Source organism: Dactylosporangium sucinum, from assembly GCF_014647515.1.
Lineage (GTDB): Bacteria > Actinomycetota > Actinomycetes > Mycobacteriales > Micromonosporaceae > Dactylosporangium > Dactylosporangium sucinum.
In genome coordinates, this window is record NZ_BMPI01000012.1 from 1 (window position 1) to 112205 (window position 112205).

Genomic DNA, 112205 nt, shown 5'->3' on the forward strand with positions numbered 1-112205 from the left:
CCAGCTCATACCACGCACTGGTGTCCACCGTCGCCGCCGAAGCGGTCGTCACATTGATCGCGACCACCACCCCGGCGACGAGCGCGGTGGCGATCGAGGCGAGCAGGGCCGTCCGGGCGCCGCGACGGCGGGCCCGGGCGGGCGGGGATTTGGTACCGGCTTGCATGGGTTTCCCTTCCGGCCTGGAGGCTGCGCGCCGCTCGGGCCCGTCGACGGTCGAGCCCTGGCGTGTTAGCGCTAACAGATTCGTGCCGAATGGAGCGGGGAACGCTCACATCCAGGACCGCGAGATTGCCAGACCGTTTCGGAACGCGCAAGACCGAAGGGCGACCACCCCACGCGGCAAGCCGTTCCCACCCGGCCCGGTATTGGACTTTTCCCAGCTCAGCGCCATGTTGCCGAGCCCCACGATGCCGCAATGAATGCGATGTTATTTTCACGCCCACCGATCTGCGACCATTTTTTCGGCGACTCGTAACGCTTTTTTCCGCGCGAGTTCGACCCGGCAATTTCGGGTTATCCGCGGAGCCGTCGGGAGGTCGCCGATATCGCGGGCGCGCCGCGCTGGCGTGCCCCGGTCAGGCGAGCGGCGGCTGGAGGCGGAACGCGCTGTCGGCGCGGAACGCGGCCGTGCCGTCGGCCTGGTCCACCCACAGCTGGTCGTTCTGCCGGTGGATGAAGTGACCCCGGTAGTTCGCCGACTCCAGGAACACCTCGCCGCCGTCGGTGACCGTCGGGCAGAACGTGGCGTCGCCGCGGAACACGTGGCTGCCCTCGTCGGCGCTCAGCCTGAGCCGCCACGACTGGTGGCGCAGGTACTGCCCGTTGGCCGCCCGGAACGAGTAGCAGCTGCTGTCGGACAGGCCCGGCACCGCCTCGAACGTCGCCCGGCCGCGCTGGGTCGAACTCGTTGCGGCGACCAGGATGCCGAACTGCCCGTCGTTGCCCAGGTACCGTCCGGGGACGGCGACGGACTCGAAGGACACCGGCCCGAGGCGCAACGTCGGCGGCCGGCCCGACGGCGCGGCCGACGACGGCCGGCCGGCTGGCACCGTCGGCGACGGCAGGCTCGACGGTGCGGCCGCGGTGGGTGGCGAGCCGGCGCCGCTCGGCCAGGTCAGGGCGGCGACGGCGGTTCCGGCGACGATCGTCGCGGCGATGGTCGCCTTCGCGACGGGGAAGCCGGCCAGCCAGCCGGTCGTCGCGGCGGCGCCGCCCGCGGTGGTGGCAGCGGACGCGGCGAGCGGGCCGTGGCCGGAGGCCGTGGCGGTGGCAGCGGACGCCGCGAGCGGGGCGTGGCCGGTGGTCGCGGCGAGGCCGCCGGCGGTGGCGGAGGTCGCGGTGGACTGGCCGTGGCCGACCAGGGCGGCGGTGAGCGCCGCGGGCACCGGCAGCAGCGCGAACCCGGTCAGCAGCCGCTCGGTGTCGACCATCTCGTCGGCGCCCGCGCCACAGGTGGCGCAGGACCGGGTGTGCCGGGCGATCCGCTTGCGCCACAGCGGGCTCGGAATGCCGTCCCAGTCCGCGACGACGGTGTCCAGCCAGGGGCAGCGCGGCCGGACCTCGAGCGCCGCGACCAGAGCGCGGGCCTGCTCCAGCCGGTTGCGCATGCGCTGGAGCCGCACTCCGGCGTGCGGGACGCTCACCCGCAGCGCGGCGGCGAGCTCGGCGCGGCTGAGCTCTTCGCCGACCTCCAGCCACCACAGCGACCACAGCACCCGGTCGTCCGGGTCGAGCCAGGCGACCGCCTGCCCGACCTGCCGGCGCTGCCCGGCGAGTTCCAGGCGCAGCAGGGTGAGATCCTCGAAGTCGGCGGCGCGGGGTGCACCCGCAACGGTGTCCAGCGTGGCGTTGCGGCCCGCGGTGAGGCGCTCGTGCTGCAGGTAGGTCGCGGCCTGGCGGACGGCGATGGCGGCGATCCAGGCGCGGAAGCTGTCCGGCTCGCGCAGCGACGGCAGCTGACGCAGGGCGCGCAGCACGCTGTCCTGGACAACATCGTCGACGGCGGCCGGGTGCCCGGCGAGGGCACGGCGCACGATCGTGTACACCAGCGGCAGGTAGGCCGCCATGAGCTCTTCGATCGCCCGCCCGTCGCCGGCCTGCGCCGCGGCGACCAGTGTTGCCTTCCTCGCGCCCGTCCTGCCCATGTGCATCACCGATCCAAGGGACCTTGCCGTCCCACCAGGCGATCAGCATGCCAGGGCCAGTCCGGCAGCGCCACGCCGCGCGGGACCGGCGCTCAGCCGCGATGGCGTGTTAACGATCACATCGTCCCGCAATCCACATGAAACAGGCCTGCCGCATCGGATGTCAATACGTCGGTCGCCCGGGTCCGCCCGATACTCGGATGTGCGACTCGGCGACCCGGCTCCAGATAACACAATTTTCGGCAGGTTCACCGCCCGCGCATTTCCGCCGGCCTTCTCACGTCACCGCCGGACGGGCGCCGCGCTCGCGCGGACGACGAGGGTTATCTCGCACCGCCCGGCAAGCCGCGTCGAGAGGCGCGGCGACGAGGTGCGCGGATGTCCTCCTACTCCCCCAGCTACCCGGAAACCAACCGCCCGGCCGACCTGGACCGCGAACTGTTCGGCTGGGTGCAGGCCGGGTCCCCGCATGCTTGAATCGACCTTCATGAGCGGCTGGCTCAAGACGATCCCCGGGCGGGTGGTGAGCGCGGTCGGTCCGCTGCCGGCCGGTGCGGTGCTGGTCTGTGTGCCGGCGGTGCTGGTCAATTACGGGCCGATGCCGTTCGCCAGCGACTGGTTCGGAATCCTGTACTTCCCGCTGCGCTACGGCGCGGCGCTGTTCGCCGCGTTCCTGTCGTTCAAGTACCGGCCACCGTTCCTCAACCTCGTCATGTTCTGCGCCACGTTCCTCGGCCTGTTCGCGTTCCCGGCCGCCATCGAGGGCGCCGCCCTGCGGGAGCGCGGCCGGGTCACGGCCTGCGAGATCGTCGCCGTCCGCGAGCGCAACCAGGTCAATCCCGACGGGAACGGCAACATCGACGTCACCACCCACTACGACCACACGCTGCGCTGTGCGGACCCCCGCGTGACGGCGCTCACCACGACGATCAGTGCGTCCCGCGGGCACCGGGACGTGCTCTTCGACCCGACCGGCCGCACCGACCCGCGCTGGGCGAGCGACTCGATCGACCCGGCACTGCTGCTGTGGATCGGCGCCGGCGTCCTGGTGGCGTCCGCGGCGCACCGCCTCGCCGGCGAGTTCATCCCGGAGGCCGTCCAGTAGGTCACGTGCCGTCGCTCGACGCCGCTCGGGGCGGCCGTTGACGGCTGTCAGGCCGAGGTGTGCCCGCGGCGCCCCAGCAACGCCGGCGACGGGATCGGCCGGCCCTCAGGCCCGGTGCGGAAGCCGACCACCTGCCACGGGCATGGCCGGCCTCAACCCTTGGTGGACCGGGAAGATGGTCGCCGCCGCGCTGGTCATCCGCCGCATCGAGAACGATCGCACCACATGACAACGGTCAGCCGTCAGAACCCTTGCGCGGAATGGCTCATTGTTGCACGTACGCCATGGTTCCGTCCAGCATTGTCCGAACCTCGACAGATTGATGGACGCCAATTTCTACAAATCTTACGATCACCACGGCTCTACAAATGAGGAAGGAAAGTGCGCAGATGAACCTCGGACGAGTCATCCGTATCGTCACTGCCATGGGGACGGCGCTCATTGCCGCATCGGCCATGGCCGCAACGCCGGCTTCGGCATCGGCATCGAACAGTCCAGTGGCCGAGTCGTCCCTGCTGACCCGGCAGGCCCGCTCGGATGCAGAGTTGCGCGAGCAGATCGCGCTTCAGCTGAAGATTGCCCCGGGGGGCAAACAGACGAGCCGCAACGAGGTCTCGTATGACAACGGCAAGTTCGTAGTGACCTACGCTCTTCCTGGGACGCTCGCCATCACCGGCGCCGCCGACTGCCCGTCCGGCTGGTTCTGCTTCTACGAGGACATCAATTTCGGCTACCCGCGAGGCAAGCTCTCGGACTGCGGCACTCAATACCTCGGAGCCTACGGCTGGAACAACCGCACATCCTCGGTCCACAACAGCACTGACAGCACGATCTTCTACACCTCGCTGGGTGGGGAAACCCTCATCAGAAACTACGCTGGGGAGGCAATCGCCTGGGTCGGGGCCAACGCGAACGATAGGGCGCAGTACGTGAACCGCCAGTGCTGAACCCACTGAGCCATTCCGCGCACCGGCTCGATTGCCGGCCGCTGTGCTGCCTGCACGCGAACACCGCGTGGACGTGCTGACCGGTCTGCTGCCCGCTGAACGAGCCCACCGCGGAACCCGCGCCTTGCGGTGCCGTGACCAGGCGGTCCTGGTCACGGCACTGGTTTCTGGACGGGACCCGGAGGCGGCAACTCGCCCGGGACAACGATGTGATGGTCCGGCAACGCGACAAACCACAGCGGCAACATCCGGGGGCATGACATACGAGCTCCTCATCGGTGCCACGCCGTGGAGGTCATGTGCGCCCGCCTCGGTCCTGCTGGGGTTGGCGGGGCGAACCGGCCGCCGAGGTGGAGGCTGAGTGCGATGCCGATGGCAGAGCTGGCGCACGTCATCCACCAGGTGGACTGCCAGCCGCCGGCCTGGCTGGCCAGCCAGGCGGCGATGCCGGGACCGGCGAGGCTGCCGGCGTTGAAGAGTTGCTGGATCAGTCCGATGGCGGCCGGCGTGGAGCCGCCCTCCGGGGTCAGTTCCACGGCCGTGCGCAGCAGGGTGGCCGGTATCGCACCGCCGACGACGGAGAAGACGGCCACGCAGAGAAAACGCAGCGTCGTTCCCGCGGGCACCGCCGTCCAGTTGGCCGCGAAGGCCAGCACCGATGTGGCGGCCATGACCACAAAGGCGGGGATGAGCAGGGCACGGGCGGGGACGCCGCGCTGCAGTACCTTCGCGGTGACCACCGAGCCGATGGCGTTCACCCCGCCGACGGCCGCGGTGAGCACACCTGGGATGACGCCGGTCATCCCGCTGTCCTGGTAGATCGTCGGCAGGAACCCGACCACGGCCATCCACGACAGCGTGTAGCACGCGAACGCCAGACCGACGGTCCAGGGCCCGGGTGAGCGAACGGTTCGCGCGATCCGCGTCGTCGCCGTTGCCGGGCGAAGGGCGCGGCTGCGCTCGTCACGGGGGACGTAGGCGAGCACCAGGGGCAGCGGTGCCAGCGCGACCGCGGCCATGGCCCACCACCACACCCGCCACGGCAGCGCCTGCAGGATCACCGCGCTGGCCATGAGCCCCGCGAAGGCAGAGATGCCCTGATAGGCACCCCACAAGCCGATGGCCGCGTTGAGCCGCGGTCCGGGGGTGTGGCGGCGGATCAGCCCCGGGCCGGTCACCGCCACCATGATGAGACCGGCGCCCTCCACCGCCCGGAAGACGGTCAGCGAAGCCGCTGACCAGGCGAGGGCCCCGGTGGCCGATCCCAGGCACAACAGGATCAGTCCCGCGCTGAGGCAGCGTCGCTCACCGATCACCTCAGCCAGGAGGGACATGGCCAAGCCGCCGAGCATCCCCGCCAGCTGGACGACCCCGAGGAGCATTCCGGCCTGGAGCAGCGTGATGGACAGGTCGTCGCGCAGCAGGGGGATCGCGGACGGCAGTTTCCACACCTGCAGCCCGGCGCTGATCCCGGCGAGAACCACGATGATCCACGATCTGCTGATGCGCGACGCATGCGCCTTCACCACCGTGACGGCCTTCCTCGGAAAGTACGTGGTGACGCCAACCTCTCTCGACGGCAGGCATTCGCGCAACAGAGATCATTCGACATGCGATGGATGCTCAATCTGTCCAGAAACTTGTGTCAGAATGCTCAACATGACCAGCATCGACGCCCTCGACGCACGGGTCATCCTCGCCCTGGACGACGACCCGGACGCCACGATCCTCGCCCTCGCGCAGACCCTTGGTATCGCCCGCAACACCGTCCACGCCCGGCTACGACGATTGGCGGCCACCGGCGCGCTCAAACCGTTCAGCAGGCGCGTCGACCCCGCCGCCCTCGGCTACGGCCTCGTCGCCTTCATGTCACTGTCAGTACGGCAGGCCGAACCCGAGCAGACCCGCCGAGGGCTGCTCGCCCTCCCGGAAGTCATCGAAGCCCACCACACCACCGGCGACGCCGATCTCCTGGCCCACATCGTCGCGAAGGACACGACCGACCTGCACCGCATCACCAACGCCGTCCTCGCCATCGAAGGAGTCGACCGCACCAGCACGATCATCTCCCTGGGCGAGGTCATCCCCTACCGGCCTCGCGACCTTCTCCGCCGCCTGGCCGAAGGCTGACTCCACCCGGCCGGCGTCCCCATCGCTGTTCGAGAGCCCGCCGCCGCGCCTGCGCGCCCTCGACCTGCCGGCGAAGGCGGCGCTGCTCGGCAGCTTCCGCTACGCGCCCGAGAAGCTGGCCGAGCACCCCGCCCTCCGCCTCATGCGCTGACCGCTCAGGGCTCCAGCACCGCGAAGCCGTACTCGGCCCGTGGCGAGTGGTTCCCGGCCCGGTCGACGCTGTCGACGACGAGCACCACGTCACCCGCGACCGGCGGCGTGTAGGTGATCGTGGCGGTGCCGCCGGGCGCGTCGGCCGGCACGTACGCGTACGTGCCGGTCAGGATCGTGCCCCACATGAAGCCGGTGACCTCGGTGTCGCCGTTCGCGTCGAACGTGAAGGTGCCCGGGACGCCGGGCCCGCCGCTCGCCGTGCCCGCCGGATACGTCGCCGACGAGACCAGCGGCGCGTCGGCCGGGCCGACCCGGTCGAGCACGAGCAGGCAGGGCTCGCTCCAGGCCGAGGTGGCGCCGTGCCGGTCGGTGGCCTGGCCCGACAGCGCATAGGTCCCGTCGTCGGTGAGGATGCCGCCGGGCAGGATCGTGGTCGAGGTCCACGTGCCGTAGCCGAAGCCGCCGCCCCACTCGGTGCGCTGCGCCGGGTCGCCGACCGGCCAGGCCGCGAGCTGCAGCGTCGTCCCGTCGCCCACCATGGGCACCGGGTCGGGGTCGCTCACCTGGACCTGCACGAGCGGCTGGGTCCCGGTGACGAACAGCGGCCCGGCGCCGCAGGCCCGCCCGTCGATCCGGACGTTCGCCGGCACGTTCGGGGCGCGGTTGTACTGCACGCTGATGCCCGCGTTGGTGCCGAACGAGCGCCCGTACCGCTCGTCGCGCTCGTGGCCCTGAGGCACCCGCAGCTGGAGGCTGAGTGTCGTCCGCCCGGCCGCGAGCGCGGCCGTGACCTCGGCGGCGAGATCCCACGAGCCGCGGGTCCCGCAGCCCTGCCCGCCGTCGGTGGCGTCGACGAGCGCCTCGGCCGCCGGCGCGTGCGCCCACGTCGGCGCCGTGAAGGCCGCCGTGCGCCAGACCTCCACGGTGCGCGGCGTCGCGCAGTCGTTGGCGGCGAGCTCGGGCACGATCAGCGTCGCCTCGGAGATGGTCGCCCCGGCGAGCGCGGACAGGTCGAAGCTGTAGTAGGCCCGGGACCGGTGCACGACGTTCCCGGCGTCGCGCCACGCCCCGACCGGCACGGCGCCGGTCTGGCCGGCGTACGACTGCGCCGGGTGGCGGGCGTCGGTGTACGCCCAGGCAGCGACGGAGATGGCCAGCGGGTTGCCGGCCACGGCCGGACCGGCGGCGACCACCACCCCGCCCCCGGCGACGAGCGCGGTGACGACGGCGGACCCGGCCGCCTTGCGAACGGACCACATGCTGAGCGTTCCTCCCCCGTTGATCGATGATCTTCCCATCGAGGAAGATCACCGCGAGCCTAGCGGCGGGGTGGGTGGGCAAGATCCCCGCGCGGGAAAACTTCCACCAACTGCACATCTCGCGGAGCGGCCTTGCGCGGGGCGGCCTTGTGGGCAGGATCGGCGCATCGCGGTCCTGGCGGCCGCGACCCGGCCGACGCTGGTGGACACCGCGCCAGTTGCGCCGCGGGCTACGCCAGGCCGCTCTGGTGGGCGTAGATGACGGCGTGGATGCGGTCGCGCAGGCCGAGCTTGGCCAGGATCCGGCTCACGTGGGTCTTGACGGTGCCCTCTGAGGGGTGTGGTGTCGACGATGCGCGGGCCGGTGGCGACGAAGTGCTGGACCAGGCGGCGGGTGACGGTCGGGGCGGCGACGTTGTGCCCGCCGGCGACGGTGCGCACGGCCTGGAGCAGGTCGCCGTCGAGGGTGTCCTTGAGCAGGAAGCCGGCCGCGCCGGCGTGCAACCCGGCATACACGTACTCGTCGAGGTCGAACGTCGTCAGGATGATCACGTGGGGTGGCTCGCCGGACCGGTGGGTGGCCTCGATGCCGTCTATGCCGGGCATCCGCACGTCCATGAGGACCACGTCGGGCCGGGTGTCGGCGACGACGGTCAGGGCGTGCAGCCCGTCGGCCGCCTCGCCGACGACGGCGATGTCGTCGGTACCGTCGAGGATCATGTGGAAGCCGGCGCGGACGAGGACCTGGTCGTCGGCGATCACGACGCGGATCACGCGACCAGCCCCGGCGAAGCCGAGGCCGAAGCGGCGGCGGTCACCGGAAGGCGGGCCCACACCTCGAAGCCGCCGTCGGCCGGTCCGGCGCGCAGCTCGCCGCCCAGGACCTGGACCCGCTCCGTGAGCCCGCGCAGCCCGTTGCCCGGCGACGGTTGCGGCACTCGGCGGCCTGACCGGCACGCTGCTGGCCACCGCCGTGACGTACGCCGTGGCCGGCATGCGGGGCTGGCCGCCGCTGATACCGGCGGCCGGGGTGGGCGCGGGCCTGGCGGCGGCGCTCGTGATCGGCGTCGCGGCGGGGCTGTACCCGGCGGCGCGCGCCGCCCACCTCAACCCGACCGACGCCCTCCGAACCTCCTCACCGGCAGGCCTACCCGGGGGCGGCGAGGTCGTAGCGGCGGATGGTCTCCACGACCTCGTCGCCCACCCTGGTCAGCAGCGCGATGTCCGCGTCCGTGAAGGCGTGCGGCTCGTCGCTCATGACGCAGTGCGCGCCCAGGATGTGCCCCGACGGCAGGCGCAGCGGGACCCCGGCGTACGAGCGGACCAGGCCGGCCTGCACGAACGGGTTGTCCCCACGGACCGGGTCCTGGGTCAGGTCGTCGGCCACGAACGGTGCCTCGTCGACCACGACCTGAGGGCAGAACGCGAACTCGTTCGGGCCGCCGCCCAGGCCCTCCAGCTCCTGGCCGCCGTCGGAGGCGGCCAGGGTCGCGGTGGCGGTGTCGAGCACCGCCTGGACGGCCGCGATCGGCATGCCCACGCGGGCGGCGCTGTGTTGGCACAGGCCGTGCAGCTGCTCGCGCAGGTCCGGATTGAACAGGTCGAAGGCGGCCAGGCCGCGCATCCGATCCAGGTTGGCGATCTTCTCGCTGTGCTGGTGCATGGCTGCTCCCCCCGTGCAGTACGAAATCCTGCCGTTGGTGGTACCCCTTATCCGCCGCTCGGTACCGTGTCCGGCGCGTCCAGGCGGCGCTCGCGCTCGCGGATCAGGTCGTGCACGGAGGACAGGCGCACAAAGGTCGTCGCGCGGATGGCGAGGCTGCGCCCGCACAGCGCGGTCACCGGATCGGCGCCGAGCATCGCGGTGATGAGCCGCTCCAGCGCCGCCGGGTCGGTCTCGCGCCCGGTCAGCTGGGCCGCGCGCAGCAGGTCGGCCCACAGCCGGTCGGTGCCGGCACCGTAGAGCCGGCGCAGGGATTCCCGTGCCTCGGCGAGATCCGGGCGGGACATCTCGTAGGGCCCGCTGTTCACCACGGTCACTTGTGCCTCCGCAATCGCACGGTGATCAGTACGTGAACTTGGCGACCATGCCGTTGAGCCTGACCGCGAGTCCGGCCAGGTCATCGGCGGCGTGCTGGCTGGAACGAGCCGAGCTCGACGTGGCCGTGGTCACTTCGGCCACGGCGGAGAAGTTCGCCTGCACCTCGCCGGCGCCGCGGGCCGCGTCGCTGATCGAGCGGGTCATCTCGTTCGTGGTCGCCGACTGCTCCTCCACGGCGGCGGCGATGGTGTGGCTGAACTCGGTGAGCTGTCCGATCACCTCCTCGATGCGCTGCATCGCCGTGCTCGCGCCGTCGCTGCCGGCCTGGATGGCGCCGATCCGCTGGGTGATGTCCTCGGTGGCCCGGGCGGTCTCCTGGGCCAGGTCCTTGACCTCGCTCGCCACGACCGCGAAGCCCTTGCCCGCGTCGCCGGCCCGGGCCGCCTCGATGGTCGCGTTGAGCGCCAGCAGGTTGGTCTGCTCGGCGATCGAGGTGATGAGCCGCACCACCTCGCCGATCTGGGTGCTGGCCTGGCCGAGGGTGGTCAGCTGCTCGGTGGTGGTGCGGGCGATGTCCAGCGACCGGTTGGCCACGTCGGCGGCGCGGGAGGAGGTGGTGGCGATCTCCTGGATCGAGGCGGTCATCTGCTCCGCGCCGGCCGCCACCGACTGCACGTTGACGTGGACCTCGTCGGCGGCCCGCGCGGCCAGGGTGGCCTTGCCGGAGGCCTCGTCGGCGCCCTGGTTGAGGTCGCCGCTGACCTTCGACAGTTCGTCGGCGGCGGAGGACAGCGTTGCGGCGGTACCGGCGAGATCCCGCACGGTGGCGCGGACCGCCGCGATCGCGGTGTCCAGATCCTGCCCCATCCGGCCGAACTCGTCGCTCGAGGTGAGGTTCGTGGTGGTGGTCAGGTTGCCGGCGGCCAGCGCCGAGATGGCGTCGCGGACCCGGTTGACCCGCCGGCTCGTCTGCCGGGTGATCATGGTCCCGGCGGTCGTCATGCCGGCCAGCAGCACGAGCACGCCGACCACGATCGAGACCTTGGTTCGCTCCTCGGCCGACCTCGCGGCGGCGGCACGCACCGCGAGCAGGCTGGACTCCTCGTCGTACATCGCCGTGGTGAGCGTGCGGATCTGGTCCATCACGGTCTTGCCGGCGTTGGTGAGCACGACCTTCTGCGCCGCGTCGAAGCCCTGGGCCTGGCGCAGGTCGATGGTCTGCTTGAGCTCGTCGAGCTTCGAGGTCACCAGCGGGGCGAGCGAGTCGAGGCGCTGCTGCTGCTCGCTGTTGTCCGCGGTGAGCGATCGCAACGCCTGCTGCTGGGCGGCCAGATCCGTCAGGGCCTGGCTGTACGGCGCCAGGTAGGCGTCCTCGCCGGTGATGAGGTACCCGCGCTGCCCGGTCTCGGCGTCCTTGAGGCTGGCGTTGAGCGCCTCGATGCGGCCGAGCACCTGGTAGGTGTGCTGCACCATGCCGGTGTTCGCCACGAGGGAGTCCACGGACAGGTACGCCACCGAGCACACGGACCCGAAGACCAGCGCGATGCCGACGAAGATGACCGTCAGCTTGAGCCCGATGGTCGCTCTGGGCGCGGCGGTACTGGACATGCTCGTCATGGCGTCGGCGCTCCCTTGACACACGATCGCGGGCGTGGTGTTCAGCCGTCTCATCGGCCGTCATCCGATCAGCTGAGAAAACCGCCCAAATCTCTCTCGAGCCTTCTCGGGTTTCGGGTGTATCGCGCCCCGGGCGATCAAGTCGCCTCTTGCCTGCGCGTCGCTGACCTGGTACGAATGCTCAACTCAGAACTCAGGTTCATGTATATGAACCATCTGGCGGCCGGAGGGACCTCATGATCCATTCGTCGATCTCCCGTCGGAGCCTGCTGCGCGGCGCGCTCGCGGCGGGCCTGACCGTTCCCACGGCATCGCTGTTCGCTGCGTGCGGCGGTGCGGCAACCCCGAAGACCAACGAAGCCCGCGGCACGCTTGCGATGACCGCGTGGGAGGCATACCCCGACCAGATCCGCACCCTGCTGGCATCCTTCAAGGACCAGTCCGGCGTGGGCGTGGACCTGTCACTCATCCCCAACGTCGGCTACGGCCCGGCCCTGCAGACGCGGCTGCAGGGCGGCCAGGCGATCGACGCCTTCTACAACTTCGCCTACGCCTCGACCAAGTACGTCGACGCCGGCTGGGCCGGGACGCTCAACAAGTTCGCCGGCGTCGAGGACATGCTCAACGACATGTTCCCCGCGTCGGCGGCCCGGCACCGGCTCGCGGACGGCCGGATCATCAGTGTCCCGTACTTCTCCGCGGTGCACAGCCTCATGTACAACCAGAGCCACCTGCAGAAGAACGGCATCAGCGCACCTCCGACCACGAAGGAGGAGGTGTACGAGCAGTGCAAGAAGCTCAAGGCCGCCGGGGTGGCCAGCCCGTACGCGGGCTACTGGACCAAGCAGTTCCTGGAGGAGTACTTCCTGGTGTACCTGCTGGCCGACGGGATCACGCCGTTCGACGCCAAGGGCGCCCCGGTGTTCGCCGACGACGCCAAGACGCTCAGCGTCATGGAGTGGTGGAAGGCGATGTACCAGGAGGGGCTGACGTCCAAGGAGGTCCTCACCGCCGACCCCGGCGCGCACGTCACCGCGATGGCGCAGGGCAACTCCACGTTCTACACCCTGCACCACTACTTCCTGCAGATCATCCGCACGACGGAGGGTCCCGAGTCGAAGAACGTCACGATCTCGTACCGCCACCCCGGCATCACCGGCAAGACGCTGCAGATCGGTGAGGTCATCCAGATCGGGGCCACGGCCGGCGGCGCGCGGGCCGAGGACGCCTGGAAGCTGCTGAAGTTCTACGGCTGGAAGGACGAGGCCGGCAAGTACTCCACGTTCGCGTCCTGGGCCAAGGCGGCGGCGCTGCTCGGCCCGTACCCGGGGCTGTTCAAGGACAAGGACTTCCTGGCCGCGTTCCCCGACTACTACGACATGCCGAAGCTGGAGGACTCGTTCGCGAACCAGAGCGACGTCGTCCCCGCCCGGGTCGCGCCGTGGTACGCGTCGTTCCAGGTGAAGGTCGGCGACCGGCTCCAGGCGATGCTGCTGGGCCAGGCCGGCGTCAAGGACACCGTCGACGGGCTCGCCGCGGACGCCAAGAACCTCGCCGCCGCGGGCAGCTAGAGCATGGCCGCAAAATCGGTACGGGCCCGGGCCGACGCCCGGTTCGGGCTCGTCCTCGCCGCCCCGGCCCTCGTCTTCGTGCTCGGTCTGGTCGCCTGGCCGGCGATCCGCACGACGATCTACTCCCTGCAGAAGGTCACCTTCGCCGGGCAGGAGCGATGGGCCGGGCTGGCGAACTTCAAGACCCTGTTCGCCGACGAGCAGTTCCGGCACGCGCTCACCACGACGGTGCTCTACGCGGTCGGGTTCCTGCTCGTCTCCACGCTGCTCGGCCTCGCCTTCGCGCTGCTGCTCAACACCGGATTCCGCGGCCAGTGGCTGGCCCGCAGCCTGCTCATCGTCCCCTGGGCCTGCCCGTGGGTGATGGTCGGCATGATCTGGAAGTGGTTCGTCGACGGCGAGGTCGGCGCCCTCAACGGAGTCCTCGCCGTCTTCGGCCTGCATGCGGCACCGCTCTCGGACACCACCGGCGCGCTGATCGTCGCGATCCTCGCCGGCGCGTGGCGGCAGGCGTCGTTCACCGGGCTGCTGTTCCTGGCCGGGCTGCAGACGATCCCGCGCGAGCTGCCGGAGGCCGCGATGGTCGACGGCACCAACGCCTGGCAGCGGCTGCGGCACCTGACCCTGCCCTGGCTGCGGCCGGTCATCGTCGTCGTGGTCATCATCAACACGATCTTCGGGTTCATGCAGTTCGACACGATCTGGGCGCTGACCCAGGGCGGGCCGGGTGACGCCACCTCGGTGCTGTCGATCTACCTGTACCAGCAGCTGTTCGTCTACACGAACACCGGCCTCGGCTCGGCGACGGCCGTCGTCCTCGGCGGGATCGCCCTGGTGCTCGGGTTCGTGTTCGTGAAGCTGCTGTACCGCTCGAGCACGATCACCGAGGGGGTGGAGTGAGATGAGACGGTCACGGCTCGCCTCGACCGGGATCTACCTCGGGTTCGCGCTGTTCCTCGTCTGGATCCTGTTCCCGCTGTACTTCACCGTGCTGAGCAGCTTCATGGGTCCCGCGGAGATCGGCGCCAAGCCGTTCCACTGGTGGCCGCACGACCCCACCCTCGCGAACTACGTCGCCATCTTCACCGGCAACAGCGCGCCCTTCTCCACCGGGCAGGACGGCGGGATCGTCTCCAGCACCGACGCGGTCGCCCGGCTGATGCCGGCGATCGCCCGCAGCCTGTGGGTCGGCGTCGTCGTGGTCGCCAGCAACCTCGTCATCGCCGGCGCCGCCGGGTACGCGTTCTCGCGGTACCAGTTCCGCGGCTCGCGGATGGCGTACCTGCTGCTGCTCGCGTCCCGGGTGGTGCCGGCGATCGCGGTCGTGCTGCCGTTCTTCATCGCGTTCCGGCAGCTCGGGCTGCTCAACACGTCGCTGGCCCTGATCATCAGCTACAACGCGTTCACGCTGCCGCTGGCGATCTGGCTGCTCAAGACGTACTTCGACAGCGTGCCGAAGGAGCTCGAGGAGGCCGCCGAGGTCGACGGCGCGTCCCGGCTGCGCTGCCTGCTGGTGGTCGTCACCCCGATCGCCCGGCCCGGCCTGATCGCCGCCGGCCTGCTGGTCTTCCTGGAGGCCTGGAGCGAGTTCTTCTACTCGCTGGTGCTCACCAACGCCCTCACGGTGCCGCCGGTGGTGGCCGGCCTGCAGAACCTCCAGCAGTTCTCCTGGACGACGCTGGCCGCGGCCACCATGTTCACGGTCGTCCCGCCGGTGCTCATCGCCCTGGCGTTTCAGCGGTACATCGTCACAGGCCTCGCCGCAGGGAGTGTGAAATGAGCGAACGTCTGGCCGGGAAGGTCATGACCGTCCTCGGGCCGATCGAGCCCGAGGACATGGGCAACACCCTCACCCACGACCACGTCCTGGTCGACGGGTGGGGACTGCGCCAGCTGTACGAGGCGATCCTCGACGACGAGGAGATAGCCGTCGAGGAGGTCCGCCGGTTCGCGGCGGCCGGCGGCCGGACGATCTGCGACCCCACGAACATCGGCCTCAAGCGCGACCCGCAGGCGCTGCACCGGATCAGCGCGGCCACCGGCGTCAACATCGTCATGGGCGCCGGCTGGTACCGCGAGATCGTCTACCCCGGCTACATCACCACCGACAGCACCGACGCCCTCGCCGACCGCCTCGTCGCCGAGATCACCGACGGCGTCGACGGCAGCGGCATCCGCCCCGGCTTCATCGGCGAGATCGGCACCGAGCGCGGCCACATCACCCCGCACCAGGAGCGGGTGTTCCGCGCCGCCGGCCGGGCCCACCGCCGCACCGGCTGCCCGATCATGACCCACACCACCCACTGGGGCGAGCTGGCGCTCGAGCAGCTCGACCTGCTCGCCGAGGAGCGGGTCGACCCGTCCCACGTCGTCGTGTCGCACCTGGGCGACCGGCGCGGCGTCAAGTGGTGGCTGCCGATCGCCGAGCGCGGCGCCTGGCTCAACATCGACAACCTGGCCTTCGTGCAGGGCTACGCACCGCTGTCGTTCCGGGCCGACAACGTCGCCGAGCTGTGCGCCATGGGACTGGCCGGGCAGCTGATGCTGTCCAACGACATCTGCGAGCTGGGCCAGCTCGCCGCGTACGGCGGACCGGGCTACGCCAACGTGATCGAGAACTTCCTGCCCATGCTCCGCGACCGGGGAGTGTCCGAGGAGGACATCCACCGCATGACGGTCGACAACCCCGCCCGGGCGTTCGCGTACGCGGCAATGCCCACCACAGAACAGCCCGCCACAGAACCGGGAGAACAACCATGAGCAACACGGCAGTCGTCGTCGGCGCGGGCCGCGGCATCGGGCAGGCGATCGGCGAGGACCTCGCCCGGGCCTGCCCCGGCGACCGGCTGATCCTCGCCGACATCGACGCCGCCCTCGTCGAACGCGTTGCCGCGTCCCTGCAGGCCCAGGGCGTCGAGGCGATCGCCCGCCACGTCGACATCACCGACGAGAAGTCGGTGCAGGAGCTCGTCGACGAGACGTCGGACGCCGACCGGGTCGCGATCGCCGCCGGGGTGTTCGACAGCTCGCCGAGCCTGGAGGTCACCGTCGCCGACTTCGAACGCATCCTGCGGGTCAACACCATCGGCTGCTTCGACGTCGCCCGCCGCTACGCGGCCGGGATGGCCGCCCGGGGCGGCGGCTCGATCGTCGCCGTCGCCTCGGTCGCGGCCCGGATGCCCCGCATGCGCCAGGCCGTCTACTCCGCCTCCAAGGCGGCCCTGCGCCAGTCGCTGCGGGTCCTCGCCATGGAGGTCGCCGGCAGCGGTGTCCGGGTCAACACCGTCTCGCCCGGGCCGACGGACACGGAGATGATGCGGCAGCTCGCCAGCGACCACGCCACCGTCGACGACCTGGCCGACGGCAGCCTGCTGGCGTTCCGCCCGCGGATCCCGGCCGGCCGGGTCGCCCGCGGCAGCGACGTCGCCGCCGCGGTTCGGTTCCTGCTCTCCCCCGAGAGCTCCCACATCCTGCTGGGCGACATCGTCGTCGACGGCGGCGAACTGTTGGGCATGTGACGTGCTGAGGCTGGGCATCGTCGGCGCCGGCATCATGGGCGCCAAGGTCGCGGCGACCGCCGACCGGTTACCCGGGGTCGAGGTCGCCGCCGTCGCCGACCCGGTCCCCGAACGGGCGGCCGCGCTCGGCGGCACCCCGTTCGCGGGCTGGCGCGAGCTGCTCGACTCGGGATCGGTCGACGCGGTGTACCTCGGGCTGCCCCACGACAGTCACGCCGACGCGTGCGCGGAGGCGTCGGCCCGGGGCGTTCACGTCCTCATCGACAAGCCGCTGTGCACGACCGTCGAGGAGGCCGACCGGATCATCGCCGCCCGGGACGCCGCCGGTGTCGTGGTCATGGTCGGGTTCAGCTACCGGTTCCGGGCCGAGTGGCTCGCCGCCCGGCGGCTCGTCGCCGACGGGGCGATCGGGGAGCCGCTGTCGGTCACCGACGTCATCGTGGAGGCGGCCCCGGACACGCCGGCGTGGTACTGGGACGCCGACCGCGGCGGCGGCATCCTGCACCTGCAGTCGCACCACTGCTTCGACCGGCTGCCCTGGCTGGTCGGGGTGCCCCTGGCCGAGGTCACCTGCAGAACGGTCGCCGGGGAGGCCGCCGCGATCGCCGGCACGTTCGCGGGCGGCGCCGTCGCCGGGATCGCGCTGTCGTTCGGCCGCACCCACCGGGCCGAGCCGCGGTCGCTGACCGTGGTGCAGGGCACCGCCGGGCAGTTGCGGATCGAGCAGGGCGGCGCCCTCGCGGTGTCGACGCCGGCGGGCAACCGGGTCGAGTCGCACGCCGGTGACGACTGGCTGCACCGGGAACTGGCCGCCTTCGTCGCGGCCTGCTCCGGGGCCGGCCCGGACTTCCCGACGGCCGAGGACGGGCGGCGGGCCGTCGTCTGCGCCGTCGCCGCGACCGAGTCGGCCCGCACCGGCGAGGCGGTGAGGCTGTCATGACGGGGCTCGTCCTGCGCGGCGGCCTGGTCTGCGACCCGGAGGCCGGCACCCTCGCCGCCGGGGACGTCGTCGTGCGCGACGGGCGCATCGGCGGTACCGCCGAGGCCACCGACGAGATCGTGGACGTGTCGGGACTCGTCGTCACGCCCGGACTGGTCGACCTGCACACGCACGTCTTCGTCGGCCAGGACCTCGGCGTCGACCCGGACGAGGCCGGCCCGCCCAGCGGGGTCACGACCATGGTGGACACCGGCAGCGCCGGCGCGCACCTGTTCGGGGCGTTCGTCCGCGGTACCGTCGAACGGGTCCGCACCCGGATCGGCGCGTTCATCAACATCTCCACCGTCGGCACCACGAGCATCCTGCTCTCCGGCGAGCTGAAGACCCTCCCCTACGTCGACGTCGCCGCGTGCCGCGCGGCGATCGCCGAGCACCGGGACCGGATCATCGGCGTGAAGGTCCGGGCGTCCGCGGACGTCGCCGGCGACAACGGCGTCGTCGCCCTGGACCGGGCCCGCGAGGTCGCCGACGCCGAGGGGCTGCCGCTGATGGTGCACCTCGGTCCCCCGCCGGCGTCCCTGGCCGACATCCTGGCCCGGCTCGGCCCCGGCGACGTGCTCACCCACTGCTTCACCGGCCTGTCCGGCACCCCGTACACCGAGCACGGCCGGGTCATCGACCTGGTCGCCGAGGCCCGGCAGCGCGGCGTGCTCTTCGACATCGGGCACGGCATGTGCGGCTTCGACCTGGAGCAGGCCCGGGCCGCGGTCGCCGCCGGGTTCCTGCCCGACACGATCAGCTCCGACCTGCACACCTACTCCCGCCCGATCGTCGGCGACCTGCCGGCCGTGATGGCGAAGTTCCTCGGACTCGGCGTCGCCCTGCCCGAGGTGGTCCGCCGCACGACCCTCAACCCCGCCCGGATCGCCGGGTTCGACGGCGTCGGCACCCTGCGCCCCGGCGCGCCCGCCGACATTGCCGTCCTGCGGGTGACCGAGACCGTGGAAGCCGTCCTCACCGTCCGCGCCGGCGAGATCGTGTACCGCGCCCCGAACTGAAAGGCATCGAAGCCATGGACATCTACGCCGAACTGGGCGTCCGGACGATCATCAACGCGGTCGGGCCGGCGACCCGGCTGGGCGGCCTGTCGCTCTCCGACGAGGTGATCGAGGCGATGCGGGCCGCCGGCGCGCGCAACGTGCGCATGGACGAGCTCGAGGAGGCGGCCGGCGCCGAGATCGCCGCCCTCCTCGGCGCACCGGCCGCCTACGTCACCAGCGGCGCCGCCGCCGCGCTGAGCCTCGCCACCGCCGTGTGCCTCGCCGGGGACCGGCCCGCCGCGATCGACGTGCTGCCCGAGGTCGCCGGGCCCCGGCGGCGGGCCGTCATCCAGCGGGCCCACCGCGACCCCTACGACCACGCCCTGACCGCGGTCGGCGCGGAGCTGGTGGAGATCGGCTACCCCGGCTCGACCCGCCCCGACGAGCTGGTCCGCGAGCTCGACGGCCGGGCCGCGCTGGTGCTGTGGCGGCCGGGCCGGGGCGGCGACCACCTCGGCATCGCCGAGGTCTGCGAGCTGGCCCATGCCGCCGGGGTACCGGTGCTGGTCGACGCCGCCATGGATGTACCACCGCTGCAACGGCTGCGCGACATCCTCGACGCCGGCGCGGACCTGGTGGCGATCAGCGCCGGGAAGGGGTTCCGGGGCCCGCACACCGCCGGGATCCTGTGCGGCCAGGCCGACCTCGTCGGCGCCGTCGCCCTGCACCACCAGGACATGGACATCCGCCCGCGCACCTGGCAGCGCTCGGAGGTCACCGGCGCCGACCCGGTCCGCGGCCGGCACGGCATCGGCCGGGGCATGAAGGTGGGCCGGGAGCAGATCGTCGGGCTGCTCGTCGCGCTGCGGGCGTTCGTCCGCGACCCCGGCGCCCACCACCGGCACGGCGCCCAGGAGCTGGCCGACATCCGCGCCGGCCTGCACGACGACCCGCGCTGCACGGTGCGGGACGGCTACGAGCACCACCTCGACGTGCCCGTGCTGGAGATCGACGTCACCGCGTCGGGCCGCAGCGCCGACGAGGTGATCCGGGACCTGGACCGCGGCACGCCCCGCATCCATCTCGGCGAGGACCGGGCCTGGCAGGGCGTCCTCACCGTCAACCCGCAGGGCCTGCAGCCCGGCGACGGCGCGGCGTTCGCCAAACGGTTCGCTGAGGTGCTGGGCGGATGACGTTCTCGCTGTCGGCGGCGCCGGTGGGCCGGCTGCCCATCCCGGGCTGGGAGGCGTTCTTCGGCCGCAACGAGCAGGAGTTCCACGACCTGTGGTTCTACGTCTGGCTGGTCACCGACGGCGACCGGACCGGGCTGATCGACACCGGCCTGCCGGTCGACGCCGCGGAACGGGCCGCGCTGGACGCCGCCAACCAGGCCCTCGACCCGCGCTGCGTGTTCCAGGACGTGCGGCTGCTGCCGGAGGCCCTCGATGCGCTCGGGGTGCGCGGCGAGGACGTCGACTTCGTCCTGCTGACCCAGACGATCACGTACCACACCGGCGGCCTCCTGCCGGACCTGCTCCCCCGGGCGACGGTCTACGCCTCCTACGCCGGCGTCCGGGAGATGCTGTGCGCGCCGCCCGGGCACCCGCCGACCGAGTTCTACTTCACCGGCCCCACCTGGTCGTACCTGCGCGACCTGGCGGTCGGCGGGCGGCTCGTGCTGACCGACGGGCCGGTCGAGGTCGCGCCGGGCCTTTCGTTCGAGGCGACCGGCGGGCACCACCCCGGCTCGGCCGGCGTCCGGGTGCGGTGCGCCGACGGCCTGGTCGGGCTGCTGGAGACGGCGTTCTTCGCCCGCAACGTCGACGAGGAGCTCCCGATCGGCATCGCCGAGGACGCGGCCGCGTGCCGCCGGGCCATCAAACAGTATCGACGCGTGTGTGATGAAGTGGTGGCGTTGCACGACCCGGGCAACGCGGCACGCTTCCCGATCACACCTCGGCACGCAAGGAGGCCTGCGTCATGACCGCCACCCGCAGCACCCCGCCGAACGCCCAGTCCGCGGCCGGCGTCAAGTCGGCCGAGCGGGCGCTGGATCTCATGGAGTACCTCGCGGCCCACCGCTCCGGCGCGACGTTCCCGCAGATCAGCCAGGACCTCGGCTTTCCCAAGAGCAGCCTGCACGCGCTGCTCGGCACGCTGGTGAGCCGCGGCTGGATCTATCTGGACGACGAGCGGCGCCGCTACCGGATCGGCGTGCGGGTCTGGGAGACCGCGCAGAGCTTCGCCTACCTGGACAGCCTCGCCCACCGGGCCGAACCGCACCTGCGGGGGGCCCGGGACGAGCTCAACGAGACGGTGCAACTGGCCGTGCTGGACGGCATCGACAACGTCTACATCGCCAAGGTCGAGGCCGACCACCCGCTACGGCTGGTGTCGCGGGTCGGGATGCGGCTGCCCGCCTACGCGACCGGCCTGGGCAAGGTGCTGCTGGCCTTCCTCGATCCGGCCGACCTGAAGGCGCGCCTCGAGGGCGTGACCATGCGCCGGTTCACCCAGCACACCATCTCGACGCCGCAGCAGCTGTTCGAGCGGATCCAGGTGATCCGGGAGCGCGGCTTCGGCGAGGACGACGGCGAGTACACCCCCGGGGTCTTCTGCGTCGCCGTGCCGGTCAGGGACGCGACGGGCCGGGTGGTGGCCGCGATGAGCTGCTCCATCCCCCGCGTCCGGCTCGGTGAGGGACCGGGACACCGCGACCACCTGGTGAACACGCTGACCCGCCACTGCGCCGCGATGTCGCATGACCTCGGCTGGCGCGACGGCGGCGTTTAGGAAAGCGGAGCGATCAGGGGAGCGAGCCGACCGGCACAGGCTCGCAGCGCCGGCAGGTACCGCTGGGCGCGGTCACCGGTGGCGCCCGCGCGCGCCGAGGGGGTGGAACAGCTCACGGCGGCGACGACCGCCCCCGACTCGCTGCGCACCGGCACGGCGACGCAGTAGAGCCCCACGGTGTACTCGCCGTCGTCCTCGGCGAAACCGCTGGCCCGCACGGCGGCGAGGCGGCGCAGCAGCTCCGCCTTGTCGCCGATGGTGCTCTTGGTGAACCGCTGCAACGTGACCCCGGCCAGCCGGCGGCGCACCTCGCCCGCAGGCAGGCCGGCGAGCAGGACCTTGCCCAGCGCCGTGGTGTGGGCGGGCAGCCGCAGGCCGACACCGGAGACCAGCCGCAGCGGGTGGTCGGACTCCTCCTTGGCCAGGTACACGTTGTCCAGCCCGTCCAGGACGGCCAGCTGCACGGTCTCGTTGAGCTCGTCGCGCAGTGCGCGCATCTCCGGTCCAATGAGGACACTGATGTTCTGGTTGTGCGAATACGCCTGGCCGACCTCCCAGGCGTGCAGCCCGACCCGGTAGACCCGGGAGTCCGGGTCCACGAACAGGTAGCCCCGGTCCGACAGCACCCGCAGCAGCCCGTGCAGGCTGCTGCGGGGCAGCTTCAGGGAAGCGCGGATGCCGCTGGCGTCGATCCCGTCGGTGTGCCGCGCGACCAGGTCCAGGATCTGCAGCACCCGCTCGGCCGACTTGATCGAGCCGGCCGGCACGGCTGCGTCCGTGGTGTCTGCGGCGTCCTTGGGTCGGGTTGTCGGCGCCATGGTTCCGTCCGCCTCTGTCCGTGGGTGGGTCCCGAGAAGGGTGACACACCGGTCGGATCGTAAGCAACACACCATCCTGAACTGCAACGACGCCAATTTGGTTCAGATATGTGAACAGGGATTCCCATATCCGATCACCCGGTCTACAGTCGTGCACCAAGTCCCGAGTCCCACCGACACACTGACTGCCCCCCACACGAGGTGGACTGGAATGTTGAGACACTGGAGACACCGACGCGCACTTCTGGCGGCCGCTGTCGTGGCTTCGCTGAGCCTCACGGCCGCATGCGGCGACACCGAAGAGCCCGCCAAGTCCGCCCAGGACGGCGGAACCCTTGAGATCACCCACTGGGACCTGCTCGCACCGAGCTACGGCGCCAAGATGTGGGAGACCTTCCAGGGCTACCAGCAGCAGAACCCGAAGGCGACGCTGACCAAGCAGGAGATCACCCGAGCCGACTACGAGACCACCATCAAGACCCAGCTCGCCGCGGGCGGCGGGCCCGACGTGTTCGCCGTCGCCGACACGTTCCTGCCCGAGCTCGCCGAGGCCGGCGTGCTGGAGCCGCTCGACGGCGTCTTCGGCCCGGACGTGAAGCTCAACGTCACCAACGAGGGCGGCAAGTGGCGCGGCAAGCAGCTCGCCATCACCGCGCAGATCGCGCCGTACGCGTTGCTGTGGAACAAGGACATCCTGGCCCAGGCCGGGGTCCAGCCGCCGACCACGCCCGAGGAGCTCGTCGCGGCGGCGAAGACCATCAAGGAGAAGACCGGCATCACGGGCTTCGCGGTGCGCCACCGCATCGCCGAGGAGAACCCGTGGTGGATCGACTTCAACAACTGGCCGCAGGGCTTCGGCGGCGGCTGGTCCGACGGCAAGTCCCTCACCATCGACCGCCCGGAGAACATCGCCGCGCTCAAGGCCTACAAGGCCGTCTACGACTCCGGCGCCTTCGCCGTGGGCGACGACGCGTCGACCTTCCGGACGAAGTTCAAGGAGGGCAAGCTGGCCATGCTGATCGACGCGACCGGCGCGCCGACCGCGATGATCAGCGACAAGGTGCCGGGCACCTCCATCATGTCGTCGAAGCTGCCGTTCCCGGGCAAGAACACCAGCCAGGTCGGCATCTACTTCGTCGTCAACAAGCACTCCAAGAACAAGGATCTGGCCAAGGACTTCCTGCGCTGGCTGGTCAAGCCCGAGCCGCAGCAGAAGCTCTCCGAGGTCATCGGCAACGCCTCGACCGTGGCCGTCGACACGACCGTCCCCGAGGCGTACGTGAAGGCCAACCCGTGGGTCACCGCCTACCGGCAGAACGCGCCCTTCTCCCACGACGCCGTGGTGGACGGGTTCGAGGCCAAGACCCCGCAGATCCGGCACATCGTCCTGCAGTGGGTCGAGAAGGTACTGCTGCAGAACGTCCCGCCCGAGGAGGCGCTCGCCAAGGCGGCCCAGGAGGCCAAGGCAGCGGTCGGGGGCTGACCCCGCCCCCAGGCGCGGTAGGTGCCGAGCCAAGCGGCACCTACCGCGCACGGTCTGCGAAGGAGATCCATGACCACCCGATCGAGGCTCGCGCCGTACCTGTTCGTCGGCGGCGCGGCTGTCTACCTGCTGGTGTTCACCGCCACCCCGCTGCTGCGCGGGGTCATGCTCAGCTTCACCGACACCAAGCTGCTCAACCCGGACGGAGGCGAGTACGTCGGCCTCGACAACTACCGCGACCTCCTCGTCGACGAGCGGTTCATGTCGTCGGTGCTCACCACGATCCTCTACACCGCCTGCACGGTCGCCGGTTCGCTGCTGCTCGGCACGGCCGCGGCGTTCGCGATCAACGACCGGTTCCGCGGCCGGGCCGTGGTGCGGGCCGTCCTGACGATGCCGTGGGCGGTGCCGTCGATCGCCGTCGTGCTCGTCTTCACCTGGATCTTCAACGTCGGTGACGGCGTCGCCAACCGCGGACTCGCCGTCCTCGGCATCGGCGAGCAGGGCTGGCTCATCGACCCCGACCTCGGTCTGCTGTCCGTGACCGCGGTGAGCGTCTGGAAGGTGTTCCCGTTCATCATGCTCGTCGTCCTCGCCGCACTGCAGTCGGTGCCCGCCGAGGTGCGCGAGTCGGCCCGGGTCGACGGCGCCGACCGCCTCACCACGGTCAAGGAGATCGTCCTGCCGCACATCGCGCCGACCCTGCGCATCCTGGCGCTGCTCATGACGATCTGGTCGCTGCGCCGGTTCGAGATCATCTACCTGCTCACCGGCGGCGGGCCGATCGACGCCACCAACACGCTGGTCATCAACGTCTACCGGGAGGCGTTCGCCAACTCCGACCTGGGACGGGCGGCGGCCCTGGGGATGCTCGGGCTGTGCCTGTCCCTCGTGGTGACCGTCGTGTACTTCGTCGTCGAGCGGCGCTCGGCGCGGCGGGAGGCGCTGTGAAACGGCTGACCGGAGCCGGCCTGGGCCGGTGGCTCGCGATCCTGGTGCTGATCCTGGCCGCCGGCTTCCCGGTGTACTGGATGTTCAACACCGCCCTCGCCACCCGGGGGGAGCTGTTCAGCGGGCAGAGCCTGTGGCCGCGGCTCGACCGGCTGGCCCAGATCTTCGACGTCTTCGACAGCGGCGTGCCGCTGCTGCGCTGGCTCACCAACAGCGCGATCGTTGCGTCCGGCACGACGTTCTTCAGCCTGACGCTCGCCGTGCTCGCCGGATACGGGCTGTCGCGGTACCGCCGATTCCACGGCCGCGGGCTGCTCGGCTTCGGGCTGTTCGCGACCCAGATGCTGCCCGAGGCGCTGCTCATCGTGCCCCTCTACACGCTGTTCGTGGCGCTGGGGCTGATCAACGGGCTGTTCGGCCTGGTGCTGGCCAACACGGCCTTCGCCATGCCGGTCGCGGCGTGGATCATCAAGTCGGCCGTCGACGGCGTGCCCTACGAGATCGAGGAGGCGGCACGGGTCGACGGCGCCCCCCGGTTCGTCATCTTCTCCCAGGTCACGCTGCCGCTCGTGGCGCCGTCGGTGGCCGCGGCCGCCGTCATCACCTTCTTCGACGGCTGGAACGAGTACCTGTTCGCCTCGACGTTCATCCGCGACACGGCGAAGTGGCCGGCGAGCAAGGGCCTGTCGTCGTTCATCGGCGAGTTCATCACCCCGCTCTCGACGGTGTTCTCCGCCGCGCTGGTGTTCACCGTTCCCGCCATCGTCTTCTTCCTACTGGTACAGCGCCGGATCGTGAGCGGTCTCACCTCCGGATCGGTGAAGGGTTAGGCATGCCAGCCATCGCGTTCCGGGGCATCCGGAAGTCCTACGGCGACACGCCCGTCATCCACGAGTTCTCCACGGACATCCCGGACCGGGAGTTCCTGGTGCTGCTCGGCCCGTCGGGGTGCGGCAAGTCCACCATGCTGCGCATGATCGCCGGGCTCATCGACATCACCGGCGGCGACCTGCTCTTCGACGGTCAGCGGGTCAACGACCTGGAGCCCAGGCAGCGCAACATCGCGTTCGTCTTCCAGTCCTACGCGCTCTACCCGCACAAGACCGTGCGGGCCAACATCGCCTTCCCGCTGCTGATGAGCCGCTTCCGCTGGTGGCAGCACATCCCGGTGGTCGGCATGGTCGCGCGCTGGCGGGCGATGCGGGACCCCGCGATCGCCACGACCATCGAGCGCATCGCCGCGACCATGGAGCTCACCCCCTACCTCGACCGCCGGCCGCGCACGCTGTCCGGCGGGCAGCGGCAGCGGGTCGCGCTGGCCCGGGCGCTGGTGCGCGAGCCCTCGATCTACCTGCTGGACGAGCCGCTGTCCAACCTGGACGCCAAGCTGCGCGCGCAGATGCGCACCGAGATCACGGCGTTGCACCGGCGGGTGGGGGCGAGCTTCATCTACGTGACGCACGACCAGGTCGAGGCGATGACCATGGGCACCCGCATCATCCTGCTCAACGACGGCGTCGTGCAGCAGAACGGGACCCCGCAGGAGATCTACGACCGGCCCGCGAACACCTTCGTGGCCCGGTTCATCGGCTCGCCGGCCATGAACCTGCTGCCCGTCACGGTCGACGGCGGACAGGCCGCGATCGACGGCGGTCCTCCCCTGCCCGCCGCCGGGGTGCCCGACGGCCCGGTCCTGCTGGGTGTGCGGCCCGAGAAGGTGCGGATCGCCGCGACCGGCCCCGGGCTGCCGGCCCGGGTGGCGGTGGTCGAGCGGCTCGGCGCCGAGACCGTGATCGGCTTCCGGCTCGGGCTCGACGCCGGCACCGACGAGCTCGGCACGGCCGCCGTGCGGGACCTGCACCACGCGAAGGTGCCGGGCAACGCCGACCTCGCCGTCGACGACGAGTGCCGGGTGCAGCTCGACCTGAGCGGCGCCTGCTGGTTCGACACCACCAGTGGGGAGCGTGTCGCATGAGGGCACTGCTGTACGCCGCGCCGCTCCAGCTCGTCGTCACCGACCTCGACGTTCCCGTTCCCGCCGACGACGAGGTGCTGGTGCGGGTGGCCGCGGCCGGGGTCTGCGGATCCGAGGTGGAGGGATTCGCCACCCAGAGCCCGTTCCGCAAGCCGCCGCTGGTGATGGGCCACGAGTTCGCCGGGTACCGGGTCGACGACGACACCCTGGTCACGGTCAATCCGCTGGTGGCGTGCGGCGCCTGCGGCAACTGCCGGCGCGGCCGGACGAACATCTGCGACAACCGCAGCCTCCTGGGCATCCACCGGGCGGGCGGCTTCGCCGAGTACGTGGCCGTGCCGCGAGCCAACGTCCACGCCCTGCCGGCCGGCGTGTCCCCGCTGCGCGGAGCGTTCGTCGAACCCCTCGCCAACGCCGTGCACGCCGCGAACCTGGTCGCCGACCGGCTCGCCCCGGACGCCCGGGTCGGCGTGATCGGCGCCGGCATGCTCGGCACCGCGGTCCTGCTGGTGCTGCGCAGCCGCGGCCTGACCGGCATCCACGTCGCCGACCTGGCCGAGCAGCGGCTCACGACCGCGGTCCAGGCGGGCGCCGAGCGCACCGGGCCGCGGCTGACCGGTACCTTCGACGTCATTCTCGACACCGTGGGCACGGCCGGGACCCGGGCCGACTCCGTCGCCCTGCTGCACCCGGGCGGTGCCACGGTCTGGCTCGGCCTGCACGCCGCAGAGTCCGACGTGGACTGCCGGGCGATGATCCGGGAGGAGAAGACGATGCTGGGCAGCTTCTGCTACACCGATGCCGAGTTCGCGGCGGCGGTGCCCCTCGTCGCCGGCCTCGACGAGAGCTGGCTGGAGCTTCGGGACCTCGCCGACGGTGTCGAGGTGTTCTCGGCGCTGATGCGGGGCCCGGCGGCGCGCATCAAGACGATGCTGCTGCCCGGGGGGATTCGATGAGCCGCACGGTGGTGGTATCGGGCGGCGGCACCGGCATCGGCCGGGCGGTCGCCGCGACGTTCGCCGGGCGCGGTGACCGGGTGGTGCTGGTCGGCCGGCGGGAGCCGGCGCTGCGTGCCGCGGCGGAGGCCCTCGGCCCCGAGGCGACCTGGGTCGCCGCCGACCTGAGCACCGCCGGCGGTTGCGCACGCGTGGCCGACGCGGTGGACCGGGTGGACGTGATCGTGGCCGGCGCCGGGGGCACCAGCGCAGCGGTGCCGACCGAACTGGACGCGATCGCCCGGGAGTGGCGGGCCGACTTCGACCAGAACGTGCTGACCGCCGTGCTGCTGGTGGCCGCGCTGCGGCCGAAACTGGCCGAGCCGGGCCGGGTCGTCGGCATCGGCTCGATCGGCGCCCAGCTGGGCAGCGGCTACAGCGGCTCGTACGGCGCGGCGAAGGCGGCCCTGCACGCGTGGATCTTCTGGCTCGCCGCGGAGCTCGGCCCCGCCGGCGCCACCGCCAACCTGGTGCTGCCCGGGTACGTGCCGGACACCGAGTTCTTCGGCGACCGGATGAACCCCGAGTTCCACCGGACCCGGGTCGAGCGCACCCTGGTCGGGCGGGCCGGCACGCCCGAGGACGTCGCGGCCACGGTGGCCTTCCTGGCCTCCCCCGAGGCCTCGTTCGTCACCGGTCAGCTGGTGGGCGTCAACGGAGGCACGGTACTGGGGCGCTGAGCCGGCGGCGACGGCGTCCGGGCGGGCGGGCGGCGGGACAGCAGGCATCCGGTCAGCGCGGCGGCCAGGCCGGCCAGCCCGGCCGCCGCGAAGCCGCCCGCCGGTGCGGAGAGGTCGATCGCCAACCCGGCGATCGGGGATCCGAGCGCGAACCCCGCGCTCTGCGCCGAGGACTGCAGACCCGTCGCCTCACCCCGCACGCCGGCCGGCGCCAGCCGGCTCACCGCGTCGGCCACCATCGACAGGGTCGGCGCGGTGAGCAGCCCCACGCCGACAACGGCCACGCACAACCAGCGCCAGTCGTGGGCGAGCCCGGCGGGAATCGTCACGAGCCCGAGCAGGCCCAGCAGCAGCCACGTGGGCAGCGGCCGGGGCAGCGCGCCGTACATCAGTCCACCGGCGACGGACGCCACGCCGAACACGACGACGACCCCGGCGGCCCAGGACACCTGACCCGCCGCCTGGAGCGTGGCGACGATGGCGAGGTCGACGCCGCTGAGCAGCGTCGTGGCGCCGAGCGCCATCGTCAGCACGGCAATCATGCGGGCGCCCAGCCACTCCCGGCGCGGGGGCCGTCCGGCTGCGCCGGCATCCGCCTCGTCCCCGGCACGCACCGGCGGGTTGAGCAACGCGATCCCGGCCCCGCCGGCCGCGATCGCGGCACCGACCCCCCACGCCATGACGTCAGGGGAGATCTTCGCCGCGCCCACGATCACCACCGCCGGGCCCACGATGTACGACAGCTCGCCCTGCACCGATTCCAGCGCGAACGCGGCCCGGCGCTGTCCCGGCGTCGTCATCGCGGCGATCGCCTGCCTGGTCACCGACTGGGCCGGCACCATCAGCAGACCCGCCACGAACGCGGCGCCCAGCAGGATCCCGTACGGCAGGATCGGCACGCTCAGCCAGAACCCGACCTGCACGACGACCGTCACCAGCAGCACGGCACGCACGCCCCGCCAGTCGATCATGCGGCCGAGCAGCGGCCCGCCCAGGGCCACCCCGGCGGTCAGCGCCGCCGCGACACCACCCGCTGCCGCGTAGCTCATGTCCAGGCCCAGCACGACGTACATCGTCAGCGCCATCACGTCGGCCGTGATCGCGGTTCGGGCGAGCAGTGAGACCCCGAGCAGCGATGCCATCCCCGGTACCGCGAGCACCTGCCGGTATCTGGTCACCTACCTGACGCTAAATCATCCGTCGTGTCATAGGAATGCCGAATCTTGTTGGAGCTGACATAATGAATACTTATGGCAAGAGATCTTGAAATCGTGCTGCTGCGGTCGTTTCTCACCGCCGTGCGGGCCGGCAGCATCAGCCGGGCCGCGACCGCGCTCGGACACACCCAGCCCGCGCTCAGCCAGCAGCTGCGCAAGCTGGAGAGCGTTGTCGGCCGCCCCCTGCTGCACCGGTCGCCGTCCGGCGTCGCGCCGACCCGGGCGGGTGAGGAGCTGCTGCCGTACGCCGAACGCATCCTCTCGCTCTCCGCACAGGCCCTCACCGAGACCGGGCGCGCGCTGACCGGCCACTGCGGCGTCGGACTGCTCGAAGACCTCGCCGCGTCCCAGCTGCCGCAGGCCCTCGCCGACCTCGCCCGGCTGCACCCCGGCGCGACCCTGGAGGTGCTCAGCGTCTCCAGCGCCGCGATGCGGGAGGCCTACGACGCGGGCCGCGTGCACCTCGTGCTCGACGAGGTGCCGGACGTTCCCGGTCCGCCGCGCTGGACGGTGCGCCGCCCGCTGGTCTGGGCGATCGGCCAAGGTGTGGACGTGGCCGCCGACCCGCTGCCGGTGGTGCTGTTCTCGAACACGTGCGCCTGGCGTACGTCAGTGGTGGAAACGCTGGATCGTACCGACCGGCGCTGGCGGGTGGCGTTCGAGAGCAACAGCCTGGTCGGTGTCCTCGCCGCGCTGCGGGCCGGGCTCGGCGTCGCGGCGCTCATGCCCGGGAACCTCGAACCGGCCATGGCCTGCCACGACGCGGACGCCCTGCCCGCCCTGCCGGACGTCGAACTCGGCCTGGCGCGCCACCCGCGGACCGAGGGTGACCCGCTCATCGATGCCGTGGAGACCGCGCTGCGCCGCACGATCTGAGTTCCCCGGCTCCAGGCAAACACGATCTGCCGCACGGTTGCAGGCCGTTCTACGCTGGCTGGGAATGTCCGGCGCAGGACGCTGAACAGGCGGGGCGGATGAGGTGATCACATTGCTGAGCGCCCGGGCCGATGTCGGCGACGTACCTGCCGCCGATCAGCTGGCCCGCCTCCTGGCGAACCTCGGCCGAGTGGCCGAGCTACAGGCCCGCTCCGACGCAGGCGACCGGTCGGCCTCACACCGGCTCGTCGATCTGCTCGCGGAGCACGGCGACCTTGCGAACCTTGCAGCGGAAGTCCACGCCGGCACGCCCGAGGCAGCCCACCGACTACGCGCGCTACGGCAAGAGCGCCGGTCCTGAGCCGGCTGGCCGGCCGCGACGCCAACGACCGGCGAGCCTGGAACACCCTCCTCCAGGCGCACGCTGCCGTGACGGGGCGGCCCGCAACGTTGTAGGTGATGTCGTCGAGGGGTACCCGAGGTAGGCCGACGACCGCGTTTAGCGGCAGCTCGCTGGGTAGCCTGACCGCGTGGCGACCTTGGTGGCGGTCAATGTCGGTCTGCCCAAGGATGTTTCCTGGCACGGCAGGACCGTGCACACGGGCGTGTGGAAGCAAGCGGTCGCCGGGCCGCGGATGGTGCGCCGGCTCAACATCGACGGGGACGGCCAAGGAGATCTGGTGGGGCACGGCGGCGAGCACCGTGCTGTTCTCGTGTACCAGCTCGACTCGTACCGCTACTGGCAGGGGCAGCTCGGGCGGACCGACTTCGGGTACGGCCAGTTCGGCGAGAACTTCACCGTCGACGGGTTACCTGACGACGAGGTGTGCATCGGCGACCGGTACCGCATCGGCGGCGCGCTGTTCGAGGTCACCCAGCCCCGGGTGACCTGCTACCGGGTGGGCCTGCGGATGAACGTGCCGAGGATGGCCGCACTGCTCGTCGCGCACCGCCGGCCGGGGTTCTATCTGCGCGTCCTGACCGAGGGGCAGGTCACGGCGGGCGACGAGATCGTCAAGGTGGCGGACGGCCCCGAGGGCATGACCGTCACGGACATCGACGAGCTCCTGTACACGCCGGGTCACCCCCGCGACGAGCTGGTCCGGGCATTGCGCATCCCCGCGCTCAGTCCCGGCTGGCAGGGATCGCTGCGGGCGCTGCTGGACCAGGCCGACAGCGGCCGGCCCGCGGTCGGCAACCCGGGCCTGACGCCGGCGGCCGGTGGGACGCCACCAGCGTGGAGCGGGTTCCGCCCCCTGCGCGTCGTCGACGTCGAGCCGGAAAGCGCGAGCGTGTTCTCGCTGCGCCTGGCCGCTCCCGACGGGGCGCCGCTGCCCGGCGCGCTGCCCGGCCAGTTCGTTGCGCTCCGGTTGCCGGCCGGGCCGGCCGGCGCGCCGATCGTGCGCAGCTATTCGTTGTCGGGCCGGCCCGGTGCGGCCGAGTACCGGATCAGCGTCAAGCAGGAGCCCTTCGGCGCGGCCAGTGGCTACCTTCGTACCCACATCGCCGGCGGTGACCTGCTCGACGTTGCGGCACCACGGGGCACCTTCACGCTGCGCAGCGGCGAGCGCCCCGTGCTCCTGCTGTCGGCCGGTGTCGGCGCCACCCCCATGCTGGCCATGCTGCACGCCCTGGCCGCGCAGCGTTCCGAACGCGAGGTGTGGTGGCTGTACGGCGCCCGCAACCGCGGCGAGCACCCGTTCGCCCGGGAGGTCCGGTCACTGCTCGCCCAACTCCCCCGCGCGCATTCGCTCGTCTGCTACAGCAGACCGACACCGGGCGATCGACCGGGCATCGACTACACCGCCACCGGGCGGCTGGCCGCCGGGGTGCTCGGCCGGCTCGGGGTGCCGGACGCGGTCGACGCGTACCTGTGCGGACCACCCGCCTTCATGCGGGAGGCGCCCGGGTGGGTCGAAGGGCACGGCATCGATCCGGCCCGGGTCCACACCGAGATCTTCGGCGCCCGTGCAGCGGTCACCCCTGGCATCGCCCCGCGCGCGGCAGCGGCCCCACATCCGCCGGCCGGTCCGCCCGGCACCGGGCGCGCGGTCACCTTCGCCCGCAGCGGCCTGACGGTCAACTGGGATCCGCAGTACCCGAGCCTGCTCGAACTGGCTGAGGCGTGCTCGGTACCGGTGCGGTGGTCGTGCCGCACCGGCGTCTGCCACACCTGCGAAACCGGTCTCCTGACCGGCAGCGTCGCCTACGCGCCCGAACCGGTGGAGCCGCCGGCCGACGGCAACGCACTCACCTGCTGCTCCCAACCGGACACTGACGTCGTCCTCGACCTGTAGGTGTGTCGAACTCATCGACCAGGTTCGCCGCGGTGGCGGTGGCTCACCGCGAGCGCGCCCACCGCTCGAAGGTCGTCGTCTCGATGCCCAGCGCGTGGGCCATCTCCGGCCGGGCCGGTGCCGGGTAGCCCCGGCCGATGTCGCCGGGCGCCGGTCAGCGCGGTTCCGCGGCCGTGCTCCGTTGTGCGGGGTCGAGCTCGTATTCTTCGTCGATGGCGTTGTAGGAGTACAGCTCGGCGTAGCGGCCCCAGTCGGTGGCGACGTCGAGTTGTTGGGTGACCTGTTCGCTGGTGTAGTGGTGGGCGAGCAGGTCGCGGAAGAACCCGATCCGCAGGGTGCCGTCGTCGGTCCGCTGCAGGCTGCTGAGCATCGTGTGGACCAGGGGAATCTGGCTGGCGGTGGCGGCGAAGAGGGCTTTGCTGGTCTGCACGTCGGCGCCGGCGAACTCGGTGCCGACGTCGGTGAGCACCACGCCGTCGTGGTCGACGGTGGCGAAGCCGAGCAGCTCCAGGGCGTCGACCAGGGGAAACAGGTCGTCGACGTCGAGCCCGAGCTCGTCGGCGAGGCCGGCGAGGTCGGCCGGGTCGGGGTGCTTGGCGAGGATCTCGGCCAGGCCGGACAGCCCGTCGACGCTGGCGGGTGGCAGGGGTGTGTTGGCGGGGGTGCGCCGGGGTGCGGGTGCGGTCGGTGTGAGTTGGCGTTCGCGGCCGGTCATGGTGGCGTAGATGGCCGCGACGAGGTCGTCGAACTCCTTGCCCTCGCGCGGACGCGGGCGGGGCAGGTCGACGCGGAACTCGGCCTTGATGACGCCGGGGCGGGAGCCGAGGACGAGCACGCGGTCGGCGAGGATGACGGCTTCGTCGATGTTGTGGGTGACCACGACGATGGCCTTGGTGGGGAAATGGCCGGAGTCCCAGAGTTCGAGCAGCTCGCCGCGCAGGTTCTCGGCGGTGAGCACGTCCAGGGCGGAGAACGGCTCGTCCATGAGCAGGACGTCGGGTTCGACGACGAGGGCGCGGGCGAACCCGACGCGCTGGCGCATGCCGCCGGACAGTTCCTTGGGGTACGCGGATTCGAAGCCGTCCAGGCCGATGAGGTCGATGGCCTGCAGGGCGGCCTGGGCCCGTGCGGCCTGGGGTACGCCGCGGGCCTCGAGGCCGAGCTCGACGTTCTGCTGGACCGTCAGCCACGGCAGCAGGGCGAAGGTCTGGAAGACCATGGCGGTGCCGGGGTTGGAGCCGGTCAGCGGGGTGCCCTTGTAGCTGATCACGCCGGCGCTGGGCGGGATGAGGCCGGCCAGGCAGCGCAGCAGGGTGGACTTGCCGGAGCCGGACCGGCCGAGGAGCGCGACGATCTCACCGGCGTGGATCTGCAGGTCGATGCCGGCGAGCACGGGCAGGTCCCCGTCGGCGCCGGCGTAGGACTTGGTCAGCCGGTCGGTGGCCAGCAGCGCCTCGTTGGTCTGCAACATGGTCATGGCGGTATGTCCTCCGTGGACGGGTCGACGCGGTCTCAGGTCAGCGCGTAGCGGTTTTCGGCCAGCCGGTACAGGCGGCGCCAGAACCGCCGGTTCAGCCCGACCACGTACAGCGACATGACGGCGATGCCGGCGATGAGCTGCGGGTAGTTGCCGGCCTCGGTGGCGTCGGTGATGTAGGCGCCGAGCCCGTGTGCGGTGAGTGTGGTGCCGCCGAAGCCGACGACCTCGGCGACGATGCTGGCGTTCCAGGCGCCGCCGGAGGCGGTGATGCCGCCGGTGACGTAGTAGGGGAAGATCGCCGGGATGATCAGCCGGCGCCAGCGCTGCCAGCCGTGGACGCCGAGGTTGTCCATGGCCTCGCGCAGGTCGGTGGGGATGGCCATGGCCCCGGCGATGCTGTTGAACAGGATGTACCACTGCGCACCGAGGCCCATGAGCAGGATGCCGCCGATGTCGATGGACAGGCCGGTCCGCACGAACAGCCAGGTGGCGAGGGGGAACAGGAAGTTGGCCGGGAACGAGGCCAGGACCTGCACGACGGGCTGGGCGATGCGGGCCAGCCGGGGGCTCGACCCGATGCGCACGCCGATGGGCACCCACACCAGGGTGGCGAGCACGACGAGGACGATCACCCGGGCGAAGGTGAGCAGGCCGAGCAGCAGCGGTTCGGCGAACACGCCGAGGCCGGCGGTGCCGTGCAGGTAGCGCAGCAGGCTGTACATGCCCCAGCCGATCAGGGTGATCGTCGCGGCGGCGAAGACGACGTCTCCGGTGCGGCGCCGGGTGTCGCTGACCCGCAGCGGCCGATCGTCCGTGCCGAAGATCCGGCCGGCCCGCGAGCACCATCCGGCGATCCGGCGCCGGGCCGGGGCGAGGGCCTGGGGCCAGTGCGAGCGGCGCAGGAAGTTCAGCACCATGGAGCGCTGGACCTCGGTGGCTTCGGCCTGTTCCTGCTTGAACCGCTCGGCCCAGGCGGTCATCGGCCGCCAGAAGAAGAAGTTGACGCTGATCACCATGAGCGCCATCGTCACGATCGCCAGGAAGACGTGGCCGAGGTTGCCCTGCGCGATCGCGGCGCCCGCGTAGGCGCCCACGCCGGGCAGGGTGTACTCGGCGTCGGCGACGGTGACCGCCTCCGAGGCGACGAGGAAGAACCAGCCGCCGCCGAAGGACATCATGCCGTTCCAGATCAACCCGATCGCCCCGTTCGGCACTTCGATCTTCCAGAAGCGCATCCACCGGGTCAGGCGCAGGCTGCGTGACAGCTCGTCCAGTTCGCGCGGCAGGGTGATCAGCGAGTGGTAGAAGCTGAACGTCATGTTCCAGGCCTGCGAGGTGAAGATCGCGAAGATGGAGGCGAGCTCCAGGCCGATGAACGAGTGCGGGAACAGGGCGATGAACGCGCCGATCGCGACGGTGAGGAAGGCCAGCACCGGCACCGACTGCAGGATGTCCAGCGCCGGGATGAGCACCTTCTCCAGCCGCCGCGACCGGGCCGCCGCATAGGCGTAGCCGAAGGTGAAGGCGGTTGAGACACCGAGCGCGACGAACATGCGCAGCAGGCTTCGCCCGGCGTAGTAGGGCAGCCGGGCCGGGTCGGTGTCGATGGACAGGTGCTCCGGGGCGAACGACACCGTGGTGCCCTCGGCAATCCGGAACACCGCGTAGAACAGCACCAGCACCGCGGCCGCGACGACCCAGTCGACCCAGCCGAACTGGGTACGCAGCCACGGCAGGCGCGACGGCAGTCTCGGCACCGCACGCGGTGCGCGCTTCATGGGCAGCATGAACAGCCCCCTACGGGGAGAGCCAAACACGGAATACCGCCCGCGGGCGGCGAAATGGGGCGGCGCGGCCCGCCGGCACGCACCGTCAGATATCGAGGCGGTCGCGGCCGCACGGGGCCGCGGACATCCCCGGCGGAGCGCCGGCGTTCAGGCGGCGGCTCGGTGCCGGGGACGACGACTGGAGGGAGGGTCACAACTTCGCATGCCCCGTCACCTCCTCCGGCCGATCCAGCAACGACCGTGGTGCAGTCTGCCACCTATTTGCGTCGACGCGCAAATATGGTTTCGGTCACAGCAGCGGTGACCGTGACGGAAGACCCTGAATCCACGGCCGACCGGGTGGAGGAGGACGAGCGACGATGACTCCGGCCACGTTCGCGGTGGGGCCGGCGACACCTCGTGGCGGCGGCTGGAGCACCCCGCGGGAGCGGCGTGACGACCGGGGACCGGTGCGTGGCCGGGTTGGCTGTCGACGGGCCGGCCGCTAGGTTTTGTTGCGTGGCGGGGCAAGAACAGTTCGGGCCGATGATGGACGTGTTGCGGGCGCTGGCCGAGCCGACCCGCCTGCGGTTGGTGTGGGCGCTGTCGACGCGCGAGCATTCGGTGAGCGACCTGGCCGAGCTGGTGAGTGCCCACGTGGCGGCGGTGTCGCAGCACCTGGCGAAGCTGCGGGAGGCGGGCCTGGTCACATCCCGCCGGGACGGCACCCGCATCTTCTACCGGGCCGCCACGCCACACCTGGCGGATCTGCTGGACCAGCTCGTCGTGGTGGGCGGGCACGTGTCCGGCGAGCTGGACCTCCCTCGGCCCGCGGCAGCACCGGCCACCGCCGCGGCGGCAGCGGTGCGCACAGCCGCGGCGGCGCGGTCCCGCCCGGCCGGCAGCCGGGCCCGGACCGCCGAGCCGTGACCGGTTGCGGTCCGGCGCCTACAGCCAGCCGACCTTGCGCAGGTACCGGTACAGCAGCACCGACGTGACCAGCATGACGATGAGCAGCCCCGGGTAGCCGTACCGCCACTCCAGCTCGGGCATGTACTTGAAGTTCATGCCGTAGATGCCGGCGAACGCGGTCTGCAGCGCCGCGATCGCCGCCCACGCCGCGATCTTGCGCATGTCGTTGTTCTGGTCCACCGTGACCTGCGCCAGCCGCGCCTGCAGCAGTGAGTTGAGCAGGTCGTCGAACCCGCCGATCCGGTCAGCGACCCGGGTGTTGTGATCGGCGACGTCACGGAAGTACCGGCGCACCTCCTTGCTCAGCTTGACGGTACGCCCGTCCAGGATCGTGGCGAGCGGCTGCTGCAGCGGCAGCACGGCGCCGCGGAACTCCACCAGCTCCCGCTTGAGCTGGTAGATCTGGCCGATCCCGGCGTTGGCATCGCGGGACAGGACCCGGGTCTCCACCGCGTCCAGGTCGCGCTGGAACGCCGCGGCGATGTCCAGGTAGACGTCGACGATCCGGTCACAGATCGCGTGCACCACCGCCCACGGCCCCTGCGCCAGCAGCGCCCGGTCCGCCTCCAGGTCGGCACGCACCGCGCGCAGCCCGCCGACCGAGCCGTGCCGGACGGTGACCACGAACCGCTCGCCGACGAACATGCGCACCGAGCCGGTCTCCAGCACCTCGCTGGTCTCGGTGACCTCGGTGTGCTCGACGTAGCTGGCCGCCCGCACGGCCAGGAAAGCGGTGTCCTCGTACCGCTCCAGCTTCGGCCGCTGGTCGTGGGAGAGCGCGTCCTCGACCGCGAGAGGATGCAGGTCGAACACCTTCGCGACCTCGGTCATCTCCGCCGGGGTCGGCTCGTGCAGCCCGATCCACACGAACCCGTCCACGGTCGTGACCGCATCGGCGAACAACTCCGCCACGTCGCGGCCGCCGCTCTGGCGCACCCCGCCGACGTACAGCGCGCAGTCGACGACCGCGGCACCCTCCCGCCGGGCTGCCACCACCGGCTCGGCGGACCCGGTGCTCCGCGTCCCGGTCAACGGGAGCCGCCACGGCCTGCGCTGCGTCATACGTCACCTTCCGAAGCTCCCAGGGGTACCGCACCGCACGCGCGGCGCTCAGCCCGTCGGATTGCTACCACCCGGGTCCGGGCTCACGGCGATCAGCACGATGACCACGACGATCCACGCGACGAACGCCACCAGCAGGATCAACGGCAGGTGTCGCCGGATCGGCCCCCGTGTCCTGTCCGCCATCCGCCACTCCCGTCCGCCGCCGCTGTCACCAACAGCAGTCTCCCCCAGCCCCGCCGCCGGCCGGCACCGCCCCCGGTGCCGGCCCGGCGGTACGCCGGCCGCAGCGCGGCCGGCGTTCTCAGCCCGCCGTTGCGGGGCGACTGCCCGCTTCCCGGCGGCGGCCCGGGATCAGCAGCGCCAGCAGCGCGCTGAGGAGCGCGATGCCGGCGCCGATCCACATGACCGTGTGCATGCCCGACATGAACGCGCGTTGCGTCGCACCGGTGATCGCCGCCACGGCCAGGTCGTCCAGCTGTGCGCCGAGTGGGGCGATCCCCTGCTCGGCCTGGCCCATGCGGGTGAGGACCTGCTCCGTGACCGCATCAGGAACGCCGGCACCGTGGAGCTCTGCCGGCAGCGTCCGCGCGACGATGGTAGCGATCACCATCCCGAACACCGTGGTGCCGAGCACGCCACCGAGTTGGTTCGCGGTGGTCTGCAGGCCCCCCGCGACGCCGCTGTGCTGTACGGGAGCCGTCCCGACGACAGCGTCGGTCCCAGCCACCACGACCATCCCCATGCCGAGGCCCAGCAGGACCAGCCATGGCCACTGCCGGCCGTAGGGGGAGTCCGCGGACAGGCCGACCAGCCCGAGGAAGCTCGCCGCGAGCAGCGCCATCCCGAGGGCCAGCGGCCAACGCGAACCCAGCCGCCCGGTCAGGCGTCCACCCAGCGGCGAGCCGACCATGAACATCGCCATCAGCGGCAACAGGCGCACGCCGGTCTCCAGCGGCGTGTAGCCGTGCACGTTCTGCATGTAGAGGCCGATGGAGAACAGCACCCCGTAGAGCGCGACGTTCCCGGTCACCAGCAGGACGACGCCCACCGACAGTGCCCGGGACCGGAACAGCGACAGCGGAACAATCGGCGCGGAGCACCGTCGCTGTCGGATCACGAACCCTGCGAGCAGTACCAGCGCCGCGGCCACGCCCGCGGCCCAGTGCTGCCATCCACGCCCGGGAGCGCTCGTCAACGCCCACACCAGGACGAACAGCGCCCCGGCCAGCACCGCGGCGCCCACGATGTCGAACCGGTCGGCGCCTGGGGCGTGGCTCTCGCCGGCCCACCGGACCGCCAGCGCGGCGGCGGCCAACCCGATCGGGACGTTCAAGACGAAGATCGCCTGCCAGGACAGGTACTCCACCAGCAGTCCGCCGACGATCGGCCCGGCGGCAGCGGCGAACGCCGATGCGGCGCCCCACATCCCGATGGCACGGTTCAATTCGGACGACGGGAACGTCGACCTCAGGATCGCGAGGGTGTTCGGCACCAGGAACGCCCCGGCGAGTCCCTGCAGCACGCGGAAGGTGATCAGGGCCGGAGTCGACGGCGACAGACCGCACCCGAGCGACGCGAGCGCAAAACCGGCGACGCCGATCACGAAGAGTCTGCGCCGGCCGAACCTGTCGCCGAGCTTGCCGCCGACGATCAACGTCACCGCCAGTGCGAGCAGGTAGCCGTTGGTCACCCACTGCAGCCCGGTCATCGACGAGCCGAGGTCGCGGGCGATCGTCGGGTTGGCGATGTGGACGACGGTTCCGTCCAGGCTGACCATCACCACCCCCAGCGCCACCGCGGCGAGGGTCATCCGTTGCTTCCGTCTCGACGGGCTGATGCCCGTTGTTTCGACCACGCTCACGCGCCCCTCCAAATGAAACACGCTGTATCAGTTGTGACACGTTGTATCATTTATTCGTGGGCGACGCCAGTGATCTCAGCGCGAACGAACAGGCACTTCGGTTGGATGCCCGGCGCAACCGGGACGCGGTGATCGCCGCAGCGATCCGGATACTCGCGACCGACCCGGAGGCGAGCATGCGGCAGATCGCCGCGGAGTCCGGCGTGGCTCGAATCACCGTCTATCGACACTTCCCGACCCGCGAACACCTCATCCAGGCGCTCATCGACCTCGTCGTCGAGCAGGAAAGGGCCGTCGTCACGACCGCGATCACACCGGACGCCACGGCCGCCGAAGTGTTCGATCGGCTCGGCCCCGGGATCATCCGGGTCGGAGAACGCTACCGGTTCCTCGACAGCCGTTCCGGCAGCGTCACCGATGCGCCGCTGCGGCACCCCGCCGCCGATGAGCCGCTGCTGATGTGGCTGATCGGGGCCGCCGAGCGGGGCGAGCTGCGCACCGATCTGCCCCCCGAGTGGATGTACGCGATGATCCATGGACTCGGCCGCGCGGCCAACGAGGAAGTGCTGGTCGGACGCCGAACCGCCGCCGAGGCCGGTCGGTTGCTCGCCGGCACCCTGACACACGCGTTCGTCGCCGGCCGTGCCCGTTCGGCGACCAGCCCCGAGTGATCCTGTGAGGGAGCGTCAGGGCAGCTTCCGGGCGGCTCCCGGGCAGCTACGGCGTCAACACGATCCGGCCGAAGACCTCGCCCGCGTCCATCTTCCGGTGCGCCTGCGCGGCGTGCGCCAGCGGCAGGATCTCGTGGACCACGGTGTGGAGTTCTCCGCGTGCTGCGGCCGCGAACTGCCGGCTGCGCACGGCCTGCCGCAGCGAGCCGGGCACGGTGGCGCTGCTGAAGGTCGCGAACGACAGCGATCGCTGGAACGCGGCCATCATGCTCGTGCCGAAGTTGTCGGGTGGCTGGCCGCCGACCGCCCCGACGACGACGAGCCGGCCGTTGGGGTTGAGCCGGTCGAAGAAGGACGGCATCGCGCCACCCGCCACCACGTCGATGATGACGTCGAACCCGGCCGGCGAGTCCTCGCCGCCGCCGGACCGGTCCAGCGTGTGGGTGGCACCGAGCTCCCGCAGCCTCCGGCCGCGCTCGGGCGACGCGGTGGTGACCGCGACCGCACCGGCCCGGGCGAGCACGGCCAGCTGGACCGTCATGATGCCGATGCTGCCGGCCGCGCCGCGCACCAGGACGGATTCGCCGGCGGCGAGATGCGCGTGGGCCAGGCCGAAGTGGGCCACGATCCCGGCGCTGCCGAGCGCCACCGATGCGACGGCCGGCAGGTCCGCCGGCAGGGGGCAGAGATCGTCGACCGGTGCGACGGCCTGCTCGGCGTATCCGCCACCGGTGCCGGTGGCCGCCCACACCCGCCGGCCGACCCACGACGGGTCGACACCGCCGCCGACCGCGGTCACCGTGCCGGCGACCTCGCCACCGGGAACGTGACCCTCCCGGAAGCCGTAGGCGGCGAGATCTCCGCGCCGGATCACCACGTCGACGCCGCCGACGCCGATGGCCTCGGTGGCGATCAACACCTGCCCCCGCCCGGGAACCGGGGCGGCCGCGTCGATGACCGCGAGCCCGTCCGGGTCGCCGAACCGCCTGATCGAGACCGCCCGCACCGGTGTCCTCCTCTTCCGAACGATCAGCATCACCGATCGCCGGAACACTAACCGGACTGCGAGGTCCGGCTGGGTAATGTGAGGGTGGTGGGAGGCCGTTTGTCTCAGTCGCTGCGGTCGGACGCGGCCGACAACCGTGCGCGGATCCTCGACGCGGCGCGGGCGCTGTTCGCCGCGGACGGGCTCGACGTGCCGATGCGCGAGATCGCCCGGCGGGCGGGGGTCGGTCCGGCCACGGTGTACCGCCGATTCCCGACGAAACAGGTGCTGGTGGCGGAGGCGTTCAGGCCGCAGGTGTACGCGTGCCACGCCATCATCGAGGACGGGCTCGCCGACCCCGACCCGTGGCACGGCCTGTGCCTGGCGGTCGAGAACCTGTTCGCGCTGCATGCCCGCAGTCGCGCCGCCACCGCGGCCCTGTTCGCGGCGTTCCCGAGGGCGTTCGACCTGGCCGCGGCGCGCGAGCAGGCGATTGGCCTGCTCACCGTCCTCATGGGCCGGGCCATGGAGACCGGCCGGATGCGGCGCGACGTGGGCGTGAACGACGTCGTGCTCCTCCTGATGGCCAACGGAGGACTTCACGCCGCTTCGGACCGGGCTCGGCTGTCCGCCTCCCGTCGCTTCGCCGAGCTCGCGATCCACGCGCTGCGCGTCTGACTACCTCCTGGCTACGCGGCACCGAGCCCGGGCGCTGCCGCGGTGACGCCCCGCTCCCCCACGACGCGCCGTGGATACGCGTGCACGGCGCCGATCACGTCGACCGTGACGGACGTGCCGACGCCGTGGGTGACGGTGCCGTCGACGCGGGCGTCGAGCGTGCTGCCGTCGGCCAGCCGGAGGGTGAGCATCGTGTCGGCGCCGAGGAACTCGGCGGCGACGACGGTTGCCGGCGCTCCGGTACCGCCGAGCCGTACCTGGCCGGGGCGGACGAAGACGTCCGCGTCGCCGTCCGGGCGGGGCTCGGCGATGGGCAGGACGCCGAGGGCGCACACCGCCGCACCGGCGGTGACCGTGCCGGGCAGGATGCTGCCGGGGCCGAGCAGGCGGGCGGTGTCGAGGTCGGCCGGGCGGGCGTACACGTCGCGAGCCGGTCCGGCCTGGGCGAACGCGCCGCGGTGCATGACCGCCACCTGGTCGGCCAGGGCCAGCGCCTCGGCCGGGTCATGCGTGACGAGCAGCGTGGTGACGCCGGCGGCCCGCAGCGCGGCGGCGACCGCCGCGCGGGTCGCCGCGCGCAGTGCGGTGTCCAGCGACGAGAACGGCTCGTCGAGCAGGACCAGGGCGGGGCGGCGGGCGAGCGCGCGGGCCAGCGCGACCCGCTGCTGCTGGCCGCCGGAGAGCTCGTGCGGGTACCGGCGGGACAGCGCCTGGTCGAGGCTGACCAGTTCCAGGAGTTCACCGACCCGGGAGCGGCGGGCCGAGGCGGTCGTCGTGCGCCGGGACAGGCCGTAGGCGATGTTCGCGTGCACGGTGAGGTGCGGGAACAGGGCGCCCTCCTGGGCGACGTAGCCGATGTCGCGCTTGTCGGGGGCGAGGCCGCGGCGCCCGGCCGTGACCTCGCGACCGGCGAGAACGATGGTGCCGGCGTCGGGCCGGTCGAACCCGGCGACCAGCCGCAGCAGGGTCGTCTTGCCGCAGCCCGACGGGCCGAGGATCGCGGTGCTCGTGCCGTCGGCGGCATCGAGGCCGGCTCCCGCGAGCACCCGGACCGCGCCATAGCTCTTGTGCAGATCCCGGATCGACAGTGTGCTCATGACGCGGTTCCCTTGGTGGACTGGCGCAGCAACAGGTACGCCGCCGGCACCGACAGCAGGATCAGGCAGACCGCGTAGGGCGCGGCCCGCGGGTAGTCGATCTCGGAGGTCGCCGCCCAGAACTCGGTGGCGAGGGTGTGGGTTCCGGTGGGCGCCAGCAGCAGCGTGGCGGTCAGCTCGGTGGACACCGCGAGGAATACGAGGGCGGCGCCGGCCAGGATGCCCGGCGCCGTGAGCGGGACCGTCACCCGCCGGAACGTGGCCGGCGCCGAGTGGCCCAGCGCGCGCGACGCCTCGTCGAGGCCCGGGGGCGCCTGGCCGATCGCCGAGCGCAGGCTCACCATCGCCCGGGGCAGGAACAGCATGACGTATGCGGCGACCGCCAGGCTCGTCGTCTGGTACAGCGGACGGGCGTACCGGATCGACACGCTCACCAGCGCCAGCCCGACGACGACGCCGGGGACGGCGCTGGCCAGGTAGGTGCCGCGCTCCAGCACGGTGGTCAGGCCGCTGCGATGCCGCACCGCCAGCCAGGCCATCGGGAATCCGGCGACGACGGCGGCGCCCGCGGCGAGCGCGCCGAGCTGCGCCGTGCTCCACAGCGCCGGCACCAGTGCGTCGACCGCCCACGCGTCGGCGGTGCTGTACGTGAGCCAGTGCCCGACGCTGTACGCCGGGACGCCGATCGCCAGCCCGAGCAGCCCCAGCAGCGCCAGGATCACCGGTGCCGTCCACCGGCCCAGGCGCACGGGGACCGCCGGCCGGGGCGTGCCCGAGCCGAGCCGGGCCGTGCGGACGCGGCCGCGCAGCAGCACCTCGATCGTCACGAACGCCAGGCAGCACACCACGAGCACGGCGGCGAGGACGTTCGCGGCCGTCGAGGCGAAGGTCGACTGGTACTGCGCGATGATCGCCGTCGCGAAGGTCGGATAGCGCAGCTGCTCGATCGCGCCGTACTCGGCCAGCAGGTGCAGCGCGACCAGCAGCGCCCCGCCGAGCAGGGCGGGCCGCAGCCGCGGCAGCACCACCCGGACGAACACGGACACCGGGCCGGAGCCGAGGGCCCGGGCCGACTCCTCGGTCGCGGGGTCCAGGCCGCGCACCGCCGCCGCGACCGGCAGCAGCACGAGCGGGTAGTACGACAGCGTCGCCACGATCGTCGAGCCGGTCAGCCCGTGGAGACCGGGCTGGACGGTGATCCAGGCGTAGCTGTTGATGAACGCCGGGATCGTCAGCGGGGCGGACAGGACCGCGAGCCACGCCGAGCGCCAGGGCAGCGACGTGCGTTCGACCAGCCACGCCAGGGCGGTGCCGAGCGCCACGCAGCCCGCCGTGGCCGTGCCGCACAGCGCCAGGGTGTTGCCGAGCAGCTCGGCGATGAGCGGCCGGAAGACGAGTGGTCGGATGCCGGACCAGCCGGCCTGGACCGAGTAGAACCCGATGAGCAGCAACGGGATCGCCGCGAACACCGCGACCGGGATGCACAGGGCGAGCAGGCGCAGCGGCGGCAGCGACCGCAGCCACCGTGCGGCGGCTGCGGTCGCTGCGTTGATGTGCGGCACGGACAACGGCTCAGATGAGTCCGGCCGTGGTCATCAGGTCGACGACCTTCTTGCTGTTGAGCTTCGAGGGGTCGACCTTCGGCGCGTTGAGCTCGGTCAGGGGCTTGAGCGCGGCGTTGGAGGCGACGTCCTTGCCGACCGAGTACTCGAACGAGGTGCCGGCGGCGAGCGCCGTCTGGGCTTCCTTGCTCGTGATGAAGTTGACCAGGGCCTGCGCCTCGGCCTGGTGCTTGCTCGACTTGAGCACGCCGCCACCGGAGATGCTGACGAACGCGCCGGGGTCGCCGTTGCCGAAGTACTGCAGCTTGACGTTCTTGCTGTTCTCCTTGGTCTTGGCCTGGTCGCCGTACCAGTAGTAGTGGTAGATGATCGCGGTGGTGGCGGTGCCGGCGTTGACCGCCTTCATCGCCGCGCTGTTGCCGGTGAACGCCTGGCCGTTGGCCTTCAGCGCGGCCAGCCACGCGCTCGTGGCCGCCTCGCCCTTGAGCTCGAGCATCGCGCTGACGATCGCCTGGAAGTCCGCACCCTTGGGGGCCGCGCCGTAGCGGTCCTTCCACTTCGGGTCCTGCAGGTCCATGATCGATTTCGGCAGGTCCGCCTCGCTGATCTTCTCCGGGTTGTACGCCAGGACGGTCGACCGTGCGGCGATGCCGACCCACTTGCCGGTGGACGGCGCGTACTCGGCGGGCACCTGCGCCAGGGTCGCCGGGTCGATCGGCACGAACAGGCCGGCGTTCTCGACCAGCGACATGGCCGGCGAGTTCTCGGTGAGGAACACGTCGGCGGGTGAGCCGGCTCCCTCGGCCACGAGCTGGTTGGCGATCTCCAGGTCGCTGCCCTGCCGGATCTGGACCTTGATACCGGTCTTGGCGGTGAACGCGTCGACCCAGGCCTTGGCGACGGTGTCGTGCTGCGCGTTGTACAGCATCAGCGTCACGTTGCGGTCGAGGGCGGCACCCGGCGAGGACGAGGCGCCCGCCGGCTCCGGCGCGCCGTCACCGCAGGCGGCCAGGAGCGTGAGCACGACCGGCACGGCAAGCACCGGCAGCAGGCGGCGGCGGACACCGACACGGTTGATCAACACAGAGGGTTCCTTCGGTAAGGATCGGCGCATATGAAGGTTAGGCTTGCCTAAATCACCCTGCCGGTGCTTCCATATGACGCCAACCCCCCAAAATGTGGGGGCCTGCGAAGGAGCCGATCTGACCATGCGGTCCGTCGCGCGTCGCGCGCCCACCAGGGCCGTCCTTCTCGTCGACGACCACCGCGTCTTCGCCGAGGCGCTCGCGTTCGCGCTCGACGCCCAGCCGGATCTGCACTGCGCGGCCGTTGCCGGCTCGGTGCGCGGCGCCCTCGACGCGGCCGCGGCCTGCGACTTCGACGTGGCCGTCGTCGACGTGAACCTGCCCGACGGCGGTGGGCTCAGCGTCGTCGGGCAGTTGCGAGCGCTGCGCCCGGCCGCCCAGCTGATCGTCCTGACCGGCCACGACCAGCCCGGTCTCGCCGAGCGCGCCCGGCGCGCCGGTGCCGACGCGTTCCTGCCCAAGGACGACGCCCTGCACAGCGTGCTCGACGCGATCCGCGGCGCCGACGGACCCTCGCCGCCCGATCCCGCCGACGTTCCCCGGCTCAGCCCGCGCGAGCGCGAGGTGCTCGCACTGCTCGCCTCCGGCCAGGACGCGACGCGGATCGCGGGCGCGCTGGAGCTGTCGGTCCACACGGTCCGCGACTACATCAAGACCATCCGGACCAAGCTCGGCGTGCAGTCGCAGCTCGACGCCGTGCTGACCGCCGACCGGCTCGGCCTTCTGGCGCGCGCGGACCGCTTCCGATGAGCGGGGCGCCCGCCCGGGCCGCTCGGCGCCGGGCCCTGCTGCGGCACGCCGCCCTCACCGGGCTCGCCGCCGCCGTGGTCACGGCCGGGTCGACGGCCGGCGCCTGGCGGACCGGGCAGCAGCAGACCGGCCGCGACGCGACGCAGGTGTCGAAGACCGTCGCGGACGCGGTGATCACGAGCCTCGCGGAGTACGACTTCGCCAGGCCCGCCGGGTACGACCGCACGGCGGTCCTGGACCGCCTGGACCCGTTCCTGCGCTCCGGCACGCTCTACCGGGTCAAGCTGTGGATCGTCGACGGAGACCTGGCCCGGATCGTCGTCTCGGACGTGCCCGGCCTGGAGGGCACGACGCGGATCCGGGACACCGAACCGCTGCGGTCGATCGGCTCGGGCGGGCTGGGCAGCCACGACGTTCCCGACGACGGTGAGCACCGCTACGAGGCGGCCCACCGCCGCGGGCTGCGGGAGGCCTTCCTGGACTTCCGCGACGCCGCGGGCAACTCGATGAGCCTCGAGGCGTACGTGCCGGTCAGCCCCCAGACCCTCACCGCGGTCGCGACGCAGCTGCCGCCACTGCTGGCCGGCGTGCTCGGCCTCGGCCTGGCCACGTTGCCGCTGAGCCTGGCCGCGGCGCGCCGGGCGCGGCAACGCGCCGAGCGCGACGCCGCCCTGGCCACGCTGGCGATGACGGCGGCCGAACGGGAGCGCCGCGAGCTCGCCCAGCGGCTGCACGACGGGCCGATCCAGCAGCTGGCCGCCGCCAACGTCGTGCTGTCCGTGGACCCGGCGGCGCCGCTGGCCCGCACCATCGTCCGGGACAGCATCCGCGACCTGCGCACGCTCACCGACGACATCCTGCCGCAGACGCTGAGCGCCGCGGAGCTGGCGAGCCGGCTGCCGGCGCTGCTGCGCGCCGCCGTGCCGGACGCCGTCGCGCTCGACGTGCGCGTCACGGGCGACGAGCGCCCGCCGGACCTGACCGACGGCCACGCGCTGCTCATCGCCCGCAGCGCCCGCGAACTGGTCCGCAACGCCGTCCGGCACGGCCGCCCCGGCACGGTCACCGTCGCGCTCACGATCGCCGACCCGCTGCGCCTGACCGTCCACGACGACGGCGTGGGCTTCGACCCGCGGCAGCCGCCGGCGCCGGGCCACTTCGGCCTCGCGCTCATCGCACAGGCGGTCGCCGATGCGGGCGGGAACCTCGATGTCCGGTCGCGCCCGAACGCCGGCTGCACGGCAACCGTGCAGCTCCCCCTCGGGTGAATCATCGGGTGGTCCGCAGCACCCGGACCGCCACGAATCCGGCGTTCAGTGCCCGCCGCCCTACCATCGAGTCGTTGTCTTCGCTCGACCCACTCCGGCTGTCCCGCCCCACGGCGGAACCGACGTGTTCGAGAAGAGGACCGATGATGCGGGGACGCCTAGGTGCGTGGCTGGTACGGCTCAGTCCGCCGCCGCTCGCCATAGGGATCGTGGTCGGCGTCGGGTTCGTCGTCGTGGAGACCCTGCTCGTCTATCCGCTCCGGGAGCTCGCTCCCATCGGGGCCCTGGCCGTCGTCTACCTGCCCGGTGTGCTCGTCGTCTCCACGGTGTGGGGCCTGTGGCTGGGCGTGGCGACGTCGATCGCCAGCGGGCTCGCGCTCGACTACTTCCACACCCCGCCGGTCGGACGCTTCGAGGCGAACGACTGGCGGGACTGGCTCGCGCTGTCCGTGTACCTCATGGTCGCCGGGGTCGCCAGTTCGGTGGCGCAGCTGGCCCGCGCCCGGGCGGCCGAGACCAACGAACGGCGCCGGGAGACCGACGCGGTCGCCGACCTGACCCAGCTCATCCTCGGCGCCGAGGATGTGGGAGCGGTACTTCCCGAGGTCTCCAACCGGATCGCACGGGCGATGCAGCTGCCGTACGCGGCGATCGAGGTCGGCACGGTCCCGCCACGCGGGGACCGGATCCAGCTGCCGCTGCGGCCCGGCGCGCTCGTCGTGCCCGCCGACCTGCCGGACCGCGTCGTGGGACGGCTGCGGGACGGGGTCGTGCCCGGGCTCGCGACGGTGTTGCGGGCCGGCAGTTCGCTGCAGGAGAGCCGGACCGAGCTGCAGGCGCTCCTCACCCAGCAGGCGGCGCTGCGGCGGGTGGCGGAGCTCGTGGCCCACGGCGTCGCTCCCGCGGAGCTCACCGGCGCGGTCGCCGCCGAGGCGGCCGAGCTGTTCGGCGCGGACTCCACGGCGGTGCTGCACCGGGAGGGTCCCAGCACGGTGACCGTCGTCGCCGAGTACAACAGAAAGCCGGGCGCCGAGCCGATGCTGGGCAGGCGGCTCGACTCCTCCGGCGGCGTCGCCGGGCTGGTGCTGCGCGGCTCCCGTCCGGCCCGCCTGGACTCGTACGAGGGCAGCAGCGGCACGCTGGCCGACCTCGCCCGTGGTTTGGGCATCCACGCCTCGGTCGGCGCGCCGATCATCGTCGACGGCCAGGTCTGGGGCGCCCTCGTCGCCCTGTGGGGCCGGACCGGCCCGCCGCCACCCGGCACCGAGCACGAGCTCGCCCAGTTCACCGGGCTCGTCGCGACCGCGATCGCCAATTCGGAGAGCCGTGCGGAGCTCACCGCGTCACGAGCCCGGCTCGTCTTCGCCGCGGACGAAGCCCGCCGCGGCATCGAACGCGACCTGCACGACAGCGTGCAGCAACGGCTCATCTCGCTCGGGCTCGAACTGCGCTTCGCCGAGGCGCTGGTGCCCAAGGAGCTCGGCGAGCTGCGGTCCCGGCTGCTGGACACCGCCGCGGGGCTGTCCGGCGCCTTCGACGACCTCCAGCGGATCGTCCGCGGCATCCATCCGGCGCTGCTCTCCCAGGGTGGCCTGGGCCCCGCGATCAAGGCGCTCGCGCGCCGCTCCCCGGTCCCGGTGGCGGTCAACCACGCGCCGAACCGTCGCCTGCCCGCCTACGTCGAGGTCGCCGCCTACTACGTGGTCTCCGAGGCACTCGCCAACTCCGCAAAGCACGCCGGCGCCTCGATGATCGACGTGGACCTCGACATCGTCGCCGACGGATCGGGCCCGGACGGAGCAGCGCAGGGCGAGGTCCTCAGCGTGACCGTCCGCGACGACGGCACCGGTGGTGCGGATCCGCGTCAGGGCTCCGGCCTGGCCGGGGTGCGCGACCGCGTCGAGGCACTCGGCGGCACGCTGTTGCTGACCAGCCCGCCCGGCTGCGGCACGTCCCTCAGCGTGCGACTGCCCACGGGTGGCCAGGACCGGCCGGGTGCGGAGGCCGACTGGCCGAATGGAACCGGCGCGGCAGCCGGTCAGAGGTAGCTGACGCCGGTCAGGTCCTCGGCCGCCGCCCAGAGCCGCTCACCGACGGCCGGATCGGCCGCCTCCCGGCTGAGCCGGGCCTCGGTGACCCGGCCGCGCGTCTCCCAGAGCCCGGACGGGCCGAAGAACTGGCCGCCGCGCACACCGGGCTCGGTCGCGGCGCGCAGCTGCGGCAGCGCGCCCTGCTCCACCGACTGGGTGGCCAGCAGGCCGAGCCACGCGACCACCTGGCCGAGCCGGCCACGGTGCTCCCAGGCGCGCGGCGTCAGGTTGGTGCGGGTGAGACCGGGGTGGGCCAGCGCGCTGACGATCGGCGATCCGGCGGCGCGCAGGCGGCGGTCCAGCTCGACGCCGAAGACCGTGGTGGCGAGCTTCGACCGGCCGTAGGCGGCAGCGGCCCGGTAGTCACGCTCGAACATCAGGTCGTCGAAGTCGAGGTGTGCGTTCTTGTGGGTGATCGAGCTGAGACTGACCACCCGGGGTTCCCGCGCCGCGGCCAGCTTGCCGAGCAGCAGGCCGGTCAGCGCGAAGTGGCCCAGCATGTTGGTGCCGAGCTGCAGCTCGAAGCCGTCGGCGGAGGTTCGGCGCGGGCCGAGCAGCACCACGCCGGCGTTGTTGACCAGCAGGTCGATCGCCGGGTGGTCGGCGGCCAGCTTCGCGGCGAACGCGCGAACCGAGTCGAGGGAGGCCAGGTCCAGCTCGCGCACCTCGACGCCGCCGCCGATCCGGCGGGCCGCCTCCTCGCCGGCCGCGGTGTTGCGGACGGCGAGCACGACGTGGGCGCCGTGCCGGGCCAGCTCCGTCGCGGTGACCAGGCCGAGGCCCGAGTTGGCGCCGGTCACGACGGCGAGCCGGCCGTGCTGGTCGGGGATGCGGTCGGCGGTCCATCCGGTCATCGGCTGCTCCTGGGGCTGTCGGGACGGTCGACCGACGACGCTACGAGCACCGCGGGCCGGTTCCGTCGTTCCCGGTTGCCTAGGTCTGCGGGACCTACCTTGGGCCCCCGGCGAGGCGGCACACTTGCGGCATGACCCATCCGTACGCCCGTGAGCTCGGTGACTTCCTGCGCGCCCGGCGCAGCAGGCTGCGACCGCACGACGTCGGCCTGGAGCCGGGCGGCCGGCGCAAGGTCACCGGGCTGCGGCGCGAGGAGCTGGCCCTGCTGGCCGGGCTGAGCACCGACTACTACCAGCGGATGGAGCAGGGCCGGGAGGTACGCCCGTCCGACGACGTCCTGGACGCGCTCGTCGAAGCGCTCGGCCTCGACGACGAGGAACGCCGGCACCTGTTCGCCCTGGCCCACGCCGCTCGCCGGCCGATGCCCGCCCGGGTGGACCACGGTCCGGAACGGGTGCCGGACAGCACCCGGCGGCTGCTGCGGGTGATGGACACCCCGGCGGTCGTGCTCGGCCGGCACCTCGACCTGCTCGCCTGGAACCCGATGGCGGAGGCGCTGCTCGGCGACCCGGACGCCTACCCGCCCGACCGGCTCAACATGCTCCTGCTGCTGTTCGACGACGCGCTGACCGGCGAGCGGAGCTGCCCGGACTGGGAGCGGCAGGCCCTGGACTACATCGGCATGCTGCGCGCCGCCGTCGCCACCGACCCCACCCATCCGCGCGCCACCGCGATCGTCGGTGAGCTGAGCATCCGCAGCGCCGAGTTCCGGCGGCTGTGGGCCCGCCACGACGTCCGCGCGTCGGTCAGCGGTACCAAGACCTTCCGGATCCCCGAGGTCGGCGACATCGTCCTGGACTGGGACACCTATCCGCTGCCGGGCAACCCCGGCCCGGTCATGCTGGTCTTCACCGCCGAGCCGGACAGCGCCGACGCCGACCGCCTGCGGATCCTGGCGTCGTTGCACGCGACCCGCTCCGCGCACCGGCACCCGCCGCCGCGGCCCTGAGCGGGTGGCTGTTCAGCCGAGCCGTCAAGGGCCGGCCAGCTGGTCGCGGCGACGGCTCAGGTACGCGATCTCGGCGGTGTTGCCGGCCAGCGCGATGGCCCGGTCGTACGCCGCCCGCGCCTGCGCGCTGCGGCCCAGCCGGCGCAGCAGGTCGGCCCGGGCGGCGTGGAAGGCGTGATAGCCCGCCAGCGGCAGACCGTCGACCTCCGCCAGCGCGACCTGCGGCCCGTCGAGCTCGGCGACCACGATCGCCCGGTTGAGCCGCACGATCGGCGAGGGGTCGACGCGGACCAGCTGGTCGTAGAGCGCGAGCACCTGCGACCAGTCGGTGTCGCGGACGTCGGGGGCATCGGTGTGGACGGCGTTGATCGCGGCGAGGATCTGGTACCGCCCCGGCGCCTGACCGGAGGCGATGCGCGCGCGGACCAGCGCGTGACCCTCGGCGATCAGCTCGCGGTCCCAGGCGCCGCGGTCCTGCTCGCCGAGGGCGACGAGCTCACCGCTCGCCGCCACCCGCGCGGCCCGGCGGGCATCCGTCAGCAGCATCAGCGCCAGGAGTCCCGCGACCTCGCCGTCCGTCGGCATCAGGTCACGGACCAGGCGGGTCAGCCGGATCGCCTCGGCGGTCAGGTCGCTGCGAACCGCCTCCTTCCCCGGGTCCGAGGCCAGGTAGCCCTCATTGAAGATCAGGTAGAGGACGGCGAGCACCCCGGCCACCCGAGCCGGAAGGTCCGCGCGTGACGGCACGCGATAGGGGATCCTCGCCGCCTTGATCTTCTCCTTCGCGCGGGTGATCCGCCGACCCATGGCGGCCTCCTGGACCAGGAAGGCACGCGCGATCTCGGGCACGGTGAGCCCGCCGACCATCCGCAGCGTCAGCGCGATCCGCGCCTCCGTGGACAGGGCGGGATGGCAGCAGGTGAAGACGAGGCGGAGCCGGTCGTCGTCGATGGCGCCGAGCGGTTCGGGGGTGTCGGAGAGCATCAGCGCCTCCTTGTGCTTCTCCTCGCGCCTGGCCTCGCGCCTGAGCCGGTCGATGGCCTTGCGGTGGGCGGTGGTGGTGAGCCAGGCGCCGGGATTCGGCGGGACGCCGCCGGCCGGCCAGTGCTCGACGGCGGCCGCGAACGCCTCGGCGGCCATCTCCTCGGCGATGTCAAGGTCGCCGATGCGCCTGGCCAGGGTCGCGACCACCCGGCTCCACTCCGCACGGTGGACCCGGGTGATCACCTCACCGACGTCGGTCATTCGCCCAGGAACGGCCGGAGCTCGACCCTGCGGTTGCAGTGCTTCGACCCGAGAGCGGCGAGCCGCAGCGCCACGTCGAGGTCGGGGGCATCGACGATCCAGAAGCCGATGATGTGCTCCTTCGACTCGACGTAGGGCCCGTCGGTGAACACGGGCTCCCCGTCGCGGCCGTCGACGACGGTGGCCGTGCCGGGCGACGCGAGGCCGCCGGCGAAGACCCAGTTGCCGTCGGCCTGGAGCTGCTCGTTGAAGACGTCGATCGCGGCCATCTCCTCCGCGGTGGCGCGGCCACCCGTCTCGTCGAGCACGGACATCAGGTACTGCGCCATCGGAATCGTCTCCTGTCGTCGGGCGGCCGCTCCTCGGGCCGCCGGTCACCCCCGCTACGAACGCCGCTGCCCCGATCCGACACGCTCCGCCGAAATTGTTCGAGGGGTCCCCGCACGGCGGGCGATCGGACGCGATGGTGGGGGTGTTTGTGCTGATTCGCGGCCTAGATGCTACGTCGTCGCCGGCAGGGTCCGCGTGCCGGCTGCTACGGTGCGGGCATGTGGGCTCCCGGGTCCTGCCCGGCGGAGCCGCCGGCGCTGGTGGCGACGTTGCCGGTGCCGGACGCGTGGCACGAGTCGTACCTGCCGCCGGCAATCAGCGGGGGCCTGCTGCTCGCCGCGGGAGGGCCTGCGCCCGGCGCGGCGGGTGACGCCGGGCCGGACCTGGTCGCCCTGGTCGCGCTCGACGTCGTCGCGGCGGTGGAGCGGTTCCGGGTGTCGATGCCGCTCGCGGTGCGGGGCGCCGAGGGCAGCCAGGTGGGCCTGCCGCGCCCGCTGCCGGACGGCCGCATCCTGTTGCCCGTGTACCGCTGGGACGAGTCGTTCACCGTGTACCTGATCGACGCGGACGGGCGGATCCTGCGCGAGGACGACCTCGCCGCGGGCCGGGAGGTCGAGCTGGACGTGTACGGCGCCGACGTCGGGGTCAAGCTCTGGCAGGAGCCGCTCGCGGTGGGTGCCGACGCCTACCTCGCGTCCTGGGTGTACCGCGCCAGATCGTGGCACCTGCAGTGCCGGGACCTCGCGACCGGGGCGGCCCGCTGGGAGGCGCCGGAGCGGGTCATCGTCGTGGCCGGGGAGGTTGCCGTCACCGAGGCCGAGCCCGAGCGGCCCGGGGTCGGCGGGACGGTCGTCGGCCGGGCGGTCGCCGACGGTACCGAGCGATGGCGGCTCCCACCGGCGCCGATCTTCCCGGAGCGGGCCCGCTCGTTCGGCGCGGTGGTGGGCGACTCGCTGGTGCTGGTGGACCGCGGGCGCCGGCTCGCCGCGGCCGCGCTGCGCGAGGAGGCGATCGTCGCCCGCGCGATGGAGCTCGACGTGGAGCCCGACCGGATCGACTTCGACGACCTGGCCCGAGCCTGGGAACGCGAGCATCCCCCGCCCGGGGAGGACCTGGTGGGGTACGACCTGACCGGCGGGCACGAGCGTTGGCGGTACCCGGTGGAGGGCGAGATCGTCTCGGTCGCCGCGGGACCCGCGGCCGTCCGCGCCGTGACCGTCGACGCCGCGCGGCGCTGCCGGCTGGAACGGATCCGGCTGGACGGCCAGCACGCGCACCGCGACGAGCCGGTCACCCTCGACGCCGGCGACGAGCCGCCGGCGATCGCGTACGTCGACGACGCCCACCTGCTGCTGGCGAGTGCCACCGAGCTGGTGTGCGTGTCGACGCCCGCACCGCGGACGGTCCGGTGGCGTCTCCCGCTGCCGGACAGTCCGCTGGTACCCCGGCCGAACCCCGGCGACCGCCGGATCCTCGCCGCGTCGATCGCCGTCACGCGGCGCCGCGTCGCCGTCCGCGGCTTCGACGCGGTACGCATCTACGCCGGGTAGCGGGCCTGCCCGGGCCGGCGGCTCACGTGCTCCCCCGCGCCGCACGGGGCGGGATACCGGGAGGATTCCGGGTAGACGTGCCGAGGCCGACTGTCGAACCTCGTGGGGGGCCGCATGAGCACGCCGACGACCGGCTCGCACGCCGGTATCACCCCGAACCTCTTCGGCATCGCGTATGGTACGGCCGGCCTCGCGGTCGGCTGGCGGTACGCCGCGCAGACGGGGCTGGCCCCGGCGCTCGTGTCCGACATCCTGTTCGCCATCGCCGCCCTGGCCTGGCTCGCGCTGCTGGCCGGCTACGTCGCACAGGTGCCGCGCCGGCCCGGGCGCTGGCGCGCCGAGCTGGCCCATCCGGGATATGGGCCGTTCGTCTCGCTGATTCCGATCGTCGGCATGCTCCTGGCGATCGGCCTGCTGCCGAGCAGCCCGGCCGCCGGACGCTGGCTGCTCGGGGTGTTCATCGTCGCCACGATCGCCGTGGCCGGCTGGATGACCGGCCAGTGGGTCATCGAGGGCCTCAAGCCGGAACAGCTGCACCCCGGGTACGTGCTGCCCGCCGTCGCGGGCGGGCTCATCGCGGCCATCGGCGCCGCCCTGGCCGGCTGGCCCGGGCTGGCCCGGACGTTCTTCGGCCTCGGCCTGCTGTCGTGGCTGTTCATCGAGTCGATCATCGTTTCCCGGCTGTACCTGCGGGGACCGCTGCCCCCGCCGTTACGTCCGACCCTGGCGATCGAGGCGGCGCCGCCCGCCCTCGCCGGCCTGGCCTACCTGGCCATCACGCACGGCACGGTCGACGCCGTCGCCTTCGCACTCGGCGGCTACACGCTGCTCGCCGTCCTCGTCCAGGTGCGGCTCATCGGGTTGTACCGCAAGCTGCCCTTCACCCTCGGCTTCTGGGCGTTCGCCTTCCCGTACGCCGCCGTCGCCACCTTCACGCTGCACTGGATCGAGTACGCGCGGCCGCCGGGGTACCGCATCTGGTCCTGGATCGTGATCCTGGCGATCAGCGCGTTCATCGCCGCCCTCGCCGTACAGTCGGTCGTCACCCTCGCCCGCCACCGGCTACCGCGAGAACGCCTGCGCCTGACCCATTGACACTGCCGCAACGACCAAGCCGGTTGTTCGAAGCCCGGTTCGCACCGTGTTGACGCACGATCCAGCACGGGTGCGGCCGGCAAGATGACCGCCGTTCTGGGAGTCCTCCTGCGGTGTGGAGGCGGCGGTCGCGTTCGTGCGGCCTCATGCCGGTGCCGGTGACCGCAACGCGCTGCGTTGCCTGGCTTCCCCGCTCCTGGCCCGACCCGTGGGCGGGCGTCTCGGCGGGTTGAGGCGACTCGTTCGGCCGCCTGGGCCCCGGGTCCGAGGGTTCGCCGTCGCCCCGGTCGTCCTTGGCGTAGGTCGAGCCGTGCCCGCGACGGCCGGCCCTCCGGTCACGTTCCAGCACGTGGACGTCACGCGGCGTTGGTATCTGTCGCCTCTTGTGCGAGTCCGTTGCCTGGAAGGCGGCGGGCGGCAGTCATTGATGGTTATTGACAACAAGGTTTCCAGTCAAGCACCATGCTGAGAGCGCTCTCACGCCGCTACGTAGGGCGTGAACAGACCTGTCCGCCAACCGCTCCGCCCCCGCCCACTGCTCGAGAAGGGCACACTCGCTGTGGAGATCCAACAAGAACGCACAGGCCGCAAGTTCCGCGGCCGCACCATGCTGCTCGCCGGCGCGGGCGCTGCCGTGGTGCTCGCCGCCTCGATCGCGGCACTGCCCAACGCCGGGGCGTCGGTTCCGCCCACCCCGGCCGGCTGGACCCAGATCTTCGCGGACGACTTCAACGGTTCCGCGAACACCGGCGTCAACACCGGCAACTGGCTCTACGACATCGGCCACGGCTACCCCGGCGGCGCGGGCAACTGGGGCACCGGCGAGATCGAGTACATGACCAACAGTACGCAGAACGTCTACCTCGACGGCAACGGCAACCTCGCCATCAAGCCGATCCGCGACGGCGCCGGCAACTGGACCAGCGGCCGCATCGAGACCCAGCGCACCGACCTCGCCGCCCCGGCGGGCGGCAAGCTGCGGGTCGAGGCCCGCATCCAGCAGCCGAACGTCAACACCTCCAACGGCGCCGGCTACTGGCCCGCCTTCTGGATGCTGGGCGCGGCGGCCCGCGGCACCGGCGCGACCGGCTGGCCGGGCATCGGCGAGATCGACATTCTGGAGAACATCAACGGTCGCCCCTCCGTGTTCGGCGCCCTGCACTGCGGGACCAACCCGGGCGGCCCGTGCAACGAGACCACGGGCATCGGCAGCGGCGAGCGCGCCTGCGGGGGCTGCAACACCGGCTTCCACACCTACGCGGTGGAGCAGGACCGCAGCACGTCGCCGGAGCAGATCCGGTGGTACCTCGACGGCAACAACTTCTTCACCATCAACGCCAACCAGGTCGACGCGACCACCTGGAACAACGCCACGCACCACGGGTTCTTCATCATCCTCAACGTGGCGATCGGCGGCGGCTTCCCGGCCGCGTTCGGCGGCGGCCCCTACGCCTCCACCGTGTCCGGCGTGCCGATGATCGTCGACTACGTCGCCGCCTACACGGCCGGTGGCGGTGGCGGCGGAACCACACCGCCTCCGACCGGCGGCAAGGCCGTCAAGGGCCCGGGCGGCCTCTGCCTCGACGTCCGCTCCTCCAACAGCGCCAACGGTACCCCCGTCCAGCTCTGGGGCTGCAACGGCACCGGCGCGCAGCAGTGGACCTACGTCGAGGCGGGCAGCACGCTGCGCGCGTTCGGCAAGTGCCTGGACATCCCGGGCGGCTCCACCGCCAACGGCGCGAAGGTCCAGCTCTGGGACTGCAACAGCACCGCGGCCCAGGTCTTCATCCACCGCTCCGACAACACCTACTACAACCCGCAGGCCAACAAGTGCCTTGACGACCCGAACGGGTCGACGACACCGGGCATTCAGATGCAGATCTGGGACTGCAACGGCAGCGGCGCGCAGAAGTTCACGCTGCCGCAGTGACGCCAACCCTTGGGCCGGCCCGGCACGGCGCCGGCCCAAGGGCCGTACCAGCCGACCGCGTTGCGGTGTGCCGGTCCGTCCGAGACGCTCGGGCGGGCCGGCACCCGGGGCTCAGGCCACGCGCTGCCCGCGCGCCTTGGCGTACCGGTTGGTGGGCGGCAGGAACAGCAGCACGACCGCGGCGAGGCCGAGCACGATCGCCGCCCCGCCCAGTGCCTTGGTCGCGCCGGGTGCCACGTCCGAGATCATGAGACCGTTGGCGCACAACCCGCCCAGCAGGAGCACGGTCAGGACGATGCGCGCCCACAGGGCCCCGTTGCGCACAGCGAGCGCGATGCCGAGCACCAGCACCGCCGACACCAGGCCCGTCACACCCCGGACGACGAGCGTGTTCGCGGCCTCGTCGACCACGCTGGCGGTCAGCTCGGATCCCAGCAGGGACTCGGTGTCCTCGCCCAGGATGTCGCTGGCGGTGCGCGCCGCCAGGTCGTGCGCCTTGACGATGAGCAGCACGGATCCGACGACGCTGAACAGGCCGGCCAGGAGGGCGCCGAAGAAGCCGAACGTGAGGGTGGCGGGGCGGGTCGATGGGACTGCGGCATACGCGGCGACGGCGGTCGGTTGGACCGGCTGATGACCGGTGTTGGACATCTGCACTACTCCCTGTTCCTCGACGGACCGGGGCCCTGGAGCGGACCGCACGGCCGGCCCGCCGATCGGCAGGCCCGTCGAAGCTAGGATTCGGCCGCCGCGCATGAATGGGGAAGACCACCCATGTTGACCGGACCGTCGTGAACAGACGGTCCCGACGCGTCGACCCCGGGACTCACCGCCACCCTCGGGGCGGGCGACAGTCGCTGCCAGGCCCAATCTGGGGAGTTGTCCCCAAGCCGCCGGCCGGTGGGGTTCCTAGCGTCAACGGCCGTGAGCAACGATTGGACCGTCGTGGACGAGGGCTGGGGCCGCCAGGCCGTGCCCTTCGCCACGCTCAGCGAGCCGGGCAACTGCCGGGAGTACGTCTCGGTACACCATCGGCTGGGAATCGGCCAGGACGACCGGCTCCTCGACGTCGCCTGTGGTGCCGGCCTGGCGTTGGAACTGGCCGCGTTGCGCGGCGCGACGTGCGCGGGCATCGACGCGTCGCCGCGACTGGTGGCCGTCGCCCGTGACCGCTCCCCGCACGCCGACATCCGGGTCGGCGACATGCATGACCTGCCGTGGCCGGACGCCAGTTTCGATGTCGCGACCAGTTTCCGGGGCATCTGGGGTACCACACCGGAAGCGCTGCCGGAGCTGCTGCGGGCTCTCGTCCCGGGTGGTCGGCTGGGAATGACGGTGTGGGGCCACATCAAGGCCTCCCCCGGCGCCTGGGCGCTCAAGCCGTTTCGCGCCGCGTCGCCGCCCAAACTCGCCAACCAGGCGGCGATGCAGTTGGGCCGGCCGGGTGCGGCGGAGGATCTGCTGGCCCGCGCCGGCTTCGTCGACATCGAACGATTCGAGGTTCCCTTCGCGTGGGAGTTCGCGGATCCGCCGACCTACGCCCGCACCATCGCCGCCACCGGGCCGGCCTACGAGGCCATCCAGCACACGGGCGAGAAGGCATTTCTGGCCGAAGCGGTCCGGTGCGCGACCGCGCACGTCCGTGCGGGGCTGCCGCTGCGGGCCGAGATCGCCGTCACGGGGTTCATCGCCAGGAAGGCGGGCTCGTGACGGACCCCGGATTCCTGTTCGTTGCGTTGCGCGTCGCCTTCTCGTCGGTCAACGGGGCGCTCGGTGTCCGGCCCGACGCCTTCTTCCGCGAGTCGGCACCGCAGCCGGTGCTCGACGCGGTCACGTTCGGCCGCCCCGTCGCAAGTTAGGGATGTTTCCCGATACCGCACGCCGCAGCGGCGGCGACAGTTATCGCGGTGGTGCCGTCCCGGGGGTGACGGCACGAGTCGCGCCAATCGAGAGGAATTGAACATGATCAGTGCGCCGTCCGAATTGGAGCTGCTCAAGGCACGCCAGCAGCTCACCTGGGCAAGCGGTGACTACGGCCGGATCGCGTGGATCACGGTGCCGGTGGCAGAGGCGCTGGTTGATGCGGTGGAGCTGCGGCCGGGTGCGGCCGTGCTCGACGTCGCCACCGGAACCGGCCACGCGGCCCTCGCCGCCGCCCGGCGGTTCTGCGCCGTGACCGGCCTGGACTACGTCCCTGACCTGCTGCAGACCGCCCGCGCGCGGGCGCAGGCCGAGGGTCTGCGGATCGACTTCGTCGAGGGCGACGCCGAGGAGCTGCCGTTCGACGACGACAGCTTCGACTTCGTCCTTTCCGCCATCGGCGTCATGTTCACCGCCGATCACCACCGGGCCGCGCGGGAACTGCTGCGGGTGTGCCGTCCCGGCGGCGACATCGGCCTGGCGAGCTGGACCCCGGACGGGTTCGTCGGCGAGATCCTCAAGATCGCCGGCAAGTACGCCCCGCCGCCGCCCGCCGCCCGGCCCGCCACCCGCTGGGGCACCGAGGACTTCATCACAGAGCTGCTCGGTCCCGAAGCGGCGAGCCTCACCTTCGAAGCGGCGTCGGTGCGGCAGCGGTTCCTGTCGGCCGGGCACTTCGCGGACTTCTTCATCACCCACTACGGCCCGACGCACAAGGTGGCCGAGCGGCTGGACGAGGACGAACTGCGGAACTTCCGCTCGGACCTGCTCGCCCTCGCCGAGGGCGCGAACGTCTCCACCGACGAGACCGTCGCCGCGGACTGGGACTATCTGATCGCCCGTGCCGTGACCGCGTAGGCGGGCTCGCCGCGTGGGACTCCTGCCGCCGCCCCGGTGCCGTCGGACCGGTCGCGGCGGCAGGTCTTCCACTCCGTACGAACGAAACCTTGAGCGCAGCGGGAGGGGCTTTGGCGACGGAGCTGTGGGAGCGGGCCGGCGCCCTGGACACCCTGGACCGCCAGGCGCACGACGCGGTGCACAGCGGCCGCATCGTGCTCGTGGCGGGCGAGGCCGGGATCGGCAAGTCGGCCCTGGTGCTGGAGTTCGCCCGGCGCTGCGGCCCGCCGGCGCGGATGCTGTGGGGCGCGTGCGATCCGCTGGTCACCCCGCGTGCCCTCGGCCCGTTGCACGACATCGCCCGGCAGACGGGCGGCCAGCTCGCTGAACGGCTGCGTACGGGTACGTCGGCCGACGACGTGTTCGCCGCGGTGCTGACCGAGTTGTCGGGGCCGCAGCATCGCCGCCGCCTGACCGTTTTCGTCCTCGAGGACGTCCATTGGGCCGACGAGGCAACGCTCGACCTCCTGCTGTTCCTCGGCCGCCGGCTGGACCGGCTGCCGGTCCTGCTGATCGTGACCTTCCGCGACGACGAGATCGGTGCCGTGCATCCCTTGCGGCGCGCGCTTTCCGCGCTGCCGCAAGCCTCGGTGCGGCGGGTGGCGCTCGCCCCGCTGTCCGCCGACTGTGTTGCCGAGAAGGCGCGGGCCGCCGGCCGGGACCCGGCACTGGTCGGCCGCCTGACCGGTGGCAATCCGTTGCTGCTGACCGAGTTGCTGGCCTCGGATCGCGGCGGGATTCCCGACAGCGCCAAGGACCTGATCCTGTACCGCCTGGCCGGCCTGTCCGAAGGCGCACGGCGCCTGGCGTACCTGATCGCGGTGATTCCCACCAGGGCCGAGCGAGCCGTCTTCGCCAAGCGCGTCGCGCTGGTCAACGAGTGCGTGGCGGCGGGGGTGCTGGTCAGCGACGGCGGCGATGTGGCGTACCGGCATGAGCTGTTGCGCACCGCGGTGGAGGACTCGCTGGTCGCCGCGCACCGCGAAGAGCTGCACCGGCACGCCCTGGAACTGCTCAGCGACAGCCCTGGCGTGGACCCCGGCCGGCTGGTCCACCACGCCCGCCTGGCTCACGACGCGGAGGCGGTCCTGCGCTACGGGCGCATCGCCGCCGAGGAGGCCGCACGACAGGGCGCGCACCGGGAGGCGGCCGACCACTACCGGGCCGCCGCCTTCCACGCCCACCGGCTGCCCGCCCGCGATCGGGCGGCGCTGCTGGAGGCCTACGCCACGGAGGCGTACCGCGTCGGCCGCATGGAGGAAGGGCTGCGCGCCCGGCAGACCGCGCTGGCGCTGCGCCGCGAACTCGGCGAGCCCCTGCGGGTCGGCGAGAACCAGCGGTGGATCTCGCGGATGGCGTGGTTCGCCGGCGACGCCGGGCAGGCCCGCAAGTCCGCCGCCGACGCCGTCCAGACGCTGCTGGCCCTGCCGGAGGGACCCGAGCTGGCGATGGCGATCAGCAACCAGTCGCAGCTGCACATGCTGGCGTACGAACTGGACGAGGCGATCGAGCTCGGAACCCTGGCCCGGTCGGTCGCCGATCGGGTCGGCGACCGGCCGACCGCCGTTCACGCCATGGTCAACGTCGGCACCGCCGAGCTCGCGATGGGTCTGCCGGGAGCGGCCAAGCGGCTGCTGCAGGTGCACGAGACGGCGACTGAACTGGGTTTTCTCGACGAGGCCGCGCGGGCGCTGACCAACCTGGCCGGTGTCACCTCGGGCGAACTGGCCGAGTACGCCGAAGCCGAGCCGATCGCCGACCAGGCGCTGACGTTCGCCCTGGAGCACGAGACGGACGCCATCTACGGGCTGGTGCTGGGCTATCGCGCGACGATCCGGTTCGGGACCGGCGACTGGCCCGGCGCGCTCAGCGACGCCGACGAGTCGCTGGCCCGGTCGGCGGGCGGGGTGAACGCGGTCCTCCCGCTGGTGGTCCGGGGGCGGATCCAGGCCGCCCGAGGCCATCGCGCTGCGTTGTCCACATTGGACGATGCTCGGCGGCACGCGTCCGCCGTCGGCGACCTGCAATCGATTGTCCCCGTCGCGGTGGCACGATCGGAGTTCTTCCGCTGGAACGGAGACCTGGCGCGCGCCCGCGGCGAGGCCGAGCACGGGCTGCGGCGGCTGTTGCAGGTGCGGCACCGCTTCCATCTCGAGGAGCTGGCATACCACCTGTGCCAGGCGGGCGGGCAACCGCCACCCGGCCTCAACCCCGCCAATCCCTACGCCCGGCTGATCGCCGGCGACTGGGCGGGTGCCGCGAACGAGTGGCACCGGCGGGGCAACCTGTACGGCCGGGTCGAGGCCATGGCGTGCGGTGACGAAGCCGCGGCGGTGGAGGCGCTGCTGCTGCTCGACGAGATCGGCGCGACCGCCGCGGCGTCCCACCTGCGTGGCCGGATGCGCCGGCGTGGGTTCGCCAAGGTGCCCCGGGGGCCCCGCCGGGCCACCGCGGCCCATCCCGACGGCCTGACCCCGCGCCAGGCGGACGTGCTCGAGCTACTCGCACTGGGGCTGACCAACGCCGAGATCGCCGACCGCCTCACGTTGTCCCACAAGACAGTCGACCACCACGTGTCGGCGATCCTGGCCAAGCTCGCGGTGAGCAGCCGCAGCCAGGCCGCGGCCAGGCACTGGCAGACGCGCCGCAGTGGTGGGCCGATCATTCCGACGGGGTGACGCCTTCGCCCCGGTCCGGCGTTTCGGGTCAGCGACTCGCGCAGTTTCACTCGGACCTGCGTTTGACACATCCGGCATTCCGCGCAAGTCTGGGCTGGTAGGGCGGGCCCCATCACATCCGCGGCCCCGCACGGCCGGGCGCTGCACGTCCGTGGCGCCGTGCCTCGCATTGCTGCCAATCTGGAGGAGCAACTTCGTCATGGTTTTGTTGACCGACCACGCAGTGACAGCCATCCAGACCCTTACCGCCCAGCCCGGTGCACCGGAGGGCGGCGGCCTTCGCATCGCCGCCGACGAGACCCGCGGGTCGCTGCGGCTGAGCCTGGCGCCCAGCCCGGCGCAGGGTGACGCGGTCGTGGAGGCGTCCGGCGCCCGGCTGTTCCTGGACCAGACGGCCACCGAGGCGCTCAACGACAAGACGCTGGACGCCGTTGCCGACAACGAGGGGCAGATCGAGTTCACCGTGACGTAGTCGTCCGGCTGACCACGGGCCGTCGTGTTCCTGGACGGTCCTGAACACACCCGGGGTGCGCCGGACTGGTGCGCCCCGGGCCGGTCTGCCGAAGAGACCCGTTGCCGGCGCCGGCCCTCGACAGTGCCGCTCAGCGGGCCCGCTTCGCCGCCCGCTTGCGCGGCGGCGTCAACAGGTCGGCGATCGCCGCGATCGTCGACGGCACCAGGCGGTAATACGCCCAGACGCCGCGCTTCTCGCGCTCGAGCAGGCCGGCCTCGGTGAGGATCCGAAGGTGATGACTCACGGTCGGCTGGGACAGACCGAGCGGCGCAGTGAGATCACTCACGGACGCCTCACCCTCCGGAGCGGACTGGATCAGGCTGAGCAGCCGCAGCCGGGCCGGGTCGGCGATGGCCTTCAGCACTCCGGCGAGCCGCTCGGCGTCGGCGCGCATGATCGGCTCGCCGGCAAGCGGCGAGATTGCAGGCATGGCAGATTTCGTAGTTCCCACGCCCTCCATCGTTCCACCAACACCGTCAATAGGCCGGGGGAACCGGCATCAGTACCCCGATGGCGACCGCGAGGCCGGGTTCGAGGGATGCCGGGCCGGGCGGCCGGGTTACCCGACCGGCGATCACTGGGCTACCGCCCGCCCCGAGCCTGGCCTGGACGCGGCTGGCGTCGCCAGCCTCCCGAACGGGTTACGCCATGCAGCGGTTCGTTTCCGCCGAATGATGCGGCGGACGGGCTGCGTGGAGGAGCCGGCGGGCCGCGGGGCATAACTGTCGTGCGGCCATGCGGCAACCAGGTCCGGTCGCCGAGCTAGCCGCACACCTGAACATCGGCATCTAGCGGCCGTCCCGCCCCACTCCACGAACCGTTGGTACAGCGTCTGATCCCGTCGCCGGCCTGCGGATGGTCCCGCCGGCCGGGATCAGCGGGGGTGTCCTGGGCGGCGGAGGTGGGCCGGGCAGTGCAGGCGGGTGGCGCCGGCGGTGCGGTCGACGAACGGCGTGCCGCAGTGGCACTGCTTCAGGCGGTGCCAGCCGCCCGCCACCACCAGCAGGCCGAGCGCCAGGGGTGGGTCGAGGGACAGCTGCCAGTACCGCCCGCGGATGAGTGACGGCCTGGCGAGCGCCTCGTTCAGCAGGGCGGCCGCGGCCTCCTCGTCGGGGAGCGCCGCCACGAGCGCGGGCAGCAGCGGCGTGCCGGCGGCGGCGTGCAGCGCGGGGTCGAGCATGCCGTACGGGGCCACAACCCCGCGCCACGGGCCGTCATCGCGGCGGCTCAACGTGCACGCCCATCGAGCGGGCCGTGCCCGCCACCGTGCGCATCGCGGCCTCCAGGTCGTCGGTGTTGAGGTCGGGCAGCTTGCGCTCGGCGATCTCGCGCAGCTGGGACCGGGTGAGCGTGCCGACCGAGTCGTGACCGGGGCGCTGGGCGCCCGACTTGATGCCCAGCGCCCTGCGGATGAGGAATGCGGTCGGCGGGGTCTTCAGCCGCAGCGCGTGGGTGCGGTCCTCGTAGACGGTGACGACCGCCGGCACGATCTCGCCGCGCCGGCCCGCCGTGTCCTCGTCGAACTCGGTCTTGACCCGGCGGATGTTGACGCCGGTCGGGCCGAGCATCTTGCCCAGCTCGACCATGGACGCGTCGCCGGCATCCAGCTCGATCGTGACGGTGCGGACGATCTTCTTTTGTACTGCCATGGCGGCGACGCTATGAACTCCAGTGGCTGGAGGGTCAAGTGCGGCCGCAGTGGCCACCCTCCACCGCTCGATCTCGGAGTCACACGTTCTTCGGCGGCCAAGGGGTCCGGTTGTCCCGGCCGTTCCAGGTGCATCCCATCACGACGGGCTCGTCGAGCTGGAGCTTGCTGCCCGCCGGGGACGCCTGATGGGCCACGGTCCAGACCGTGGCCCGGTCGATGTACCTGATCTCGGGGTCCAGCGACAGCGCGACGACGTGGTCGTACCCCAGGCGTTCCAGCCGGACCAACGCCGACTGACAGTTCATGCCCACCAGGTTCGGCAGCTGTCCGACCGCACGCACGCCGGCCCCCGCCGTCGGGCCGACGAGTGACGAGTCCTCGGTTGCCGTCGCGTCGGCCGCGGTGACACCCCCGGGCGTGGACGAGTAGCGGGTGCCGATCACGAACAACCACGCGAGCACGATCGCCAGGACGACGAGGGCCGGGACGAGCATCGCCACACCCTGCCAGGTACTGACGGCCCGCTTCGGCGGCCCGGCCGGCGGGGCGACCAACGCGGGCGAGCGACGCCGGTGGGCAGCGCGATGGCGATGTACCCCGCGGTGGCGAGACATGGATGACCCCGTACGTTCGGTACCGGCACGCCGGCCTGCTCGTACGTCACGACAGGCTGCGACAGCGCGGCAGCGCCGCGATGGCCCTGCCGCCAACACTGACCGTATCGGGACGGGCCAGGCCGCAAGCCAACATCGACAAAGTCCGACCAGACCAGCCGCCTACCGGCTGATCGGCGGCGCTCACCGCCCAGGTCCACCGTGGCCGCTGCCGCGCCGCGAGCCCGTGCATCTGCTCCTGGCGCTCCCGGTCATCGGAGAGCGCCGGCTCCGTGCCACGCCATAGACTCGTGTCATGAGTGTCAAGCGGATCAAGCCCAACATTCGATCCGATCGCTTCAACGAGAGTCGGGCCTTCTATACGAAGGTGGTCGGGCTGCAGGAGCAGCCCGGCCTCGACTGGATCTTGTTTTTCGGGACAGACCGCCGCGAGGTGCAGCTCAGTGTGATGAGCTTGGACGTCAAGGCCGGCATTCACCCCGACATCTCCATCGAGGTCGACGACGTCGACGCGGTGTTCGGCCGAGCCGTCGAGGCCGGCGCCGAGATCGTCTATCCCCTCACGGACGAGGAGTGGGGCCTCCGGCGATTCTTCGTTCGGGACCCGAACGGCACCGTCATCAACGTGACCCAGCACGCGTGACAGCGTGCAACGGCGGGCACGACCCGGATCCCCGCACGGCCGACCCGCACGACACCGACCTGCGCGCCGCGATCGAGGCGGCGCTCTTCGGGCAGCGGGCACTGCTCGCCGGCCTCCGCGCGGAGCTCGGCGTGACCGGGTCGGGCTTCGACTTCGGCCCGCCCGGCGGATGAGTCCTGTTCACGTCCGCTACGACGCCGGCGGCGCCGGCGAGCCGATGTTCGGTGACGCGACCACGTGACCCGCGGACGGCACGACGCCGTCCCGCGAGCGCGCAGCGGGACTCGGTGAGGGCGACGGCGACGGCGGCGGTGACGACGACGGCGCGAGGGACGAGCCTGACGGCGACGGCGTCACCCTGGTCGGCGGCTGCTGCGGTTCCGAGCCGGTTGGACGCAGCGTGACGATCGTGACGGCCACAGGCAGCAGCATCGCGGCGACCCAGCCGGCACGTCGCAGGAACCTGGACGCTGGGCGGCGCGCCAGCAGCGCGGTCGGCGGGACCGCCGGCCGCAGCCGCTCCGGAGTGACCCGGGCCGCCTGTGCGGCGAGTGCCCGGCGCAGGCGCCCGTCGATGTCCACGTTCATCGTCGCAACTCCGACAGCGCGTCACGCAGGATCGTCAGCGCCCGGCTGGCCGTCGACTTCACGGTTCCGCGCGATACATGCAGCACCTCGGCGATCTCCCGCTCGGACAGTTCCGACCAGTACCGCAGCACCACCACCTGGCGCTGCCGGACGGTCAGCCGCGCCAGCGCCGCGAGTACCTCCTGGTCTTCCTCCGACAGCAGGGCCTCTTCCTCCGCGGCCGGCACGGGCGGCGGTGGCGGCGGCACGTAGGCGCGGGCACTACGGCGTCGGCGCAGCACCGACCGCGCCGCGTTCATCACCCCCGCCGTGAGGTACGCGTGCGGATCGGCGATCGTGCGCAGGTCCGCACCGTGCCGCTGATACAACGCGGCGAACACGTCCTGCACGACATCCTCGGCGGTGGGCAGGTCGTCGACCATGAGGACGGCCAGCCGTACCAGGCTGAGCCGCCGCGCGTGGTACAGCTCGTTGATCGCCGGCGGACCGTCCCGCTGCGGGGTGCCTCGGGACGTGGACGCGCCGGACACCACCGAGCGCAGCACGCGCAGCAGCGGCCAGGGCAGGCGGAACGTGAGCGTCATGGTTCTCGCAGGTCAGGGGACAGACACGCGACGGTACCGCGACGCCGAACCGGGGTCACCGCCGCGGCACCGGCGACGGCAGGACCGACGACGACCCCGGCGACGGCACCGACGACGGCACCGACGACGGCAGGAGGACCGACGACGGCACCGGCGACGCCACCACCGACGACGACTGCGGCACCGGCGACGGCAGGACCGACGACGACTCCGGGGACGGCACCACCGACGACGACCGCGGCACCGGCGACGGCGACGGCGACGGCTGCGGAGCGTCATCGGCGAACGCGACGGCGGACACGGCGCCGATCGCGGCGACGGCGGCCCCGCACACGACGTAGGCAACGGAACGAACCTTCAGGCGCATCACGGCACTCCAGTGGACGAGGTACGGCTTTCGCAGCGATAGACGCGCGACGCCACGAAAGGTTGGCTCCGCAATGGTGACCTGGATCACGGCGCGCGCCACCGCCATCCTGGGTCCTGACCGGTTCCGTCGTCTTTACGACCGCCGGACGGCGTGCATGCATCGATAGGGTGTCCGCGTAGGGGGATCGCGGGCCGCGGTGCTGGCCCCGCCGGGGGGTGCGGCACATGGCGGACGGGGCGGCGCTGATCGAGCGGTCCGACGAGCTGCGGCTCGTCCGGCGAGCCCTGGATCGCGCGACGCAGGAAGGCTCGGGAGCGGTGCTGCTCTTCGAGGGGCCGCCCGGCATCGGCAAGACCTGCCTGCTTTCCAGCGCTCGGGCAGACGCCGCCGAGCGCGGGTTCACCCTTGCCGAGGCGCGGGGCATGGACCTCGAGCAGACGTACGCCTGGGGCCTGGTGCGGCAGCTCTTCGCCGACAGCGCCCGGACCGTACCGGCCGATGCCGCTCTCCCCGCGGCCGACCTGATCCGCACTCGCGAGCTGTCCACCGACCCGGCGGACGAATCGTCGTCGCAGGGCGAGTACGCACTGCTGCACTCGTTGTTCTGGTGGACCAGCGACGTCGCGTCGCGTGGTCCGCTGCTGCTCCTGGCGGACGACCTGCACTGGTCGGACCTGCCGTCGCTGCGGTTCCTCGCCTATCTCGCCGCCCGGCTCGACGGCCTGCCGGTGGTGCTCGTCGCCGCGACCCGCCCGAGCACGGACCGCCGCAGCTACCTGCTGTCGGCGGTCACCGAAAGCTCGGGCGGTTCAGTACGGATGCTGCGCCCGTTCACGACCGAGGCCACCGCCGCGATGCTGGCCGCGGCGATGGGCACCCCGCCGGACGAGCAACTGGTGGCTCGCTGCCACGAACTCACCCTGGGCAACCCGCTCCTGCTCCGCGAGCTGGCGCGTGAGCTCGCCGCGGCGGACGAACAGGAGCGGAAAGCGGTACTGGAAGGGCCGATCCCGAGCGTGGCCCGCTACGTCGGGCGGCAGCTGTGGCGGATGCCGGACCTGGCCCGGGTCACGATGCGGGCGCTGGCCGTGCTCGGCGGCCGGTCGCCCGCGGAGCGGCTGGCGGTTGTCGCCGACGCGCCGGTCGAAGCCGTCCTGGACGCGCTGTCCGCGCTCATCGAGGCCGAACTGGTCGGAGCCGCAGGCGTCCCGGAGGTCTACTCGATCGCGCACCCGCTCATCTGCGCGGCCGTCTACGACGACATCTCCCCGGCGTCGCGCGCCGCCCTGCAACTGCGCGCGGCGCAGGCGGCCATGCTCGGACGTCACGTGAAGCGGGCGGCGGCGTACCTGCTGCGGGTGCCGCCGGGCGTCCGGTCCGACCTGGACGTGCCGCGAATCCTCGGCCAGGCGGCCGATTCCTGCCTGGCGCAGGGTGCGGTCGACGGGGCGGTCTCCTTCCTGCGCCGGCAACTGCAGGAGGATCTCGGCGAGGAGCGGCGCACCGTGCTGCGGCGGCTGGCCATGGCCGAGGTGCTCCTCGACGCCGGCGCCGGGCGGCACCGGCTGGCCGAGGCACTGGAACTGGAGCCCGACCCGCAGCGGCGCTGCGACCTTGCCCTCGTCCTCACCGGCGCGACGTTCTTCGTCGGGGAGCCGGTGGCGGCGCTGCGCACCGCCGAGGCGGCGTTGGCGGAGGCGCACGACCTGCCGGAGAACAGCAGACGATCCCTGCAGGCCTGGCTGGTCCTGCTGACGTTCGTCAATCCCGTCGACCCGGCGCGGACCGCGGCCGTGACCGGACTGGCCGAGCTGTCGCCGGACCCGAGCATGGGCGGGCTCATGCTCGACGGCGCGCTGGCGCTGCGCGACGCGTTCGCGTGCCGGATGGCGCAGGCGCGGGAGCGAGCGATCCGCGCCATCGCGGGCGACCGGCTCATCGGCCACCCGGTCGCGGAGAGCCCGCTGTCGTGTGCATGGACGGCGCTGCAGCTGGCGGACGAGCCGGAGGCGCTGCGCAGCATCGACGCCGCGATCGGCTGGGCCCGCCGGTCCGGGGCGATGCGGACCCTCGCCCCCGCCCTCTGCTACCGCAGCGGGGTCATGCTGGCGCGCGGCAACCTGGACGAGGCGGTCGTCACCGGCCGGGAGTCGTGGGAAGCGGCGAGCACCGCCGCCGCGAACATCGGCATGTCGTTCGTGGCCGGCTACCTTCTCGAGGCGCTGGTCCACACCGGTGAGGTCGCCGAGGCGGCGGGCATCCTCCACCACGTCAAGGCCAACCGCTCCCCGGACCTGCCGCACTACATGTGCCTGGGCGGCGAGATCCAGGTCCGGCTCGCCCAGCGGGACCTGGTCGCGGCCATGGCCGCGATCGAGGAGGCACGCCGCCAGTGCGAGCGGTACGGCGTCCGCAACCCGCTGTTCTGCGACTGGCGGTACCACCTGGTGTGGTGCCTGCACGCGCAGTCCGACGACGAGCAGGCGCGGGCGGTCGCTGCGGAACACCGCCGGCTGGCGGCGGAGGTCGGGAGCCCTTGGGCCATCGGCCGTTCACTGCGGGTCGCGGCGATCGTCGAGACCGGCGACGCGCAGATCGAGGTGCTCACCGAGGCCGTTGCGGTCCTGGAGCGCTCCGGGGCGAGGTACGAGCACGCACTGGCGAGCGCTGCCCTCGGCGACGCGCTGCGACGGTCGAAGCGGATCGCGGACGCCCGGGCGGCGCTGCGGGACGCGTACGAGCTGGCCGAGACATGCGGCGCGACACCGTTGAAAGACGACCTGGTGCGGGCACTGGCCCTGACCGGTGTCCGGCCCGCGGCCGCGGTGCGGCTCGGCCGGTCCGCGCTCACCACCGGCGAGACGCGGGTGGTCGACCTGGCCGTGACCGGACTGTCCAACCGGGACATCGCCCAGACGTTGTTCGTCACCGTCAAGACGGTCGAGGTGCATCTGAGCAACGCGTTTCGCAAGCTCGGCATCAACCGCCGCACCGACCTTGCCGCCGCGCTGCACGCCCCGCCGCTGGGCACGCGCCGGGGCCGGGAGCATTGATCTCCCGGCCCCGGTTTCCTCCGGTACCTACCTACGCCTTGCTGTGCAGGATGCCGAGGTAGTCCCAGGTCGACTCGACGGCCACGATGGTGTTCTCCCGCCCGAACTGGGCGCCGTCCATGCACCAGATCGCGAACCGGCCGTTGACGTGCCGCCACAGGATGTCGGCCTTGCCGTCGAGGTTGAAGTCGGCGGTGCCGACCAGCTCGTACGCGAGTGACATGTTCGAACCCGGCACGTTGTTGCGGGTCGGATAGGCGGCCAGCTGGGCGAGGCCGTGGTTCCAGATCGCCAGCGCGCCGTCGTGGTACCGACGCCAGAGAATGTCGTCGTAGCCGTCGGCGTCGAAGTCGGCCACCTTCTTGATCGCCCATTCCGTGGGGTAGGCGCTGCCCGGGTACCCCTGGCCGATCCGTTGCGCCCCGCGCATGTAGTGGATGGCGACACTGCCGTCGACGTACCGCCACAGCACGTCGTCGTAGCCGTCGGCGTCGAAGTCGCCGCTGCCGGCCACCTGCCAGTCCAGGTTCGGGGTGCCGCCGGTGTCGTCGAACGGCTGGTCGACGGGCTGGCCGTCCCACCAGACCCGCAGGTGGCCGGTGGTGGTGCGCCACAGCAGGTCGGTGATCTTGTTGCCGTTGAAGTCGCCGGTGGCCTGCAGCCGGTTCCCGGCCGTCACCGAGCCCATCCCGACGATCTGGCCGCGCTGGCCGTTGCTCATCTGCCAGACCGTCACCTGCCCGGTGCCCGAGTCGAACCAGGCGATGTCGTCGTTGCTGTCGCCGTTGAAGTCGCCCGAGGCGAGGAAGTCCAGCCCCGGGTTGCTGTTGTAGGGCAGCTTCTCGGTCCCGGCGACAAGGTCGCGGACCGTGGTGATGCGCGGCTGCCGGTCGCCGAGCGACTGGGTCAGCAGATCGGAGTGGCGCTGATAGGTCTGGATCGAGACCGTGCCCAGCGAGATCGTGGACGAGTTGGCCTGCACGGTCAGGTGGTAGGACACGTTGCCGGTCGGCCGCACGACCATCGTCCCGGTCTTCGCGACCAGTTGCCCGCCGACGCGTACCTTCGCGGTCGAGCAGTAGTTGCCGAACGACACGAACCACTTGATCGTCACCGGCCGCCCGGACTCGACCCGCGACGTCGGCGCGCTGATGCCCGAGTTCGTCACCTCGCAGACGTTCGTCGGCGGCGGATCACCGTCATGGTCGGGCGGGATGGCGGCGGCGGGTCCGACGACGGCGAGCGTCGCCGCGAACACGCCCGCGGCGACGGCAGCCGACCCTGCGAAGAGCCTGCGGTGCATGGAACCTCCCTGTGAGATGCAAAACCATCGAAAGTCTTGCGAGGGGAGGTGGTCCGCGGCATTGGGGTCGATCCCTAAAAGTGGACCCTAATGCCCCAACATCACTTCGCGCTTGGTCGCGTCCGGAACGGGGCGAGTGCGGCACGGACCTGGTCGGCCGCGCCCCAGTCGTCGTCGAACTGGGCCAGCACGGCGAGGTGTTGGCGCAGCTGGACGATCGGCATGCGGGACCGCCAGCCGTCGTCGAGTGCGGTCAGCTCCGCATAGACCTCGAAGAACCGTTGCGCCTCGGGCGGGGGCGAGGTGGACCACACGTGGGCGAGGTCGACCTCGGCCCACATGTAGGACACGGCCGGGTCGATCAGCGCCGGCTGGCCGTCCGGGTCGGCCAGGACGTTCTGCGCCCACAGGTCGCCGTGCGTCAGGCACGCCGGCCGGTCCGGCAGCAGGTCGGGCAGCCGGTGACACAGCCGCTCCAGCGCCGCCCGGTCTCCGGGGTCGAGTGCCGCCTCGACGCGGGGCTGCCCGAGCCACCGAAGCAGCCGGTGCTGGGCGAAGAACGCGAAGCCGTCGTCGTCCCAGGTGTTGATCTGCCGGCGGCGGCCCAGCCAGTTGTCGCGGTGCCATCCGAAGCGAGGATGGGTCGTGCTCGTGTGCAGGCGGGCGAGCGCGTGCGCGAACTGCTCCCAGAAGGTCTCGCTGCGCGGCCTCGGCCGCAGCACCGACAACACCAGCAGTTCCCGGTCCGCCAGGATCACCTCGGGTGTCGCCACGCCGCCGAGCTCGCGCAGGGCGGCCAGCCCTTCGGCCTCCGCGGCGAAGACGTCGTCGGCCGGCGGGTCGGCGAAGGCCTTGACGAACACCGGCGGCGCGTCCCGCCGGACGGCGATGCCCGCGAGCGCCGCAAGCCCACCCTCCGCCGGCTCCACGGCAACGACATCGCGCATCCCGGCCCGCAGCAGGCATTCCAGCAGGAACGTCGCCGAGCGCGTCACGACGGGCTCCTCTGTCCCGGATGCTTGTCCGCCACATCATAGACGGGCGGGACTGCTCCCACGGCCCGCCGAGGAACGACTCGGCCTCCTGCCGGCAGGGCTCTCGTTACCGTTGCCGGTCCAGCGCGCGCTTTCGCCTGTCCCGGCTGCCGGTGAGCAGGCCGGCGCCGAGGAGGGCGCCCCAGGCGAGGAACAGCGGATCCCACAGGTACGCGTGGCCGATCATCGCCTCCCGGTCGTAGCCGCCCTCCGGCCGCAGCACGCCACCCAGCACGAGCCAGGCCACGATGGAGTTCAACGCCCCGTATCCGGTGAGCACGGCGGCGGCCAGCCACGCGAACGCCCGCCAGGCGCCCGGGCGAGGGAGCGGCCTTCTGCCGGCCGCCAGGGGAATGATCACGACCGCGCATTTCAGCGCAGCAACGACGATCAGCAACAGGCCGGCAGTCACCGGCGCTTCCCGCGCGGCGGTCACCGCCCACTGGCCGACCGTCGGCAACAGCCAGCGACCGCCGAGTGCCCAGTAGAGACTGAACCCCGCATGCGTGAGGCCTGCGACTGCGGCTCCCATGAGGAACTGGGCTTCCGTGGGCCTGCCTGGCATGGCTCGATGCTAGGCCACGTGACTTCACCGGGGGCGGGGCGACCCGCACGGACCGAAGCCTCGCACCCGGGAGTTGACCTTGGACAGCTCCAAGGTCAACCCGAGCTCCGGACCGGTTGACCGGCGCCTGTCGAAGGTCAGCCTACGAGGCGTCCGCGGTCAGGTCGGTGGTCACGCCGGTGTTGGCGTCGTACGACAACTCGTAGACGCCGTCGCCGTTGGCGTCCAGCGCGGCGAAGTCCGGCTCGCCGTCGCCGTCCGTGTCGGCGACCAGGACGTTGCTGCCGTCGTCGAGGGTGTAGATCTGGGCCGGGTCCACGTCGCCGTCGCCGTCGAGGTCCTTGCTCAAGCTGACGTAGTCGTCGCTCATATTGATGATCCTCCAGTCGCAGGTGTGCTGAAGCGTAGCGGCCACGAACGGCACGGGTGCCGCGGGTGTCGTGCGTGCCCGGCGTCCCCGTCAGCCAGGGGTCGGCAGCGGGGCAACGGGCCAGTTGAGGATCTTGGCGCCGCGCACGGCGGCCTGCAGCGTGAAGCGGTGCTCCGGGTCGGCCGGGTCGTAGCCGGTCAGGGTCTTCACGCGGGCCAGCCGGTAGGTGACGGTGCGGACCGACACGTGCAGCCGTTTGGCGGCCTCCGTGGCCACGGCGCCGGCGCGGAAGTACACGTCGAGGGTGTCCAGCAACGGTTGCGCGCCGCCGCGGCTGTGCACGAGCGGGCTGAGCACGGCGGCGACCAGGTCGACGATGGCGGGCTGGTCACGCAGCAGCACCCGGTAGACCAGCAGGTCGTGGGCGCTGACCACCGGGGTGTCGAGGTGGAGGCGGGTGGCCATGGCCAGCGCCTCGCGAGCCTCCTCGTAGGAGCGGGCGATGCCGTACAGCCCGGGGTACGGCCGGCCGACCGTGACCTGCCACGGCCGGCCGTGGCGGAGCCTGTTCAGCTCGTCGTGCATCAGCCGGCCCAGCTCCTGACTGCTGCCGCCGCCGGCCTGTGCCGACTCTGCCGGCGCCAGCACGACCAGCAGGCCCTCCTTGGTGGCGACGAGGACGTCGCGGTCGCCCAGGCGGTCGAAGATGACCGCCTCCAGCGCGCTGATCGCGGCGTCGGTGTCGGGCAGGCGCTCGCTGGGTGCGGCCAGCGCCACCTGGTGCACCCGGGCGAGGTCCAGTCCGAACGGCTCCGCCCGCTCGACCAGCCCGCCGAGATCGGAGTCGCCGCGCAGCAGGTCGTCGATGACTTCCCGGCGTAGGGCCTCCTCGCGGCGGACCAGGTCGCGGCGGGCGTCGGCGTAGCCCTCGGCGAGGGTGGCAACCGCGTCGTCGATGACGGACAGCACCGCCGCCGCGGCCGTGCGCACCACCTCGCTGTCGCGGGAGCCCACCACGATCGGCAGGTCCTGCCACAGCCGTCGCGCCGCGGACAGGTACAGCTGCACCACCCGCCCGGCGGAGATGCCCTGCTGTGCGGCCTGCCGACCGAGCCGCCCGACGGCGTCCAGCTCCGCCCGCTTGGGGCGCCGCCCGGTCACCGCGGCGTCGGCCAGCAGCGGCAGGTAGTCGCCGAGCAGGTCGACCGGCACCCCGCCGGCGTCGTGGCTGGCGCTCTCCGCGACGTCGACCAGCCACGCCTCGCGGCTCGTAGCCGCCTCGTCCTTCCGGCGAGAACTCCGCGCGGTCATCAACGCACCTCCGACTGCTCGACGGGCACCCGCCCGCCACCGACTTCCCCGGCGAGCATGCCGAACACTGGCACAGATTGCCGACGACCGGCCAACAGCGGCAAACATTCTCCCAGCCAGTACCGCTGGCAGGGCCATCTGCGGCCGGCGAAGCCGGACGACATTGCCGATGACCGGCAATCTGGCCGGTGCGAGCTTGCCGACCGGTGTTGGTGCGAATCGGTGGCCGGTGGCCGATGCTGGAGTTTCATTTCGGCACGGCTTTGCAGGGGTGGTGGCGATGACGACTGGCACGTCCTACAGCATGCGCAGCGCCGCCCCGGCCGCTGCCTTATCGTCCCGGCGTTCGTCGCCGCCCGGCGGCAAGGGACTGCCGAGCAGCGCGCGCTGACCGTCGGGCCGGCACCGCACGCAGCGGTCGACGCCGGCGGGCCGGATCCAGCCATCCGCGCAAACCCTTCCGCACCTGCCCTCGGCGTACCCGGAACCTGCATCAACCAACCTCCGGCGGCGTCATGGAGACGCAATGGACCGCGTTCGGGCATTCCAGATTCGGGCATTCGAGATTCGGGCATTCGAGAGGAGAACCAGTGCTCACCAGACCGACTCACATGACGACCCTCGAACGCGGGATGACGCTTTCGGCGCACGGCACCCCGGCCCTCCAACTCGCGGCCGTCGGGGTCGACCTCGGCAGTGCCAACACCCGGATCTGGGCGGCCGGGCACGCCACGTTGCACGCCACCTACCCGACGCCGGCCGGCGCGGGACGGTCCGGCCCGGTCGACCGCGGCCGGATCACCGACCCGAAGGCGATGCAGGGGTTGCTGTCCGGTCTGCTCGGTGAGCGGCGACGGCCACTGCCCTCGGGCATGGTCGTGGTGGCGTGCCGGCCCGTCGGCAGCGACCCGCGAGGCGAACGGGCCATGCGTGAGGTGCTCACGGCAGTGCTCGAGCCGGCCCGGCTGCTGTTCATCAACACCGTGCGCGCCGCCGCGATCGGTGCCGCCGCGGCACCCGGTCCGCTGCTCATCGCCGACGTTGGAGCGCACCTGACCGAGGTCGCCGTGCTCTCGGACGGCATCATCGTCGCCGCCGAACGGCAGGACGTCGGACTGCACGACGACGCCGATGGACCGGACCCCGATGCGGCGCTCGTCGCGGCCGTCACGGGCCTCATCGGCCAGGTGCGCCGCCGGCCGGGCGACCGCCGGGCCATCGCGGCCGCGGTGCGCGGCGGCCTGCTGCTCGTCGGCGGCGGCGCGGCCCGCCCCCGGCTGGCTGCCCGCATCGCCGGCGCGACCGGCATCCCTGTCCGCCGTCCGGCCGCACCGCAGCTGGCCGCCGTGCGCGGCGCGGCCCTGGCCGCCTCCGCCGCCCTGCGCCACAGCGCCGCACGGCCCTGACCGGCGCACATCCGACCGACGTTCGCTTTTCGGACAATTCGATGGGAGATCCATGAGTATCGCCGCCGACCCAGGCATCGACACGTTGCGCCAGACGCTGGAAGAACACCTGCGCCAGCAATCCGAGGAGCTCTCCGCGCTGACCGCGGCCAGCACCGACCCCGGCAGCACCGGCGAGGATCCGAACACCATCGCAGCGCGCACCGCCGCGGCCCGCCGCGCGATCCAGGAGATCAGGGCCGCGTTGTCACGTATCGACGCCGGCACGTACGGCCGCTGCGAGCGCTGCGCTCAGCCGATTCCCGCCGCCCGGCTGGAAATCCGGCCGCACGCCCGGTTCTGCGTGCCCTGCCAGGCCCGCGAAGCCTGACGGACCGCACCACCGGACCCGAGCGGACCGGCCCGCACGCCGGCATCGCCGCCGCGGGCGGGCCGGTGCGACGCCAGCCGTGCTGCGGTCGGCGGTGGACCCCGGCGGGAGCCACCCGGCCGCCGCACCGGCCCACCCACGTCTACCAGTGACCCCGACCGATCGGGGATCGATCAGCCAGGTTCGCGGCATGACGCACCAAACCTGACCGAACGGACGACCCGTTCCGGTTCGGCGCCGGTGAGCGGGTGAACCCCCGATCGACCCGCCCACCGGCTGACACACCCGAACCCCCAACATGCCGGGCCGGCAGAGCAGGAGAGCAGGACCGGCCCGGCGACCGCCCGCTACCCCACGCGCGGTGCCTTGAACCTGCAGTTCGCCGCCGGCATCGTGCACATGCTGAACGCGCGGCCGGCTACTCGCTGTGGGTGCGGAGTTCGACGAGCAGGCCGTCGCGGTCGGTGAGCAGGGACTTGAGGATTCTTCGTCCGGCTGCGAGCAGGTCGGCGACGTCCGGGGTGCTCAGGGCATACATCACCAGGGGGCCGTCACGGTAGGACGTGACGATGCCGGCGCGGCGCAGGACCGCCAGTTGCTGAGAGAGGTTCGACGCCTCGACCTCGATCTCGGCGAGCAGGTCACGGACCGGCCGGGGGCCGTCCTGCAGCAGCTCCAGCACGCGGATCCGCACGGGGTGGCCAAGGGTGCGGAACATTTCCGCCTTCGCCTGATACAAGGGCACGGACATGTCTGCGGTCACCTCCACCCGGCCTCTCGCGCAAGGTTAGCAGTCGGCCGACGGCGAGCACGGCGATCACCATCCGGCCCGAATGCCCCCTCGCCGGCCCCGGGAACGGGCGACGAGCAGCCCCTGCCGGCCCGGGTCCGGGAGCCCCGACTTGAAGACTTTATCAACTGATAAAGTCTTCCGACAGTTGCGCGGGGCGTTCGACGGAGGTGGCGGCATGGCGATCCGCACGACGGCTGTCCGCAGTACCACCGCCCGGGTGACCGGCCTGCTGCCCCAGCGGTCGGACTGGACGGCGGCGCGCCGCAACCCGCGACGCGACCTGATGGCGGGTGTCACCGTCGCCGTGGTGGCGCTGCCGCTCGCCCTCGCCTTCGGCGCCTCCTCCGGGCTCGGGGCACGGGCGGGTCTCGTCACCGCTGTCGTCGCCGGGGCGGTGGCCGCGGTCTTCGGCGGCTCGAACCTGCAGGTGTCCGGGCCGACCGGCGCGATGACCGTCGTTCTGGTACCGGTTGTCGCCACCTTCGGGCCGACCGGTGTACTCATGGTCGGGGCGATGGCCGGCGTCGTGCTGCTGGTGCTCGCGCTGGCCCGCTTCGGCCGGTACGTGCGGTACCTGCCGACCCCGGTGATCGAAGGGTTCACCGCCGGGATCGCCGTGGTGATCGCGCTGCAGCAGGTGCCCGCCGCGCTCGGGATCGCCGACGCGCACGGCGAGAAGGTGTGGGCGCTGGCCGCCGACGCCGTGGTGCGCTTCACCGCCGACCCTGCGCCGGCCCCCCTGCTGATGGCGCTCGGCGTCGCCGCGGCGATGCTGCTCGGCGGCCGCTGGCGCCCGCAACTGCCGTTCTCGCTCATCGCCGTCGCCGCGGCGACGATCCTCGCCACGACGCTGCACCTCGACGTGGCCCGCATCGGGGCGCTGCCGGCCGGCTTGCCCGCCCCGTCCCTGGACTTCCTCGATCCGCACGCAATCGCCCGCCTGGCGCCCTCCGCGCTGGCCGTGGCCGCCCTCGCCGCGCTGGAGAGCCTGCTCTGCGCCACCGTCGCCGACGCGATGAGCGTCGACCAGCACCACGACCCCGACCGCGAACTGTTCGGCCAGGGCCTGGCCAACCTCGTCACCCCGATCTTCGGCGGGATCCCGGCCACCGCGGCCATCGCGCGCACGGCCGTCAACGTCCGGGCCGGCGCCGGCTCGAAGCTCGCCGCGCTCTCCCACGCCGCCGTCCTGGCCGCGATCATCCTCGTCGCCGCGCAGCTCGTCTCCGGCATCCCCCTGGCCGCACTCGCCGGGGTCCTCCTCGCCACCACCGTCCGCATGGTCGAGGCCAGCGCACTGCTCGCGCTCGCCCGCTCGACCCGTGGCGACGCGCTCGTGCTCGCCCTCACCTTCGCGGTCACCGTCGCCGTGGACCTCGTCACCGCGGTCGCGGTCGGGCTCGGCGTCGCCGTCGTGCTCGCGCTGCGGGCCGTGGCCCGCACCGCACGGCTGGAACAGGTCCCGCTCGACACCACCGACCACAGCGACGAGGAGCATCAGCTGCTGAGCGAGCACATCGTCGCCTACCGGCTCGACGGGCCGCTCTTCTTCGCCGCCGCCCACCACTTCCTGCTCGAGCTCTCCGAGGTCGCCGACGTCCGGGTCGTCATCCTGCGCATGTCGCGGGTCACGACCGTCGACGCGACCGGCGCGCACGTGCTCGGCGACGCCATCTCCCGGCTGCGCCGCCGCGGCATCACCGTCCTGCTGTCCGGCATCGCCCCGCACCACGACCAGGTGCTCACCGCACTCGGCGTCGCGGACCGGCTGGCCCGCTTCCCCGACACCCCGGCGGCCATCGCACACGCCCGGGCGCTCCTGGGAGCCAGCACCAGCGGGGCGCCGTCCGACCAGCCGACGGGCGACCGACTGTGAATGGTTCACGAGTTGCAAACATCGTCATGTCGGCGGCCGCGGTACCAAATATTTCTCCTGCCCGCCGGCCCTGGACGGACACGGTGTGCGACTGGCAGCGCGGTGCACCGGCAATGCTCTGCCGCACGGCGTACACGACGCCGCTTCCGGACCGAAGGGCGCTGCCATGCCAGAGATGGATGTCGCACTGAAGGACGCCATGCAGATCGACGGTGCCGTCGGTGCCGCGCTCGTCGACTACAACAGCGGCATGGCCCTCGGCACCGCCGGCGGCAGCCGCGACTTCGACCTCACCGTCGCGGCGGCCGGGAACTCGGACGTCATCCGGGCCAAGCTCCGCACGATGGAGATGCTCGGCATCGACGAGGCGATCGAGGACATCCTGGTCACGCTGAACGACCAGTACCACCTCATCCGCCCGCTCTCCGGGCGGTCGGTGCGCGGCCTGTTCCTCTACCTGGTGCTGGCGAAGTCACGCGCCAACCTGGCCCTTGCCCGCCACCACCTGAAGCGCATCGAGTCCACGATCGACATCTAGCGGCGCCGGAGCAGCCGGCCTCCGGCGTCGATGGGGCGCAGCGACTCGAAGACTTGATAAACTCTGCAATTGATGAAGGCGTCGACCGGTGGCCAGCAACGCCCGGGTGGCAACCCGGCGTTCGCCATGGTGCTCACCGTCCGCGCCGACACCCAGGACGAGGCAGTGTCGTCGCTGGACTTCCTCGAGCCCGGGTGGGGTGTGGCTGCCGTGCGCCACGACGGCACCGGCGACCTGCCGGGCCGGCGGCAACTGCTGGTCCAGGTCGGCGACGAGGCGGCGCTGCACCGCCTGCGCCGCGCGGCGAGCCTCGACGGCCGGGTCGTCGCCTGCACGGATCGGCTGCGGGCGATGTCGGCGGGCGGGCCGATCGAGGTGCGGCCGCGGCCGGCGTTCCGCGCGGCCGAGGACCTCGCGCTGCTGTACACACGCGGCGCGGCTCGCCTCGCGGCCACCATCGCCGCCGACCCCGGCACCGCCTCCGAGCTGACCGGCCGCTCGAATCGCGTCGCGGTGATCAGCGACGGCAGTGCCGTGCCCGGCCTCGGCGACCTCGGGCCGACGGCCGCGCTGCCGTCGCTGGAGGCCAAGGCGGCGCTGTGCGCGCGGCTCGCCGGCATCGACGCGGTGCCGATCTGCCTCGACATGGGCCTCGCCCGCGACGCCGATGGCACCGTCGCGGCGGTGCGGGCGATCGCCCCGACCTTCGGGGCGATCATCCTGACCGGCATCGCCTCCCCCGTGTGCTCCGACATCGAGCGCCGGCTGCGGCTCGCGCTGGACATCCCGGTGTTCCACGACGAGCAGCACGGCCTCCCGGTTGTCGTCCTCGCCGGGCTGCGCAACGCATTGCGCGTCGCGGACAAGCACATGAGCACCGCCCGCGTCGTCATCCTGGGCACCGGCGTGACCGCCGGCGCGGTCACCCGGCTGCTGCTGCACGCCGGCGTCAGCGACGTGACGGTCTGCACCCCGCACGGCATCCTCGGCCCGCAGCTGCGCGACCTGCCGGCGCAGACGGCGTGGCTGGCCCAGCAGACCAATCCACGCCGGCTGCACGGCCCGCAGGCGCAGGCCCTCGCCGGCGCCGACGCCGTCGTCGACCTCAGCCCTGCCGCGCGGCTGGATCAGCAGCTGCTGGCGACGATGGCGCAACCACCGGTCGTGTTCGCCCTCTCCGGCCCCGAACCGCCGGCCGGGGCGACCGCGATCACCGCCACCGACCGCCCCGGCCACCCGAACCACATCACCGATCTGCTCGCCTTCCCGGGCATCCTGCGCGGCCTGCTCGACGCCGGAGCACCGCGAGTCACCACCGACATCCTGCTCGCCGCGACCGACGTCCTCGCCGGTCTCGTCAGCGAGGACGCGCTCGGTCCGCACCGCCTGCTCCCCGACGTCCTGGATCCCCAGGTGCCACCCACGATGGCCGCCGCGGTGGCCGCCGTGGAAGCGTCCCGCTGCCGCGCCCGGCCCCGCCGCACAGCCGGTTGAACCCGGCCGGGAAGCCTGCCGCGCTGGTTGAGCCTCCGCTCGCCGCCGGTCAGCGCTCCCGCACCGTCCCGTCGGCGGGCTTGCCGAACCAGCGGGAGAGCTGATCGTCCAGGTCCTGCTGATCGTCGCCGATCCAGGCGACGTGGCCGTCGGGGCGTAGCAGGACGCACGGAACATCCAGTGCCGCAGTGGGATCCGCGAGGTAGTCGACCCGGTCCGACCAGCCGCCGACGGTCAGGCGTTCGGTGCGGTCCAGCAGCAGGCCGCGGCCGCGATGCAGCAGGCCGTAGAGGTGGCCCTGTTTCACGTCGATGTCGGGCAGGCGGCGGCCGAGCAGGTCGGGGCCTGCGCCGAAGTCGTAGCGGATGCCGATCGCGGTGATCTTTTCGATCAGATAGCGGTTCACCTCGTCGAAGTCCATCAGCTCGGTGAGCAGCCTGCGCACGGCCTGCGGGCCCGGTTCGGTGGACAGCAGCTCCATCTGCGCGCGGGTGTTGTCCAGCACGTCCTCGGCGACCGGATGACGTTCGGCCTGGTAGGTGTCCAGCAGTGTGTCCGGCGCCCAGCCGCGGATCTGTGCGGCCAGTTTCCAGCCGAGGTTGCATGCGTCCTGAACGCCCAGGTTGAGACCCTGTCCGCCGATGGGTGGATGGATGTGTGCCGCATCGCCGGCCAGCAGCACCCGCCCGACCCGATACCGCTCGGCTAGCCGTGTGGCATCCCCGAAGCGGGACAACCAGCGCGGGGAGTGCACGCCGAAATCGGTTCCGGCGATGGTGCGCAACCGGTGTCTGAAATCCTCGAGGGTGGGCGGTACCGCACGGTCGCTGACTCCCGCGGCGGGGACGATGACCTGATACACCCGTTCGCCGAAGGGCCTGAGGCTGAACCGCCTGTCGGTCTGGGCGATTTCGGCGACCTTGGCGGCGATCTCCTCCTGCGGTACACCCACTTCCAGCTCGCCCATCAGCGTCTCGGTCCGCGAGGGCTCGCCGGGGAAGCCGACGCCGAGCCGTTTGCGCACCGCACTGCGCCCGCCGTCACAGCCGACGAGATAGCGCGAACGCAGCCGTTCCCCGTCGGCCAGCTCGACGGTCACGCCCTCGTCGTCCTGCTCGAGATCGACCACCGCACAACCGCGCCGGACCTGCGCACCCAGTTCGATCGCATGTTCTTCGAGCAGGTGGACGATGACCGGCTGCGGGATGCCCAGCAGATAGGCGTGCGCGGAATCCAGGCCCGCGGGCGCGGGTTTGTTGATGGCGGCGAAGAAGCCGGCGGCCGGACGCCGCCTTCCACGTTCGAGCATGCGCTCCAGCAGGCCGCGCATGGCCATCAGCTCGATGCTGCGAATATGCAGACCGACGATGCGGACGAACGACACGGGCTCGGTTTCCTTCTCCAGGACGAGCACCCGCACGTCGTGCAGCCGCAGCTCGGCGGCCAGCATCGCGCCGGTCGGCCCGCACCCGGCGATGATCACGTCGAACATGAGGGGCGCGGTGAACTGCGAAGAGTCCATAGGTGTGGCCTTTCGGGAGTGCCTTGGTGGCGAGGCGCTCCCGGCGACACCTACGTCAATCGCCCGACCGTGACGGGAAGGGGGAGCACCCACATCGATACAGCGTTCATGGGTCTCACCTCCTCGGACGGTGTCGCGGTCAACTGCAAGCTACAAGCCCGAGCATCGTCCCGTCCAGTGCTTTCCCCGCCACGCGATCACGACTCCGAACCGCCCGTGCGTACCGAATCCGTCCGGGCGGCCGGTTCGGTGGCGTCCGACAGCGGTGCGACCTAGTGCCGCATCTGGTCACGTTCGCCTCGTTCTGATCGACACTCCGGCTGGGATCCCACATCAGCGGTCGTGGTCAGTTGAGGCTGTGCAGCGTGGCCGGACCGGTACGCGTGCGTGAGATTGACGATGACGAAGGACGTCGGTTGCTGCGGATCGTGCGTCGCGGGACCGGGTCGGTGGTGACCTGGCGGCGGGCACAGATGATCCTGCTCTCGGCGCAGGGCATGGACCCGGTCCGGATCGCCGAGGTGAGCTTCACCAGCCCGGACCGGGTCCGGGATGTGATCCACAACTTCAACGCTGACGGGTTCGACTCGCTCTACCCCCGTTACCGCGGTGGGCGGTCACCGACGTTCACCCTGCCCCAGCGACGGGAGATGAAGAAGATCGCCAAGTCCAGGCCGGTCGAGCACGGCCTGCCGTTCTCGACCTGGAGCCTGGCCAAACTGGCCGACTTCCTGGTCGCCGAGGGGGTGGTTGACGACATCAGCATCGAGGGGCTGCGGGAGATCCTGCGCGCCGAGGGGGTGTCCTTTCAACGGATAAAGACCTGGAAACACTCCCGGGATCCCGACTACGCGGCGAAAAAGGCCCGGGTGGAGCACCTGTACGCCATCGCCGACGGCGAGGTCATCCCCGAACCCGGCGAGCCCAGCGTGGTATTCAGCATGGACGAGTTCGGGCCGCTGAACCTGCAACCGCACCCCGGCCGGCAGTGGGCCGAACGAGGCGGCCGGCACAAGGACCCCGACCGTGATCCCAGGCCGCGCCGGCGGGCCACCTACACCCGCCCGCACGGCGTGCGGCACCTGTTCGCCGCCCTCGACCTGGGCCGCAACGTCATGTACGGGCATGTCAAGAAACGCAAGAAGCGGGCACACTTCCTGGAGTACTGCCGCTACCTACGCTCGCTGTATCCGCCGCACGTGCGGATGGCGATCGTCTGTGACAACTACAGCCCGCACCTGACCACCAAGACGGACGCCTCAGTGGGTGACTGGGCGGCGGCCAACAACGTCGAGATCGCTTACACACCAACGAATTCCTCGTGGTTGAACCGCATCGAGGCACAGTTCACCGCGCTGCGGTACTTCACCCTCGACGGCACCGACCACAGCAGCCACACCGAGCAAGCCGGCATGATCCGCCGCTACATAGCCTGGCGAAACCGCAACACCAACAATCCACGTCTACGCCGCATCGTAGAGAGGGCGAACGTAGCCTGACGCGGCACTAGATCGCGCCGCGGCCGAGGACGTCGTCGAGGAAGTCGGCGCCGGCCTCGGTGAGGGTGCCGACCTCGACGGAGGCGCCGGCGAAGACGTGGCCCGCGCCCTCGACGGGCAGCACGTCACACCGCACGCCCTGTGCTCGCAGCGCCGCGGCGAAGCCGAGCGCCTCGGCGAACGGGACGGTCTCGTCCTCGGTACCGTGGATGAGCAGGAACGGCGGGGCATCCGGGTGGATGTTGTGCAGGGGGCTCGCGAGCCGCGCGAGGGCCGTGCGCTCGGCCAGCGGCCCGCCGAGCAGGATCGCCGGAAACGTGAACGGGTCGTCCTGGTTGCGCAGGTTGGACAGGTCGGCCGGGCCGTACCAGAGGATGACGGCCTGGATCGCGGTCTCAGCGGCACCGGTGAGGCCGGCGACCGCCGCGAGCTGGCCGCCGGCTGATTCACCCAGCACAGCGAAGCGGCCCGGATCGATCCGCAACGCCGAGGCGTGGTGACGCAGCCAGTGGACGGCCGCGTCGATGTCGGCCTGCTGGGCGGGGTAGGTGGCCTCCAGCGCCAGCCGGTAGTCGACGTCGGCGACGGCGTAACCTCGGGCCACCATCCGCTCGTGGAACTGCTGATCCACGGTCCACACCCGGCTGCCGGTCATCCAACCGCCGCCGTGAATCCACAGCACGACCGGAAACGGGCCGTCGCCTGGCGGCACGTGCAGGTCGAGGTGCAGCGGGCGGTACCCGAGCGGGGTCGAGACCACGCAGTTGGCGTGGGTGAGCGTCTTGCGTGGCACGGGGACGGGCTGAACATCGGTCACGGGCTGAGAACCTTCTCGTCGGGGGTGGTCTCGTCGGCTCGGGAACACGGCACGACGGAACCTGCTACAGCGACGTGTGCCGCTCGCCTCATGAACGCATCCTAGAAGCAGATCATGATCAGCGAGGCCCGGTCACGCCCGGCCGGGACCCGGCTGGGCTCGGTACGTGCCGGACGTTACGCGGCGCTGACGGCTTCCGGGCGGTCGCGGGCCGCCGCGGGCTCGATGGCCCGGCCGAGGCCGATCGGCAATGTCCGCTGCCGGATGCCGGTGGCGTGCCACACCGCGTTGGCGATCGCCGCACCGGTGCCGGCCGTGCCGATCTCACCGAGGCCGTTGAACCCGGACGGATCCTGGGGCTCGTAGTCGGCCACGAAGTCGGCCTCGATGTCCGGCACGTCGGCGTGGGCGGCGATGTGGTAGCCGGCGAAGTCGGCGGTGACGAGGCGGCCGGTGATCGGGTCGCGAACGGCCTCCTCGTGCAGCGCCATCGACAGGCCGCCGATCATGCCGCCGATCAACTGGCTGCGGGCCAGCAGCGGATTGATCACGCGGCCTACGGCGAACATGCCGAGCAGCCGGCGCACGCGTACCTCCCCGGTCGCCGGGTCGACGGTGACCTCGGCGAACACGGCACTGTAGGTGTATCGCTCCTCGTCCGGCTGCCAATTGATCAGCGGTGTCGTGTCCACCGTGGCGGTGACCGGCGTGGTGGAGCCGGGCAGCCGCTCGCGCAGCGCCTTCGCGGTCTCGGTGACCGCGAACGCCCACGACGTCGTGCCGCGGGATCCGCCGGCTCCGGCCGCCATGCCGAGGTCGCTGTCGCCGAGGTGCAGGCGGATCCGCTCGGTGCCCACACCGAGGGCGTCCGCGGCCACGGCGATCAGCACGGTACGTGCCCCGGTGCCGATGTCGGTGGCGCCGACCCTGACGGAGAACGTCCCGTCGGTCTCCGCGGTGATCGTTGCCGAGGACGGGAAGACCCCGGCGATGAACGCGACGGCGGCAACGCCGGTGCCGACGAGCAGGTTGCCCTCCCTGCGGACCCGGGGACGAGGGTCGCGCTGGGCCCAGCCGAACCGGCGGGCGCCTTCCCGCAGGCAGGTGACCAGGCGGCGGGTGCTGAACGGACGGCCGGACACCGGGCTCACCGACGGCTGGTTCAGCAGCCGCAGGTGCAGCGGGTCGAGCTGCAGCCGTTCGGCGACCTCGTCGACGGCCGACTCGAAGGCGAACGAACCGGGAGTCGCGCCGGGTCCGCGCATGGAGCACGGCGGCAGGATGTTGAGGGGTACCGCGCTGAGCTCCGTGCGGATCGCGGGTGCCGCATAGAGCGTCCGGGCCTGCTCGGTGCACCACTCGATGTACTCGGCGAGGGGCGACAGCGCGAACGCCGCGTGGTGGTGGACGGCTCGGAGCCGCCCCTCGGCGTCGGCGCCGATCCGGACGCGCTGTTCGGTCGGCGGCCGCGACCCGGTGGCCAGGAACACCTGCCGACGGGTGAACGCGACGCGCACCGGCCGCTCGAAATGCTCGGCGGCCAGCGCCGCCAGGATGATCTGCGCCCCGCAGATGGTCTTGCCGCCGAAGCCGCCGCCGACGTGCTCGGCGCGGATATGCACCCGCTCCCGGTCGATGCCGAACAGCGCGGCCATCACCTGGGAGACGCCGAACGGCCCCTGGTTGGAGTCCAGCGCGTGGAGCTGGCCGTCCTCCCACCAGGCGGTCGCCACATGCGGTTCCATGGCGCCGTGGTGCTCTTCCGGCGTGCGGTAGACCTCGTCCACCACCACTGCCGACGCCGCAAGCTCGCCCTCCAGGTCGCCGATGTCGGCCTCCGGGCCGAACAGGGTGGACGCGGGGCGTACGGCGGGGTGGTGCATCGAGAACGCGAGGTCGTGGGGCTCGGTGTCGTACGTCACCCGCAGCCTGGCCGCTGCGGCGCGGGCCTGCTCCGGTGTTTCCGCCACCACCAGCGCGACGGGCCGGCCGGCGTACGCGATGACGTCGTCCTGCAGCATCGGGAGACTGCGGTCGGGGCCGAAGTGCTGGCCGACGTCGGGGTTGAGGCGCCGCGCGGTGCGGTGGTCCAGCACTCCCAGGACACCCGGGTGGGCGAGCGTGTCGGTGGCGTCGATGTCGCGGATCCGCCCGCGTGACACGGTGGCCGTGACCATCCAGCCGTGCGCCAGGCCGGGCACCGCCAGGTCCGCGACGTACGGGGCGGAGCCGGTCACCTTGAGGCGGCCTTCGACCCGGGGGCGCGATTCGCCCACGGCAGCCGTCATCCAGTCGGGGTTCATCCGTTGCGCTCCTCTCCGGCATCCGCCGCGAGCTCGGTCAGCACCGCTTCGATCAGGTTGCGGGCCAGGGTCACCTTGTAGGCGTTGTCGCGCAGCGGCTCGGCGGCGGCGAACTCGACGTCGGCGGCCGCGCTGATCCGCTCGGCCGTGGCCGGACCGCCGCGCAGCGCGGACTCGGCCAGTCGCGCCCGCCACGGCCGCGCCGCCACGCCGCCGAGGGCCAGCCGCACGTCGCGCACCACGCCGTGCTCGACGTCGAGGGCCGCGGCCAGGGACACCGTGGCGAACGCGTACGACGCGCGCTCGCGGACCTTGCGGTAGCGCGACCTGCGGGCGACCGCAGCCGCCGGCACCTCCACCGCCGTGATCAGGGCCCCGTCGGGCAGGGCGGTCTCCCGGTCCGGGCGGTCGCCCACCGGAAGATAGAACTCCGACAGCGGGATCGTCCCGATGCCGTCCAGCGTCTCGTATCGCACCACCGCATCGAAGGCGGTCAGCGGCACCGCCATGTCCGACGGGTGCGTCGCCACGCAGTGCTCCGTCCAGTCGAGGATCGCGTGGTTGTGGTTCGACCCGTTGAACGCGGAGCATCCGCTGCCGGGAACCCGCTTGTTGCACGGCTCCGACGGATCGGCGAAGTAGGCGCAGCGGGTGCGCTGCAGCAGGTTGCCCCCGACGGTTGCCATGTTGCGCAATTGGCCCGAGGCCCCGGCCAGGATCGCCTGGCTCAGCGCCGGATACCGGCTGCGCACCTGCGCGTCGGCGGCGACCGCACTGTTGGTGGCGGTCGCACCGATCACCAGCCCGCCGTCCGGCGTCCCATCGATCTCGTGCAGCGCGAGGCTTCGGATGTCGACGAGCCGGGCGGGCGACTCGACGCCGGCTTTCATGAGGTCGACGAGGTTGGTGCCGCCGGCGAGGAACCGCGCGCCGTCGTGCTGGGCCACGAGGTTCAGGGCATCGCGGACCTGCGTGGTCCGCGCATAGGCGAACGCTCTCATCCGGCCACCGCCGCACGGGCGGAGGCCTCGAGGATCGCCCGCACGATCGACGGGTACGCGCTGCAGCGGCACAGGTTGCCGCTCATCCGCTCGCGGATCTCCTCTTCGGTCAGTTCCGGCTTCCGTTGCGGCGAGCCGTCACGGGTGACCGCGCTGGGCCAGCCGGCCGCGTGTTCGGCGAGCATCCCGACCGCGGAGCAGATCTGTCCCGGCGTGCAGAATCCGCACTGGAATCCGTCGAGGCGGACGAAGGCCTCCTGGATCGGGCGCAGCTCGCCGTCGCCGGCCAGGCCCTCGATGGTCGTGACGGCTGCGCCGTCGGCGGCGACGGCCAGGGTGAGGCAGGAGACCACTCGCCGCCCGTCGATCAGGACGGTGCACGCGCCACACTGTCCATGATCGCATCCCTTCTTCGTGCCGGTGAGGCTCAAGTCGTCCCGCAGCGCGTCGAGCAGCGTCCTGCGGTTGTCGACCGCCAGTCGGTGCGGCACATCGTTGACTCGCAGTGCGATCTCACTGCGCGTGTCATCGGTCATCGCGGTCCTCTCACCAGCTGCTCGAAGCCCACAGGTCAGATCCCGGGTTCCTCATGCCGGCCGGCCTCCGGGTGCGCCGTGACGACGGCGCTGCGCGGCGGCCCCATGGTGTCCGGAGGAGTGGGCAACAGGCGTTTCACACTGGTGATGAACACTATGCGAGTTCGCCGGGTCTGCCTCGCCCAGAAGTCTCGAACCTTTGCCTGATCCTGCGCCTGTTCCCCGGATCGGGGATCGGGAGATCATGGGCCGCCTACCTGCCGCTCGGGCCGGCCGATGCCGCCCGGTTCCGGCGGTTCGATCGGGTCGAACCCTAGGCCGGCCCGTACGGCGCGCTCAGCCGTTGATGGATGATGCACACGTCGCCCGGCGAGACCGTGACCCGCACCGCGTCGCCGAGCACGACCTTGCGGCGGTAGCGCCACATGCGGGTGCTGCGCAACGCGGGCAGCCGGCTGCCGTCGGGGAACGTCACCTCGTAGCGGTCCCCGGGCAGCACCGCCGCGACCACACCGCGGCGCTCGACCGCGTTCAGCGCCGCGTGCACACCGAAGGCGATCAGCTGGTCCCGGGTCAGCGGACGGCCGGCGGCGACCGCGTCGAGGGCCTCCTGCGTCCGTTGCGGGTCCGCCGGACGGCGGCGGCGCGACAGCAGGACCAGCGCTACCCCGGCCAGCACCAGCAGCGCGAGCACCGCGCCGTGCGGCCACAACCGCATCTGGTCGCCCCCTTTCGTCAGCCGCAGGTCGGCGAGGATGGACGCCGCGGCGTCACGGTACTCCGCGAAGGCCTCCGGCTCGATCCCGGCGAGCGCTGCGGAGGTGGCCACCGTGGCTTTCGTCATATGATCGCCATGAAAGCGCGGAACGTCCGCCACACTGCTGGCGAACGCTGCTGACATGACCGCAGAACGCGCACCGCAGGAACCGGCCACCCCGACGGCGGCGAGCCCGGCCGGCCATGTCGAGGTCCTGGTCACCGAGCGGCTCGACGTGGCCTCGGTCCGCCGGTGCCAGGCGATGCTGGCCCACGCGTTGAGCCGGCATCCGGCGCGCCTGATCGTCGACCTCTCCCGGTGCTCCGGGATCGACGCGACCGGCATCGGCGTGCTGCTCGACGCCCACCGGGCGCTGTGGCGGCAGGGCAGCCGGTTGACGCTGCGCGCCGTGCCGCCCGAGGTCTGGCGGATGTTCGTCCTGGCCCGGGTCGACCACGTGTTCGACGTCGTTGCGCAGGAGTCTGCGGCCGCGGTGCCGCCGCAGGCCGGGTGAGAGACCCGGCGCCCGCGGCGGACGACCGCGCTATCCGTCGTTGCCGTATGGGCGGCGCAGGGTGAAGAACACGCGGTCGAGGCGGCCGGCGGCGAGGTCGTCCGCGCGGATGAGCCAGTACAGCAGTACCGCGTCGTCGCCGTGCCAGGCGATGTCCGGGTCGCCGCGGTCGAACTGGGCCAGCAGCCGCCACCGCAGCGCCTCGGCCCGCAGCGCCGGGTCGCGCCAGCCGGCAGCACCGCCGAGCGACGCGGCTGCGGCGTCGAACTCCACGGAGTCGCGCAGTGGCTGCGGGTGGCCGCCGAGCCGGTGGTCGGGCTCCGGGCCGGCGAGCGCCGCGGCGAACCGCAGGGCCTGCAGCGGATGCCCGGGCTCGGTCACCGCGTCGCCGAGCGCCTGGAACACGGCCGGATGGTCGCCGGCCGGGGCCGTGACGCACGCACGCGCGGCCAGCCGGGTCCGGTCGTAGGCGTTGCCTTGCGCCGGGGTGGCGCGGCGCCGCACCGCCTGCCCGGCCGGCACGTGCACGAGGCGAGCCGCCCCGGGCGGAGGCGGCTCGTCCGGGTCGGCGTCGTCCTCGAAGAGCGCCTCGTCGACGAAGAACAGCAGGTGCCCCCGGTCCGGCAGCCCGGCGCCCGCCGTGGGCAGCGCGGCGCAGTCGACGGTCGCGACGTGGTACAGCGGCCGCCCGTCGTCGGTGACCGGCCACGGCACGTCGTCCGGCAGCGCCGGCTCCCCGCCGAGCTGCCCGACGATCGGGGTGAGCACGTCACCGACCGGTACCGGGACGAGGCTCACGGCCGGCAGCCGCAGCGCCAGCCACCGCTCGGCGACGTCGGCGGGCAGGTGCTCGCGGGCGATGGCCACCAGTTCGTCTTCGGTTCGCACCCGGGCAATGCTGGCACGGCCCGTCAACCCCCGGGCCCACGGTCGATGCGAAGGTCGCGTTCCAGCTCCTGCAGGAGCGTGCGCAGGTCGTCGAGGCGCTGGCTGATGGCGATGCGGTCGATCTCGTCGGGCACGCCGTCGCCGTCGCCGTCGTAGTCCGGGGACAGGCCGTCGGTCATCTCGAGGCGGCGGGCCTCCTCCATCGAGTTGACGATGACGGCGATGAGGATGTTCATCAGCAGGTTCGCGGTCAGCAGCACGTAGCTCATGTAGTAGACGAGCGTCCAGGGTGACAGCTCCATCCCCTGCTGGATCAGCTCCGGCAGCGTCTCCAGCGACAGCAGCACGAACAGGGTCAGCACGGCGCGGCCGATGGTCCCGTACTCCTGCGGATAGGTCTCGCCGAAGATCAGCCACCCGGCCATCCCGTACACGTAGAGCGTGACCAGGGCCAGGGCCAGGAAGCCCCCGACGCCGGGGAGGCTGCGCAGCAACGCGGTCACGATCGTGCGGAGCCCGGGCGAGAAGCGGACCAGGCGGACCACGCGGGCGATGCGGATCACCCGCAGGGCGGCCGAGTCGCCGTGGAGGCCGGGCACGAACGCGGCCGCGATCACGACGAAGTCGAAGACGTTCCAGCCCTGCTTGAAGAAGTCCTGCGGCCGGCGGCCGTGGGCGAGGATCCGGATCGCGATCTCGGTGACGAACGCAACGCGGAAAACCCACTCCAGCTCGTCCAGCAGCGTGCCGATCGCGCCGAGGTGTGGATAGGTCTCGACGGCGAGGACCAGCGCGTTGGCGCCGATCAGCAGCACGATCGCCACCTCGAACGCCCGCGACTTCGTCACGCCGGAACACCATTTCGCAACCCGCGCCAGATCGATCACCGGAAGATCACACCGTTCCGGGGCATCGATCGGCAAGTGGCTGATCACGCAGCGCCACGCCTGCCCGTCGGACAGCGCGGCGCGGCGGCCACGAAATTCGTCACATGATCGCCATAAAAGCGCGGAACGTCCGACATACTCGCGGAGAACGCTCGCAGGCGTGCCCGCACAACATGCCTCCCCGGGCGACGTCGAGATGTCCGGCGCCGTGACGAGACCGTCGCCGGCATCCTCCTGCGCGCGGCCGGGCCACCGGCGGGCGCGACTCGGCGACTAGCCGCCCGTTCAGCGGAGGTTTCCGCAGGCTGCCGCATGCCCGTACCGAGCCGGCCCGAGGGAGGTGCCGAACCAATGCTGCTGGAAGGCCGCTACCGCCTGCTCCACCGGTCCGGCGCCGGCACCAGCGCCGAGCTCTGGTCGGCGCAGGACGAACTGCTCCGCCGCAGGGTCGCCGTGCGCGTGCTGCCCCCCGGCCGGGCGGGAGCGACCGAGCGGTTCCTCGCCGCCGGACGCCTCGGCGCGCGCCTCGCCCATCCACTCGTGGCCGCCGTGTACGACGTCGGGATCGCCGACCTGCCGGACCGCGGCCGCACCCCGTACATCGTCATGGAGTTTGCCGACGGCCACCCTCTGCCCGAGCCGGAACCGGCGGGCTGGCGGCGTGCCGTCAGGGTCGCAGCCGACGTCGCCGCGGCGCTGGCCCACGCCCACGGCCAATGGGTGGCGCACGGCAACCTGAGCCCGGCGAAGATCGTGCTGACGGACGTCGGCGTCAAGGTGATCGGCTTTGGGGTCGACGTCGCCGACGACCTCGACGCGCCCGCTCGCGACGTCCACGCGCTCGGCCTGCTCCTCGCGCCCGTCGCCGGCCCCGGCACGCCGGCCGAGCTGGCCGGGCTGGTGCGACGCTGCCTCGCCGACGACCCGGCCCGGCGGCCGTCCGCCGCGGACGCCGCCGGGCTGCTCGACCAGATCGCCACCGCCCCGGTGCCACCCGCTGCCGAGATCGGCGCCGAATCCGTACCGGCGCCGGGCTCCCCGCGACGGTGGACGAAGCGGACCACGCTGGTCGCCGGCGCCGCCGCCGTCACCGTGCTGACGTTGCTGGCCGTGGCGCAGGCGGCACCGGGTGCGCTGCCCTGGTTCGACCGGCTGCCACAGCAGGCCACGGTGCCGGCCCCCACGGACGGCGTGTGCGACGAGGTCCCGATCGCCCAGCGGTTCTGTGCACCGGTAGCGACGCCGCCGCACCGGCCGCCGACCACCGCCTCGGTCGGTCCGCGCCGCACAACCCGGCCGGGCGTGCCGAACCCGCCGCCGACACCGTCCCCGTCCCCCTCGCCCGCGGTCTCGTCGTCGGCGCCGGCCGACTCCCCGTCGCCGCCGGAGTCACCCGAGACGCCCGCGTCGTCACCCGTGACGGCGCCGTCATCGACATTGCTCTGACCGAGCCCGACCGCTATCCGTCTACCCCGAGGAAATGCTCCGTGTTCCCCGCCACGTCTCATGCCGCCGAGGCCCCGGCGCTCGACCGCCGGTGCCGCGCCGGTGCGGTTGCTCCGCTCGGATGCGAGGCACGGTGACTGCGCACTGCAGGCCCGAGCACGTGCCCGGCCCCGCCACCGTCGCCGACCGGGCCGGTCCGGGCCGGCAACCGAGGCTGCAGCGACTCGCCGCCCGCGAGGATCTGGCCGGTCGGGTACTGCTGGTCGCCTCGGTGCTGCCGGTGCTGCTGGCGATCGCGTGGCTGGTGGTGGCGGTGCCGTTGGCGGCGGTCGGCGGCTTCCACGCCTGGCTCGTCCTGCCGCTCGCCGGCGCGACCGCGGTACTGCTGCTGCGGTGGGCCATGCCACGGCTGCGTGCGGTTCCGGTTCGTCCGGCACCGTGGTGGTCGGTGGTCGCCACGGCCGCCGTCGCGGTGGGCTTCGCGATCCTGGCGGCCGCGACCCACAGCGAGCAGGCGGTGCTGCACCGCGACGCCGGCACCTACGCCCAGGTCGGGCTGTGGCTGAGCGGACACCCGGGACTGACCACGCCGATTCCCGCCGACGCGTTCGGGTCGGCCGCCAACGCGGTCACCTTCGCCCATCCAGGCTTCTTCGTGCAGGACGGGCTGATCGTGCCGCAGTTCATGACCGGGTGGCCGACGATGCTGGCGGCCGCCTTCTGGCTGGACGGCTGGCCGGGCATGTTCGTGCTGCCCGCCGTCGTCGGCGGTGCGGCGGTCTTCGCGGTCGCCGGTCTGGCGGCGCGGCTGTGCGGGGCGCGGTGGGCGGCACCGGCGGCGCTGTTGCTGGCCTTGGCGTGGCCGATGCTGCGGGTGAGCCAGACGACGTACTCGGAGCCGCTCGCCTGCCTGATGCTGGCCGGCGGCATCAGCCTGCTGATCGACGGCTGGTCGGTGGCCGCCGGTCGGACGCGGTCGCGCACGGACGCGTCGGTGCGCCGCGACGCCGGTGTGCTGCTCGGCCTGGCCGGGCTGGTGCTGTCCGGCGGGGAGCTGGTGCGGCTCGACATGGGCGTGGACTTCGCGCTGGTCGTGCCGGTGATCGGGTGGTGGTTCCTGCGGCGGCGGGCCGGGGCGGCGGCGTTCGTCGCCGGCGCCGTCGTGGGCGGAGGGCTCGGGTTCCTCGACGCCCGGTTCGTCACCTGGCCCTACCTCCAGGTGAACTGGGTCTCGGTGCGGCTGATGGTGCTGCTGCTCGTCGCGGCGACCGCCGGCACCCTGATCACGGTCGTGGCGCTGCGGTGGCGGGGCGGTGCCGCGCGGCCGGCCCGGCGGCGTTCGATCGCCGTCGCGGCGGCCGTGGCGGTGGCGGTGGCGGTCGCCGGCGTCCTGCTGGCGGCCCGGCCGCTGCTGTACGTCGACCGGTCGATCACCGCCGCCGGGACGATCGACTACGTGGCGTCGCACCAGCTGCGGCTCGGGCTGCCGGTCGACGGCACCCGGGGCTACGCGGAGCAGAGCCTGTCGTGGGTGTCGTGGTACGTGGGCTGGCCGGCGCTGGTGCTCGCATGGTTCGGAGCCATGGCCGCCGCGGCCGGCGTGGCCCGCGGCCGGGACTGGCGGCTCCTGCCGGTGCTGCTGGTGTACGGCGGATCCGGCGTCGCGACGCTGCTGCGCCCGGCGATCACGCCGGACCATCCGTGGGCGGACCGGCGACTGGTCGTGGAAGTACTGCCGGCGGTGGTGCTGTTCGCGGTGTTCGCCCTGGCCCGGGCGGCGCGGGCCGGCCGCTCGGCCGCGACCCGGCGGGTGTTGCGGTGGACGCCGCTGCTGCTGGTGGCGGCGGTCGTGCCGGGTGCCCTCGTGACGGCGCAGCTCGCCCCGCTGCGCACCGAGATGGGCGAACCGGCCGCCGCGGCCGCGGTGTGCCGGGCGTTGCGGCCGACCGACTCGGTGATTCTCATGGACACCCAGTGGGCGCCGACGGTGCGCAACCAGTGCGGTGTACCGGTGGCCGCGCTGGACGACCCGACCGTCGAGCGGATCGCGACGGCCGTCGCCGGGGTCCGGGCGGCCGGCCGGGATCCGGTGCTCATGTCGTCGTCGACGCTGACGCTGCTGCCCTACGGGTTGCCGCTGGACAAGGTCGTGTACCTGGACACGCAGGAGGACCAGCACCAGTTGGTGCGGCGGCCGGACGGAACCGACCCGCGACGGTTGGAGTGCTGGATTGTTCGGGCGTGACGCATGAAGGTTGATCGACGGATCGTGTTCTTCGGCACCTACGACAGCGGTGCGCATCCACGGGTGCTCGTGCTCGCACAGGGGCTGCGGTCCCGCGGCGCCGAGGTCGTGGAGTGCAACGCACCGCTGCGCATCAGCACCGCCGAGCGGATCGCCGCCGTTCGCCGGCCGTGGCGGTTGCCGCTGCTCGCGGCGCGGGTCGCCCGGCAGTGGTGGCGCCTGCTGCGGATGGTGCGGCGCATGGACCCGGCGGAGCGGGCCGCGACCGATGCCGTGGTCGTCGGCTACCTCGGCCTGCTGGACGTGCACCTGGCCCGGATGCTCTTCCGGCGGACGCCGATCGTCCTGGACCACATGACCGGCGCGGCCGAGACCGCGGCCGACCGTCGCCTCGGGGGTGGGGTCCGGCAGCGCCTGCTGCGGGCCGCCGACCGCGCGGCCTGGTCCCGCGCGGACGTCGTGGTCGTCGACACCGACGAGCAGCGCGTCTCGCTGCCGCCCGACGTGCGGGAGCGCGGCGTCGTGTGCGCCGTCGGCGCACCGGATGCGTGGTTCGACGCGGCCGCCCGGGCCGACGCGCCCGGCGAACGGCCGCTGCGGGTGGTGTTCTTCGGCCTGTACACGCCGCTGCAGGGCGCGCCCACGATCGGCGCGGCCGCCGCGCTGCTGGCCGACCGCCCGGTTTCGTTCACCCTGATCGGGCACGGCCAGGACGAGGAGGCCACCCGGCGCGCCGCCGCCGGCGCGGCCGTGCGCTGGCTGCCGTGGGTCTCCCCCGACGAGCTGCCGCGGGTCGTGGCGGATCACGACGTTTGCCTCGGCATCTTCGGTACCACCAGCAAAGCGCACCGGGTGGTGCCGAACAAGGTGTTCCAGGGCGCGGCCGCGGGGTGCGCGATCGTCACCGCCGACACCGGGCCGCAGCGCCGCGCGCTCGCCGGGGCGGGGCTGCTGGTCCCGCCGGGCGACGCCGCCGCCCTCGCCGGGGCGCTCGAGCGGCTGGCCGCCGACCGCGACGAGCTGGTCCGGCTGCGGCAGGAGGCCCGGTCCATGGCCCAGCGACGCTTCACCGCTCACGAGGTCGTGCTGCCGCTCTGGCAGCGGCTGGACACGCTCGCCGTCGACGGAACGGGGCAACCCACATGAGCACAGCGATGGACCGCATCGCGCCGCTGTCCCCCAACGCCTGGCTGCGGCTGGACGTCGTGGCCAGGATGTTCCCGGCCGGCGCCGCCGACGTGCTGGAGATCGGCTGCGGCCAGGGCGGCTTCGGCGCCCGTCTCGCACAGCGCTGCGACTACGTCGGCGTCGAGCCGGACCTGTCCTCCTTCCGGGTGGCCGAGCAGCGGCTGCGCATGGCGGGCGCCGGCCGGGTCGTCAACACGCGGCTGGACGGGCTGCCGGCCGCCCTGTTCGACGTCGTCTGCGCATTCGAGGTACTGGAGCATCTCGACGACGACGCGGAGGCGGTCCGAGCGTGGCGCGACCGGCTCCGGCCGGGCGGATGGCTCCTGCTGTCCGTGCCGGCCTACCAGCACCGGTACGGGCCCGCGGACGAACTCGTCGGCCACGTGCGCCGGTACGACCCGGCGGCGCTCCACGCGCTGCTGACCGACGCCGGCCTGGTCGACGTGGACGTCCGCCACTACGGCATGCCGCTCGGCTACCTGCTGGAGACCGGCCGCAACCTGCTGGCCAGCCGGCGACTGGCCGGCGTGCGGGGCACGTCGGGCCACGAGCGGTCGGCGGCGTCGGGGCGGCTGTTGCAGCCGTCGGCGCGGCTGCGTGGCCTGCTGCATCGCTGGGGAACCGCGCCGTTCCGCTGGATGCAGCGCGCCGCACCCGGGACCGGTCCTGGCCTGGTGGCCAGGGCACGCCTGCCACACCCAAACGACGACGAGCCGACGCGGAGCGGCTCAACGACGGAGGTTGACCCCCGATGAACGACGTCACCATGTACCCGCGGGCCGACGCGGCCGCCGGCACCACCGGCGGCCAGTCCGAGGCGCCCCACGTCACGGTCGTGCTGCCGTGCTTCAACGAGGAGACGCACGTCCACGCGGAGCTCCAGCGCATCTGCGCGGCGCTGGACGCCAGCGCATACCGCTACGAGATCCTGGCGATCGACGACGCGTCCACCGACAGGACGCTGGAGATCCTCCGGCAGGCGGAGCCCACGCTGCCGAACGTGCGGGTCATCGCGCTGCACCGCAACGGCGGCGCCGGCACCGTCCGGCGGATCGGCACCCGGATGGCCCGCGGCGAGGTCGTGGTGTGGACCGACGCGGACATGTCCTACCCCAACGAGCGCATCCCCGAGATGGTCGACCTGCTCTACGCCGACCCCGGCATCGACCAGGTCGTCGGCGCCCGCACCTCCGAGCAGGGCAGCCACCGGCTGCTGCGGATCCCGGCGAAGTGGGCCATTCGCAAGATCGCCGAGTGGCTCGTCGGGCAGCCGATCCCGGACCTCAACTCCGGACTGCGGGCGTTCCGTCGCCGCGTCGCGGAGCCGTACCTGCAGCTGCTGCCGCCCGGCTTCTCGTGCGTCACCACGATCACCCTCGCGTTCCTGTCCAACCGGCACGGCATCACCTACGTGCCGATCGACTACGCCAAGCGAGCGGGCAAGTCGAAGTTCCGCTTCGTCACCGACGCCTACCGCTACCTGTTGCAGGTCGTGCGGATGGTGATGTACTTCAACCCGCTCAAGGCGCTCATGCCGATCGCGTTGACGTTGCTGGCCCTCGGCGCCGCGAAGAGCGTCTTCGACATCGCCGTGCACCCGGTCCGGGTGGCGACGAACACCATCATGGTCGTCATGACCGGGCTGATCATCGGCTCGATGGCGCTGCTCGCCGACCTCATCGTGCGGTCGCGGCCCGGAGCGTAACCATGTCACGGCACCCGACCGCCGGGCGCTCCCTTTCCACTGTCGCCGTGGTGGCGGTGGTGTTGTTCGCGTTGTGGGGGCTGGCCGGCCCCCTCAGCGGGCGCACGGTGCTGGCGCCGACGGACGAGATGGTCTCGGGCAGCCCGTACGCGGCGGCCGGGACGCCGCGCGAGCCGGTGGACAACGCCTGGCTCGACGACATCTACACCGCCCAGCTGCCGAACGCCATGCTGTTCAAGCACGCTCTCGACCGGGGCGACATCGCCGGCTGGAACCCGTACGAGGCGGGCGGGACGCCGCTGGCCGCGGTGCCGAACACCGCGCTGTTCTCGCCGCTGTCGTTGCCGTACTACCTGCTGCCGACGTGGCTGGCACCGGCATACGAGGAACTGCTCGAGATCGCCTGCGCGGTCGGCGGCGGCTTCCTGCTGTTGCGCCGGTGGCAGCTGAGCCGGGCCGCGGCGCTCTGCGGCGGGCTGATGTTCGCCACCAGCGCCTTCATGCTCGTCTGGCTCGACTTCCCGCAGACGCAGGTGGCCGCCTTCATCCCGGCGACGTTCTGGACCGTCGAGCGGTTCCTGCAGCTGCGCCGGGCGCGTGACGCGGCGCTGATCGCGGTGCCGGTGGCGGCGATGCTGCTGGGTGGCTTCCCCGCGGTGACCGGATACACGCTGCTCACCGCCGGCGCCTACGCGCTGGCCCGGGTGGCGGCGGAGCACTCCGAAGGGCTGCGGACCGCGGTCGTGCGTCTCGCGGGCGCCGCCGGCGGTGTCCTGGCCGGGGTCGGGCTCGCCGCGTTCCAACTGCTGCCGTTCGTCGGGTTCTACCGGTCCTGGTACATCGAGGGCCGGGCACAGACGCCGGGCCAGCACCTCGACCCCGCCGCCCTCGTCACCGCGGTCGCCCCGTTCGCGCTCGGCACGGCCGATCCGGACCGGCAGCAGTTCCTGCTCGACCAGAACATCGTCGAGTCGCTGTGCTACACGGGTGCCGCGACCCTCGTGCTTGCCGTGGCGGCGCTCGGACTGGCCCGGGCGGGCCGGGTCGGCCTTCCCCGGGGCGTCTGGGCCTTCCTCGTCGCCGGCGTCCTGCTCTGGGGCGTGCTGATCTTCGCCGGCGGGCCGCTGCTGGCGATGCTGCAGCACGCGCCGGGCGTCGGCGGCCTGTTCGCCGGCAACTTCATCGGCCGGGCCCGCAGCATCTTCGGCTTCCTGCTCGCCGCGCTCGGCGCGGTCGGCTTCGAGCTCCTGCTGACGAGCCGCTCGCCGGCGGCCGGGCGCCGCCGCCGGTGGCTGACACCGGCGGCGGTGTGGCTGCTCGCCGCGGCCGGGGCTGTCGCCGTGGTCTGGCGGGGCCGGCAGATCGCCGGCGCTCATGCCGCCGTCGACGGCTACGACCGGGCCGTCATCGTGGGCGGTGTGCTGGTCGGCTGCGCCGTCCTGTGCGCCGTCGTGGCCCGCAGCCGGCGGTGGCGTCGAGTCGCCGGGCCGGTGGCCGCGGGCGCGCTGCTCCTGCAGATCGGCGGCCAGGCCGGCTGGTTCGTGCACGAGTACTGGCCCCACTCGTCGCGGGCCACGTTCTACCCGGTCACCGACACCCACCAGTACCTGGCCGACGGCCTGGGCCACGAACGGTTCGCCGCCGGCGGCGACGCCCTCATCATGGGCACCGGCACCGCGTACCGCCTGCGCTCCCTCAACGGCCACGCGTTCCTGCAGCGCTCGTTCGCCGAACTGCTCGCCGCCGCACCCGGCACCGCGGTGCCGTCGCCGACCTACGTCACGTTCGACGCTGACGTGGCGCAGGCGACCAGCACGATCCTGGACCGTCTCGGGGTCAGGTACTTCGTCACCGCGCCGTCGGCCGTGATCTTCGGATCGTCCGCCGCGCAGCCGCTCCCGGACAGCACGATGACCCTCGAACCGGACCGTCCGGTCAGCGTCGCCGCGGCGCTGTCCGGCAGCATCCGCGGCATCGGCATCATCCCGGCCGAGACCTCCTCGGCCGGGCCCGACGCCCGCCTGCGGATCACGGTCCGCGACGGGTCGGGTGCGACCGTCGCCGACACGACCTACCCCGTCCCCGACCTGACCGCGGGACAGCCCTGGCTGCTGCCGGTCGCGGAGTTCGAACCGGGTGGACCGGCGACGGTCACGCTGGCCCTCAGCGGGACAGCCGCCGTCCAGGTGCAGGCCGACGCCGGGTCGGTCACCATCCCGACCGTCGCCGCCGACGACGACGGGCTGCGGCTGGCCTACGCCGGCTCGACCGTCATCTACGAGCGCCACCGCGCCCTGCCGCGAATCCGCTGGGCCGGCAGCTCGGTCGTCGAACAGTCCCCGGACCGCCGGCTGGACATGCTCGCGACCGGCGCGGTCGACGCGCGAACCGTGCTGCTGTCGGGACCGGCTGCCCCGTCGGGCGGGGGCAGCGCCGGGCTGCGGATCGACGCCGACGACAACGACGTCGTCGACGTCGCCGTGTCCGCCGAGACCAGCGGCTATCTCGTCGTCGCGGATGCCGACCAGACCGGCTGGACCGCGACCGTCGACGGGCGGCGCGTCCCGCTGCTGCCCGCCGACCACGGCGTCGTCGCCGTCGCCGTGCCCGCCGGCGAGCACCGGGTCGCGCTGACGTTCTCCGCCCCGCACGGCAGGCTCGGCGGTTGGTTGAGCGCGGCGACCGCGGCGCTGCTCGTCGTGGTGTGGATCGGCGTACCGCCCTGGCGCCGCCGCTCGGGTGCGCCCCCGCCGATAGGCTCCGATCGTGCCTGAGCCTGCCCGATCAGCCGACACGCCGCGATGGGTCGTCCTCGCCCGGCGGCTGCAGAGCTTCCTCGCGCACCGGTGGACCCGGCGGACCTTCCTCGCCGCCACGATCGCCGGGGGCCTCTACGCCCTCGTGGTACAGCGAACGGCGTTGGCGACGTCCCTGGGTGAGGTCCGCGCCGGCGCCCTGCTGGGCGCGGCCGGGCTCGTGGTCGTCGGACTGATCGCCACCATGCAGGTGTGGCGGGTCCTGCTGGCGGGTCTGGGCGCGCCACTGGGGCCGCTGCCCGCGGCGCAGACCTTCTTCGTCGGGCAGCTCGCCAAGTACCTTCCCGGGTCCATGTGGTCGGTGCTGGCCCAGATGGAGCTCGCCCGGGCGCATCAGGTGCCGCGCAGCCGTACCGCGACCGCGGCCGCGCTCACGATGGCGGTGTCACTCGGTGCCGGGCTGCTCACGGCGGTGGTGGTGCTGCCGTTCGCCAGTGACCGGGTCGGCAGCCGGTCCTGGTGGCTCCTGCTCGGCCTGCCGCTCCTGGCCGTGCTGCTGCATCCGAGGCTGGTCAACCGGGTCGTCGGCGGCGCGCTGCGGCTGGCTCGCCGTCCGCCGTTGCCGGAGCCGCTGTCCAGCCGGACGATCATCGCCGCGGTGGGATGGGCCGTGCTGTCCTGGGTATTGCTCGGCGCGCACGTCGCGGCGCTGGGCTGGCCACTGGGTGCCGACACGGTCCGCGCCGCGCTCGTGTCGACCGGCGGGTTCGCCCTGGCCTGGTGCCTCGGATTTCTGATGCTGGTGGCACCGGCCGGGGTCGGTGTTCGAGAGGTACTGCTGGTGGCCCTGCTCGGGACGCAGCTCACCGTCGGGCAGGCGACGGCGGTGACCGTGCTGTCCCGGGCCTTGATGACGGCCGCGGACCTCGCGCTGGCCGCGGCGGCGGCGACGGCCGCGTACCTCGCTCGCCGTCCGGCGCGGAGGACCTCCGGGTGAGACCGGACGGACCGCTGCGCGCAGCTGACGGGTCCGCGATGCTCGCGCTGGCGGTCCTGGTCGTGCTGGTACACCCGATCGCGCCACTGCTGCGCGAGCCGTACTGGCTGGACGAGTCGTGGGTGGCGCTGGCCACCAAGGCCCCGCTCGCCGACCTCCCGGTGGTCACCTCATCGACCCCGGTCGGCTGGACGTTCCTGGTCTGGCTGCTGCCGCCGGCCGGGCAGGTGCAGCGCCTCGTGCCCTGGCTGTTCCTGGCCGTCTCGGCCGGCCTCGGCTACGGCCTCGGCCGCCTGCTCGACTGGCCCCGCCGGAGCACCGGCGTCGTCGCCGGGCTGTGCGCGGCGGCGGCCGTCGCGCTGCTGCCGGCGCAGCAGTTGCGCCACGACCTGAAGCAGTACACCGCCGACGCCGCGGTCGCGCTGGCGCTGGTGCTCCTGCTCGCCTGGGCGGAGCGGTCGTGGTCGCTGCGACGGCTCGTCGCGGTCGGCGCCGGGGCCGTGCTCGGCATGCTGCTCAGCCACCCGGCCGCGCTCGTCGGCGCCGTCGTCCTGGCGGCGATGCTCGGCGCCGCCGCGTGGTCACGGCAGCGCGCCCGGCTGGTCCGCGCCACCGCGGTCGCGGGGCTCGCCGGACTCGGCATGGCGACGATCTACCTGACCGTCGACCGGGCGAACCGCAACGACCACCTGATCGACTACTGGGACGGCTACTTCCCGGCCGGCGCGGAGCTACCGCAGTACCTGCACCGCCGGCTGGAGGAGCTGCAGCCGGCGCTGGGCCTGCCGTGGCCGGTCTTCGTCCTGCTCGCCGGCGCCGGCGTGGTCACCGTCGCGTGGCGGCGCCGCCCGGCGACCGCCGCGGCGGTGGCGCTGCTGCCCGCCGTCGCCGTGGCCGGCGGCGTCACCCGGTCCTACCCGCTGCTGGACCTGCGCACCTCGCACTTCCTGCTGGTCCTCGCAGCGGCGATCGCCGGCGTCGGGCTGGTCGGCGTGGCCGGCCTCCTGACCGGCCGGCTGCGCCGCTCGCCGGCCGTGCTGGTGGCCGTCGTCGCGGTGGCGGCGGCCGGGTACGGGCTGGCGAACCGGGCGACGCGGATCACCGGCCCGGACGAGGACGTTCGAGCGCAGGTCACGTACGTGGCCGGCCACCACCGGCCCGGCGACCTCATTCTCGTCAACATGTCCGGCCAGTACGGCTTCGCCTACTACTGGCCGGCGAACCGGCCCGAGTTCGTCCGCGGCGGAGTCCAGGCCACCGGCTGGTACGTGCGGTACCGGCCGGAGGACCGGATCATCGTGGCGGCGGATCGCGACCACACCGCCGTCGCCGCGGCACTGGACGAGGCACGCCGGCTGGCCGGTCCCGGCGGCCGGGTCTGGCTGGTGCGAAGCCACGTCCAGCCGGCCGAAGCGGCGGTGTGGCGCGATGCGCTCGCCGGTTGGCACACGGACCTGGTCGCCGTCGGTCCGGAGCCGGTCGCGCTCATCGCGCCCGGCTAGGCGGTCGGCTGCGGGCTCACCCCCACAGCCGCAGGCGCTCGAACTCGACCTTCCACTCGTCGTGGTACGCCGCGCGGATCGGCTCCGGCATGCCGGCGAGGATCCGCGCGGCCCGGTCCGGCGCCAGCCCGTCGAGGATCCACGGCAGGTACCGCCGGGCGTCGTCGCCGACGCGCCGGGCGTGCTCGGCGCCGAAGCGGCCCCACTGCTCCTGCGTGAGCGTGGCGTCGAGCAGGGCCAGGGTCTCCCGCTCCTCGTGGCGCAGATGTGCGGACAGGCCGGTGTACAGCGCGTCGGTCAGCTCGCCGAGCCGCGCCGGGCCGGTGTCGCGGTCGGCGAGCGCCGCGTCGATCGCGTCGAGCAGCGGGTCGATCCCGGCGTGTTCGGCCTCCATGGCGGCCAGCAGCGCGAGTCCGTCGGAGTCCGCGACGTCGCCGTCGGCGCGCTCGGTCAGCACGGCCGTCGCCACCGGCCACACCAGCGCGTCCTCGGCGGTGTGGTGCACGGTGAGGTACCGCTTGAACAGCTCCCACCCGACGGCGGTGCGCAGCACGTGCGCCGGGTCGTCGTCGGTGCGGGCGGTGACCTTGGTGATGCGCTGCAGCTCGCGGCCGAGCGCGTCGTGGAACAGGTACATCATCGTCATGTCGAGTGCCACTGCCGAACTCCAAACCGTTGGCCAGGCGAACATTCGGTCGTCCAACGATAAGCCCTGAATCGTTGGTCGAGCAAACGTTTCGTTAAGCTGATCACATGGACGACCCGATCCGGATGAGCGACTTCCCGAGCTGGCTGCTCGGGCAGGCCGCCGCGCACGCCTACCGGCTGGTCAGCGAGCGGCTCGACGCCTTCGGCGCGCGCGGCTACCACTTCCGGCTGCTCGTCACGCTCGTCGAGCACGGCCCGGCCAGCCAGGCGACGCTCGGCCGGAACACCGGGATCCACGTCAGCGACATCGTCGCCGCACTCAACGAGCTCGCGGCGGACGGGTTCATCGAGCGCTCCCCCGACCCGGACGACCGGCGCCGCAACGTCATCACGATCACCACGGCCGGGCGGCGTCACCTGGACCGGCTCAACCACGCGGTGGCGCAGGCACAGCAGGCGCTGCTCGCACCGCTCACCACCGCCGAGCGCGAGCAGTTCACCAGCCTCCTGCGGCGGGTGCTCGACGACCAACAGCACGGGGCGTGAGGGCTGCCGGATCGCGGCGGGCGCTCCGCCGAGCTGTGGTCGCGGCGGTCCGGCGGCCTCCTCGGCACGGCGGACCGAAACGGCGCACAAGCGTGAAACCAGCCCGCGGCATCTACACTTGCCGTACGCCGGCGCAGCGCTACAGCTTCACAGAGCGAAACGGAGTAACTGCGATGGCGAAGTCAGGGATCCCCTGGAAGCGACCTGCGCTGCTCGGGCTCCTGGTCGCTTTCACGGCCGTCCGGGTGCCAGACGTGCTGGCGGAGGGCACCTGGCGATCCTGGGTGGTCGTCCCGGTTTTCGTCGTAGCGGTGTGGCTCTTCGGCAGCAGCGTGTCGGGGGCGGTCCGCCGCGGGCGCGACGCACGCCGGCAATCGCGCTTCGAGGCGGGAGATTGACTCGTCGGCGAGGTCGACGTGCGCCATGCACCCCCCGCGCCCTCGGCGCCGCTCGCCCCGGACGAACCCGGGCCGCCGCCGGCGCCGGCATCCGCCGGAAAGCGACGTTCTGGACACTTGGGTATGGGCACATAGCCCAACGCGAGGAATGCTCGTTGAGCGTGCATGGCGCTCGTGCGTGTCTTCCAGGAACGGGATTACCGGTACGGGGTTGGCATCCTCAGGATGCGGGTCGAGCGGGTGCATTGGGCGAGCCCGGAGGTGTACGAGGGTGAGCGTTGGTACATCATCGAGGGCGTCCAGCTCAACACGACCGGCGCCGACGTCGCGCCGAGGCAGGTGGCGGTGAGGGGCCGGATGCTGCGAATCGAGCCCCCGGGAGCCTCGGTGGCCTGAGGCCTGTTGCACGACTGGGGCCGGGCACGGGAACGTCGTGCGCGCGACGGCGAAACACGGCGTCTGCCGTGTCCATACGAGATCCGGGCGGCCGTCACGGTGGTCAGTCGCGGCGACCGCCGGGGAGGAAGGTAGAGCGTTGGCGGAATGGTTCTCCCACGATGTGGACATCACAATACCCAATGCGGCACGGGCCTACGATTATGCGCTCGGCGGCTTCCACAATTTCGACGTCGACCGGAAGTTTGTCGAGGAAGCGGCGCGCGCGTGGCCCGATGTCATCGAACTTGCGCACGCCAACCGGGAGTATCTCGGTCGGGTGGTGCGGTGGCTGGTGGACGCGGGTGTGCGGCAGTTCCTCGATCTCGGGTCCGGGATTCCGACGCTCGGCAACGTGCACGAGGTCGCGCACGAGGCGGCACCGGCGGCGAGGGTCGCGTATGTCGACATCGATCCGGTCGCGGTGGCGCACGGCCGGCGAATCATGGGCGACGACCCGCGGGTGGTGACCGTGCGTGCCGATCTGCGGGATCCCGAGAGCATCGTCAGTCACCCCGAGATCCTCGGCATCCTGGACTTTGCGGAACCGGTTGCCGTGCTGATGGTCGCGGTGCTGCATTTCGTCGAGGAGGACCACAATCCACCGCGCATCATCCGGCAGTTCTCCGACGCGCTGGTTTCGGGAAGCTTCCTGGCGATCTCCCACGGCGTTCCGGCCGTCGAGGACGCGGCAGGTCAGGCAGCGGTCAGCCGCATGTATCGACGCACCCCGACGGCGTTTCGGGCCCGGCCGGTCGAACAGATCGCGACGTGGCTCGACGATTGGGACGTTATGTCGCCCGGAATCGTGCCCGTCAATCTCTGGCGTCCCGAACAGGAGGAACACGATGGCCGGCCGGTGGACGCCGTCGGTGCGGTGGCCCGCAAGCAGGCGGCGCGCGACTGAGCGCACGGCCCGCACCGCGTCCCGCGCGATTGACCGACAGGCCACCTCTTCGGGCCTTTTCGATGTCCCCTGGAAGGGTGACCGCGGGAGGTCGGAGCGCGGTATAACGGCATACTGGTTCCGCGGAGTACGCGTTGGTTGCCGGAGTGGGCGAAGCAGCGGTATCGGTCAATCCTCGGGTCGGCAGCTCGGGACAGCCGGGAGCGACGTGTGATGCGCCGTGCCCGGCCAGGCATGGACGGGTCTCAAGAAGATGCCAGCAGTTCCACCACCAGATCCATCAGATCCAGCAGATCCACCCGGCGCAACCGGCGAGTCGACGCCGTGGCCGCGACGAGAGATCGGGGCGGCCGCCGCGTTCGCGCGGGTATGGGACGACGCGCTTCCCCGCACGGGGCCTGTGGCGGGCGGCAGGGATCGGCGCCGCCGCGTCCTGCACGAGCTCACCGACCGGCTGGCGGAGGCGCTGACCGGGACGACGGGCCGGCCGGACATCGGGCAGTGGCTCGGGCGGCAGCTGGTGCGTCACGCGATGACCGACCCGCAGACGCTGGCCGCGAGCCTGCGCGTCCTGCGGTCACGCCTGCTGCAGGACCTCCGGATCGAGGGATCGGGCCCAGCCGCACTGCTGCCGGCCCTGCTCGACGACGTGGTGGCGGGCTTCGTCGCGGCGCTCACCGCACACGTTCGTGACGCGGCGGAGGCCAACGCCCGCGACGAACGAGCGGCATGGCGTGAGCATCAGCAGCAACTGCAGGACCAGGCCCGGTCCAGCCTGCACCACGATCCGATGACCGGCCTGCCGAACCGGATCCGCCTGTTCGGCTACCTGGACCAGGTGCTGGCCGGCAAGCCCGGCTCACGCGTCGCGGTGTGCCAGATCGCCCTGGACCATCCGAGCCCGGGCGGCCGGACGCCGGCCATCGGCGATCAGGACGTGCGGAACGCGGCGGCGCGCCTGCGTGAGATCGCGACCGAACGCGACTACTTCGTCGCTCAGGTCGGCGACGAACAGTTCGTGCTCGTCAGCGAGAATACGACCGGTCCGGACGACGGCATCAAGGCGGCCGAGGTCGCGCTGCGGGCCCTCGCGCAACCGACAGCGGGCCATCGCTGGTCCCCGCTCAGGGTCTGCGTCGGCGTCGTGGAGCAGGCCGCGGAAGGCGCGACGACCGCGGCCCTGCTGCGCGCCGCCAAAACCGCGCTGCACTGGGCGCGAGCGGACTCCTCCGCCAGTTCCTGGGCGCTGTTCGACGCCTCCCGCAGCGACAGCGTCGCACGCCGCCAGCGACTGGTCGACGAACTGCGCGCCGCTCCGGCCACCAGCATGGATGTGCTCTATCAGCCGATCCTGCGGGTGCACGATTCGGCGATCGTCGGCGTGGGCGCAAGCCCGGCCTGGCGCAGTGCCGGCGGTACGACGATCGAGGCACGGGCAATGCTCGACCTGGCCGACGAGGCCGGCATACGTCCGTCGGTCGAGGCGGTCGTCCTGCGGGCGGCCTGCGCGCAGGCGGCCCGCTGGCACGACGGTCCCTTCCCCCTCTTCGTGACCGTCGACCTGAGCTCGGCGCATCTGCGCAAGCCCGGATTCGTCCCGTCGGTCGCGGCGCTGCTCGACGCCTCGGCCCTGCCGCCACGCGGCCTGCACCTCGCCATCGACGACGAGGCCCTGCGCTGCCCGACCGAAGACGTCTCGGCCGCTCTCCAGCAGCTGCACCGGCTGGGCGTGGTCCTCGCCGCGAACATCGTCGGCGCCGGCCAGGCCATGCTGATCGACACACCGGTCCAGACGGTCAATCTCGACCCTGCGCTCACCCGGCATCTGGTGCAGGACGCTGAACACTACCGTTCGGCGACAACGCGCACAGCCTGGCTCATCGACATGCTCCACGACCTCGATTTCACCGTGGCTGCCGCAGACGTGACCAACCTCGGTCAGTACGAGACACTGCACGACCTGGACTGCGACCGGGCCAGCGGCAGCTACCTCGCCCGCCCGGCATCGTCCACCGGCATCGACCGCCTTCTCGGTCGATAGCGGACGGGTGCAGCGCGGTGCCGGTGGCACCGCCCTGCACGCAGTCCGATCCACTGGGTGTTGCCGCCGGGTCAGCTCAGGGCGTCCTTGCCCTTGCGAGCCGCGTCCTTCACCTTGTCCCCGGCCTGCTTGACGTTCGCGGAGCTGCGCTCCGACCGGCCTTCGGCCTGCAGGCGCTCGTCGTCGGTCACGTCGCCGACCTTGTCCTTGGCTGCGCCTTTGGCCTCTTCGGCCTTGTGCTGGACCTTGTCCTGGAAACTCATCAGCGCCTCCCGTGGGTAGGTCGATGGCGCGGATACGGATGGGGCCGACGCCATCGACGGTCGGGTGCCCGCACCGGCCCGGCTGAAACACCCTGCGCCGCGATGCGGGCGCGGTTCCTGATCGGACCGGTGCCGTTCGTCCCCGGTGCGATCGGTCGCCGGGCGACACCGGACCGCGGCGTGGTGGAAGGAGGCGGCCCGTGGTCGCGGCTCAGCGGAGCAGGAGCGGTGCCACCACGATCGCGAGAAAGTCCAGCAGGAAGTGCATCACCACCGGCGCCACGAGACTTCGCCGCCAGACATAGACGGCGGCGAAGACCAGGCCGGTCACAGCCACCGTCAGCACGCCCGCGCTGCCCTCATATCCGTGCCCGACGGAAAAGATCACGGAGGACAACAGCACCGCCAACCAACGGCTGCGAAAGACGCCGGCGATCCGCAGGATCAGATATCCGCGGAAGATCGTCTCCTCGGCGACGGCGACCACCGCGACGAGCACCACGGCGAGGAGGAGCCCACCGCTACCCGGCGTGGGTGTCAGGCCGGTGCCGGACGGCGGTGGCCCGGACAGGCCGGCGTTGCGCAGGGCAAGGTCCAGGGCTTGCGTCCCGACCAGGACCGGAATCGACAGGGCGACCCCCAGAGCGATCTCGCGACCGGCTGCCCGGCCGACCCAGCCGACGGCCGCGACCGGCTGCCGGGCACGAGCGAGCAGCAGCAGGACGAGGGCGACAAGGCTCACGTCGCGCGCGATCGTCGCGCCGGCCAGCAGCGGGAACGACGCGGTGGATTGTCCGGCCGCGAAGAACGACAGCACCAGCGGCGGCACGAGTACCAGCAGGAACACACCCAGCTCCGCCAGTTCCTGCCGGCGGGACAGTACCCCGGCGAATGCCCGATCGTTCATCGCCGCTCCAGTGGTGCGTCCGGCCGAGGAGGGGTGCACGATCAGGTGCGGGCCGGAAACTGGTTGCGCAGGCTCACGCCGCCCCGGGAGGCGACGTGAGCCTGCCTCATGCCGGCGCAGCGGTGGCGCTACATGCCGGAAGGTGATGACGTCGCGCCGGGCGACGGTGCCGCCGGAGCCGACTGCTGCATGCCGGCGTGCTCGTGCAGCCGCACGAACCGCGCGGTGTATGTCTCGCTGGCGCCGGTGCCGCTGGTCGTCCCGGCAACCGCGATGTTCTCGCCGGTCGTCAGGGTGCTGGGCTGCAGCGTGTGCCTGAGTTCGAAGACCCGGACGTTGTTGCTCAGCGTCCACGTCCTGGTCCATCCGTCAGCCGACTGCACGGTGACCGACGACCCCGAGACCGACGTGAGCGTGCCCTGCTGCAGGGCGACGTGCACCTGCCCCTGCTTGGTCTGGACGACGCCCTCGCCGTGCTCGACACCCTTGAGCATGCCCCCGTGGTGTCCCATCGCGCCCGCTGTCGAGCCCGGGCTCGGCGCGGGCGGGCTCGGTTGGGCACTCGCCACCGCCGGTACCCCGGCAGCGACTCCGGCGAGCACGGCGGTGCTGAGCGCAAGTCCAAGTCGATTGCGTAACATGGCCCCTCCTCACCTGGACCAAACCCCCAAATACCACCCGGGCACCGGCGACAAACCACCCGCGGCTCATGATCTTTTCTTCGCGCGGGATCCGGCCCGCCGGTGCGAAATAGGCTTTCCCCGTGCGGGCGCTGCGGCAACGGGCCGAACGGACGCCGCCCTCGCGCGAACGGTACGTGGACCTGCTGCGCGCGGCGGCGATCACGGCGGTGGTGCTCGGCCATTGGCTGATCAGCGTGATCGGCTACGACACGCGCGGGCAGCTGACCGGGTACTCGGCGCTCGGGTCGCTGCCGTGGGCGTACCCGATCACCTGGCTGGCGCAGGTCATGCCGCTGTTCTTCATCGTCGGCGGGTACGCCAACGCCGCGTCGCTGGCCTCGCACC

Annotated in this window: 107 protein-coding genes and 1 pseudogene (1 of these 108 running past the window's edge); 60 read left to right on the top strand and 48 right to left on the bottom strand. The window is 72.3% G+C overall.

The features are described from left to right. Positions 1-578 precede the first annotated feature (578 nt). A complete protein-coding gene (locus tag IEZ31_RS14185) occupies positions 579-2147 on the bottom strand; it encodes a sigma-70 family RNA polymerase sigma factor (RefSeq protein ID WP_190250298.1) in 1569 nt (522 codons plus the stop codon). A 469-nt stretch (positions 2148-2616) separates the two neighbouring features. Here IEZ31_RS14185 and IEZ31_RS14190 point away from each other — a divergent pair, with 469 nt between their 5' ends. Both IEZ31_RS14190 and IEZ31_RS14195 read left to right on the top strand, forming a co-directional pair. After that, entirely contained in the window at positions 2617-3252 is a 636-nt protein-coding gene (locus IEZ31_RS14190) for a hypothetical protein (protein ID WP_190250299.1), read from the top strand. 389 nt (positions 3253-3641) lie between these two features. Continuing rightward, positions 3642-4199, top strand: coding sequence for a peptidase inhibitor family I36 protein (locus IEZ31_RS14195; RefSeq protein WP_190250300.1), 558 nt, complete (start codon positions 3642-3644; stop codon positions 4197-4199). A 272-nt stretch (positions 4200-4471) separates the two neighbouring features. Here IEZ31_RS14195 and IEZ31_RS14200 read toward each other — a convergent pair whose 3' ends face one another. Continuing rightward, positions 4472-5728 (bottom strand): MFS transporter, encoded by a 1257-nt coding sequence (locus IEZ31_RS14200; protein ID WP_190250301.1) that lies wholly within the window; start codon positions 5726-5728, stop codon positions 4472-4474. Positions 5729-5858: 130 nt separating this feature from the next. On the opposite strand from IEZ31_RS14200, the gene IEZ31_RS14205 reads away from it, so the two are divergent. Next, positions 5859-6329, top strand: coding sequence for an Lrp/AsnC family transcriptional regulator (locus IEZ31_RS14205; protein WP_229834972.1), 471 nt, complete (start codon positions 5859-5861; stop codon positions 6327-6329). A gap of 155 nt (positions 6330-6484) precedes the next feature. On the opposite strand, the gene IEZ31_RS14210 is transcribed toward IEZ31_RS14205, so the two are convergent. The 6 genes and pseudogenes from IEZ31_RS14210 to IEZ31_RS14235 all read right to left on the bottom strand — a co-directional run bounded on the left by IEZ31_RS14210 (position 6485) and on the right by IEZ31_RS14235 (position 11399). Continuing rightward, complete coding sequence (locus IEZ31_RS14210) at positions 6485-7741, bottom strand: DNRLRE domain-containing protein (protein ID WP_190250302.1); 1257 nt, start codon at positions 7739-7741, stop codon at positions 6485-6487. A gap of 230 nt (positions 7742-7971) precedes the next feature. Further along, a pseudogene (locus IEZ31_RS14215) lies at positions 7972-8461 on the bottom strand (response regulator). A 50-nt stretch (positions 8462-8511) separates the two neighbouring features. Beyond that, a complete protein-coding gene (locus IEZ31_RS14220) occupies positions 8512-8679 on the bottom strand; it encodes an ATP-binding protein (protein WP_190250303.1) in 168 nt (55 codons plus the stop codon). Positions 8680-8888: 209 nt separating this feature from the next. Then, the gene (locus tag IEZ31_RS14225) at positions 8889-9404 is read right to left on the bottom strand and encodes a GAF domain-containing protein (RefSeq protein WP_190250304.1); all 516 of its coding nucleotides are present in this window, start codon (positions 9402-9404) and stop codon (positions 8889-8891) included. Positions 9405-9451: 47 nt separating this feature from the next. Then, positions 9452-9781, bottom strand: coding sequence for a hypothetical protein (locus IEZ31_RS14230; RefSeq protein WP_190250305.1), 330 nt, complete (start codon positions 9779-9781; stop codon positions 9452-9454). A 25-nt stretch (positions 9782-9806) separates the two neighbouring features. Beyond that, positions 9807-11399: a methyl-accepting chemotaxis protein gene (locus IEZ31_RS14235; RefSeq protein WP_190250306.1), complete on the bottom strand. Its 1593-nt coding sequence runs from the start codon at positions 11397-11399 to the stop codon at positions 9807-9809. 236 nt (positions 11400-11635) lie between these two features. Here IEZ31_RS14235 and IEZ31_RS14240 point away from each other — a divergent pair, with 236 nt between their 5' ends. Genes IEZ31_RS14240 through IEZ31_RS14285 form a run of 10 tightly spaced genes read left to right on the top strand, consistent with a single transcriptional unit; the run spans position 11636 to position 21261 of the window. Beyond that, a complete protein-coding gene (locus IEZ31_RS14240) occupies positions 11636-12970 on the top strand; it encodes an ABC transporter substrate-binding protein (RefSeq protein WP_190250307.1) in 1335 nt (444 codons plus the stop codon). Between the two features lie 3 nt (positions 12971-12973). Beyond that, entirely contained in the window at positions 12974-13870 is an 897-nt protein-coding gene (locus tag IEZ31_RS14245) for a carbohydrate ABC transporter permease (RefSeq protein WP_190250308.1), read from the top strand. 1 nt (position 13871) lies between these two features. Further along, positions 13872-14750, top strand: coding sequence for a carbohydrate ABC transporter permease (locus IEZ31_RS14250; RefSeq protein ID WP_190250309.1), 879 nt, complete (start codon positions 13872-13874; stop codon positions 14748-14750). After that, complete coding sequence (locus tag IEZ31_RS14255) at positions 14747-15730, top strand: phosphotriesterase family protein (RefSeq protein WP_190250310.1); 984 nt, start codon at positions 14747-14749, stop codon at positions 15728-15730. Before IEZ31_RS14250 ends, IEZ31_RS14255 begins: the two co-directional genes overlap by 4 nt. Next, positions 15727-16488, top strand: a complete 762-nt coding sequence (locus IEZ31_RS14260) for an SDR family NAD(P)-dependent oxidoreductase (protein ID WP_190250311.1) — start codon at positions 15727-15729, stop codon at positions 16486-16488. Before IEZ31_RS14255 ends, IEZ31_RS14260 begins: the two co-directional genes overlap by 4 nt. A gap of 1 nt (position 16489) precedes the next feature. After that, positions 16490-17428 carry a Gfo/Idh/MocA family protein gene (locus IEZ31_RS14265; RefSeq protein ID WP_190250312.1) on the top strand — a complete coding sequence of 313 codons (939 nt, stop codon included), beginning with the start codon at positions 16490-16492 and terminating at the stop codon, positions 17426-17428. After that, a complete protein-coding gene (locus IEZ31_RS14270; protein WP_190250313.1) occupies positions 17425-18486 on the top strand; it encodes an amidohydrolase family protein in 1062 nt (353 codons plus the stop codon). Before IEZ31_RS14265 ends, IEZ31_RS14270 begins: the two co-directional genes overlap by 4 nt. A gap of 14 nt (positions 18487-18500) precedes the next feature. Continuing rightward, a complete protein-coding gene (locus IEZ31_RS14275; RefSeq protein WP_190250314.1) occupies positions 18501-19661 on the top strand; it encodes an aminotransferase class V-fold PLP-dependent enzyme in 1161 nt (386 codons plus the stop codon). Next, positions 19658-20452: an MBL fold metallo-hydrolase gene (locus IEZ31_RS14280; RefSeq protein ID WP_190250315.1), complete on the top strand. Its 795-nt coding sequence runs from the start codon at positions 19658-19660 to the stop codon at positions 20450-20452. The genes IEZ31_RS14275 and IEZ31_RS14280 overlap by 4 nt, the downstream gene beginning before the upstream one ends. Further along, the gene (locus IEZ31_RS14285; RefSeq protein ID WP_190250316.1) at positions 20449-21261 is read left to right on the top strand and encodes an IclR family transcriptional regulator; all 813 of its coding nucleotides are present in this window, start codon (positions 20449-20451) and stop codon (positions 21259-21261) included. The genes IEZ31_RS14280 and IEZ31_RS14285 overlap by 4 nt, the downstream gene beginning before the upstream one ends. On the opposite strand, the gene IEZ31_RS14290 is transcribed toward IEZ31_RS14285, so the two are convergent. Then, complete coding sequence (locus IEZ31_RS14290; RefSeq protein ID WP_190250317.1) at positions 21258-22079, bottom strand: IclR family transcriptional regulator; 822 nt, start codon at positions 22077-22079, stop codon at positions 21258-21260. The two genes, IEZ31_RS14285 and IEZ31_RS14290, sit on opposite strands and share 4 nt — an antisense overlap. A 259-nt stretch (positions 22080-22338) precedes the next feature. Here IEZ31_RS14290 and IEZ31_RS14295 point away from each other — a divergent pair, with 259 nt between their 5' ends. From IEZ31_RS14295 to IEZ31_RS14320, 6 genes are all read left to right on the top strand, one after another. Then, a complete protein-coding gene (locus IEZ31_RS14295; protein ID WP_190250318.1) occupies positions 22339-23562 on the top strand; it encodes an ABC transporter substrate-binding protein in 1224 nt (407 codons plus the stop codon). Between the two features lie 69 nt (positions 23563-23631). Next, complete coding sequence (locus IEZ31_RS14300) at positions 23632-24513, top strand: carbohydrate ABC transporter permease (RefSeq protein ID WP_190250319.1); 882 nt, start codon at positions 23632-23634, stop codon at positions 24511-24513. Continuing rightward, positions 24510-25343 (top strand): carbohydrate ABC transporter permease, encoded by an 834-nt coding sequence (locus tag IEZ31_RS14305; RefSeq protein ID WP_229834974.1) that lies wholly within the window; start codon positions 24510-24512, stop codon positions 25341-25343. Before IEZ31_RS14300 ends, IEZ31_RS14305 begins: the two co-directional genes overlap by 4 nt. A gap of 2 nt (positions 25344-25345) precedes the next feature. Continuing rightward, positions 25346-26488, top strand: a complete 1143-nt coding sequence (locus IEZ31_RS14310) for an ABC transporter ATP-binding protein (protein WP_190250320.1) — start codon at positions 25346-25348, stop codon at positions 26486-26488. Beyond that, on the top strand, positions 26485-27444 hold the full coding sequence (locus IEZ31_RS14315) for a zinc-dependent alcohol dehydrogenase (RefSeq protein ID WP_190250321.1): 960 nt from the start codon (positions 26485-26487) through the stop codon (positions 27442-27444). Before IEZ31_RS14310 ends, IEZ31_RS14315 begins: the two co-directional genes overlap by 4 nt. Further along, entirely contained in the window at positions 27441-28163 is a 723-nt protein-coding gene (locus IEZ31_RS14320) for an SDR family NAD(P)-dependent oxidoreductase (protein ID WP_190250322.1), read from the top strand. The genes IEZ31_RS14315 and IEZ31_RS14320 overlap by 4 nt, the downstream gene beginning before the upstream one ends. Here the strand turns inward: IEZ31_RS14320 and IEZ31_RS14325 are convergent. Further along, a complete protein-coding gene (locus tag IEZ31_RS14325) occupies positions 28121-29341 on the bottom strand; it encodes an MFS transporter (RefSeq protein WP_229834976.1) in 1221 nt (406 codons plus the stop codon). The two genes, IEZ31_RS14320 and IEZ31_RS14325, sit on opposite strands and share 43 nt — an antisense overlap. Before the next feature lie 72 nt (positions 29342-29413). Here IEZ31_RS14325 and IEZ31_RS14330 point away from each other — a divergent pair, with 72 nt between their 5' ends. The 3 genes from IEZ31_RS14330 to IEZ31_RS14340 all read left to right on the top strand — a co-directional run bounded on the left by IEZ31_RS14330 (position 29414) and on the right by IEZ31_RS14340 (position 32553). Then, positions 29414-30256, top strand: coding sequence for a LysR family transcriptional regulator (locus IEZ31_RS14330; RefSeq protein ID WP_190250323.1), 843 nt, complete (start codon positions 29414-29416; stop codon positions 30254-30256). Between the two features lie 103 nt (positions 30257-30359). Further along, on the top strand, positions 30360-30617 hold the full coding sequence (locus IEZ31_RS14335; RefSeq protein WP_190250324.1) for a hypothetical protein: 258 nt from the start codon (positions 30360-30362) through the stop codon (positions 30615-30617). A 169-nt stretch (positions 30618-30786) separates the two neighbouring features. Further along, positions 30787-32553, top strand: a complete 1767-nt coding sequence (locus IEZ31_RS14340) for an MOSC and FAD-binding oxidoreductase domain-containing protein (RefSeq protein WP_190250325.1) — start codon at positions 30787-30789, stop codon at positions 32551-32553. Positions 32554-32707: 154 nt separating this feature from the next. Here IEZ31_RS14340 and IEZ31_RS14345 read toward each other — a convergent pair whose 3' ends face one another. Together IEZ31_RS14345 and IEZ31_RS14350 are read right to left on the bottom strand one after the other, a co-directional pair. Beyond that, positions 32708-34030, bottom strand: a complete 1323-nt coding sequence (locus IEZ31_RS14345) for an ABC transporter ATP-binding protein (RefSeq protein ID WP_229834978.1) — start codon at positions 34028-34030, stop codon at positions 32708-32710. A gap of 35 nt (positions 34031-34065) precedes the next feature. Further along, positions 34066-35811 carry an ABC transporter permease gene (locus IEZ31_RS14350; protein WP_190250326.1) on the bottom strand — a complete coding sequence of 582 codons (1746 nt, stop codon included), beginning with the start codon at positions 35809-35811 and terminating at the stop codon, positions 34066-34068. Between the two features lie 507 nt (positions 35812-36318). Here IEZ31_RS14350 and IEZ31_RS14355 point away from each other — a divergent pair. Then, positions 36319-36729, top strand: coding sequence for an ArsR/SmtB family transcription factor (locus tag IEZ31_RS14355; RefSeq protein WP_229834980.1), 411 nt, complete (start codon positions 36319-36321; stop codon positions 36727-36729). A gap of 18 nt (positions 36730-36747) precedes the next feature. Here the strand turns inward: IEZ31_RS14355 and corA are convergent, their stop codons facing one another. The 3 genes from corA to IEZ31_RS14370 form a co-directional block, all read right to left on the bottom strand. After that, complete coding sequence (gene corA / locus IEZ31_RS14360) at positions 36748-37833, bottom strand: magnesium/cobalt transporter CorA (protein WP_190250327.1); 1086 nt, start codon at positions 37831-37833, stop codon at positions 36748-36750. 48 nt (positions 37834-37881) lie between these two features. Continuing rightward, positions 37882-38019: a hypothetical protein gene (locus tag IEZ31_RS14365; RefSeq protein WP_190250328.1), complete on the bottom strand. Its 138-nt coding sequence runs from the start codon at positions 38017-38019 to the stop codon at positions 37882-37884. Positions 38020-38137: 118 nt separating this feature from the next. Continuing rightward, on the bottom strand, positions 38138-39697 hold the full coding sequence (locus IEZ31_RS14370; RefSeq protein ID WP_229834982.1) for an MFS transporter: 1560 nt from the start codon (positions 39695-39697) through the stop codon (positions 38138-38140). A 56-nt stretch (positions 39698-39753) separates the two neighbouring features. Between IEZ31_RS14370 and IEZ31_RS14375 the strand changes: the two genes are divergently transcribed. Continuing rightward, on the top strand, positions 39754-40368 hold the full coding sequence (locus IEZ31_RS14375; RefSeq protein WP_190250329.1) for a TetR/AcrR family transcriptional regulator: 615 nt from the start codon (positions 39754-39756) through the stop codon (positions 40366-40368). A 46-nt stretch (positions 40369-40414) separates the two neighbouring features. On the opposite strand, the gene IEZ31_RS14380 is transcribed toward IEZ31_RS14375, so the two are convergent. Continuing rightward, on the bottom strand, positions 40415-41374 hold the full coding sequence (locus IEZ31_RS14380) for a zinc-binding dehydrogenase (protein ID WP_190250330.1): 960 nt from the start codon (positions 41372-41374) through the stop codon (positions 40415-40417). Between the two features lie 99 nt (positions 41375-41473). Here IEZ31_RS14380 and IEZ31_RS14385 point away from each other — a divergent pair, with 99 nt between their 5' ends. Further along, positions 41474-42031, top strand: coding sequence for a TetR/AcrR family transcriptional regulator (locus tag IEZ31_RS14385; RefSeq protein WP_229834988.1), 558 nt, complete (start codon positions 41474-41476; stop codon positions 42029-42031). Between the two features lie 11 nt (positions 42032-42042). On the opposite strand, the gene IEZ31_RS14390 is transcribed toward IEZ31_RS14385, so the two are convergent. From IEZ31_RS14390 to IEZ31_RS14400, 3 genes are read right to left on the bottom strand one after another with little or no spacing between them, the layout of a single operon-like run. Continuing rightward, entirely contained in the window at positions 42043-43128 is a 1086-nt protein-coding gene (locus IEZ31_RS14390; protein WP_190250332.1) for an ABC transporter ATP-binding protein, read from the bottom strand. Further along, positions 43125-44690, bottom strand: a complete 1566-nt coding sequence (locus tag IEZ31_RS14395) for an ABC transporter permease (RefSeq protein ID WP_229834990.1) — start codon at positions 44688-44690, stop codon at positions 43125-43127. Before IEZ31_RS14395 ends, IEZ31_RS14390 begins: the two co-directional genes overlap by 4 nt. Before the next feature lie 10 nt (positions 44691-44700). Continuing rightward, on the bottom strand, positions 44701-45774 hold the full coding sequence (locus IEZ31_RS14400; protein ID WP_229834997.1) for an iron ABC transporter substrate-binding protein: 1074 nt from the start codon (positions 45772-45774) through the stop codon (positions 44701-44703). Positions 45775-45898: 124 nt separating this feature from the next. On the opposite strand from IEZ31_RS14400, the gene IEZ31_RS14405 reads away from it, so the two are divergent. The 3 genes from IEZ31_RS14405 (at position 45899) to IEZ31_RS14415 (ending at position 49841) form a co-directional block, all read left to right on the top strand. After that, positions 45899-46525 (top strand): response regulator transcription factor, encoded by a 627-nt coding sequence (locus tag IEZ31_RS14405; protein WP_190250335.1) that lies wholly within the window; start codon positions 45899-45901, stop codon positions 46523-46525. Next, complete coding sequence (locus IEZ31_RS14410) at positions 46522-47793, top strand: sensor histidine kinase (protein ID WP_190250336.1); 1272 nt, start codon at positions 46522-46524, stop codon at positions 47791-47793. The genes IEZ31_RS14405 and IEZ31_RS14410 overlap by 4 nt, the downstream gene beginning before the upstream one ends. Before the next feature lie 143 nt (positions 47794-47936). Then, the gene (locus tag IEZ31_RS14415) at positions 47937-49841 is read left to right on the top strand and encodes a sensor histidine kinase (protein WP_190250337.1); all 1905 of its coding nucleotides are present in this window, start codon (positions 47937-47939) and stop codon (positions 49839-49841) included. On the opposite strand, the gene IEZ31_RS14420 is transcribed toward IEZ31_RS14415, so the two are convergent. Beyond that, the gene (locus IEZ31_RS14420) at positions 49832-50737 is read right to left on the bottom strand and encodes an oxidoreductase (RefSeq protein WP_190250338.1); all 906 of its coding nucleotides are present in this window, start codon (positions 50735-50737) and stop codon (positions 49832-49834) included. The genes IEZ31_RS14415 and IEZ31_RS14420 overlap by 10 nt on opposite strands. A gap of 131 nt (positions 50738-50868) precedes the next feature. Here IEZ31_RS14420 and IEZ31_RS14425 point away from each other — a divergent pair, with 131 nt between their 5' ends. Next, positions 50869-51747, top strand: coding sequence for a helix-turn-helix transcriptional regulator (locus IEZ31_RS14425; protein WP_190250339.1), 879 nt, complete (start codon positions 50869-50871; stop codon positions 51745-51747). Between the two features lie 24 nt (positions 51748-51771). Here the strand turns inward: IEZ31_RS14425 and IEZ31_RS14430 are convergent, their stop codons facing one another. Both IEZ31_RS14430 and IEZ31_RS14435 read right to left on the bottom strand, forming a co-directional pair. Continuing rightward, positions 51772-52992: an RNA polymerase sigma factor gene (locus IEZ31_RS14430; RefSeq protein ID WP_190250340.1), complete on the bottom strand. Its 1221-nt coding sequence runs from the start codon at positions 52990-52992 to the stop codon at positions 51772-51774. After that, on the bottom strand, positions 52989-53321 hold the full coding sequence (locus IEZ31_RS14435) for a YciI family protein (RefSeq protein WP_190250341.1): 333 nt from the start codon (positions 53319-53321) through the stop codon (positions 52989-52991). Before IEZ31_RS14435 ends, IEZ31_RS14430 begins: the two co-directional genes overlap by 4 nt. Positions 53322-53540: 219 nt before the next feature. Here IEZ31_RS14435 and IEZ31_RS14440 point away from each other — a divergent pair, with 219 nt between their 5' ends. The 3 genes from IEZ31_RS14440 (at position 53541) to IEZ31_RS14450 (ending at position 57897) form a co-directional block, all read left to right on the top strand. Next, a complete protein-coding gene (locus tag IEZ31_RS14440) occupies positions 53541-54872 on the top strand; it encodes a hypothetical protein (RefSeq protein WP_190250342.1) in 1332 nt (443 codons plus the stop codon). 114 nt (positions 54873-54986) lie between these two features. After that, positions 54987-55967: an SLAC1 family transporter gene (locus tag IEZ31_RS14445; protein ID WP_190250343.1), complete on the top strand. Its 981-nt coding sequence runs from the start codon at positions 54987-54989 to the stop codon at positions 55965-55967. Between the two features lie 559 nt (positions 55968-56526). Then, positions 56527-57897 (top strand): ricin-type beta-trefoil lectin domain protein, encoded by a 1371-nt coding sequence (locus tag IEZ31_RS14450; RefSeq protein ID WP_229835005.1) that lies wholly within the window; start codon positions 56527-56529, stop codon positions 57895-57897. 111 nt (positions 57898-58008) lie between these two features. Here the strand turns inward: IEZ31_RS14450 and IEZ31_RS14455 are convergent, their stop codons facing one another. Beyond that, positions 58009-58548: a hypothetical protein gene (locus tag IEZ31_RS14455; protein WP_190250344.1), complete on the bottom strand. Its 540-nt coding sequence runs from the start codon at positions 58546-58548 to the stop codon at positions 58009-58011. Between the two features lie 273 nt (positions 58549-58821). On the opposite strand from IEZ31_RS14455, the gene IEZ31_RS14460 reads away from it, so the two are divergent. From IEZ31_RS14460 to IEZ31_RS14480, 5 genes are all read left to right on the top strand, one after another. After that, a complete protein-coding gene (locus IEZ31_RS14460; RefSeq protein ID WP_190250345.1) occupies positions 58822-59607 on the top strand; it encodes a class I SAM-dependent methyltransferase in 786 nt (261 codons plus the stop codon). Beyond that, entirely contained in the window at positions 59604-59756 is a 153-nt protein-coding gene (locus tag IEZ31_RS14465) for a hypothetical protein (RefSeq protein WP_190250346.1), read from the top strand. The genes IEZ31_RS14460 and IEZ31_RS14465 overlap by 4 nt, the downstream gene beginning before the upstream one ends. 103 nt (positions 59757-59859) lie before the next feature. Further along, positions 59860-60675, top strand: coding sequence for a class I SAM-dependent methyltransferase (locus IEZ31_RS14470; RefSeq protein WP_190250347.1), 816 nt, complete (start codon positions 59860-59862; stop codon positions 60673-60675). Positions 60676-60785: 110 nt separating this feature from the next. Next, positions 60786-63392: an ATP-binding protein gene (locus tag IEZ31_RS14475; protein ID WP_190250348.1), complete on the top strand. Its 2607-nt coding sequence runs from the start codon at positions 60786-60788 to the stop codon at positions 63390-63392. Positions 63393-63615: 223 nt separating this feature from the next. Continuing rightward, positions 63616-63864, top strand: coding sequence for an adhesin (locus IEZ31_RS14480; protein ID WP_229835007.1), 249 nt, complete (start codon positions 63616-63618; stop codon positions 63862-63864). Between the two features lie 130 nt (positions 63865-63994). On the opposite strand, the gene IEZ31_RS14485 is transcribed toward IEZ31_RS14480, so the two are convergent. From IEZ31_RS14485 to IEZ31_RS14500, 4 genes are all read right to left on the bottom strand, one after another. Beyond that, positions 63995-64366 carry an ArsR/SmtB family transcription factor gene (locus tag IEZ31_RS14485; RefSeq protein ID WP_190250350.1) on the bottom strand — a complete coding sequence of 124 codons (372 nt, stop codon included), beginning with the start codon at positions 64364-64366 and terminating at the stop codon, positions 63995-63997. A 414-nt stretch (positions 64367-64780) separates the two neighbouring features. Continuing rightward, positions 64781-65137 (bottom strand): hypothetical protein, encoded by a 357-nt coding sequence (locus IEZ31_RS14490; RefSeq protein ID WP_190250351.1) that lies wholly within the window; start codon positions 65135-65137, stop codon positions 64781-64783. After that, positions 65121-65555: an uL11 family ribosomal protein gene (locus IEZ31_RS14495; RefSeq protein ID WP_190250352.1), complete on the bottom strand. Its 435-nt coding sequence runs from the start codon at positions 65553-65555 to the stop codon at positions 65121-65123. The genes IEZ31_RS14490 and IEZ31_RS14495 overlap by 17 nt, the downstream gene beginning before the upstream one ends. Before the next feature lie 79 nt (positions 65556-65634). Continuing rightward, positions 65635-66051 carry a hypothetical protein gene (locus tag IEZ31_RS14500; protein WP_190250353.1) on the bottom strand — a complete coding sequence of 139 codons (417 nt, stop codon included), beginning with the start codon at positions 66049-66051 and terminating at the stop codon, positions 65635-65637. A 415-nt stretch (positions 66052-66466) separates the two neighbouring features. Between IEZ31_RS14500 and IEZ31_RS14505 the strand changes: the two genes are divergently transcribed. After that, positions 66467-66814: a VOC family protein gene (locus tag IEZ31_RS14505; protein ID WP_190250354.1), complete on the top strand. Its 348-nt coding sequence runs from the start codon at positions 66467-66469 to the stop codon at positions 66812-66814. Continuing rightward, positions 66811-66987, top strand: a complete 177-nt coding sequence (locus IEZ31_RS14510) for a hypothetical protein (protein WP_190250355.1) — start codon at positions 66811-66813, stop codon at positions 66985-66987. The genes IEZ31_RS14505 and IEZ31_RS14510 overlap by 4 nt, the downstream gene beginning before the upstream one ends. A 16-nt stretch (positions 66988-67003) precedes the next feature. Here IEZ31_RS14510 and IEZ31_RS14515 read toward each other — a convergent pair whose 3' ends face one another. From IEZ31_RS14515 to IEZ31_RS14525, 3 genes are read right to left on the bottom strand one after another with little or no spacing between them, the layout of a single operon-like run. Further along, positions 67004-67402 (bottom strand): hypothetical protein, encoded by a 399-nt coding sequence (locus IEZ31_RS14515; protein ID WP_190250356.1) that lies wholly within the window; start codon positions 67400-67402, stop codon positions 67004-67006. Further along, positions 67399-67986 carry an RNA polymerase sigma factor gene (locus IEZ31_RS14520; protein ID WP_190250357.1) on the bottom strand — a complete coding sequence of 196 codons (588 nt, stop codon included), beginning with the start codon at positions 67984-67986 and terminating at the stop codon, positions 67399-67401. The genes IEZ31_RS14515 and IEZ31_RS14520 overlap by 4 nt, the downstream gene beginning before the upstream one ends. 55 nt (positions 67987-68041) lie before the next feature. Beyond that, complete coding sequence (locus tag IEZ31_RS14525) at positions 68042-68353, bottom strand: hypothetical protein (RefSeq protein WP_190250358.1); 312 nt, start codon at positions 68351-68353, stop codon at positions 68042-68044. A 227-nt stretch (positions 68354-68580) separates the two neighbouring features. Between IEZ31_RS14525 and IEZ31_RS14530 the strand changes: the two genes are divergently transcribed. Continuing rightward, positions 68581-71409, top strand: a complete 2829-nt coding sequence (locus IEZ31_RS14530; RefSeq protein WP_190250359.1) for a helix-turn-helix transcriptional regulator — start codon at positions 68581-68583, stop codon at positions 71407-71409. Between the two features lie 31 nt (positions 71410-71440). Here IEZ31_RS14530 and IEZ31_RS14535 read toward each other — a convergent pair whose 3' ends face one another. From IEZ31_RS14535 to IEZ31_RS14555, 5 genes are all read right to left on the bottom strand, one after another. Continuing rightward, positions 71441-72712, bottom strand: a complete 1272-nt coding sequence (locus IEZ31_RS14535; protein ID WP_190250360.1) for an FG-GAP repeat domain-containing protein — start codon at positions 72710-72712, stop codon at positions 71441-71443. A 101-nt stretch (positions 72713-72813) separates the two neighbouring features. Further along, positions 72814-73707 (bottom strand): fructosamine kinase family protein, encoded by an 894-nt coding sequence (locus IEZ31_RS14540; protein WP_229835009.1) that lies wholly within the window; start codon positions 73705-73707, stop codon positions 72814-72816. Positions 73708-73813: 106 nt separating this feature from the next. Beyond that, a complete protein-coding gene (locus IEZ31_RS14545; protein ID WP_229835011.1) occupies positions 73814-74311 on the bottom strand; it encodes a DUF3995 domain-containing protein in 498 nt (165 codons plus the stop codon). Between the two features lie 142 nt (positions 74312-74453). Continuing rightward, positions 74454-74681, bottom strand: coding sequence for a hypothetical protein (locus IEZ31_RS14550; protein WP_190250361.1), 228 nt, complete (start codon positions 74679-74681; stop codon positions 74454-74456). A 90-nt stretch (positions 74682-74771) separates the two neighbouring features. Next, positions 74772-75992, bottom strand: coding sequence for a PucR family transcriptional regulator (locus IEZ31_RS14555; RefSeq protein ID WP_190250362.1), 1221 nt, complete (start codon positions 75990-75992; stop codon positions 74772-74774). A 611-nt stretch (positions 75993-76603) separates the two neighbouring features. On the opposite strand from IEZ31_RS14555, the gene IEZ31_RS14560 reads away from it, so the two are divergent. Then, on the top strand, positions 76604-77398 hold the full coding sequence (locus tag IEZ31_RS14560) for a rod shape-determining protein (protein WP_190250363.1): 795 nt from the start codon (positions 76604-76606) through the stop codon (positions 77396-77398). Between the two features lie 52 nt (positions 77399-77450). After that, on the top strand, positions 77451-77768 hold the full coding sequence (locus IEZ31_RS14565; protein WP_190250364.1) for a TraR/DksA family transcriptional regulator: 318 nt from the start codon (positions 77451-77453) through the stop codon (positions 77766-77768). A gap of 418 nt (positions 77769-78186) precedes the next feature. Here the strand turns inward: IEZ31_RS14565 and IEZ31_RS14570 are convergent, their stop codons facing one another. Then, positions 78187-78519, bottom strand: a complete 333-nt coding sequence (locus IEZ31_RS14570) for an ArsR/SmtB family transcription factor (protein WP_190250365.1) — start codon at positions 78517-78519, stop codon at positions 78187-78189. 217 nt (positions 78520-78736) lie between these two features. Here IEZ31_RS14570 and IEZ31_RS14575 point away from each other — a divergent pair, with 217 nt between their 5' ends. The 3 genes from IEZ31_RS14575 to IEZ31_RS14585 all read left to right on the top strand — a co-directional run bounded on the left by IEZ31_RS14575 (position 78737) and on the right by IEZ31_RS14585 (position 82469). Further along, positions 78737-80437: a SulP family inorganic anion transporter gene (locus tag IEZ31_RS14575; RefSeq protein WP_190250366.1), complete on the top strand. Its 1701-nt coding sequence runs from the start codon at positions 78737-78739 to the stop codon at positions 80435-80437. A 166-nt stretch (positions 80438-80603) separates the two neighbouring features. After that, entirely contained in the window at positions 80604-80975 is a 372-nt protein-coding gene (locus IEZ31_RS14580) for a roadblock/LC7 domain-containing protein (RefSeq protein ID WP_190250367.1), read from the top strand. 72 nt (positions 80976-81047) lie between these two features. Further along, entirely contained in the window at positions 81048-82469 is a 1422-nt protein-coding gene (locus tag IEZ31_RS14585; protein ID WP_190250368.1) for an NAD(P)-dependent malic enzyme, read from the top strand. A 49-nt stretch (positions 82470-82518) separates the two neighbouring features. On the opposite strand, the gene rox is transcribed toward IEZ31_RS14585, so the two are convergent. After that, positions 82519-83961, bottom strand: a complete 1443-nt coding sequence (gene rox / locus IEZ31_RS14590) for a rifampin monooxygenase (RefSeq protein WP_190250369.1) — start codon at positions 83959-83961, stop codon at positions 82519-82521. Between the two features lie 395 nt (positions 83962-84356). Here rox and IEZ31_RS14595 point away from each other — a divergent pair, with 395 nt between their 5' ends. Continuing rightward, complete coding sequence (locus tag IEZ31_RS14595) at positions 84357-85490, top strand: IS630 family transposase (RefSeq protein ID WP_190250370.1); 1134 nt, start codon at positions 84357-84359, stop codon at positions 85488-85490. A 7-nt stretch (positions 85491-85497) separates the two neighbouring features. Here IEZ31_RS14595 and IEZ31_RS14600 read toward each other — a convergent pair whose 3' ends face one another. The 5 genes from IEZ31_RS14600 to IEZ31_RS14620 form a co-directional block, all read right to left on the bottom strand. Continuing rightward, positions 85498-86307 (bottom strand): alpha/beta hydrolase, encoded by an 810-nt coding sequence (locus tag IEZ31_RS14600; protein ID WP_190250371.1) that lies wholly within the window; start codon positions 86305-86307, stop codon positions 85498-85500. Positions 86308-86483: 176 nt separating this feature from the next. Continuing rightward, on the bottom strand, positions 86484-88610 hold the full coding sequence (locus IEZ31_RS14605; protein WP_229835014.1) for a xanthine dehydrogenase family protein molybdopterin-binding subunit: 2127 nt from the start codon (positions 88608-88610) through the stop codon (positions 86484-86486). After that, complete coding sequence (locus tag IEZ31_RS14610; protein WP_190250372.1) at positions 88607-89611, bottom strand: FAD binding domain-containing protein; 1005 nt, start codon at positions 89609-89611, stop codon at positions 88607-88609. The genes IEZ31_RS14605 and IEZ31_RS14610 overlap by 4 nt, the downstream gene beginning before the upstream one ends. After that, complete coding sequence (locus IEZ31_RS14615) at positions 89608-90147, bottom strand: (2Fe-2S)-binding protein (protein WP_190250373.1); 540 nt, start codon at positions 90145-90147, stop codon at positions 89608-89610. The genes IEZ31_RS14610 and IEZ31_RS14615 overlap by 4 nt, the downstream gene beginning before the upstream one ends. Positions 90148-90460: 313 nt before the next feature. After that, the gene (locus IEZ31_RS14620; protein WP_190250374.1) at positions 90461-90991 is read right to left on the bottom strand and encodes a S1 domain-containing protein; all 531 of its coding nucleotides are present in this window, start codon (positions 90989-90991) and stop codon (positions 90461-90463) included. A gap of 55 nt (positions 90992-91046) precedes the next feature. On the opposite strand from IEZ31_RS14620, the gene IEZ31_RS14625 reads away from it, so the two are divergent. Further along, entirely contained in the window at positions 91047-91418 is a 372-nt protein-coding gene (locus IEZ31_RS14625; RefSeq protein ID WP_190250375.1) for an STAS domain-containing protein, read from the top strand. A 30-nt stretch (positions 91419-91448) separates the two neighbouring features. Here the strand turns inward: IEZ31_RS14625 and IEZ31_RS14630 are convergent, their stop codons facing one another. Continuing rightward, positions 91449-92306: a DUF1963 domain-containing protein gene (locus tag IEZ31_RS14630; protein ID WP_190250376.1), complete on the bottom strand. Its 858-nt coding sequence runs from the start codon at positions 92304-92306 to the stop codon at positions 91449-91451. A 23-nt stretch (positions 92307-92329) separates the two neighbouring features. After that, positions 92330-93154: an ion transporter gene (locus IEZ31_RS14635; RefSeq protein WP_229835016.1), complete on the bottom strand. Its 825-nt coding sequence runs from the start codon at positions 93152-93154 to the stop codon at positions 92330-92332. 390 nt (positions 93155-93544) lie between these two features. Here IEZ31_RS14635 and IEZ31_RS14640 point away from each other — a divergent pair, with 390 nt between their 5' ends. The 8 genes from IEZ31_RS14640 (at position 93545) to IEZ31_RS14675 (ending at position 105032) form a co-directional block, all read left to right on the top strand. Beyond that, the gene (locus IEZ31_RS14640; RefSeq protein WP_190250378.1) at positions 93545-94639 is read left to right on the top strand and encodes a protein kinase family protein; all 1095 of its coding nucleotides are present in this window, start codon (positions 93545-93547) and stop codon (positions 94637-94639) included. Positions 94640-94772: 133 nt separating this feature from the next. Beyond that, positions 94773-96884, top strand: coding sequence for a hypothetical protein (locus IEZ31_RS14645; protein ID WP_190250379.1), 2112 nt, complete (start codon positions 94773-94775; stop codon positions 96882-96884). A gap of 3 nt (positions 96885-96887) precedes the next feature. Beyond that, the gene (locus IEZ31_RS14650) at positions 96888-98030 is read left to right on the top strand and encodes a glycosyltransferase (protein WP_190250380.1); all 1143 of its coding nucleotides are present in this window, start codon (positions 96888-96890) and stop codon (positions 98028-98030) included. After that, positions 98027-98827: a class I SAM-dependent methyltransferase gene (locus IEZ31_RS14655; RefSeq protein WP_190250381.1), complete on the top strand. Its 801-nt coding sequence runs from the start codon at positions 98027-98029 to the stop codon at positions 98825-98827. The genes IEZ31_RS14650 and IEZ31_RS14655 overlap by 4 nt, the downstream gene beginning before the upstream one ends. Further along, on the top strand, positions 98824-99777 hold the full coding sequence (locus IEZ31_RS14660) for a glycosyltransferase family 2 protein (protein WP_229835018.1): 954 nt from the start codon (positions 98824-98826) through the stop codon (positions 99775-99777). Before IEZ31_RS14655 ends, IEZ31_RS14660 begins: the two co-directional genes overlap by 4 nt. A 2-nt stretch (positions 99778-99779) precedes the next feature. After that, a complete protein-coding gene (locus IEZ31_RS14665; RefSeq protein ID WP_190250382.1) occupies positions 99780-102551 on the top strand; it encodes a YfhO family protein in 2772 nt (923 codons plus the stop codon). After that, positions 102544-103530, top strand: coding sequence for a lysylphosphatidylglycerol synthase domain-containing protein (locus IEZ31_RS14670; protein WP_190250383.1), 987 nt, complete (start codon positions 102544-102546; stop codon positions 103528-103530). The genes IEZ31_RS14665 and IEZ31_RS14670 overlap by 8 nt, the downstream gene beginning before the upstream one ends. Further along, on the top strand, positions 103527-105032 hold the full coding sequence (locus IEZ31_RS14675) for a hypothetical protein (RefSeq protein WP_190250384.1): 1506 nt from the start codon (positions 103527-103529) through the stop codon (positions 105030-105032). The genes IEZ31_RS14670 and IEZ31_RS14675 overlap by 4 nt, the downstream gene beginning before the upstream one ends. Positions 105033-105048: 16 nt before the next feature. Here IEZ31_RS14675 and IEZ31_RS14680 read toward each other — a convergent pair whose 3' ends face one another. Continuing rightward, a complete protein-coding gene (locus IEZ31_RS14680) occupies positions 105049-105690 on the bottom strand; it encodes a hemerythrin domain-containing protein (protein WP_229835020.1) in 642 nt (213 codons plus the stop codon). Between the two features lie 95 nt (positions 105691-105785). Between IEZ31_RS14680 and IEZ31_RS14685 the strand changes: the two genes are divergently transcribed. From IEZ31_RS14685 to IEZ31_RS14700, 4 genes are all read left to right on the top strand, one after another. After that, on the top strand, positions 105786-106226 hold the full coding sequence (locus tag IEZ31_RS14685) for a MarR family winged helix-turn-helix transcriptional regulator (RefSeq protein WP_190250386.1): 441 nt from the start codon (positions 105786-105788) through the stop codon (positions 106224-106226). Between the two features lie 563 nt (positions 106227-106789). Then, positions 106790-107020, top strand: coding sequence for a hypothetical protein (locus IEZ31_RS14690; protein WP_190250387.1), 231 nt, complete (start codon positions 106790-106792; stop codon positions 107018-107020). Positions 107021-107159: 139 nt separating this feature from the next. Next, positions 107160-107966, top strand: a complete 807-nt coding sequence (locus IEZ31_RS14695; protein ID WP_190250388.1) for an SAM-dependent methyltransferase — start codon at positions 107160-107162, stop codon at positions 107964-107966. Positions 107967-108498: 532 nt separating this feature from the next. Beyond that, a complete protein-coding gene (locus IEZ31_RS14700; RefSeq protein ID WP_190250389.1) occupies positions 108499-110007 on the top strand; it encodes a GGDEF domain-containing phosphodiesterase in 1509 nt (502 codons plus the stop codon). Positions 110008-110078: 71 nt separating this feature from the next. Here IEZ31_RS14700 and IEZ31_RS14705 read toward each other — a convergent pair whose 3' ends face one another. From IEZ31_RS14705 to IEZ31_RS14715, 3 genes are all read right to left on the bottom strand, one after another. Continuing rightward, entirely contained in the window at positions 110079-110270 is a 192-nt protein-coding gene (locus tag IEZ31_RS14705; protein WP_190250390.1) for a CsbD family protein, read from the bottom strand. A gap of 211 nt (positions 110271-110481) precedes the next feature. After that, a complete protein-coding gene (locus IEZ31_RS14710) occupies positions 110482-111177 on the bottom strand; it encodes a CPBP family intramembrane glutamic endopeptidase (RefSeq protein WP_190250391.1) in 696 nt (231 codons plus the stop codon). Between the two features lie 128 nt (positions 111178-111305). Then, a complete protein-coding gene (locus IEZ31_RS14715) occupies positions 111306-111689 on the bottom strand; it encodes a hypothetical protein (protein ID WP_190250392.1) in 384 nt (127 codons plus the stop codon). 251 nt (positions 111690-111940) lie between these two features. Here IEZ31_RS14715 and IEZ31_RS14720 point away from each other — a divergent pair, with 251 nt between their 5' ends. Continuing rightward, positions 111941-112205, top strand: the 5' end (the start) of a protein-coding gene (locus tag IEZ31_RS14720; protein WP_190250393.1) for an acyltransferase family protein. It continues 1187 nt past the right edge of the window; the window shows 265 of its 1452 coding nt (coding positions 1-265); its start codon is at positions 111941-111943; its stop codon lies off the right edge, out of view.

What these genes read in the sequence shown, in the direction of transcription:
- IEZ31_RS14185 (WP_190250298.1), bottom strand. Translation starts at nt 2,147, where the DNA reads ATGGGCAGGACGGGCGCGAGGAAGGCAACACTGGTCGCCGCGGCGCAG.
- IEZ31_RS14190 (WP_190250299.1), top strand. Translation starts at nt 2,617, where the DNA reads ATGCTTGAATCGACCTTCATGAGCGGCTGGCTCAAGACGATCCCCGGG.
- IEZ31_RS14195 (WP_190250300.1), top strand. Translation starts at nt 3,642, where the DNA reads ATGAACCTCGGACGAGTCATCCGTATCGTCACTGCCATGGGGACGGCG.
- IEZ31_RS14205 (WP_229834972.1), top strand. Translation starts at nt 5,859, where the DNA reads ATGACCAGCATCGACGCCCTCGACGCACGGGTCATCCTCGCCCTGGAC.
- IEZ31_RS14210 (WP_190250302.1), bottom strand. Translation starts at nt 7,741, where the DNA reads ATGTGGTCCGTTCGCAAGGCGGCCGGGTCCGCCGTCGTCACCGCGCTC.
- IEZ31_RS14225 (WP_190250304.1), bottom strand. Translation starts at nt 9,404, where the DNA reads ATGCACCAGCACAGCGAGAAGATCGCCAACCTGGATCGGATGCGCGGC.
- IEZ31_RS14235 (WP_190250306.1), bottom strand. Translation starts at nt 11,399, where the DNA reads ATGACGAGCATGTCCAGTACCGCCGCGCCCAGAGCGACCATCGGGCTC.
- IEZ31_RS14240 (WP_190250307.1), top strand. Translation starts at nt 11,636, where the DNA reads ATGATCCATTCGTCGATCTCCCGTCGGAGCCTGCTGCGCGGCGCGCTC.
- IEZ31_RS14245 (WP_190250308.1), top strand. Translation starts at nt 12,974, where the DNA reads ATGGCCGCAAAATCGGTACGGGCCCGGGCCGACGCCCGGTTCGGGCTC.
- IEZ31_RS14250 (WP_190250309.1), top strand. Translation starts at nt 13,872, where the DNA reads ATGAGACGGTCACGGCTCGCCTCGACCGGGATCTACCTCGGGTTCGCG.
- IEZ31_RS14255 (WP_190250310.1), top strand. Translation starts at nt 14,747, where the DNA reads ATGAGCGAACGTCTGGCCGGGAAGGTCATGACCGTCCTCGGGCCGATC.
- IEZ31_RS14260 (WP_190250311.1), top strand. Translation starts at nt 15,727, where the DNA reads ATGAGCAACACGGCAGTCGTCGTCGGCGCGGGCCGCGGCATCGGGCAG.
- IEZ31_RS14270 (WP_190250313.1), top strand. Translation starts at nt 17,425, where the DNA reads ATGACGGGGCTCGTCCTGCGCGGCGGCCTGGTCTGCGACCCGGAGGCC.
- IEZ31_RS14275 (WP_190250314.1), top strand. Translation starts at nt 18,501, where the DNA reads ATGGACATCTACGCCGAACTGGGCGTCCGGACGATCATCAACGCGGTC.
- IEZ31_RS14280 (WP_190250315.1), top strand. Translation starts at nt 19,658, where the DNA reads ATGACGTTCTCGCTGTCGGCGGCGCCGGTGGGCCGGCTGCCCATCCCG.
- IEZ31_RS14285 (WP_190250316.1), top strand. Translation starts at nt 20,449, where the DNA reads ATGACCGCCACCCGCAGCACCCCGCCGAACGCCCAGTCCGCGGCCGGC.
- IEZ31_RS14290 (WP_190250317.1), bottom strand. Translation starts at nt 22,079, where the DNA reads ATGGCGCCGACAACCCGACCCAAGGACGCCGCAGACACCACGGACGCA.
- IEZ31_RS14300 (WP_190250319.1), top strand. Translation starts at nt 23,632, where the DNA reads ATGACCACCCGATCGAGGCTCGCGCCGTACCTGTTCGTCGGCGGCGCG.
- IEZ31_RS14310 (WP_190250320.1), top strand. Translation starts at nt 25,346, where the DNA reads ATGCCAGCCATCGCGTTCCGGGGCATCCGGAAGTCCTACGGCGACACG.
- IEZ31_RS14315 (WP_190250321.1), top strand. Translation starts at nt 26,485, where the DNA reads ATGAGGGCACTGCTGTACGCCGCGCCGCTCCAGCTCGTCGTCACCGAC.
- IEZ31_RS14320 (WP_190250322.1), top strand. Translation starts at nt 27,441, where the DNA reads ATGAGCCGCACGGTGGTGGTATCGGGCGGCGGCACCGGCATCGGCCGG.
- IEZ31_RS14330 (WP_190250323.1), top strand. Translation starts at nt 29,414, where the DNA reads ATGGCAAGAGATCTTGAAATCGTGCTGCTGCGGTCGTTTCTCACCGCC.
- IEZ31_RS14345 (WP_229834978.1), bottom strand. Translation starts at nt 34,030, where the DNA reads ATGACCATGTTGCAGACCAACGAGGCGCTGCTGGCCACCGACCGGCTG.
- IEZ31_RS14350 (WP_190250326.1), bottom strand. Translation starts at nt 35,811, where the DNA reads ATGAAGCGCGCACCGCGTGCGGTGCCGAGACTGCCGTCGCGCCTGCCG.
- corA (WP_190250327.1), bottom strand. Translation starts at nt 37,833, where the DNA reads ATGACGCAGCGCAGGCCGTGGCGGCTCCCGTTGACCGGGACGCGGAGC.
- IEZ31_RS14365 (WP_190250328.1), bottom strand. Translation starts at nt 38,019, where the DNA reads ATGGCGGACAGGACACGGGGGCCGATCCGGCGACACCTGCCGTTGATC.
- IEZ31_RS14390 (WP_190250332.1), bottom strand. Translation starts at nt 43,128, where the DNA reads ATGAGCACACTGTCGATCCGGGATCTGCACAAGAGCTATGGCGCGGTC.
- IEZ31_RS14405 (WP_190250335.1), top strand. Translation starts at nt 45,899, where the DNA reads ATGCGGTCCGTCGCGCGTCGCGCGCCCACCAGGGCCGTCCTTCTCGTC.
- IEZ31_RS14410 (WP_190250336.1), top strand. Translation starts at nt 46,522, where the DNA reads ATGAGCGGGGCGCCCGCCCGGGCCGCTCGGCGCCGGGCCCTGCTGCGG.
- IEZ31_RS14415 (WP_190250337.1), top strand. Translation starts at nt 47,937, where the DNA reads ATGATGCGGGGACGCCTAGGTGCGTGGCTGGTACGGCTCAGTCCGCCG.
- IEZ31_RS14420 (WP_190250338.1), bottom strand. Translation starts at nt 50,737, where the DNA reads ATGACCGGATGGACCGCCGACCGCATCCCCGACCAGCACGGCCGGCTC.
- IEZ31_RS14425 (WP_190250339.1), top strand. Translation starts at nt 50,869, where the DNA reads ATGACCCATCCGTACGCCCGTGAGCTCGGTGACTTCCTGCGCGCCCGG.
- IEZ31_RS14430 (WP_190250340.1), bottom strand. Translation starts at nt 52,992, where the DNA reads ATGACCGACGTCGGTGAGGTGATCACCCGGGTCCACCGTGCGGAGTGG.
- IEZ31_RS14435 (WP_190250341.1), bottom strand. Translation starts at nt 53,321, where the DNA reads ATGGCGCAGTACCTGATGTCCGTGCTCGACGAGACGGGTGGCCGCGCC.
- IEZ31_RS14440 (WP_190250342.1), top strand. Translation starts at nt 53,541, where the DNA reads ATGTGGGCTCCCGGGTCCTGCCCGGCGGAGCCGCCGGCGCTGGTGGCG.
- IEZ31_RS14445 (WP_190250343.1), top strand. Translation starts at nt 54,987, where the DNA reads ATGAGCACGCCGACGACCGGCTCGCACGCCGGTATCACCCCGAACCTC.
- IEZ31_RS14455 (WP_190250344.1), bottom strand. Translation starts at nt 58,548, where the DNA reads ATGTCCAACACCGGTCATCAGCCGGTCCAACCGACCGCCGTCGCCGCG.
- IEZ31_RS14470 (WP_190250347.1), top strand. Translation starts at nt 59,860, where the DNA reads ATGATCAGTGCGCCGTCCGAATTGGAGCTGCTCAAGGCACGCCAGCAG.
- IEZ31_RS14485 (WP_190250350.1), bottom strand. Translation starts at nt 64,366, where the DNA reads ATGGAGGGCGTGGGAACTACGAAATCTGCCATGCCTGCAATCTCGCCG.
- IEZ31_RS14495 (WP_190250352.1), bottom strand. Translation starts at nt 65,555, where the DNA reads ATGGCAGTACAAAAGAAGATCGTCCGCACCGTCACGATCGAGCTGGAT.
- IEZ31_RS14500 (WP_190250353.1), bottom strand. Translation starts at nt 66,051, where the DNA reads ATGCTCGTCCCGGCCCTCGTCGTCCTGGCGATCGTGCTCGCGTGGTTG.
- IEZ31_RS14505 (WP_190250354.1), top strand. Translation starts at nt 66,467, where the DNA reads ATGAGTGTCAAGCGGATCAAGCCCAACATTCGATCCGATCGCTTCAAC.
- IEZ31_RS14515 (WP_190250356.1), bottom strand. Translation starts at nt 67,402, where the DNA reads ATGAACGTGGACATCGACGGGCGCCTGCGCCGGGCACTCGCCGCACAG.
- IEZ31_RS14520 (WP_190250357.1), bottom strand. Translation starts at nt 67,986, where the DNA reads ATGACGCTCACGTTCCGCCTGCCCTGGCCGCTGCTGCGCGTGCTGCGC.
- IEZ31_RS14525 (WP_190250358.1), bottom strand. Translation starts at nt 68,353, where the DNA reads ATGCGCCTGAAGGTTCGTTCCGTTGCCTACGTCGTGTGCGGGGCCGCC.
- IEZ31_RS14530 (WP_190250359.1), top strand. Translation starts at nt 68,581, where the DNA reads ATGGCGGACGGGGCGGCGCTGATCGAGCGGTCCGACGAGCTGCGGCTC.
- IEZ31_RS14535 (WP_190250360.1), bottom strand. Translation starts at nt 72,712, where the DNA reads ATGCACCGCAGGCTCTTCGCAGGGTCGGCTGCCGTCGCCGCGGGCGTG.
- IEZ31_RS14545 (WP_229835011.1), bottom strand. Translation starts at nt 74,311, where the DNA reads ATGCCAGGCAGGCCCACGGAAGCCCAGTTCCTCATGGGAGCCGCAGTC.
- IEZ31_RS14550 (WP_190250361.1), bottom strand. Translation starts at nt 74,681, where the DNA reads ATGAGCGACGACTACGTCAGCTTGAGCAAGGACCTCGACGGCGACGGC.
- IEZ31_RS14555 (WP_190250362.1), bottom strand. Translation starts at nt 75,992, where the DNA reads ATGACCGCGCGGAGTTCTCGCCGGAAGGACGAGGCGGCTACGAGCCGC.
- IEZ31_RS14560 (WP_190250363.1), top strand. Translation starts at nt 76,604, where the DNA reads ATGACGACCCTCGAACGCGGGATGACGCTTTCGGCGCACGGCACCCCG.
- IEZ31_RS14565 (WP_190250364.1), top strand. Translation starts at nt 77,451, where the DNA reads ATGAGTATCGCCGCCGACCCAGGCATCGACACGTTGCGCCAGACGCTG.
- IEZ31_RS14570 (WP_190250365.1), bottom strand. Translation starts at nt 78,519, where the DNA reads ATGTCCGTGCCCTTGTATCAGGCGAAGGCGGAAATGTTCCGCACCCTT.
- IEZ31_RS14575 (WP_190250366.1), top strand. Translation starts at nt 78,737, where the DNA reads ATGGCGATCCGCACGACGGCTGTCCGCAGTACCACCGCCCGGGTGACC.
- IEZ31_RS14580 (WP_190250367.1), top strand. Translation starts at nt 80,604, where the DNA reads ATGCCAGAGATGGATGTCGCACTGAAGGACGCCATGCAGATCGACGGT.
- IEZ31_RS14585 (WP_190250368.1), top strand. Translation starts at nt 81,048, where the DNA reads ATGAAGGCGTCGACCGGTGGCCAGCAACGCCCGGGTGGCAACCCGGCG.
- rox (WP_190250369.1), bottom strand. Translation starts at nt 83,961, where the DNA reads ATGTTCGACGTGATCATCGCCGGGTGCGGGCCGACCGGCGCGATGCTG.
- IEZ31_RS14605 (WP_229835014.1), bottom strand. Translation starts at nt 88,610, where the DNA reads ATGAACCCCGACTGGATGACGGCTGCCGTGGGCGAATCGCGCCCCCGG.
- IEZ31_RS14610 (WP_190250372.1), bottom strand. Translation starts at nt 89,611, where the DNA reads ATGAGAGCGTTCGCCTATGCGCGGACCACGCAGGTCCGCGATGCCCTG.
- IEZ31_RS14615 (WP_190250373.1), bottom strand. Translation starts at nt 90,147, where the DNA reads ATGACCGATGACACGCGCAGTGAGATCGCACTGCGAGTCAACGATGTG.
- IEZ31_RS14620 (WP_190250374.1), bottom strand. Translation starts at nt 90,991, where the DNA reads ATGACGAAAGCCACGGTGGCCACCTCCGCAGCGCTCGCCGGGATCGAG.
- IEZ31_RS14625 (WP_190250375.1), top strand. Translation starts at nt 91,047, where the DNA reads ATGACCGCAGAACGCGCACCGCAGGAACCGGCCACCCCGACGGCGGCG.
- IEZ31_RS14640 (WP_190250378.1), top strand. Translation starts at nt 93,545, where the DNA reads ATGCTGCTGGAAGGCCGCTACCGCCTGCTCCACCGGTCCGGCGCCGGC.
- IEZ31_RS14650 (WP_190250380.1), top strand. Translation starts at nt 96,888, where the DNA reads ATGAAGGTTGATCGACGGATCGTGTTCTTCGGCACCTACGACAGCGGT.
- IEZ31_RS14655 (WP_190250381.1), top strand. Translation starts at nt 98,027, where the DNA reads ATGAGCACAGCGATGGACCGCATCGCGCCGCTGTCCCCCAACGCCTGG.
- IEZ31_RS14660 (WP_229835018.1), top strand. Translation starts at nt 98,824, where the DNA reads ATGAACGACGTCACCATGTACCCGCGGGCCGACGCGGCCGCCGGCACC.
- IEZ31_RS14665 (WP_190250382.1), top strand. Translation starts at nt 99,780, where the DNA reads ATGTCACGGCACCCGACCGCCGGGCGCTCCCTTTCCACTGTCGCCGTG.
- IEZ31_RS14685 (WP_190250386.1), top strand. Translation starts at nt 105,786, where the DNA reads ATGGACGACCCGATCCGGATGAGCGACTTCCCGAGCTGGCTGCTCGGG.
- IEZ31_RS14690 (WP_190250387.1), top strand. Translation starts at nt 106,790, where the DNA reads ATGGCGCTCGTGCGTGTCTTCCAGGAACGGGATTACCGGTACGGGGTT.
- IEZ31_RS14700 (WP_190250389.1), top strand. Translation starts at nt 108,499, where the DNA reads ATGACCGACCCGCAGACGCTGGCCGCGAGCCTGCGCGTCCTGCGGTCA.
- IEZ31_RS14705 (WP_190250390.1), bottom strand. Translation starts at nt 110,270, where the DNA reads ATGAGTTTCCAGGACAAGGTCCAGCACAAGGCCGAAGAGGCCAAAGGC.
- IEZ31_RS14710 (WP_190250391.1), bottom strand. Translation starts at nt 111,177, where the DNA reads ATGAACGATCGGGCATTCGCCGGGGTACTGTCCCGCCGGCAGGAACTG.
- IEZ31_RS14715 (WP_190250392.1), bottom strand. Translation starts at nt 111,689, where the DNA reads ATGGGACACCACGGGGGCATGCTCAAGGGTGTCGAGCACGGCGAGGGC.